Raw genomic sequence first — 109815 nt, forward strand, 5'->3', positions numbered from 1 at the left:
CTTCCAATGATCACATTGCTGCGCTCACATCAGGGCGCCAGCGGCAAAATCCGTCTCGCGCGGGTGGGCGACAATGAATGTCAACACGACCTAGCCCTTGCGCAGGGACGGCGCAGGGATTAGCCTGTCATCAACTCGTTATACAAGGCGCGAACACCATGGCGCCACAGCGTCCCAAAGGTGCGGGCGCGCTCGACAAAGGATACCAACCGGCTCTGAGCCCCGCGCCAGTTACGCCCGGTTCGACCGAGCTTTATGCCGCGCTCGATCTGGGTACAAATAGCTGCCGCATGCTGATCGCCCAGCCCAAGGGCAGCGGTTTTCATGTGGTCGACAGTTTTTCCAAATCCGTCCAGCTTGGCGCGGGTCTGGAGAAAACCGGGCGTTTGTCGCGCGGGTCCATGTCGCGCACCATACAGGCCCTGCGCATCTGTCAGCAGAAACTGCGCCGCAACAAGGTCAGGCGCATGCGTCTGGTCGCGACCGAGGCCTGCCGCCGGGCGCTGAACGGTGCCGATTTCATGAAGCGCATCCAGCGCGAGACCGGTCTGCGGCTGGACATCATCAAACCCGAGGAAGAAGCGCGGCTGGCGGTGATTTCCTGCGCGCCGCTTGTCAACCGCAAGACGGAGAACCTGCTGGTGGTCGACATCGGCGGCGGCTCGACCGAACTGGTCTGGATCGACATCTCCAAGGTGCCGCGCAAGGACCGCGCGCAATCCATCATGCGCCTGCACACCGGCTTCCAGCAGGCGGTATCCGACATCCCCGCCGCGCGGGTGGTGGACTGGATCAGCGTGCCGCTGGGCGTGGCCACCCTGCGCGACCAGTTCTCCGATGTGGAGGACGATGCCGCGCGTTTTGCCCTGATGAGCTGGTTTTTCGAGGAGAACCTGACCGATTTCACCCCCTATCAATCGGCACAGCCGCAGGAGAATTTCCAGATTGTCGGCACCTCAGGCACCGTCACGACGGTTGCGGCCAGCCATCTGGGATTGAAGCGGTATGACCGGACCAAGGTGGACGGGCTGCGCATGACCTCGGATCAGATCGACCGGGTGATCCATTCCTACCTTGCGATGGGGCCGGGCGGACGGCGCGCCGATCCGCGCATCGGTCAAGACCGGTCCGCCCTGATCATGTCGGGTGCCGCGATCCTGCAGGCACTGATGCGGTGCTGGCCCACCGACCGGATGTCGGTCGCCGACAGGGGCCTGCGCGAAGGGTTGCTCTATGCCCAGATGAGCGCGGATGGGGTGCTGGAGGACGGCACCTACTGAGAGCATTGAAGCATGGTCTGCTTCATGATCGTGCAACCGGCGCTGCTGCCACGCCTGCCCCCGAAAGGCAGGCGTGAGGGTGACCCGGCGCAGCCACGGGGCGTGCAGCAAGCCGGGTCTGTTTCGTCCGGGTCAGCTGCCCGAGACCAGCATTTCGGCAAAACCGCCAAAGATCATGCGCTTGCCATCGAAAGGCAGTTCCATCTCGGGCTCTTCGGACATCATCTTGCCCCAGCCGGCATCGCGGACTTCTTTCGAAGGCCAGATGATCCAACCGGCGGTCACCGCCTCTCCCTCCTCCAGCTTGACCGCCATCGGCAGGGAGGTCAGCTTGCCATCGTTCACGTCATCCCCCCAGAGATCCACGACCTGCGTGGCACCATATCCGAGGATCATGGCATGTGACGCCTTGAGGAACGCGTCATAATCCGCGCGTTTTTCCGCAGATACAGGGGCAAGGAAAATATCGTAATAGGCCATTGGATGCTCCGTTCAGAATGGTTATGTTCAAATAAAGACCTACATGGTTCAAAAAAACAACCACCAGAATTTTATCAACAACCAGGCAAGCGGAATGGCGCGCAAGAAACCCTATGACGACGGCTGTGCCATGGCGCATGCGCTGGAGCTTGTCGGCGAACGCTGGGCGTTGCTGATCGTGCGTGAACTGGTGCCGGGGCCGCTGCGCTTTTCCGACATCAAGGCGGCGCTGCCCGGCATCAGCTCCAATATCCTCAGCACCCGGCTTGCGGATCTGGAACGCGACCACATCATCACCCGGCGCGGCTTGCCACATCCGGCCAATACCACCGTCTATGCCCTGACCGACTGGGGCGCGGCGCTGAAGCCGCTGATCATGGAACTGGGCCGCTGGGCGGTGCGCTCGCCGCAGATGGCAGGGGGCAGGCCGATGAGTGCCGCATCGGTCGGCATGTCGTTCGAAACCATGTTCGACCCGGCGCGGGCAGGGGATGTTCGGATGGTGGTTCAGCTTGATCTTGACGGCAGGCCGCAGGTGCTGCGCATTTCGGAGGGGCGTCTCTGCGTCAAGGCCGGCACGGCACCGGCGGCGGACCTGCACCTGTCCGGTGACCCCACCGCGCTGGCCGCTGTGGTTTACGGCGGCCTCGCCCCAGAGGCGGCAGAGGGGCTGCAGGTCACCGGCGACCCTGCGCTGCTGCGCCGCTTTGCCAGCTTCTTTGTACTGCCGGCACCGGTTCCGCGCGGCTGACCTCTGGTGAAAACCGCGCAAAGCCTTTATGGGTGGCGTGAAACTCGGATTGGTAGCATGGCAAAGACACCCTCGGGCAAGAACACCTCAGGTCGCGGACAGCGCGAGCTCAAGGTCAAGGTCAAATCCGCGCGCGGGCGCAAGCTCAGCTCCACCCGCTGGCTGCAACGGCAGCTGAACGACCCCTACGTGAAGCGGGCGCAGGCCGAAGGCTATCGCGGGCGCGCGGCCTACAAGATCATGGAACTGGACGACAAGTACCGCTTTCTGGTGCCGGGTGCGCGCATCGTTGATCTGGGTGCGGCACCCGGCGGCTGGTGCCAGGTTGCGGTCAAACGGTGCAACGTGCTGGGGGAGCGGTCCGACAAACAGGTCGGCACGATTCTGGGCATTGACCTGCAAGAGATGGAGCCGATCGCGGGCTGCGAGCTGCATGTGCTTGATTTCATGGCAGATGATGCGGATCTGCAGGTCAAGGAATGGCTGGGCGGCAAGGCCGATGTGGTGATGTCGGACATGGCGGCCAGCAGTTCGGGGCACAAGCAGACCGACCATTTGCGGATCATCGCCCTGTGCGAAGCGGCAGCCTATTTCGCCTTTGACGTGCTGGAGGAGGGCGGCACCTTTGTCGCCAAGGTGCTGGCAGGCGGTGCCGAAGGGGACTTGCAGAAACTGCTCAAGCAGCGCTTTGCCAAGGTGGCCAACATCAAACCCCCGGCGAGCCGGTCCGACAGTTCGGAAAAATTTGTCGTGGCGACGGGGTTCAAGGGGCAGATTTGATCGGGTGAGCCCCTTCAAGCCCCGCGTGACGCTGCCTTGCCGGATTTCATTTACCCAAGTTTAAACACTGCAGACTAGCTTCCGCAGGGCTGGCCCGGTCTATCCGTATCGGGCGTTTGATCAAGGATGCCCTCATGTTTCTGCGTTCAACCTGTTTGTCGCTGTCGATCCTGACAGCAACCCTTTGCCATGCCGCAGAGGTGCCACCGGCCATGGCCGACTACATCGCCGGCGATCTGGCAAGCTGGATCAATGCGCCCCGGATCGTTGCCGCGGTGCAGGACCAGAATGGCCGTCACGCCGGGTTGAGCGCTGCCGACATCGAGGCGATGGATTCCGCCTGGCGCGGGCAGGTGGGCGTCGCCGACGCGCCGGTGATCGCCGCGGTGCTGAACAATCCGCTGTCCGATTTCCTGCGCGCGCAGGTGGCGCTTGCAGAGGGGCGCATCACCGAGGCATTTGTCATGGACAACCGCGGTCTGAATGTCGCGACCAGCGCGGTGACATCGGACTATTGGCAAGGCGATGAAGCCAAGTTTCAAAAGACATTCGGCGCAGGTGCCGGGGCCGTTTTTGTCGATGAGATCGAGTTGGACGAAAGCACCCAGACCTATCAGGGGCAGGTTTCCTTCGCCCTCACGGATCCTGCGAGCGGCGAGGTGATCGGCGCGGTCACAATTGGTCTGGCCGCCAGCGCCTTTTACTGAGAATGCCGCGCATTTCCCCAGGGGTGCCGGTTGCCGCCGCCGGGTCCCGGGCTTTCAGGGATGCAATTGCTGCGTTCCTGAACCGGCTGGCGCTGGCGTCGTCCAGCAGCGGAATGCGATGGCGCTTTGCGGCCTGCACGGCATCGCCCGCCCGCAGCAACTGCCGGTGCAACTCGAAAAGTCTGGCCCGTCCGGACGATATCTGATCATGAACCTTTGTCATGCCTGCGCCTTTGTTTCTGGCGCGATCATTGCAATGCGATAGGGCCCTTAGTTTGGCGCAGGCGCGGCAGCTTCGCGCTTACATTGTGCGGGTCTGGTCCTCAAGCCGGGAATTCCTGACCCGAATGGCAAGCGGTTGCGGCCATAGCGGACCTGCGGCGCGGTGTGGGTCAATGTCGGCAGAGCGGACAGAGTTGCCATCAAGCATGAGCACCCAGGCCCGGAACAAGCCGAAGGCGCCGGGCCATCGCCTGCCCGCCGCTCGGGTAGGCGATATAGTTAGGCTTGGTGTTCCCATGATAGGGTTCATCAAAGCTGAGAAATAAAGTGGGATGAGCCAAGGTCAGCATCGCCCACCCCGGGCAGGCGACGGCCCGGCTTGCGCTTCGCGTCACTCAGGTCTCTTCCCGGACCTCCACTGCGACAGCCGTGAATATCCGCTTTGCACATCGCGCCGATGCGTTGGGTCAGTGATCTGATACAAAACCGGTCTGGCCTGAACCCTGGCAGGTCAATCTGGCCAAATGGCGGAGAGACAGGGATTCGAACCCTGGGAAGGCTTGCACCCTCAACGGTTTTCGAGACCGCCCCGTTCGACCACTCCGGCACCTCTCCGCGGGGGTCTGGAGCGCCCGTTTAGTGGGGTTTGGACGCGCAGGCAAGGGGGCATCTGCCGGTTGCCCGCCCACACGGGAATTTTCATTGCGGCGGCGGCAAGACGGCCTAAGTTCAGGGTAACCGAACGAAAGGACTTGTTCCATGCTTGCCGCGCTGCGCCCCTCGCTGATTGCCCTGACCACCACAATCGCCCTTGTCCTGATGGCCTTTGCCCCGCCTGCACGGGCCGCTGATGCGGCAAAGCTGCGCGAATATCTTGAGATCACCGGCTTTGACGTGGCGCTGGAGAGCATTCGCCTGTCGGCAGACAACGCGCCCGCCATGCTGGGGATCGAGGCGGATGCCTTCGGCTCCGAATGGTCGCGGCTGGTGAACGAGGTCTTTGCAACGGAGACCATGCAGGAGATGGCGATGGACATCCTGGGCGAGACGCTCAGCGACGATCTGTTGACCCATGCCGCCGATTTCTATGCCAGTGATCTGGGCCAGCGTCTGGTTGCGGTCGAAAACGACAGCCATATGGAGGAACAGGACGGGCTGAAAACCGAAAGCGGTGCCGCGATCATGGAAGGGTTGCGGAAAATCGACAGCCCCCGCATCGCGCTGCTGGAACGGCTGACACATGCGACGGATGCCGAAGGCGCCTCGCTCAGGGCGATCCAGGAGGTGCAGGTGCGTTTCCTGATGGCCGCGGCCGGTGCCGGGGTGATCGAATTGCAGATGGATGAGGCCGACCTGCGCGAAGCCATGCGCAGCCAGGAAGACGAGATGCGCCAGTCGCTCGCTGCCAGCGCGCTGATCAATGCCGCCTATACCTATCAGGCCTTTTCCGACGCCGAGGTCGAAGCCTATGCCGAGGCTCTGGAGGACGCGCGGATGCAAAAGGTCTATGCTCTGATGAACGCGGTCCAGTATGAAATCATGGCCAACCGGTTCGAGGCCGTGGCCGCGCGCCTGCCCGGCATGCAGCCGAGCACGGACCTGTGATGCGCCGCGCCTTCCTGCTCTGGCCGCTGCTTCTGGCGCTGGCGCTGCCTGCCCATGCGGATGCGCGCCTGTCGGTGCTGGTCGATGTGCTGCGCCTGGACGAAATCGCGGTGATCCTGCGCGACGAAGGGCTGGACAGCGCCGAAGACCTGAATGCCGACATGCTGAACGGGCAGGGCGGCGCGGGCTGGCAGGTGCAGGTCGAGGCGATCTATGACCCGGCCCGCATCGTGGAGGCTGTGCGGCAGGCCGTGGGGCAAGAGCTGTCAGGCGAGGAGCTGGAGCAGGCGATAGACTTTTTCGCTTCCGACCTGGGCAGCCAGATCATTGCGCTTGAAAACTCTGCCCGCGTGACGATCCGGGACCCGGATGTCGAACAGGCCGCGCGCCTGCGCTTTGCCGAGCTTTCACAGACCGATGACCCGCGCCTCGCGATGCTGCGCCGCCTGGTGGCCGATGGCGATATGCTGGAGCGTAACGTGACCACCGCCATGAACTCCAACTTCCAGTTCATGCGTGGCCTTGCGGATGGCAACGGGCTGGATATGTCAGAGGAGGAGATGCTGGCCGATGTCAACGGCGAGGCCGAGGCGATCCGCGAGGATACCGAAGGCTGGCTTTTCGGCTATCTGCTGATGTCCTATTCGCCGCTGACGGACGAACAGATGCAGGCCTATATCGACTTTGGCAACACCGCCGCAGGCCAGGCGATGAACCGTGGTCTGTTCGACGGATTCGGCGCGGCCTATGAGGATATTTCCTATGCGCTGGGACGCGCGGTGGCGCTGAACATGACGGCGCAGGAGCTTTGACGCCAGCGGTAAAAACCCGCTTGACTTGAGGCCCCGATCCACCGATAAGCCCGCATCCCGGCGAGGGTTCTCGCGTGGGATCTGTTTTAATGACGCCCCAAGGGCGCGCTGTTCGAGGTGGACGCGGCTGCGATGCCGGTCCGAAACACCCGGAGCCGGGGACCACAGGACGCGGCAAAATGAAGGAAGACGCGATGTTTGCGGTCATCAAGACTGGCGGTAAGCAATATAAAGTAGCCTCTGGCGATATGCTTCGGGTGGAACGTATTGCGGCAAGTGCCGGTGAAACTGTTCAATTCAATGATGTTCTGATGCTGGGCGGCGATTCCCCCCAGGTTGGCGCGCCGCTGATCGAGGACGCTGCCGTTCAGGCCGAAGTCGTTGATCAGATCAAGGGCGAAAAGGTCATCCACTTCGTCAAGCGTCGCCGGAAGCACTCTTCCAAGCGCACCAAGGGACACCGTCAGAAGCTGACGCTGGTCAAGATCACCGAGATCATGGCCTCCGGCGCTGGCAAATCCAAGGTGATGGCAGCGGTCGGCACCGGTTCTGTTTCTGCAGCAGCTGTTGCAGCGCTCTCCGGCAAATCGGCAGACGCGGCTGCAAAGCCTGCAAAAGCCAAGAAAGCCGATGCGCCTGCCAAAGCGGCCAAGGAAGAGGCACCTGCCAAGGCAGAGAAGAAAGCCGCGCCCAAGGCCAAGAAAGCCGAAGCGGCAGGCGATGACCTGACGCAGATTTCCGGCGTTGGCCCCGTGATTGTCGAAAAGCTGCACGGTGAAGGTATCACAACCTTCGCGCAGATCGCCGCATGGACAGAAGCGGACGTTGAAGCTATTGAAGAGAAACTGTCGTTCAAGGGTCGTGTCGGTCGTGAAGACTGGATCGCACAGGCCAAAGAACTGACCAAAGGCTAAGGAGAGACCAAATGGCACATAAAAAAGCAGGCGGTTCATCCCGTAACGGGCGCGACTCAGCCGGTCGTCGCCTTGGCGTCAAGAAATACGGCGGCGAAGCCGTCATTCCCGGCAACATCATCGTGCGTCAGCGCGGCACAAAGTTCTGGCCGGCGGTCGGCGTCGGCATGGGCAAGGATCACACGATCTTTGCAACCGTCGATGGTGCCGTGACCTTCCACAAGGGTCTGAAAAACCGCACGTTCATTTCGGTCCTGCCACGCGCCGAGGCCGCTGAATAAGCCGTACCCGCAAGGTTTGAAAAAATTTCAGGGATCGGCGGAAACGCCGGTCCCTTTTTTGTCTCTGACCGCCATCCAGAAAGGAGCGGTGTCATGACCACATCACAGCGCCCCGTTCTGAGCGATGGCATTCTGCGGCTGCGGCCGCCCCGGCCGCAGGATGCTGCGGCCCGGCTGAAGCTGGGCAACACGCCGGAAATCCATCACATGTTCGGTGCCGATCCTGAAAATGTGCCGAAAATCACCAAGGCACATGCGGAAAAGTGGCTTTATGCCCAAGAGGTTGAGCCGCTGGCATGGGTGATCGAGCACAAACGCCGGATGATCGGCGCGCTGCGTCTGCATTCGCTGGACCACCACGACCGCCGGGCCAGCCTGGCGATCGGGATTCTGGACCCGAAACTGCTGGGCAAGGGGCTGGGGACACGGGCCGTCAGGCTGCTGCTGACCCATGCCTTTGGCGCGCTGGCGCTGCACCGGGTGTCGGTGCGTGTGCTGGCCTATAACGCCCGTGCCATCGCTGCCTATCGCAAGGCCGGCTTTGTCGAGGAGGGCCGCGAGCGTCAGGCCGCGCGGGTGGGCGACAGCTGGCACGATGACGTGATCATGGGGGTCCTGGCCCCTGACTTTGCCAAGGGGGCGGCGGCCTGATGTCTGTTGCTGTAACTTCCTTTGTCGTCTTTGCCGCCAGCCAGATCGGCACCCCGGGGCCTGCCAACATGGCGCTGATGGGCACCGGCGCGCGCTTTGGCTTTCGCGCCGCTTTGCCCTTTGTCGCCGGTGTGGCACTGGGCAAGCAATTCGTGATCTGGCCTGTCGGCTTTGGCCTGATGGAATTGAGCGCCCGCGCGCCCTGGGTCTTTGAGGTGCTCAAGTATGTTTCGGCGGCCTACATCATCTGGCTGGCCTGGAAGGTCGCCAACCTGCGGCTGGGGCAGGGGCGTGATCTGGGCAAGCCGCCGGGCTTTGTCGCCGGGCTGATCGTGCATCCTTTGAATCCCAAGGCCTGGGCGATGATCATCGGCGGATTTACCGCCTTTGTCGGTCCCGGCACGCCACCGCTTAATGCGACGTTAACCATTGCGGCCGTACTGCTGGCGCTGCAGGTCATCTTGCACCCGCTGTGGACCCTGGCGGGTGACCGGGTTGCCAGAACCCTGGCAGGCAGCCCTGCGGAACCCTATCTGATGTGGACATTGGCAGCGCTGACCGTTGCTTCTGTTCTCTTTGTTCTGTTCGCAAGCCGGGCAGTTTGAGTGATGTTCGGAGGAGGAACATGATTGTGCAAATGGAACCCATCATCAACCAACCCGTGATCGAAACGGCGCGGTTTGACCTGCGTCCGCTGCGGCGGTCCGACAAGGGATTGATCGAGCTTTTTGCGGGTGATCCGCGGGTGGCGCTGTCCACGTCCAGCATCCCGCATCCGCTGCCTCCCGGCGCGATTGATGCCTTCATCACGCGGTCGCTGGCGATCCCGCGGGTCGAGGATGTCTGGGCGATGGATGGTCTCAAGACCGGCGGCGCAGAGGTGATGGGGCTGATATCGCTCACCCATCTGGACCGCGGCCAGTCCGAGGTCGGCTATTGGGTGGCACCGGCCTATTGGAACAGCCATCTGGCCTCCGAAGCGGTGCAGGCGCTGGTTGCCGCGAACCCACAGGGCAATCAGGCGATGTTTGCCTCTGTCTTCCACGACAACCCGGCATCGGCAAAGGTGCTGACCAACGCCGGATTTGTCTATCTCGGCGATGCCGAAACCTATTGTCTGGCACGCGATGCTGCCGTACCCACATGGACCTATAGCCGCAAGCTGTAGCGTCGTCCCGAAAGGCCCCGCCATGAAATTTCTCGACCTGTGCAAAGTCTATATCCGTTCCGGCGCGGGCGGCGGGGGCTGCGTGTCTTTCCGGCGCGAGAAATATATCGAATTCGGCGGGCCGGATGGCGGCGACGGCGGCGGTGGCGGCTCGGTCTGGGCCGAGGCTGTGGACGGGCTGAACACGCTGATCGACTTTCGCTACCAGCAGCATTTCTTTGCCAAGAACGGCCAGCCCGGCATGGGCAAGCAGCGCACAGGCAAGGATGGCGAGGACATCGTGCTGCGGGTGCCCGTGGGCACGGAGATCCTGGACGAGGATCAGGAAACGGTGCTGGTCGATATGACCGAACTGGGCCAGCGCGTCGAACTGGCGCGCGGTGGCAATGGCGGCTGGGGCAACCTGCATTTCAAATCCGCCACCAACCAGGCGCCACGCCGGTCCAATCCGGGGCAAGATGGTGTCGAACGCACGCTCTGGCTGCGGCTGAAGCTGATTGCGGACGTGGGGCTGCTGGGCCTGCCCAATGCGGGGAAATCGACGTTTCTGGCGGCCACCTCCAACGCGCGGCCCAAGATTGCGGATTACCCCTTTACCACCTTGCATCCCAATCTGGGGGTTGTGGGCGTGGACAACACCGAATTCGTTGTGGCCGACATTCCGGGCCTGATCGAAGGGGCCTCCGAAGGGCGGGGGCTGGGCGATCTGTTCCTGGGCCATGTCGAGCGCTGCGCGGTGCTGCTGCATCTGGTCGACGGCACCTCCGGCACCCTTGCGGAGGATTACAGGACCATCATCACCGAGCTTGAGGCCTATGGCGGCGATCTGGCGGATAAACCCCGCGTCACCGTGCTGAACAAGATTGATGCACTGGATGAAGAAGAGCGCGCAGCGGCTTGTAAAATATTGGAAAAAGAAAGCGGCGGGCCGGTCATGCAGATGTCCGGTGTGGCCCGCGAAGGCGTGACAGAGGTGCTGCGCAGCCTGCGGGGCCAGATCGACGATGACCGCCTGCGGCACAAACCCGCGGAAGAGGTCGCGCCATGGCAACCCTGACCGCTGCCAGACGTGTGGTGATCAAGATCGGCTCGGCTCTCCTGGTGGATCGGGCCACCGGCCAGCTGCGCGCCGACTGGCTGCATGCCCTTGCGGAAGATGTGCGTTGGCTCAAAGGGTTAGGGGCCGATGTTGTGCTTGTTTCCTCCGGCTCCATCGCCCTTGGGCGCGGGGTGCTGGGCCTGCCCCTGACGACGCTGGCGCTGGAACAATCGCAGGCGGCGGCGGCCGTGGGCCAGATCCGCCTTGCCCGCGCCTATGAGGAGGCGTTGCAGCCCCATGGCATCACCACGGCGCAAGTCCTTGTGACGCTTGAGGATTCCGCCGACCGCAGGCGCTATCTGAACAGCCGCGCCACCATGGAAACCCTGCTGGGCCTGGGTGTTGTGCCGATCGTGAACGAAAATGACACCGTGGCCACAGATGAAATCCGCTTTGGCGACAATGACCGTCTGGCGGCGCAGATCGCGGTGACGGTTGGTGCCGATCAGCTGATCCTGCTGTCGGATGTCGATGGGTTCTACAGCGGCAATCCCGCCGATGATCCCAAGGCCACGCGCTATGACACGATTGAACAGATCACCCCGGAGATCGAAGCGATGGCCGGCGATGCAGGGTCGGGCCTGTCCAAGGGCGGGATGAAGACCAAGCTGATGGCGGCACGCACCGCCACGGCGGCGGGCTGTGCCATGGCGATCACCGAAGGCTCCGTGCAGCGCCCGCTGCTGGCCCTGCAGAATGGCGCAAATGCCACCTGGTTTACCGCTCATTCCGACCCGCAGGCGGCCCGCAAGCGCTGGATTGCCGCGATGAAACCGCGTGGTTCCGTGACGCTGGATGCGGGTGCGGTGGCGGCAATGTCACGCGGCAAATCCCTGCTGCCTGCCGGCATCACGGGGGTGACCGGCACATTCGAGCGGGGGGACAGCATTTCGATGCTGGATTCACGGGGCCATAGCATCGGCACCGGTCTGACGCGCTATTCGGCGCTTGAGGCGGCACAGATCAAGGGACATCAAAGCGCAAAGATCGAGGAAATTCTGGGCTATCCCGGTCGGGCTGCTTTGATTCATCGTGACGATATGGCACTGTGATGGTGCGTTACTTTAGGGTATGGGCGTAAGACCATGAAAGATATGGAAAACATCTCTGAATTGATGGCGGATATCGGCAAGCGGGCCAAGGCGGCGGCGGCAGAGCTGGCCTCGACCCCGTCCGCGGCCAAGCAAAGCGCGCTGAATGCCGCTGCGGATGCGGTCTGGGCCGCGCGGGCGGAGATTCTGGCGGCCAATGCCCGGGATATGGACTATGGCCGGGAAAAGGGCCTGTCAGAGGCGATGCTGGACCGGCTGATGCTGGATGAGCCCCGCATTCAGGGCATGGTGGCGGGGCTGCGCAGCGTTGCCGCACAGGACGACCCCGTGGGAGAGACCCTTGCGGAGTGGGATCAGCCCTCTGGCCTGCATATCAAACGGGTGCGGACACCTTTGGGTGTCATCGGCGTGATCTATGAAAGCCGGCCCAATGTGACGGCGGATGCCGGTGCGCTCTGCCTCAAGGCCGGGAATGCGGTGATCCTGCGCGGCGGCTCGGAGAGCTTTCATTCCGCCCGCGCCATCCATGCCTGCCTGCAGGAAGGGCTGCGCGCGGCGGGACTGCCCGAAGATGCGGTGCAACTGGTGCCGACCCGCGACCGCGCGGCGGTGTCCGAGATGTTGACCATGACCGACACCATCGACGTCATCGTGCCCCGTGGCGGCAAGGGGCTGGTGGGGCTGGTCCAGCGCGAGGCGCGTGTGCCCGTTTTCTCCCACCTTGAAGGGATCGTGCATATCTACATCGACGCGGCGGCGGATCCGGAGAAGGCGCTGCGCATTGTCCTGAACGCCAAGACGCGGCGCACGGGCATCTGCGGCGCTGCCGAATGCCTGCTGATCCACCGAGATGTCGCCGACACCATCGGCCAGGGCATCGTCCGCGCCCTTGTGGATGCCGGGGTGGAGATGCGTGTGGATGCGGCACTGGCCAGGATCCCGGGCACCATCGCTGCACAGGAAGACGACTGGGGCCGTGAATACCTGGACATGATCATGGCCGCCCGCGTGGTGGATGACGTGCAGGACGCCATCGCCCATATCCGCAGCTATGGGTCGAACCACACCGATTGCATCGTGACCGAGGATGCGGCGGCGGTTCAGACCTTTATGGAGCGGCTCGATTCAGCGATCCTGATGCATAACGCCTCCACCCAGTTTGCGGATGGCGGCGAATTCGGCATGGGGGCCGAGATTGGCATTGCAACCGGCAAGATGCATGCGCGCGGCCCGGTGGGCGCGGCGCAGCTGACCTCGTTCAAATATATCGTCACCGGCGACGGGACCGTGCGAAGCTAAGGCGTTTCGGGCGGCTCTGCCTATCGCGTCTGACGAAATTCCAGAACCTTCAGGCATTACGTAACGCGTTGAAATCTTCGATTTCAGGCAGCGTTACGTTAGCCAGGTTTTTCGCATGACGATTTAAAAACTGATGGTCAGCCTGGTGTCGGTCACCTGATGCGCCACCTGCCGCCCCGCGTCGGCAGCAATCAGGGGCAGCAGCGCGAATTGCACATGTGCGGGCTGCAGGCCGTTGCGTGCGTTGCCCGGGGCAAGCAATGACCAAAGCGCCGGATCGACCTTCAGCTTGTCGGCCAGGGCTGTCAGTGTCCAGTTCCCCTGATCCTGCGCGACCGTGACATGGCCGCCATAGGGCAGGGCGCTTTCCAGGCAGAGGATCGCGAGAAAGGCCAGCTGCACCGCGGCGCGGGCCTGTGCCTGATCGGGTTGCCATTCCACGCTCAGCCGGGTTGCGCCGTAAAGATCCCGCAGGATCGAGGTGATTTCCGAAGGGCCCATCAGCTGATCGCCCGCCACGCCAAAGCAGACCCGGAAATACCTTATCCGGGCAGAGGCATTGCCGACACTTTCACCGATCAGGGACATTTCCGGGCCCGAGGTGGCGCTGCCCGCCATCTGAAGCAGTTCCAGCCCGTTGTTGATCGCGCCGATAGGCGATATCAGATCATGGCAGATCCGGCTGCCGATCAATGCGACAAGATCAAAATGCGTGTCGGACATCATGACAGCCTTTCCGAAAGGGGCAGAACCATGGACGATCTGAATGCCATTCTGACCCCCGGCATGCTGGTGACCCATCCCGAGCGGCCCGATTGGGGGATCGGACAGGTGCAAAGCAACATCGGCGGCAAAGTGACGGTAAATTTCAGGGATGTGGGCAAAATCGTCATAGACAGCTTTCGGGTCGGGTTGATGCCGGTCTTTGATGACCCATGATCCTTTTCAAAAGGTTAACGCGGGAACAGATAACAAGTCCTGCAACCACAAGTTAATGATGATGCATTTGCTGCAAGGGCACAAGGATTGCGCTTGGCCTGCGCATTGCCTATCAGACGGCCAGGGTATTTCAACAGCGACGGCAGGCAGATGGCTCAGGCACATGCGGCGGATTTTTCGGTCAGTCTTGCGAAAACGCCTGCAGATCTGCATGCGGCACAGCGCCTGCGCTATGATGTCTTTGTCACCGAGCTGGGCGGCAGCGGCCCGCTGGTCGATCATGATGAGAAGCTTGAGCGCGATCACCTGGACCCGTTCTTTGAACACCTGCTGTTGACGGACATCCGCTCGGACAAGGTGGTGGGCGTCTATCGCCTGATGCGGGCGGAAAAGGCGGTCGAGGCCGGGGGGTTCTATTCGGCTGCGGAATACGATCTGTCGCCTTTGTTAGCTTCGGGCCGTAACCTGTTGGAATTGGGGCGTTCCTGCCTGCATCCTGATTATCGTGGCGGGGTCGGGATGCATGTGTTGTGGTCCGCTCTTGCGCAATACGTCAAGGCGAACGGGGTCGAGATCCTGTTCGGGGTGGCCAGCTTTCATGGCACCGATATGGACCGGCTGGCCGCACCGCTGAGCCTGCTGCATGAACGCCATCTGGCACCGCCGGAACTGCGGGTCCGCGCGCTGGAGAAATCCTTTCAAAGCATGAACCTGCTGGATGAAGCTCAACTTGATCGCAAGGCGGCGATGCGCCAGATTCCCAGTCTGATCAAGGCGTATCTGCGGCTGGGCGGATGTGTGGGCGAGGGGGCGTATGTGGATCATGCCTTCAACACGGTCGATGTCTGCCTGATCATGGACACCACCCAGATCAACACCCGGCAGGCCCGCATCTATGGGGCCACCGGCGCATGACAACCGCCTGGGACAGCGGTGTGCCGCCGGCCTATCCCCGGATCACGATATCGGGCTGGATTCGGGTGGTGCTGCGGGTCATCGCCCTGATCGTGGTGGTTTTCGGCGGCTTGCTGATCAAACTGATCCTGCGTGCGGTGGAGCGGCCGGTCTGCGGGGCGAACCGGCCCGTGACCCCCCATGTGACCCAATGGGTCTGTCGCATGTCGCTGCGCATCATCGGATTGCGTCACGAGGTCTCGGGACACCCGATGACGGGGCGCGGGGCGGTGGTGTGCAACCATGCCTCCTGGCTGGACATCTTTGTGCTGAATGCGGCCAAACGGGTCTATTTCGTGTCCAAGTCAGAGGTGGAGGGCTGGCCCGGCATCGGCTGGCTGGCGCGCGCCACCGGGACCGTTTTCATCGAACGCAATCCGGCACGGGCACGCGAACAGACCGTGCTGTTCCAAAAACGCCTGCTGGCGGGTCACAAGCTGCTGTTCTTTCCCGAGGGCACCAGCACCGATGGCAGACAGGTGCTGCCGTTCAAGACCACGCTGTTCCAGAGCTTTTTCGCACCGGAATTGCGCGATCAGATCCAGGTGCAGCCGGTGAGCGTGGTCTATCATGCGCCACAGGGCACCGATGCGCGGTTCTACGGCTGGTGGGGCGACATGGAATTCGGGACCCATCTGATCCACACCCTGGCGCCCGCAAAACAGGGCAGGGTGCAGGTGGTGTTTCACCCGGCGCTGCGCGTCAGCGAGGTGCCGGACCGCAAGGCGCTTGCCCTGGCCTGTGAACAGGCAGTGCGCGCGGGCCATCAAGCGCTTCTGGGCCGCGGCTGATACCGCATTGCCACTGGTGAATTACTTGTGGGCGAAGGCGCTGTCCGGCACCGGTTCCATATTGCCCGACTGGCCCCAGTCCATCAGCAGGCAGGCAGAGCCCTTGCGCTGGAAATAGGTGGCCTCGACCTCGTACCAGCCGGCCTGCGGCACCGCGACCGAGGTCACGCCAGCGGATTCGCAGCCATGCACACCGTCAAAGAGGGCCACCTGCTGTCCGCCGATGCTGGCCTGCAGCCCGTCGTTGCTGATGAATTCGATGTCATAGGTGCCGGGGGCGTCAAACCGGATATAGCCCTGGATGGCGGCCAGCACCTTTTCGGCGCTGGTTGATGTCAGGGCGTTGTCGCCCGGATCGGTATCGAGATAGGAAAACCCGGCCAGCGGCGGCCCGGCCTTGGCATGGTCCAGCTTGCCCCTTGCCTCGTCCAGCGACCGGACGCTGTAATAGGCATAACCAACAGCCAGCCCCTGTTTCAGGGACCCGTCGGCAGGTTGCGGAGACGCGGGTGTCAGGGTCAGCGTCTGGGCAAAGCCGGGTGCGGCCAGGGCGAAAATTGCCAGCAGCGCGGTGGATTTCAACATTGGATACTCCCTTGATTTTTTGATTTGAGTTTGCGGTAAAGCACATGGCCTGTCCATGCCGATGACATAGAGTTTATCCCTTGCACAGCACGCGCTGCTGGCCTATAGCACGGCCACTTAATCCCGCAGTCGGGGTTGGGCCCTTGGGGGAGACATCCTCAAGCGTCCGCCGGTTGTCAGCATGTGCTGTCATACCCCCGACGAGGCTAAACCGGAAAGGTATAAAGACATGGCTCTTCCTGAGTTCTCCATGCGCCAATTGCTTGAAGCAGGCGTACACTTCGGCCACCAGACGCAGCGCTGGAACCCCCGCATGGGTCCCTTCATCTATGGCGCGCGCAACGGCATCCACATCATGGACCTGACGCAGACTGTTCCGATGCTGGACCAGGCGCTGCAGGCGATCCGCGATACCGTCGCCAAGGGCGGCAGCGTTCTTTTCGTCGGCACCAAGCGTCAGGCGCAGCAGCCTGTCGCGGAAGCGGCAGAGAAATGCGCGCAATACTACATGAACCACCGCTGGCTGGGCGGCACGCTGACCAACTGGCAGACCGTGTCCCAGTCGATCAACCGTCTGAAGTCCATCGACGAGCAATCCGAGCGTGGCTTTGAAGGTCTGACCAAGAAAGAGCGCCTGGGCATGGAACGCGATCAGGCCAAGCTTGAAGCCTCGCTTGGCGGTATCCGCGAAATGGGCGGTCGCCCTGACCTGATCTTTGTCATCGACGTCAAGAAAGAAGCGCTGGCGGTTGCCGAAGCCAACAAGCTGGGCATCCCGGTTGTGGCCGTGGTTGACACCAACTGCTCGCCCGACGGGATCGACTATATCATCCCCGGCAACGACGATGCGGCCCGTGCCATCGCGCTTTATTGCGATCTGGCATCGCGCGCGGCACTTGACGGCATGTCGGCCCAGCTGGGTGCCGCAGGTGTCGACATCGGCGCCATGGAAGAAGCCCCGGCCGAAGAAGCGTTGACCGAGGGAAGCACCGGTGTCGAGGTCGGCAATGCCTCCTCCGAGACCGTGTCGGATGACGCAATGGCCAAGGACGCGCCGCTGGATCTGGAATCCAAGCAGGAAACCAAAGCCAAGGCCGCTGAGAAAGCCGAAGGCTGAGCATTGTCACGAGACTGACATACGCCTGACATATGGGGCAGGGGAAACCTGCCCCAATCGTTTGATAGAAATTAGGAGCACCCAAAGATGGCAATCACAGCATCTATGGTAAAAGAACTGCGCGACAGCACCGGCGCAGGCATGATGGACGCCAAGAAGGCACTGACGGAGAACGACGGCGACATGGAAGCCGCCGTTGACTGGCTGCGCACCAAGGGTCTGGCGAAAGCCGCCAAGAAATCGGGCCGTACCGCCGCCGAAGGTCTGGTTGCGGTCAAGGTCGAGGGTGGCCATGGCGTCGCGGTTGAAGTGAACTCCGAAACCGATTTCGTCGGCAAGAACGCGGATTTCCAGAAAATGGTCGCGGGCATCGCCGATGTCGCCGTTTCCGTTTCCGATGTCGACGCGCTGAAAGCGGCGGATATGGGCGGCAAGACCGTCGAGCAGACCGTGACAGACGCGGTTGCCGTGATCGGTGAAAACATGTCCGTGCGCCGCATGGCGACCGTGGACGGCGAAACCGTGGTTTCCTATGTCCACAACGCGGCAGCACCCGGCATGGGCAAGATCGGCGTTCTGGTCGCGATGACCGGCGGCGACGATGCGTTCGGCAAGCAGGTTGCGATGCACATCGCGGCGGTGAACCCCGCGTCCCTGTCCGAAGACGATCTGGACCCGGCCGTGGTCGAGAAGGAAAAGCAGGTTCAGATGGACATTGCGCGCGAAAGCGGCAAGCCCGAGCAGGTCATCGAAAAGATGATCGTGGGCCGGATGAAAAAGTACATGTCCGAAGTCACACTGCTGAACCAGTCCTTTGTCGTGAACCCGGATCTGACCGTGGGCGACGCTGCCAAGGAAGTTGGCGCCACCATCACCGGTTTCGTGCGTCTCGAAGTGGGCGAAGGCATCGAAGTGGTCAAGGAAGACTTTGCCGCCGAAGTGGCCAAGGCCGCCAAAGGCTAAGCACCGCGTCCTGAGATGGACGGCGAAGCGATCGGAATTGAAAAGGGCGGTGCCGCAGGGTGCCGCCCTTTTTGCATCGGCACGGGAGCTTGGCGGAGCTGCTGAGGGAAAGCGGGCGGACCTTGATGTTCAAGGTCCGCCCAACGCCCGGTAACGGAACGCTCGGGGAGGAGCAAGGGCGTTATGACCCCGGACAGCCGGGCGGAAGAATACGCCCGACTGTAACCGGCACCTGCAAAGAGCCTTGTTATAACAAGGGTTTACAGGCCTTGTCCCTGCGGTCAAACCGTTTGCCAGGAACAATGTTACTCTGGGTCAACTCGTGGCTTTGAGCCAGTCAGGGATTCCTTACCTTGTGGTCAAATCAAGGGGAATATTTCACGCGACGCGTCAGATTCGTCAGAATCTATGCGTCCAGAACAAACATTTGGTTCGAAAATGACGCCTTGAGCACGGCCTGGGCCGTCGTATCCACCGCCAGCGCCTCGCGGGCCAGTCTGAGGTGTTTTTCCACGGTGGCCGATGTCAGCCCCATGATCACCGCGATGTCCTGCATGGTCTTGCCGTCACCGACCCATTCCAGCGCCTCGCGCTGGCGCGGTGTCAGGGCGCGGCGCTGCGAGTGGTAGGGCAGGGTCAGGATCTTCAGATGGGCGATTTCGTTCATCAGCTTGATGTCATTGCCATGCTGGGCCCAAAGCGCATCAACCTCATCCTGCGAGATGCCCGGTTTCGCGGTCAGGGCGATGGCCCCCTTGGAGCGGGCCGAGATCGACTTGAAGCTGACGGTATAGCCCGCCGTGACGTTCATGCGGCGGTTGAACTCGATCACACGTTCCTCTGCCGGGGTCATGGCCCGTTCGCGCGCCATGTCGTGCAGGACGGTCCAGCTGCAGGCACCTTCATGCTTGAGCGCCCAATGCACCATGGGCGCGTGGAAATAGAGGCCACCGCCAAGGAATTCATCGGTATAGGCGCGGCTGTGGTTCGTCAGGATGACAAAATCTTCCGGGTCGCCCAGGGATGTCGAGGTGCGGTAGCGTGTAAAGCCATAGATCAGCCGGTCGAAACCGTAGCTGTCCATCTTGCTGGTGTGCAGATCCCAAAGCTCCTCAAGGCTCGGGCAGCGGGCAACGGCATGAAGATACTCTCGTAAACTCATGATGTTACAAGCCTTTCTGAAAGTGCGTCCAGTGCCATCAGATAGCCCTTGGCGCCAAAGCCGCAGATCTGTCCGATCGCCACGGGCGCGATGTAGGAATGATGGCGGAATGTCTCGCGGGCGTGGATGTTGCTCAGGTGAACCTCCACAACCGGCAATTCGACAGAGGCGATGGCATCCATCAGCGCGACAGAGGTATGGGTATATGCACCGGCATTCAGCACGATGCCGCCATGAACGCCCTTGGCGGCATGGATCGCGTCCAGCAGCGCGCCTTCATGGTTGCTTTGCAGGAAGGCGACCTCAAGCCCCAGTGCCGCTGCCGCATCGGCACAGATCTTCTCGATGTCGGCCAGGGTCGTCGCGCCGTAGACGTCCGGCTGGCGTGTGCCCAGCAGGTTCAGGTTCGGACCATTGAGGATCAGGACAGACGGCATACACAAACCCTTGATGAGATGTGCATTATTAACGATGGAAGCGTCAAAAAGTCCAGCATTCAACAAGCGGAGAGGTCAGGATGGGATCGAACAGATAGCTTCTGACGGTCCTTTAACGGTGTCCGTAAATCCTATAATCAGTATTATGTAAATAAATGATTACCCCTGAGGCCGCAAAACATGCCTTTGCGCGCAACTGGCCGCTGAAAACAGCGGCTCAGCCCAGCGCGTAACCTGCGCCGCGTACGGTTCTGATCGGGTCTTGCCCGCCGTGGACCGTCAGTGCCTTGCGCAGTCTTGCGATGTGAACATCCACCGTGCGTGTGTCGACATAGATGTCGCGCCCCCAGACATGGTCAAGCAGCTGATCGCGGCTGAACACGCGGCCGGGTTTTTCCAGCAAGGTCACCAGCAGCCGGTATTCGGTCGGCCCCAGCTTCAGTTCCTTTTCGGCGCGGTTCACGCGGTGGCGTTCCGGATCAAGGCGGATGTCGTCAAAGGTCAGCTCGGCACCGCTGGCTGCCGGCCGTGACCGGCGCAGCTGGTTGCGCACGCGCGCCATCAACTCGCGCAGCGCATAGGGTTTCACGACATAATCATCCGCCCCGGTTTCAAGCCCGCGCACCGCGTCGACTTCTTCGGAGCGTGCCGACAGCATGATGATCGGAATGTCGCGGGTCTCGTCCCGGGTCTTGAGCTGGCGACAGACTTCGATGCCGCTCATCAGCGGCATCATCCAGTCGAGGATCACCAGGTCCGGACGCGCCTCTGACACCATCAGCAGCGCTTCTTCGCCGTTCTCGGCACGGCGCACGGCAAAACCTTCGCTTTCCAGGTTATAGGCCAGGACCTCGCGCTGCGCCGGTTCGTCTTCGACCAGCAGAACCTGGGGTTGGGTCACGGACATCTTCAACTCCCGGCTGGCATGGATGTGTGGTCGGCCTTGGGCCGGTCTTCATCGGGGTGCTGGCCGGTGACCAGATAGATCACCTGCTCGGCGATGGAGGTGACCAGATCACCCATGCGTTCGACGTTCTTGGCAATGAAATGCAGGTGCATACAGGCCGTGATGTTGCGCGGATCTTCCATCATGAAGGTCAGGAATTCGCGGAACAGCGCATTGTACATCTGATCCACTTCCTGGTCACGCTCGATGATGTCGGCCGCCAGTTCGGCGTCGCGCTGGATATAGGCGTCCAGGGCGTCCTTGAGCATGGCTTCGACCGTGCGCGCCATCCGGCGGATGGCACCGGCGCTGTCGTTGACCGGGGCAATCTGCGACAGCACGCCGGTGCGTTTTGCCATGTTGTTCGCGTAATCGCCAATCCGCTCAAGGTTTGCGCTGATCTTGATCACGCTCAGGATCAGACGCAGGTCAATCGCGGTGGGCGCGCGCAGGGCGATGACCCGGGCGGCGCTTTCGTTGATCATGATTTCAAGGTTGTCGATAACCTTGTCCCCTGCCCTGACCTTTTCGGCCAGTTCCTCGTCCCGGCTTTCAAGGGACAAGGCCCCGTTGCGGATGGCATCTTCAACCAATCCGCCCATCTTCATGATCTGGGCCTGAACCGCCTCCAGATCGCGATCAAAGGCTGACGCAATGTGTTGATCTTGCATGATATTATCCAATCCGGCCTGTGATGTAGCTTTCGGTGCGCGGGTCTTCGGGGGCGGTGAAGATCTTGTCGGTCTCGCCAAATTCCACAAGGTTGCCCAGATGGAAAAAGGCCGTCTTCTGGCTGACGCGGGCGGCCTGCTGCATGGAGTGGGTGACGATCACCACCGAATAGTTCTGGCGCAGCTCGTCGATCAGCTCTTCGACCTGTGCGGTTGCAATCGGGTCCAGCGCCGAACAGGGTTCATCCATCAGCAGCACTTCGGGTTCCGTGGCCACGGCGCGTGCGATGCACAGGCGCTGTTGCTGGCCGCCCGACAGGCCGGTGCCCGGCGCATCGAGCCGGTCCTTGACCTCGTTCCAGATCGCACCGCGGCGCAGGGCGCGTTCCACAATGTCGTCCAGTTCGGCCTTGTTGCGGGCCAGCCCGTGGATGCGCGGCCCATAGGCCACATTGTCGTAGATCGACTTGGGAAAGGGGTTGGGTTTCTGGAACACCATGCCGACCTTGGCGCGCAGCTGCACCGGGTCCACCTTGCGGTCATAGATGTCCTCGCCGTCGATCAGGATGTCGCCGACCACGCGGCAGACATCGATGGTGTCGTTCATCCGGTTGATGCAGCGCAGGAATGTCGATTTGCCGCAGCCCGACGGCCCGATGAAGGCGGTGACGGTCTTGTCCTCGATCTCGACGTTGACGTCCTTGATCGCATGGGTGTCGCCATAATAGACCTGCACGTCCCGGGCCGCGATTTTGATGTTCTTGGTGGCCACTTCATTCTCCGCAATATGATTGTCTTTCATCGGACTGTCTCCTTACCAGCGGCGCTCGAAACGGCGGCGCAGGATGATGGCGATGATGTTCATGGTCAGCAGGAATATCAAAAGAATGATGATCCCGCCCCATGCTTTCTCGTAAAAACTGGCGTCCGCACGGGCGGCCCAGGTGTAGATCTGCGCGGGCATGGCCGAGTTCGGCTCGGTGAAACCGGCCAGCACGCCATCGGGATAGCCCCGCGCGACAAAGCCGACCATGCCGATCAGCAGCAGCGGTGCCGTCTCTCCCAGGGCCTGCGCCAGGCCGATGATGGTGCCCGTCAGGATGCCCGGCATGGCCAGGGGCAGCACGTGGTGAAACACCGCCTGCATCTTTGAGGCCCCGACCCCCAGCGCCGCGTCCCGGATCGAGGGCGGCACGGATTTCAGCGAGGCGCGGGTGGAGATGATGATGGTCGGCAGTGTCATCAGCGTCAGCACCAGACCACCCACCAGCGGTGCCGACTGCGGCAGATGCATGAACTGGATAAAGACCGCCAGACCAAGGATACCAAAGACGATGGAAGGCACCGCCGCGAGGTTCGAGATATTGACTTCGATCAGATCGGTGAACCGGTTCTGCGGCGCGAATTCCTCAAGATAGATGGAAGCCGCGACACCGATCGGCAGCGACAGCGCCAGCACCACCAGCATCATGAAGAAGGAGCCGATGACCGAGGCGCCGATGCCGGCACCGCCGGGGTTGTCCACGCCTGAATCCGCTCCGGTGATGAAGTTCCAGTTGAAGGCACGGGTGATGATATCGGCACTGACCAGCGCGTCGATCAGGTCCAGGTCGGAGGCCTGCATGAAACGGCTGTCCTGCAGCGCTTCACGGGTGACGCGGCCGGTCAGATAGCCGTCGACCCTTGATGCTGCCGCCAGCTTGAAGTTCACCGGGCTGCCCAGATCCTGTTCGTTTGCGCGGTAATGTTCGCGCAGGGTGCCGCCGGGCTTGCCCAGCAGGCGTTCAATCGCGCCCGCGTCGAACGCCACCTCAAGGCCGCGCGCCTCCAGGGTGTCGCGGATCTGTTCGATCAGCAGCCCCTCATAGGCCTTGGTCTTGAACAATTCCCCTTCGGCTGCGGTGAATTGTTCCTGCGTCAGGGTAAAGTCCACATCCACAACCGTCTGGGTAAAGGCCGGCACGCCGGAACGGATGATTGAAACCGCGAGGACCACCAGAAAGAACAGCCCGATCAGGATGGCGGTCATGCCATAGGCCCGGAACCGTTTTTCGGCTGCGTTGCGTTTGCGGGTACGCGCATCCTGCACCAGCAGGGACTTTCCGCGCGGTTTGGGTGCAGCGCCGCTGCTGAGGCTTGCATCAGACATCAGTCATATTGCTCCCGGTACTTGCGCACGATGTAGAGCGCGAAAACATTGAGGGCGAGGGTGATGACAAACAATGTCATCCCCAGCGCAAAGGCCACCAGCGCCTCGGGGCTGGCGAAATCCGCATCCCCGGTAAGCTGGCTGACAATCTTGGCGGTGACGGTGGTCATCGCGTCGAAGGGGTTCAGGGATAACCGTGCGGCGGCCCCTGCCCCCAGCACCACGATCATGGTTTCGCCGATGGCACGTGAGGCTGCCAGCAGGATCGCACCGACGATGCCGGGCAAGGCAGCGGGCAGGACCACCTGGCGGATGGTTTCCGACTTGGTCGCCCCAAGGCCATATGAGCCATCGCGCATCGCCTGCGGCACGGCATTGATGATGTCGTCGGACAGCGAGCTGACAAAGGGGATCAGCATCACGCCCATGACCAGACCGGCGGTGATCACGGCGGTGCCCGCCTGCATGATGCCCAGCCCGTCGCGGCCAAAGACCGAGACCAGCAGCGGACCAACCGTCAGCAGCGCGAAAAGCCCGTAGACGATGGTTGGAATACCGGCCAGCACCTCCAGCAGCGGCTTGGCGACGGAGCGCACCGAGTTGCTGGCATATTCCGACAGGTAGACCGCCGCGAACAACCCGATGGGGATCGCCACCGCCAGCGCCACCAGCGAGATATAGAAGGTGCCCCAGAGCAGCGGCAGCACACCCAGGTCGGAACTGCCCCCCCTGCCCGAAAAGCTTGGCGCCCAGTTGGTGCCGAAAAAGAAGTCGCTGGCGGGGTAAAGGCGGAAGAATTCGATGGTGTTGAAAACCAGCGACAGCACGATGCCCAGTGTCGTCAGGATCGCGATGGAGGCGGCACCGATCAGCAGCATCTTTACCGCCGCTTCAACCACGTTGCGCGCCCGGAAATCGGCCTGAGCACCGCGCAGGCCCCATAGCGCGCCCAGCAGTGCCAGGACAATGACAACACCGCTCATGAACTGGTTGCCGCGCTGGTTCTGCATCCGGTAGCTTTGCGCGGCGTTCAGAACCGGCTGGGTGATCTGCGATGTCACGATGGCGCCCGCGTCCTGCAGGCGGCTGGTGACCTCATCCGGGTCGGCCTGCGGGTCATTTGCCATATTGGCATCCATGGTGCCCTGGGCCAGCGCTCGGTCCATGCCGTCAGCCGCGCGGCGCACCTCTGACAGGACCAGCCCGCGCGAAGAACTGTCGGCTATGGCGCTGTCCGGGATCAGGGCAGAGACGGAATTGTTCACGATCATCGGCTGCACCAGCAGCCAGACCAGCATCAGAAGAAGGGCGGGAACGGCGGCTTTGATCGCCACATTGCCCCCGTAGTAGGAAGGCAGCGAATGCATGTGACGCCGGTCACCGCCCGCGCTGCGCATCACCCGCGTCAGCCCGAGGTAATATCCGGCGATGGCGATGCCTGAAACGATGAGAAAGAGCCAGAGTATCGGCATGTCGTGCCCCGCCTGTGGGTGGAATTTCTTTATCGAAACTGCGCGGGGGCGGCGTCAGGCCGCCCCCGGCTACGTAAGGTCAGCGACAGGCTCAGGAGCCGGAGCCCATTGTCGCTTCTTCATTGACGGATTTTTGCGTGTCGGACAGCTGCGGGTCGGACACCAGGCCATAGTTGGCCAGCGGGCCGGAAGGACCTGCCAGTTCGTCGGAGATGAAGAACTGTGCATATTCCTTAAGGCCGGGGATCACGCCGATATGTGCCTTCTTGACGTAGAAGAACAGCGGGCGGGACACCGGGTAATCACCCGAAGCGATGGTTTCGGTCGAGGGGGCCACGCCGCCCATGGTCGCCACTTTCAGCTTGTCCTGGTTGTTCTCGTAGAAGGCCAGGCCGAACACGCCGATGCCATTGGTGTTGGCGTCGATACGGGCCAGTGTCTCAGTATAGTCACCGTCGATGTCGACCGAACGGCCGTCCTGACGCACGTCCAGGCAGGCGTCTTCGGCGTCGTCTTCGCTCATGCCGCCATCCAGCATGGCCTGCATTGCGCCGGTGTCTTCGCAGCCTTTCAGCAGCACCTTGTCTTCAAAGACTTCGCGTGTGCCGTGCTTGGTGCCGGGGATGAACATTGCGATTTCTGCATCGGGCAGGTCGCTGTTGAACTCGGCCCAGCTGCTGTAATCGTTGTCGACGATTGCGCCGTCTTTCAGGACCTTCGCGCCGATGGCGTTGAAGATGTCGGCAGGCTCGAAGGCTTCGAAGGCCGGGCCGCTGATCTGCGAGGCAAACACGATGCCGTCATAGCCGATGCGCACTTCCATGATGTCGGTGACACCATTCTCGGCGCAGGCCTTGATTTCCTTTTCGCGGATTGCGCGGGAGGCGTTTGCCACGTCGATGGTGTTTTCGCCCACACCTTCGCAGAACCGTTTCAGACCGGCAGAGGAGCCGCCCGATTCGATGACCGGTGTCGGGAAGTCGGTGTTCTCGCCAAAGGCTTCTGCCACGATCGAAGCATAGGGCAGCACGGTGGACGAACCCGCAACCTGGACGTTGTCACGCGCAGCGGCAGCCGAAGCGGAAAGCGCGGCGATGGCCAGTGCGGATGTGGTGAGTTTTGTCAGTGACATGATGTCTCCTGTTTTCATACATTCTACGACCTCCCCCATGGGTGGTCTCCCGGCCCGTTTAGGTGGCGCGCTTATACCTTTTGTGAAGGTTTTGTTACGGTTTTATGACACAGGAAGAATTTGGAAAAAGAAGTGGTATATTGGCGTTCAGCCGTCGCTCACCACTACATCTCGGGGCAGGATAACGCAGAATGACGCGCCCTGCCCCTCTTCGGAGGTGATTTTCAGCCGCCCCCGGTGCCGGTTGAGAATATGTTTCACAATTGCGAGGCCCAGCCCGGTGCCGCCCAGGGCACGGCTGCGGTGGTTGTCGGCGCGGTAGAATCGTTCGGTCAGGCGCGGAATGTGATGCGACGGGATGCCGGGCCCATGGTCGCTGACCGTGATGCGCACCGATGGCCCGCGCAACGCCGGGTCACGCAGGCTGGTTTCTGCGGTGATCTCGACCGGTCGGTCGTCGCCCCCGTATTTGATCGCGTTTTCGATCAGGTTGGTAAAGACCTGCAACATCTGGTCCGCGTCGCCCAGAATCGGGATCGCCTCCGCCCCGAAGTCGGGGCGCAGGGTCACCCCCGCTTCGACGGCCAGCGGATTGAGGTTGCGCAGCGCGGTCTGCAGCACCTCGGCCAGGTTGATCTGCCTGGTCGGGCGCACCCGTTCCTCGGCTTCCACCCGGCTCAGGGACAACAGATCGCCCACCAGACGGTTCATGCGCCCCGCTTCGGTCTGCATGATCGCCAGAAACCGGTCCCGCGCCGCCGCATCGTCGCGCGCCGGGCCGCTGAGTGTCTCGATGAACCCCATCAGCGAGGTCAGCGGCGTGCGCAGCTCGTGGCTGACGTTGGCCACGAAGTCGCGCCGCATCTGCCCGGCCTGCGCCTGCGGGGTGATGTCCTGAAAGCTGACCATCAGCAGCCCGGCACCCTGGACCGGGTTGAGCGTGACTTCATAGGTCACATCCTTGCCCGCCTCGTCGACCAGGAATTGCGCGTGCCGCCCCTTCCCGTCCTCGATGCAACGCTCCACCGCATCCACCAGCGAGGGCTGGCGCAGCACGGTCACAAAGTGGCGGCCCACCGTATGCGCCCCGACCAGCGCCTTGGCCGCCGGGTTCACCGCCGCAATCCGCTCTGCCCGGTCGATGACCAGGGTCGGCAATGGCAGGGCGGCGATCAGGTCAGGCAGCAGCGGTGCTTCGGTCATCGCATCAGAGCGCTGTGAGGTCTTTGGCAAACCGGGCGGCGTTTTCGGCATAATGCCTTGCGCTGGCGGTCAGTTTCGCGATCGCCTCGTCATCCAGCTGGCGCACCACCTTGCCCGGTGCGCCCATGACCAGCGAACCGTCAGGGATCTCCTTGCCTTCGGTGATCAGCGCGCCCGCACCGATCAGGCAGTTGCGCCCGATCCTTGCGCCATTGAGGATCGTGGCCCCCATGCCGATCAGCGTATTGTCCCCGATGGTGCAGCCATGCAGCATGACCTTGTGACCAATGGTGCAATTTTCACCAATGGTCAGCGGATAGCCCATGTCGGTGTGGAACACGCAGTTTTCCTGCACGTTCGATCGCCGGCCCACATGGATCACCTCGTTGTCACCGCGCAAAGTGGAACCAAACCAGACCGAGCTTTCGTCTTCCAGCACCACATTGCCGATCACATTCGCATCCGGTGCCACCCAGGCATTGCCGTGGACTTTGGGGGTCTTGTCGCCAAGTGCATAGAGCGTCATGTCAGATCCTCGAATTCGGTTTGCAGTTTGCGCACATGATCCAGCAACCGCGGCTGCTGCGCCACCCGCATGCGTTCGGCACGGATGATGGTTTTCAGCTTTTCTTCGGTTTCCGTGAGGTCGTCGTTCACGATCACATAATCATAGCCGTCCCAATGGCTGATCTCATCCCAGCTTTTCCGCATCCGTTTGGCAATGGTTTCTTCGGTGTCCTGCCCCCGGCTGATCAGCCTGCGGCGCAGTTCCAGAATGGAGGGTGGCAGGATGAAAATGGAAAGCGTGTGCGAGCCAAGTGCCGATTTCTGAATTTGCTGGGCGCCTTGCCAGTCGATGTCAAAAAGCACGTCCCGGCCCGCTTCGATGGCTTCCTGAACAGGCCCCCGGGGAGAGCCGTAGTTGTTTCCGAAGACATGGGCGTGTTCCAGCAACTCGCCCTCTTTGACCCACTTTCGAAAGTTCTCCTCCGAGACAAAGAAATAATCCTTGCCCTCGACCTCGCCCTTGCGCGGGACCCGCGTGGTAGCGGAAACAGAGAACTTCAGCGAGGCATCCCAGGCCATCAACCGCCGGGCCAGCGTGGATTTACCTGCCCCGGACGGTGAGCTGAGAATAACAAGAAGTCCGCGCCTTTCTGGCTGCTGGGTCATGGTCTACTCCACATTCTGTACTTGTTCGCGCATCTGGTCGATCACGGCCTTCAGCGACAGGCCGACGCGGGTCAGCTCCGTATGCTGCGCCTTGGCGCAGAGGGTATTGGTTTCGCGGTTGAACTCCTGCATCAGGAAATCCAGCTTGCGCCCCACCGGGCCACCCTCGGCCAGCAGCGCGCGTGCCGCCGCGATATGCGCGCCCAGCCGGTCGATTTCTTCGGTGATGTCGGATTTGACCGCGATCAGCGCCAGTTCCTGGGCCAGACGGCTTTCATCCACCCCATCGGCATTGTCCAGAATGCGGGCCAGGTTCTGCCGCAGGTTCCGCGCCATCTCGTCCTTGCGCCCCTCGGCCAGCTTTGCCGCCGCGGCAGTCAGGTTTTCGACCTCGGTCAGCTGGTTTTCCAGCACCCTGGCCAGGGCGGCGCCCTCGCTGGCGCGCATGGCGGCGAAATCGGCCAGCACCTTGTCCACGTCCGTCAGCAATGCCGCGCAAAGCTGTGCCGTGTCGTCCTGCGTCGTGGCCTGTTCAAGCACACCTCGCATGGTCACGATGTCGGTGGCCTTGGACGGGGCCAGCGATATCCCCGCATCCATCGCCCGCGCTTCGATCCGGTGCAACGCTTCCAGCACGGTTTCAAGCTGGGCCTCGTTGACTTCCAGCCGGCCTGCGGTCTCTTCCCGGGTGACGCGCAGATTGCAGGTGACATTGCCCCGCGCCGCCACCGCAGCCAGTTTCTTGCGCAGTTCGGCCTCCAGCCCCTCGATCCAGTCCGGCACGCGCAGGCGCAGGTCCAGCCCCTTGCCGTTCACTGCGCGAATCTCCCAGCCCCAGGAATAGGGCGCGTCAGCGCCTGCACGCGCGGCAAAACCGGTCATCGAATGGATCATGAAAGGCGGCCCTTGCAGTTTGAGTTCCGCACCGGGATAGGTCGAAACGGCCCGGCGGGGCAAGCCCATCCGGCGCGGTGTTAACCAATGCTTAAGAATTTCCCCCGCTGCCCGGCAATTCAGGCTAATTAGAATAGAGTTGAACGCACACCTCGTGACGCTGTCACGGGAACAGGCTGTGGCTGGCGCTGTACCCCGTTGCGATCCCGGCCGAATAATCGAAGGTGGTGTTGCATGGACAAGTCAGACCATAAATCGCAGAATGTCATTGAAATGTCAGACCATCATCCAGAAACCGGTTATGCTGCCATCGCGCAGGTCGAAGCCTATTGGGAAGCCTTGCGCGGAGCGCGCATCGTACCGAAACGCTCTGAAATCGACCCGCGAGGGATCGAGGGCGCGCTTGAAAACGCGTTTATCGTGGAACGGGTCGCGCCGGGCATCGCGCGGTTGCGCATCGCGGGCAGCCATCTGAATGACCTGATGGGCATGGAAGTGCGTGGCATGCCGCTGACAGCCCTGTTCAACCCCGGCGCGCGGCAATTGATCTCGGAAACCCTTGAAGAGGTGTTTCAGGCCCCCGGTACGAGCCGGTTTCGCCTGACATCACCGGGTTCGGAAGGCCGGCCGGAGGGGGAGGCACGGATGCTCCTGCTGCCGTTGAAAAGCGATCTGGGCGATGTCAGCCGCCTGTTGGGGTGTCTGGTGTTCAAGGGCAAGATCGGATTGGCCCCCCGGCGCTTCGACGTGCTGGACCGGGAATTCGCCCTGCTGTTGCCCGGTTCGGACGCCGGGCCCGCGCCTGAGCCGGATCGGCAGAGGCCAACCACGCCGGAGCCTGTTCCGGGCTTTGCGGCACCGGTTGCCACTTATGAGGCACCATCTGCGGCGCAGGTCAGGCCGACGGACAGGCGCCCCCCCTACCTGCGGCTGGTCAAATCAGAAGACTGACGGCCCGGCCCGGCGCAAGCCGACAGCCATGATCCGGGGCTTTCGACATAGCAGGTCCGTCAGGATCGACACCTACAGCCGGCATAGTCATGGAGAAAACCTTCATCGACAGGCTGACGAATGGTTGCTGTGCGGCTATTGCAGCCGTCGATCACTGGCACTCGGGCCCGGAACAAGCCGCAGGCGCCGGGCCATCGCCTGCCCGTGCCCCGGGTAGGCGATTTGGTGAGGCTGGGTAATCCCTCGATGGGGTTCATCACGGTTGAGAAATAAAGTGGCATGAACATAGGTCAGCATCGCCCACCCCGGGCAGGCGCTGGCCCGGCTTGCGCTTCGCCTCCGAGGTTCAAGAGGACCCGACCTTCACTGCAGTTCTCACAATCAGGGTCTGATTCCTGCCCTGTTGAAGCAGCAATGTAACCAAAAGCCCGCATTGCCTCTCATCTGACACCCCGGACGACAAACGCCGCCGACCATTGGCCGGCGGCGTTCACATTGAAAGCATGGCCCGGGGCCGCTGCCGCGATCAGATGGCGGCGGCTTCGGACTGGGCAACGCGGCGCGCCGTTAGTTCCTCTGCCACCAGGAAGGCCAGTTCCAGCGACTGGCTGGCGTTCAGGCGCGGATCGCAGGCGGTGTGGTAGCGGTCGCTCAGATCCTCGTCGCTGACCGCACGCACGCCGCCGGTGCATTCCGTGACATCCTGTCCGGTCATCTCGAAATGCACGCCACCGGGAACGGTGCCTTCTGCCTCATGCACGTCAAAGAACTCGCGCACCTCGCGCAGCACCGAGTCGAAGGGCCGTGTCTTGTAGCCGGTCGAGGACTTGATGGTGTTGCCGTGCATCGGGTCGCAGGTCCAAAGCACATTTGCCCCTTCCTGTTCCACTGCGCGGATCAGCTTTGGCAGGTGGTCGCCCACCGACCCTGCCCCGAAACGCGCGATCAGGGTCAGGCGCCCTGCCTCGTTTTCGGGGTTCAGCGTGGCCATCAGCTTTTTCAGGTCATCCGTGGTCATGCTTGGCCCGCACTTCAGGCCAATCGGGTTCTGCACGCCCCGTGCAAATTCCACATGGGCGCCATCGGGCTGACGGGTGCGGTCGCCGATCCAGATCATATGGCCCGAACCTGCCAGCCACTTGCCGGTCAGGCTGTCCTGACGGCACAGCGCCTCTTCATACTCCAGCAGCAGGGATTCGTGGCTTGTATAATATTCAACCGTTTGCAGGGTATGAGCGGTATCCGCCGTGACGCCCGCCGCCGACATGAAATCAAGCGTGTCGGAAATGCGGTTCGCGATCTCGCGGTATTTCGCCGCCTTCTCCCCGTCGGTAAAGCCCAGTGTCCAGCCGTGAACCTGGTGGACATCCGCATAACCCCCGGTCGAAAAAGCCCGGATCAGGTTCAGCGTCGCTGCCGCCTGGGTGTAGGCGCGCAGCATCTTCTCGGGGTTGGGGATCCGCGCCTCGGGCGTGAATTCCAGCTCGTTGATGATATCGCCCCGGTAGCTGGGCAGTTCCACGCCGCCCACAACCTCGGTGGGGGCGGAGCGCGGCTTGGCGAATTGCCCTGCCATGCGGCCCACCTTCACCACAGGCACCTTGGCGCCATAGGTCAGCACAACGGCCATCTGCAGCATCACCTTGAAGGTGTCGCGAATGGCGTCCGAACTGAATTGCTCGAAGCTCTCGGCGCAATCGCCCCCCTGCAGGAGAAAGGCCTCGCCCCGGCTTGCCGCGCCAAGAAGTTTCTTGAGCCGCCTGGCCTCACCGCCAAAGACCAACAATGGATACCGCGCAAGTTGTGCCTCGACCGCGTTCAATGCGGCCTGATCGGGATAATCGGGCATCTGGACTCGCGGTTTGCTGCGCCAGCTTGATTTGCTCCATTGGGTCATGTCATCTCTCCGGTCCCGCGCGCTGTTTGTCAGCGCTATCAAAGACCTTTTCTATACAAAAGGACGCGCGCGGTGGCCAGAACCCAATTTCGACCTCTTGACCCAGATCGAATCCCGTGACCTAAGATTGCGGCAGATTGTGTCGGTATTGTAACGTGACGGCACAAGAGCCGCGCCCACCAACAAGAAAAAGGACGCCCGCGATGTCTCCACAGCGCCCGGCCACCCGCATACCGCCAGAGACCGGAAAGCCACGGCGTTTCGTATTTGTGCTGCTGGATCAGTTCAGCCTGCTGTGTTTCTCCACGGCCATCGAATGCCTGCGCATTGCAAACCGCATGGGCGAGCGGCAGTTGTATTCATGGATCACCATCGGTGAAGGCGGCGTCAGCGCCTGTTGCTCTGCCGGAACCGTGTTCCAGCTGGATGCCGACCTCGATGAGATGGCGCGGGACGACACCATTCTCGTGTGCAGCGGGATCGACGTGCAGGATGCGACCACCAAGAAGGTACTGAGCTGGCTGCGCCGCGAGGCCCGCAAGGGGCTGACCGTGGGCGGGCTCTGTACCGGGGCCTTCACGCTGGCAAAGGCCGGGCTGCTGGACGGCAAGCGCGCAACGATTCACTGGGAAAACCAGGACAGCTTTGCCGAGGAGTTCGAAGAGGTCCAGCTGACCAAATCCGTCTTTGTGGTTGACGGCAACCGGCTGACGACAGCGGGCGGCACCTCCTCCATCGACCTGATGCTGAAACTGATTGCCGACGACCAGGGCGAAGACCTGGCCAATGCGGTGGCCGACCAGCTGATCTATTCCTCGATCCGCACCGACCAGGACACCCAGCGGCTCAGCGTGCCGACCCGCATCGGGGTGCGCCATCCCAAGCTCAGCCAGGTCATCCAGATGATGGAGACCAACATCGAAGAGCCGATCAGCCCATCGGTTCTTGCCCGTGATGTCGGCATGTCCACAAGGCAGCTGGAGCGGCTGTTCCGGCGTTACCTGAACCGCAGTCCGAAACGGTACTACATGGAATTGCGCCTGCAAAAGGCGCGCAACCTGTTGATGCAGACCGACATGAGCGTGATCAACGTGGCACTGGCCTGCGGCTTTGCCTCGCCGTCGCATTTTTCCAAATGCTATCGGGCGCATTACGACACGACCCCCTACCGCGAAAGGGGCAGCCACGCCGCGCGCCTGTCGATCTGACCGCGCGAGGCGGGTGAAAGAGCACGTTTCTTCGCTTCTTTATGCCTGAAGTACATAACCCCGCAGCGCGCCAAATGCGCTGCGGGCGGCGTTCAACGCGACTGCGCCGCGGCCTTGCCCCGCTTTGTCAGAACCGGTCCATGATCGGTTTGCTGCTGGAATTCAGCAGGAAGGTGATGACCGCCAGATCATCCTCGCGCTGGTGCAGCATGGCGTAGAAGAACGCATAGCTGGTGCCGGTCCAATAGATACGGCCTTCCTGCCGGATGCCGCCCCCCAGGTCGATTTCCTTGAACACCGAAACCTTGACAAAATCGCGTGGCCAAGCGCCTTCCAGCTGCCTTTGGTTGGCGGCCAGTTGTTCGGGCGTGAACTCGTCCCGTCCGCCCAGCCGCTGGATCAGCGGAATGAAATCGCGGCGCATCACATGGCGGTCGACAAAGGCGGCATAGGCCTCGTAATCCGCGAACAGGCTGTCGCTTTCCTGCGCATGGGCAGCGGTGGACAGACAGGAAATCAGGCTCAGCAAAATGGCAAACAGACGCATTGTCGCTCTCACTTTTCAGGTGTCATCCGGTAAACCGTACCCCTGCCCACCGAAATAAACCAGATTGCGCCATCAGGCCCCTCAACGATGTCGCGCACGCGCGCGGTTTCGGGCCCCTTGATCTGCGCCACCTCTTGCAGCGGATCGCCGCTGAGCCGGGAAATATAGTCGAACTTGAGCGACCCGACAAAGATGTCGCCGCGCAGATCCGCGTCCAGCGCGCCGGAATAGACCATCAGACCGGAGGGCGCGATGGAGGGGTCCCAGTAATAGGCAGGCTGTTCCATACCCGCCTTGGCCGTGCCTTCGCCGATCTTTGCGCCGGAATAATGCCGCCCGTAGGAGATGACCGGCCAGCCATAGTTCGCCCCCTTGCGCACATGGTTCACCTCATCGCCACCCTTGGCACCGTGTTCGGAGACCCAGAGATCGCCATCAAGGCCGAGGCCGGCCCCCTGCGGATTGCGGTGACCATAGGACCAGATCTCGGGCAAGGCCCCCGCCTGCCCGACAAAGGGGTTGTCATCCGGCACCGACCCGTCACGGTTGATGCGTATGATTGAGCCGTTGTGACGGCTCAGATCCTGTGCCGCCGGCCGGTCGCCCCGTTCGCCGATGGTCATGAAAAGCCTGCCGTCCGCCGCCTCGACGACGCGGCTGCCGAAATGGCGGCCGCCGCTGCTGCCGGGTTTCATGGCAAAAAGCTCGGTCAGGTCTTCCAGCCTTTGCCCGTCATCCGAAAGCCGGGCGGAGGCCAAAGCTGTGCCGCTGCCGCTGCCCTGCTTCCTGGCGTAAGTCAGAAAGATCGTGCGCGACTGGTCGAAGTCCCGCGCAAGGGTGATGTCCAGCAACCCGCCCTGCCCGCCGGTTTCCACCGCCGGCACGCCTGCAACCTCGTGACGGGCGCCGTCGCGCTGCAACAGCAGGCGGCCGTCCTTTTCGGTGATCAGCACCGCGCCATCCGGCATCGGCGCCACCGCCCAGGGGGTGTCCAGATCAGTGACCACAGGTTGAATTGACCAATTTTCCTGTGCCGCAACCGACAAAGGCAAGAGCGCCCCGAAAATCGTCAGATGCAGGAAATTGGTAAAGTTTTTCGGAATCGGCACGGCAAATCCCCTGTTCAGACCGTCATTTTCGGAAAATGTATCTTTCGCGGCGAAATATTCCACCTCGGCCCGGTCAATTCCGCTTGTTTGGCGCTATTCTACTGAGGAAAAACTCCTTTTCTTTTCGCAAGCCTTTGCCTACGTTTCTTGCGAACATCATGTTCCAATAGGGAGAAACCTCATGAAAAAGATGCTCTTGGCCTCAACGGCTGCGGCACTCGTGGCAACAACGGCCTTTGCCGACTCGCATGCAAAGGAAGTGAAACTCGGCATTGAATTCGGCTTTACCGGCCCGATTGAATCGCTGACCGGCCCGATGGCCGCCGGTGCCGAACTGGCGATGAAGGAAGTGACCGACAGCGGCATGCTGCTGGATGGTGCGACCGTGACAAGCGCGCGTGCGGACTCGGGCTGTATCGACAACGGCCTGGCGGTCTCCGGCGGCGAACGTCTGATTGCCGAAGGGATCAACGGGCTGATCGGGGCGGACTGCTCCGGTGTGACCGGCGCTGTGCTTCAGAACGTCGCGATCCCCAACGGCATGGTCATGATCTCGCCCTCCGCGACATCGCCCGGCCTGACCACCATGGAAGACAACGGGTTGTTCTTCCGCACCTCGCCCTCCGATGCGCGTGAAGGTGAAGTGATGGCGGAAATCCTGCAGGAGCGTGGCGTCAAATCCATCGCCCTGACCTATACCAACAACGACTATGGCAAGGGTCTGGCCGATGCGATCGAATCCTCCTTCAAGGCGATCGGCGGCGAAGTGACCATCGTGGCGGCCCATGAAGACGGCAAAGCGGATTATTCCGCCGAAGTCGGCGCGCTGGCCTCTGCCGGTGGCGACCTGCTGGTGGTTGCGGGTTACCTCGATCAGGGTGGTGCGGGCATCATCAAATCCGCACTGGACGCGGGCGCATGGGACACATTCGGTCTGCCCGGCGGCATGATCGGTGAGAACCTGCCCAAGACCATCGGTCCGGATCTGGACGGCTCTTATGGCCAGATCGCCGGTTCGCAGGGCAACGGGATCGAGACATTCACCAAAATGGCGGAAGAAGCCGGTTTTGATGGCACCTCGCCCTATACTCCTGAATCTTATGATGCGGCGGCGCTGTTCCTGCTGGCCATGCAGGCCGCCAATTCGACAGACCCGGCCGCCTACAAGGAAAAAATCCTTGAGGTCGCCAATGCGCCTGGCATCGAAATCTTCCCCGGCGAGCTGGGCAAGGCGCTGGAACTGATCAAGAACGGCGAAGATATCGACTATGTCGGTGCCTCTGCGGTCGAACTGATCGGACCGGGTGAATCTGCCGGGACCTACCGCATGATCGAAGTCAAGAATGGCGTGAACGAAACCATCGGCTACAAGTAAGGCCAGACTGGTTTGACTGGAAACAGGTGCAGCCCGGCGCATATGCCGGGCTGTATCCAAAATATAAGCGCCCGAAACAGGGCCGGATAAGTGCCCGGAACAGGGCCGACATGGGGATGGATTTATGATCGTCGTTGACGACATACATAAACACTTTGGTGGATTTCACGCCGTGGACGGGGCAAGCCTGACCATCGAAGCAGGTTCCATCACCGGGTTGATCGGCCCGAACGGTGCCGGAAAGACCACTCTTTTCAACGTGATCGCAGGCGTTCTTAAACCGACCTCCGGTCGCGTTCACATGGATGGCGAGGACATCACAGGTCTGCCGCCGCATACTTTGTTTCACAAGGGGTTGCTGCGCACCTTCCAGATTGCCCATGAATTTCACTCCATGACCTGCCGCGAGAACCTGATGATGGTGCCCGGTGGCCAAAGCGGTGAAACCCTGTGGAACACCTGGTTCGGCACCAGACGTATCGCCGATGAGGAGCGCGCGCTGAAGGCCAAGGCGGACGAGGTGCTTGAATTCCTGACCATCGAACATCTGGCCGATCAGAAGGCGGGCCAGATCTCGGGCGGACAGAAAAAGCTGCTGGAACTGGGCCGCACCATGATGGTGGATGCCAAGATCGTGTTCCTGGACGAAGTGGGGGCCGGCGTGAACCGGACCCTGCTCAACACCATCGGCGACGCGATCCTGCGCCTGAACAAGGAACGCAACTATACTTTCGTGGTCATCGAACATGACATGGATTTCATCGGCCGCCTCTGCGATCCGGTGATCTGCATGGCGGAGGGCCATGTGCTGGCCCAGGGCACGCTGGACGAGATCAAGGCCAATGAACATGTGATCGAGGCCTATCTGGGGACAGGATTGAAGAACAAGGACAAGGTGGGCGCATGATGCGGTGCGCTCTGGCATGGGCATTGGGCACGGCGCTGGTGGCCCTGCCCCAGGCGGCTGCGGCCTGTGCGCAGCTCAGCCAGGACATCTGGATGTGCGACCGCGGCACCCCCTGGGAAGCCGCTGTCTGGGATCAATACGGCGATGGCGCCACCCTGCTGCTGGATAACTACGTGCTTGATTTCACGCAAGAATGGCCGGGCCACGAGATTACCGACAATCTGGCCACGCTGGAAGAGGTCTATACCACCTATGCCGAATGGGTTGCCGCCGATGCGGAAGTTCCGTCCGAGGTTCTGATCGCTGACAAGCTGACCCTCCCGGATGCCACCGTCCTGCGCCACCTTCAGCGCGATGTCTGGGAGGGAGAGCCCTATCTGCAGGCCGTGATGCTGTCGCAGGTGGGCGCGGCGCGGATCATGCTGTGGCTGCAGGCCCCGAACGAAACATCCGTCGAACAACTCGACGCGGCATCGCGCGACCTCGTGGCGCTGCTGCGGGACAATTGCGCGGATGCGGTGTCCTGCGCCGAAGATTACGCGCCGCCCCAGGCGGCCAGCAAGGAATGAGGCTGATATGAGCGATCCATACGGTGACCGCGGCAACAAGGACGTGTCGATTGCCAACCCCAAGGGGCAAGGCAGCGTGATCCCGAAGCACAAGGGGCAGGCCCATCCCGCCCCCGGTGGCCCTTTCCTGATCGGGGACGGTATGACGGCGGGCTATGGCAATGGCCCTGACATCCTGCATGATTGCACCATTGCGGTGGATCGTGGCGAAATCGCCGTGATCGTCGGCCCCAACGGGGCGGGCAAATCCACCGGCATGAAGGCGGTGTTCGGGATGCTGGACATGCGCAAGGGCCATGTGCGGCTGGATGGTGAGGACATCACCGACCTGTCGCCGCAGGACCGGGTCGCCAAGGGCATGGGCTTTGTCCCGCAGACCTCGAACATCTTCACCTCCATGACGGTGGAGGAAAACCTTGAGATGGGTGCCTTTATCCGCACGGATGATTTCAGCGATACGATGGCGCAGGTCTATGACCTGTTCCCGATCCTCAAGGAAAAGCGCCGTCAGGCGGCGGGTGAGCTTTCCGGCGGCCAGCGCCAGCAGGTCGCCGTGGGCCGCGCACTGATGACCCAGCCCAAGGTGCTGATGCTGGACGAACCCACCGCAGGTGTCAGCCCCATCGTGATGGACGAATTGTTCGACCGGATCATCGAGGTGGCACGCACCGGCATCCCGATCCTGATGGTCGAACAGAATGCCCGCCAGGCGCTTGAGATTGCGGACAAGGGCTATGTTCTGGTGCAGGGGGCGAATGCCTATACCGGCACCGGCAAGGAACTTCTGGCCGACCCGGAAGTCCGCAAGAGCTTTCTGGGGGGCTGAGGTGTCGAAAGAAATAACAATCACTGTCGCTGATCCGGGTATGCCGCAGGCGCGAGAATTGCTGGAAGCGAGCCATGCCCTGATGGAAAGCCTCTTCCCCAGCGAGGCAAATCACTTCCTGTCGGTGGAGAAACTGGCCGCGCCGCATATCGACTTTTTCCTGGCGAAAGACAGCGAAAGCGCGCTGGGGTGCGTGGCGCTGGCCGATTTCCGGGAGTATGGCGAAGTCAAATCCATGTTCGTCGCCGAAAAAGCGCGCGGACGCGGTGTTGCCGAGGCCCTGCTTTCGCATCTGATGGCCGTCGCCCGCGACCGCAAGATACCGACATTGCGGCTGGAGACCGGGCAACCGGGTCTGGAAGCCGCGCACAGGCTGTACGAACGGCACGGGTTCACCGACTGCGCCGCCTTTGGCGCTTACAAGGCTGACGCGCCCTACAGCCGCTACATGGAGCTTTCACTCTGATGGATCTTCTCAACGCACTGATTGCATTCCTGAATTACGTCTTTGTCCCCGGTGTGGCCTATGGCAGCCAGCTGGCACTTGGCGCGCTGGGGGTCACGCTGGTCTATGGCATCCTGCGGTTTTCCAACTTCGCCCATGGCGACACGATGGCAATGGGGGCGATGTCGGCGGTGCTGCTGACTTGGCTGTTCCAGAGCTGGGGCATCTCGTTGGGCCCATTGCCCACGGCCCTGCTCGCCCTGCCCTTTGCCATTGGCCTGACCATCCTGCTGCTTCTGGGCACCGACCGCGTGGTCTATCGCTTTTACCGCGAGAAAAAGGCAAAGCCGGTGATCCTGGTCATCGTCTCGCTTGGGGTGACCTTTATCTACAACGGTATCACCCGGTTCATCATCGGGGCGGATGATCAGAATTTCCTGGATGGCGAACGGTTCATCATCTCGGCCCGCGAATTCAAGAGTGCCACCGGGCTGGACGAGGGGCTGTCCTTCAAGACCACCCAGGGCATCACCATCGTGACCGCGATCATCGTGGTTGCCCTGCTGTTCTGGTTTCTCAACCGGACCCGCGCGGGCAAGTCGATGCGCGCCTATTCCGACAACGAGGATCTGGCGCTGCTGTCGGGCATCAACCCCGAGCGGGTGGTGATGATCACCTGGATGATTGTCGCCGGGCTCGCGACGATTGCCGGGGTGCTTTACGGTCTGGACAAGACGTTCAAACCCTTCACCTATTTCCAGCTTCTGCTGCCGATCTTTGCCAGCGCCATTGTCGGCGGTCTCGGCAACCCCCTGGGGGCCATCGCCGGCGGTTTCGTGATCGCCTTTTCCGAGGTGACGATCACCTATGCCTGGAAGAAGATCCTGGTCTACCTGATGCCAGAGAGCCTTGAGCCTTCGGGCCTCGTGCAACTGCTCAGCACGGATTACAAATTCGCGGTCAGCTTCGTGATCCTGCTGATCGTGCTTCTGTTCAAACCCACCGGACTTTTCAAGGGGCAGTCGGTATGAATGCGACACTGAAAAACACCGCTCTTTTCGGGATTATCGCGCTGTTGATCCTTTACGTGGGTTTCGAGCAAAGCTGGAACTCGGCCCTGTTGATCATCGCCATGGGGCTGATCTCTTCGATCATGGCGCTGGGGGTGAACCTGCAATGGGGTTTTGCGGGGCTGTTCAATGTCGGGATCATGGGGTTTGTCGCTCTGGGCGGGCTGGCGGCGGTGCTGGTCGGCATGCCCCCGACCGAGGGGGCCTTTGCCGCGGGCGGCTTTGGCGTGATCGGGGCGCTGGTGCTGGGGGCCCTGACGATCTTTGCCACGATCCTGGTGATGCGCCGGATGGCGGCGGGATGGCGGCGCAGCCTTGTGGTGATCGTCATTCTCGTCGCCGGGTTCTTCCTGTTCCGGGCGTTGCTGGACCCTTCGGTGGAGCGGATCGAGGCGATCAACCCGGCCGAAACCGGCTATCTGGGCGGGCTCGGCCTGCCGGTGCTACTGGCCTGGCCGGTTGGCGGGCTTTTTGCCGCCGGGGCTGCCTGGATCATCGGCAAGACGGCGCTGGGCCTGCGGTCGGACTATCTGGCCATCGCCACGCTGGGCATCGCGGAAATCATCATTGCCGTGCTCAAGAACGAGGATTGGCTGACCCGCGGGGTCAAGAACGTGATCGGCGTGCCGCGCCCCGTGCCCTACGAGATCGACCTGCAGAACTCGCCTGCATTTGTCGAACGCGCGGCGGGCTTCGGCTTCAACGCGGTGGAGGCCTCGACCCTCTGGGTCAAGGTGCTTTACATCGCGCTGTTCGCAATTGTTCTGGTCGTGCTGATGTGGATGTCGCAACGCGCCCTGCATTCGCCCTGGGGCCGCATGCTGCGCGCCATCCGCGACAATGAAGTCGCGGCAGAGGCGATGGGCAAGGATGTCACGGCGCGGCATTTGCAGGTGTTCATCCTGGGCTCTGCCATCTGCGGGATCGCAGGTGCGATGATGACCACCATGGACAGCCAGCTGACGCCGGGCACCTACCAGCCGCTGCGGTTTACCTTCCTGATCTGGGTGATGGTGATCGTGGGCGGATCGGGCAACAATTTCGGCGCGGTGCTGGGCGGGTTCCTGATCTGGTTCCTCTGGGTGCAGGTGGAGCCGATGGGGTTTTGGCTGATGAACCTCATCACCTCGGGCATGGATCTGCATTCCCCCCTGCGCGCACATCTGCTGGAAAGCGCCTCGCACATGCGCCTGCTGACGATGGGTCTGGTGCTGCTGCTGGTGCTGCGGTTCAGCCCACGCGGGTTGATACCGGAGAAATAGGCCCGCGGCGCTTGCGTATCGGAGTTTTTGAAAACTCCGGTCCGGACTTTTTGAAAAGTCCGGGCTGCTGCGCACCGAAAGCACCGCCCGCGGCTCTGCCCGGCGCGCCTACCGCCCCTTGACGAGACCACCCAGAATACGGCGGCTTGTCGAGGCCTCGGGTTCCTTGATCGACATAGGCCCGCGCTGTTCGCGTATCGGAGTTTTTGAAAACTCCGGACCGGACTTTTTGAAAAGTCCGGGTTGCTGCGCACCGAAAGTACCGTCCACGGCTCTGCCCGGCGCGCCTACCGCCCCTTGAAGAGACCGCCCAGGATGCCGCGCACGATGCGGCGGCCTGTCGTGCCCTTGAGTTCCTTGATGAAGACACTGCCGACAGCGCCGCCGATCTCGCGTGACCAGCTCTTGTCCTGCCCGCGCGGGGCCGGCCGGCTGGCCCCCTTGCCCGCATAGCGCCGCGCATTGTTGAATTCGCGCAAGGCGGGGGGTTCGGCATCCTGTGCCTGTTCCTCGGCCCCTGCGGCATCCGCTTCGGCTCTGGCGGCGTCGGCAGCGGCCTTGTCGGCGCGGGCGCGCAGGATCTCGAAGGCGCTTTCACGGTCCAGTCTGGTGTCGTATTTGCCGGCCATCGGAGATGACGTCATCAGGGCCGCGCGTTCAGCGGGGTCGATTGGCCCGAGCTGTGACGACGGGGGGCGGATCAGCGTGCGTTCGACGATCCCGGGCACCCCCTTCTTTTGCAGCATGGAGGTCACCGCCTCGCCGACACCAACCTCGCGGATCGCCTCTTCGGTGCTGAAGGCGGGGTTGTCGCGATAGGTCTGGGCGGCGAGGCGCAGGTCTTTCTGGTCTTTCGCGGTAAAGGCGCGCAACGCGTGCTGGACGCGATTGCCAAGCTGGCCCAGGATGTCTTCGGGCACGTCAGCCGGGTTCTGGGTGATGAAATAGACCCCAACCCCCTTGGAGCGGATCAGCCGCGCCACCTGTTCGACCTTGTCCACCAATGCCTTTGGCGCATCGTCGAACAGAAGATGCGCCTCGTCGAAGAAGAAGACCAGCCTGGGCTTGTCGGGGTCGCCGACCTCGGGCAGTTCCTCGAACAGTTCCGAAAGCAACCAAAGCAGGAATGTGGCATAGAGTTTCGGCGCGCCCATCAGTTTGTCGGCAGCCAGGATGTTAATCATCCCGCGCCCGTCCTGATCGGTTCGCATCATGTCCTCCAGTGCCAGTGCCGGTTCACCAAAGAAGTCTGCCGCGCCCTGATTTTCCAGCACCAGCAGGCGGCGCTGGATCGTGCCGACAGAAGCGGTGGAGACATTGCCGTAGCGCAGGCTGAGGTCATGGGCGTTCTCGCCGATCCAGACCAGAAGGGCCTGCAGGTCCTTGAGGTCCAGCAGCGGCAAGCCATCCTCGTCCGCGACCCGGAAGGCGATGTTCAGGATACCCTCCTGGGCCTCGCTCAGGCCAAGCAGCTGCGACAGCAGCAGCGGCCCCATTTCCGAGACCGTGGTACGGACCGGATGGCCCTGTTCGCCGTAAAGATCCCAGAAGGTGACCGGAGAGGCGCTATAGCTGTAGTCGGAGAACCCGATCTTTTCGGCGCGGCTGGTAAAGGCCTCGTGCAGCTTGTGCGCGGCAGAACCTGACAGCGCCAGCCCCGACAGGTCGCCTTTGACGTCCGACAGGAAGACCGGCACACCCTGCGCCGAAAACCCTTCGGCGAGAATTTGCAGTGTCACCGTCTTGCCGGTCCCGGTGGCGCCCGCGATCAGCCCGTGGCGGTTGGCATAGCCGATGTTCAGGAATTGCGGGGTGGCGTAATCCGCACCGCCGCCGCCGATAAAGATGTCTTGTGTCACATGGTGCCCCTTGTGGCGCAGCAGCCCTGCCGCCGCCGGAATTTCTCAGCGATGAGCATACAATCTTAACTCCCCTGCGCCATAGTCTTCTTGCCCTGATCATTGTCCTTTTGGTCACGGGCATCCTCCCTGTCAGACTGGCCGCGCCTTCGGGTGCGGCCCTTTTTGCCTTGCGAACAGGTGTCAATACGGACCGGCAAATCTTTGCCGTTTTTCCTGTTGACCCGCGAGCGGCGCTTTCGTAACGTCGCGGCAATAAGTCGGCCCAGTCCGACGGGGAGAGAACTAAGGTGAAAAGAGGACGCCATGCGTCCTCTTTTTGCGTTTCCGGGCCGGGCGGCAACCAGGGCAGATCAGCGGGAATTTGCGTGCGCGGCTTCACTTTTCCTTGCCGGCCCACTGACATTGTTTTTGCTTCATGGTAGAGCGCAGTAACGCAACAATCGTGGATTTGACATGAGTAGATTTCTGACTGCCCTGCCCGTCGCCCTGGCTTTGGCCTGCGCGGCCCCCGCAGTGCTATTTGCACAGACGACAGAAACGCCCCCAGCCACCGAGCAGGAGGCGACACCCGGCACCGGCACGGCCCCCAAGATCGAAGATCAGCTGAGCCTTGGCGAAAATGCCGATGGCGAGCCGGAGATCGGCAAACCCTATACAAAGGAAGTCGTCGGCGCCTGGGAAATGCGCTGCATCAAGGGTGAGGATGGCAGCGAACCCTGCCAGATGTACCAGCTTCTGGATGACGGCCAGGGTGCACCTGTTGCCGAGTTTTCGCTGTTCCGCCTGCCCGATGGTGGCAAGGCCGTAGCCGGGGCAACAATTGTTGTGCCGCTGGAAACCGCCCTGCCCCAGCAATTGACCGTCGCGGTGGATGGCGGCAAGGCGCGGCGCTACCCTTATGCCTTCTGCAACCCGGTGGGATGCTATGTGCGGCTGGGCCTGACGGCCGATGACGTTGCCGCCTTCAAGCGCGGAAAAGAAGCGATCATCACCATCGTGCCGGCGCTGGCCCCCGATCAGCAGGTCAAGCTGACCCTGTCGCTGGATGGATTCACGGCGAGCTTTGACAAGTCATCGGTCATCGACCAGTAAGCGGCTCACAGCACTGGAAAGACATTGGAAAAGGGCTGCCGGGAGGCGGCCCTTTCTGTTGCAGAAGGAGCCATGGTGTGAAGATCAGACAGGCGGAACTCCGGGATGTCCGGCAAATGAGCGATTTCCTGACCCGGTTGCGCGAACTGGGCAAGCGGCGCAACCCCAGCGATGCAGATTTCGTGCGCCGGCACTATCTTGAAGACCCCGACGGGATCCGCTGCTCAGTGGCAGAGGATGCCGATGAGACGGTTCTGGGGTTCCAGTCGCTGAAACTGGCACGCAAGGGAAACATCTATGATGTGACTCCCGGCTGGGGCATCATCGGCACGCACATCCGCCCCGAGGCTGCGCGTCGTGGCGTGGGCCGCGCCCTGTTCAGCGCCACGCTGGAGGCCGCAAAGGCCGCGGGGCTGCAACATATCGACGCCAGCATCGCCGCCGACAACCCGGAAGGGCTGGCATATTACCAGGCCATGGGGTTCGAGACCTACCGCACACCGGACGGGCTGATCTGCAAACGATATTCGCTGTAAGTCCCGGCCTTCTGGTCCTGCGGGTTCAAACCTTGCGCAGGGCCAGAACCGCATTCATGCCGCCAAAGGCAAAGGCATTGGACAGAGCCACATTGACCTTGGCCTCCCGCGCGGTGTTCGGCACCACATCCAGGGCGCATTCCGGGTCGGGTTCTTCATAACCGATGGTGGGGGCAATCACCCCGTCGCGCAGGGCCATGATGCAGGCCAGCAGTTCCACAGCACCGGTACCGCCGATCAGGTGCCCATGCATCGACTTGGTGGAGGATATCATCAGCTTGTCCGCCTGCGGACCGAAGGTATCGGCCACCGCCGCGCATTCGGTCTTGTCATTGGCTGCCGTCCCGGTGCCATGCGCGTTGATATAGCCGACCTCTTCTCGGTTGATCCGGCCATCCTCCAGCGCGCCCGCAATCGCACGGGCGGCACCGGCCTTTGACGGCATCACGATGTCGCTCGCGTCCGAGGTCATGGCAAAGCCGATGACTTCGCAAAGGATCTCGGCGCCGCGTTTGCGGGCATGTTCCATTTCCTCAAAGACAAAGATGCCGGCCCCCTCGCCCTGCACCATGCCGTTGCGATTGGCCGAGAACGGGCGGCAGGCGTCGCGGCTCATGACGCGCAACCCTTCCCAGGCCTTGACCCCGCCAAAGCACAACATCGATTCCGACCCGCCGGTGATCATCGCCGGGGCCATGCCCGAGCGCACCATCGCAAAGGCCTGCGCCATCGCGTGGTTGGAGGAGGCACAGGCGGTGGAGACGGTAAAGGACGGCCCCTTGAGGTTCCATTCCATGCTGACATGGGAGGCTGCGGCATTGTTCATCAGCTTGGGCACGACAAAGGGATGCACCCGGTTCTTGCCCTCTTCATAGACGGCACGGTAATTGTCGTCCCAGGTCGACACGCCGCCGCCCGCCGTGCCCAGTACGACGCCTGCCTTGGCGGATAGCTCACCCGAAAACGTCAGCCCGGATTGCTCGATGGCCTCACGGGCTGCGGCCAGGGTGAACAAGGTGAACCGGTCATAAAGCGATATCTGCTGCCGGTTGTACCGGCCTTCGGCGTCAAAGCCGCGCACCTGCCCGCCGATCTGGATCTGCAGGCGCTCCACGTCGCGGAAGGACAACGGACCAATGCCGCAAACGCCTTCGCGCATCGCTTCCAGCGTATCGGGTACATTGTGGCCAAGGGCGTTGATGGTGCCGGCGCCGGTGATGACGACACGTTTCATGTCATCTCAGCCCTGTTCGGCCTTGAGCCGTTCGATCCCTGCGATGATCGTGGCCACCGACGAGATGTCAAAATCCGAAGCGCCGGGATCATTGGCGTTGAAGGGAATGGAGATGTCAAAGGCTTCCTCGATGGCGAAAATGCTTTCCACCAGCCCCATGCTGTCAATGCCGAGATCCTCTGGCGTGCTCTCCGGCGTCACATCCTGCGGTTCCAACATGGCCTGTTCCGCGATGATGGCGATGACCTGATCCTTGATGTCCATGACGTTCTTCCCATCCAATGCACGGGGATGCTTTAGCCATCCTGAGACGATTTGGAAACCATCTTTCTCAGCGCGGCGACGTCGCGCAGCAACCTGGGCAGACGGCGCAGCGCCTTGTAGATTTCCATCTGATTTTCCATCTGCGTGGCGGGATAGCCCAGCATCGTGCGGCCGGCGGGCACATTCGACAGTGCCTTGGTTGCGGCCCCCAGGATCACGCGGTCCCCGATAAAGATATTGTCGCTGACGCCTGATTGACCGCCCAGAACCACGTTGTTGCCGATCACCGAAGACCCGGCAACGCCAACCTGGGCGCAGATCAGCGTGTCATTGCCCACAACCACGTTGTGGCCAATCTGGATCTGGCTGTCCAGCTTGGTGCCATTGCCGATTCTCGTGTCGCGGATGGTGCCGCTGTCCACGGTGGTGTTCATGCCGATTTCCACATCATCGCCGATGGTCACAGCCCCCAGCGAATGGATGCGCGCCCAGGCCTGCGGTTTGGCATCACCCTGGTCGCCCAGCGTCTTGCGGGCGTTTTCCACGGCACTTGGCTCAGGTGTCACAAAGGAAAATCCGTCGCCGCCGATCCGCACACCCGGCTGCGCGATGAACCGCGCGCCGATCCGCACCCTTGCGCCAATGCTGACCTGTTCGCGCAGAAAACAGTCGGGGCCCAGGCGCGCGTCCCGGCCGATGAAACACTGCGGGCCGATCACGGAGCCTGCGCCAATCCGCGCGCCTGCGCTGATCACCGCCAGCGGGCCCACGCTGACCCCCTCGCCCAGTTCGGCCGTGTCGTCGATGATGGCGGCTGGATGGATCCCGGTGGCAAAGCCCTGCCCCTGATCCAGCATCCGGGTCAGGCCGGACATGGCAAAGCGCGGTCGGTCCGGCAGGATGGCAGCGCGCAGCCCCATCGCCTGCCAGTCGGCACCGGGCCAGAGCATGGCGGCACGCGCCTGCCCCTGCGCCAGCATTTCGGCATATTTCGGGGTGGAGGCCATGGCCAGGTCATCCGGCCCCGCGCTGGCAGGTTCCGCCGCGCGGGTGATCACCAGATCCAGATCACCTTCGGCCCGTGCGCCGATGCTGTCGGCTATTTCCCTGACCGTATGGCCCATGCGTTCACCCCCTGCGTGATGCAGGGCCAGAGTTAACCCTGAACGCCGCCCAAGACCACCCCCGCATTGGCAAGCGCATTCCAGATCTTGGCGTCCCGGCCATAGATGTCGGCCCGGTATTCGGTATGGCCACGCGCATTGGTAACGGCAGTGCGGTAGATGATATGCACCGGCACCGGCTGCTCCAGCTTGACCTTGGTTTCCGCGCCGGTGCGCAGCACACGCTGGAAATCCCCCTCGGGATCGTCCGACTGCCGCGCCAGCAGCGCATAGGCGAAATCGAACGGGTCCGCGAGACGGATGCACCCATGGCTGAAGGCGCGCACGTCGCGGGCAAAGAGGCTCTTGGCCGGCGTGTCATGCAGGTAGATGTTGTACTTGTTGGGGAACATGAACTTGACCAGACCAAGCGCATTGGAACGGCTGGGCGGCTGGCGCATGGAATAGGGAAAGTTCCGCGCCGTGTAGCGCGAGAAATTGACCGCGCCACGGTTGACCCTGCGGCCCCTGCTGTCGGTGATGATGATGTGGCTTGCCGCATTCGGATTGCGGCGCAGCGCGGGCAAATATTCATTTGTCACGATGGAGCGCGGGACATACCAGCTGGGGTTCACCACCATATGTTCCATCATGTCGGAGAATTCAGGCGTCGGGCGGTCCCCCTGATTGGCGCCGACAACCGAACGGGTCTCGAAGGTCACCACGCCGTCGTCGATGATCTTGGCGGTGAAGTCGGGCAGGTTCACCAGGATGTGACGCTTGCCGCGCTCGGTGTTGAACCAGCGTTCACGCTCAAGCGCCACCAGCACGGATTGCAGACGTGTCTCCACATCCACATTGATCTGCTTGAGGGTTTCGCCCCCGACGACGCCATCGTCGTTCAGCCCATGGTCGATCTGGAACTGCTTGACCGCGTCGGTCATGGCCTGGTCAAAGGTCCGCCCGTTGTTGCGCTCAAGATAGTCCATCGCGATCAGCCGGTTGCGCAGGGCAATCACCGCAGGGCCGGTCGCGCCGCGTTCCAGCTTGCTGGCCGCAACCTGGGGGCCCCAGCCCCCCTGCGCCAGCAGTTTTTCCATCACCACCTTTTCCTTGAGCAGGGCATTGTATTCCATGCTGCGCGGCGGCAGCGCCCGGAAGAAGGCGGCGGGTTTGGAGATGGCGATGCCCGAAAGATAGGCACCACGGTCGCGATAGGGAATCTCGCGCACGATGCGGCTGTCGATCCGCTTGGGGTTCAGAACACCGGTCTGGATGTCGCGGGCATAGGTCAGGAAAACCTTGCTCATCTCGACTTCGGCAAGGCCCCGGTCGCGGGGCGAGCGCACGCTACTCAGCCGGGCCAGAAGCGCTGCGGGATCGTAGCGTGCCACCGGCAGCCCGTGAGAGGCGGCGGATTGGATCGCGCGCATCAGTTCGGCGCGACGGGCGCGGCTGGCATCGTCGGCAGCGGTCCAGATCGGGGCATAGGATGTGTTTCGGTAGAATTCTGCGATATCAGCATCATCGGCGGCAGCCTCTGCCACGGCCTGTTTGAATGCGGTGACCTGCGCCTGAACCGGCCGGACCAGCACGAAACCGGTGATCACAATCGCAAGCGCCGCGATCAGCAATGTGCGGCGGTTGCCCGTAAAATATCGCGTCATGAATACCCCCTGAAAATATGAACATACAGCGGATTCAGTTTTCGGGGCTTGCCGCGGAACTGTCCATTCACATTTGCAACAGGTGGTGAATCTGTCGCCCATATGATGCGAAAAAGGCACCTGCGGCCCGTGGCGTCAGAGCCACATAATCAAAAAATGCGCAAAATTTCGCCTAAAATTGCGGATAGCGGGAACCTTATGGATTCAGCCCTTGGTAATGAAAATTCACTATGCAATAACGATGTTGCATCTGGGGAAGAGATGAACGGCCCATGTAACATCATGGCCACAGGCAGAGACGACGGGACAGAGATCATGACAGGCATCAGCTCTTCGGGTATGACCCGGCGCGCCCTCCTTGGCGCATTCGCAGCAACTGCGGTAGCATCAGCACCAACATATTCAAATGCGGCAGGTTTCCTGCGCGGTGGCGGAGATATCCGGCGCATTCGCATGTATTCCGGGCGCACCGGTGAACGCATCGACATGATCTACTGGATCGAAGGTGAGTACATCAAGGATGCGGTGCAGGAGATCACCTATTTCATGCGCGACTGGCGCAATGACCTGGTCAAGAACATCGATCTGCGCACCGTCGACATCATGGCGGCATCGCACAACCTGCTGGACGTGAACGAACCCTACATGCTGCTGTCCGGCTACCGCAGCCCGCAGACAAACGCGATGCTGCGCTCTCGCTCGCGCGGGGTGGCAAAGAATTCGCTGCACATGCGCGGCCAGGCTGCCGATCTGCGGCTTGCCTCCCGGTCGGTCAACCAGATGGCCAAGGCGGCGATGGCCTGCCACGGTGGCGGCGTCGGGCGCTATTCCGGCTCCAACTTCGTCCATATGGATTGCGGCCAGGTCCGCAGCTGGGGCGGCTGACCCCGACAAGCCCCCCTTCCCGTCCGATCTGCAAAGCGCCCCCTGGGGCGTTTTTTGCATTTTGGCGCAACGCATTGCCCTGATCCGGCGTCAGGACGCAATTCGTAAGGTTCGCGTAAGGTTGCACTGGTCAAGACCGCAGGGAACAACAATGCGGACAACACTTCATGACCCTTTCCCGAACGGACACATTGCGCAGCGCATGGGCAAAGCGCCCCGAATTTACCCCACTGAGGCTGAGCCTTGTGACGGCGATCTTTGTCTTCGCGGTGCATAACGCGACCTTCTGGCGGATCGGATCGGATGTCTTTGCCGGGCATATGCTGTCCTTTGCGGGGTTCATCGCGGCGGTCTTCTGCCTCGCGCTGGCGGTGCAAAGCGTGTTTTCCTTTCCTTACGTGGTCAAACCATTCCTCGCATTTGTCCTGATTCTGGGGGCTGTGACCTCCTATTACATGGACCAGCTTGGGGTGATCATTGACCGCGACATGATCCAGAATGTCATGGTGACCACGGTCACGGAATCGAAACACCTGATCACGGCAGGCTTTGTCACCCACGTGGGTCTGACCGGCATCCTGCCCGCGCTGGCGCTTTTCGCCATTAGGATCAAGCGGCAGAGCCTGCTTCGCACCCTGGCATTGCCCGCTGTCTGCTTTGCCCTGACGCTGGCGTTATGTGCCGGGTTCCTGATGGCTGACTTGAAATCCTATGCCGCCGTCTTTCGCGAACGCAAAGACCTGATGAGCAGCTTCCAGCCCTTCGCGCCGATGGTTGGCGCCATCCGCTATGCGCGGATGATCTCTGCCACCACCGATGTCACGGTGCAGCCGATCGGGGAAGACGCCCATCGCGGACCATCCTATGAGGGCAGCCGCAAACCGGTGCTCACCATCGTTGTGGCGGGCGAAACCGCAAGGGCGCAGAATTTCGGGCTGAACGGATATGAAAGGGATACCACCCCGATGCTGGGCGGGCGGGATGTGGTCAACTTTGCCAATGTCTCCTCCTGCGGGACGGCAACGGCTGTCTCCCTGCCCTGCATGTTCTCCCGCTTCACGCGGCAGGAATATTCCTATGAAAAGGGTGTCTCGCATCAGAACGTGCTGGATGTGCTGGACCACGCCGGTCTGCATGTCGAATGGTGGGACAACAACACCGGGGACAAGGGGCTGGCCAACCGTCTGAAAAGCCGCAGCTTTACCAACACTGAAAATGCCGAATTCTGCGCCTCGGGCGAATGTATGGACGGGATATTCATGCAGGCGCTCGAAAGCTTTGCCGACACGATCACCGAAGATACCGTTCTGGTCCTGCACCAGATCGGCAGCCATGGTCCCACCTATTACCTGCGCTATCCGGAGGCATTCGAGCGGTTCAAACCGGCCTGCCGCACGGCAGAGTTCAAGGAATGCACGGCGGCGGAAATCACCAACGCCTATGACAATACCATCGCCTATACCGACGCCGTGCTGGCCCGTACCATCGACCTGCTGGACCAGAAATCCAACCTGAACACCGCGCTGATCTATGTCTCCGACCATGGCGAATCGCTGGGAGAATCTGGCCTTTACCTGCACGGGTCGCCCTATTTCATGGCACCTGCCTATCAAACCACGGTGCCGATGGTCCTGTGGATGTCGGAGGGGTTCAAGACGCAGTTCAATCTGGATGGCGCCTGCCTGTCACAGCACGCCGATGTTGCCCTGTCGCATGACAACCTCTTCCACTCCCTGCTGGGGATGCTGGACATCTCGACGCGCGAGCGTGACCCGGCGCTGGACATTTTCGCCCCCTGCCACAGATCGCAACGGGTGGCGCAGAAATGACGGTCGCCCCCCCGAATTCGCCCCGTCCGAAACCACCACGCGTCACCGGGCTGCCGCATCTTTGGGCGGCGGCGGGCTATTCCTGCGCCGGGCTCCGCAGGCTCTGGCAAGAGACGGCGTTCCGGCATATCGTGCTTGCTCTGCTTTTGGGATTCGGGCTTTTGGCCATCGCTGGGGCCGAAATGACGGATTACGCGATTCTGCTGATCCTGTTTTTCTGCCTGATCGCCACTGAGGCGCTTAACACGGCGGTCGAATGCATTGTCGATCATCTTGCCCCCGACTGGGCCGCGTTTGCGCGCGATGCCAAGGATCTGGGGTCACTGGCGACGATGTGTCTGCTCTGTGCCAACGGCGTTTTCCTGGGCGCGGTGCTGCTGCGCTCTTTCGTTGGAGAGTGAGAGAGAGCCGATGAACATGCTCAAGATCGTGGCCGTGCCGATGCACCGTGAAGGCCGGAAATTCGTGGCGGTATTTGCCGCGATCACAGTGGTGCTGGGGCTGGTCTGGCAGCCGTTGTTCTGGCTTGGGGTCGGGGCAACTGTCTGGTGTTATTACTTTTTCCGTGATCCGGTTCGGGTGATCCCGCAGCAAGAGGGGCTGGTGATATCGCCAGCCGATGGCGTTGTGTCCCTGATCGAGGATGTGGTGCCCAGTGCCGATCTGGCGCTGGGGTCCGAACCGCTGACGCGGGTGTCGGTCTTCATGAATGTATTCAACTGCCATGTGAACCGCGCGCCCGTGGCCGGTAAGGTGACCAATATCGTCTACCGTCATGGCAAGTTCCTGAACGCCTCGCTGGACAAGGCAAGCGAAGACAACGAACGCAATTCCCTGACCATCGAAACGCCCGATGGCGCGCTGATCGGTGTTGTGCAGATTGCGGGCCTTGTTGCGCGGCGGATCGTCTGTTTCGTCAAGGAGGGTGACGGGCTTGGCACCGGGCACCGCTTTGGCCTGATCCGCTTTGGCAGCCGGCTGGATATCTATCTGCCGCGGGGCGTGCAGCCGCTGGTTGCCGTGGGCCAGACCGCCGTTGCGGGTGAAACCATCCTCGCTGACCTCAAGGGCCATGCCGCTGCGCGTATCGGCATCGCCGAGTGACGCAGCGCAACCGGATCAAGCTGCGCCATGTGGTGCCCAGCATCGTCACCGTCTTTGCGATCTGCTCGGGCATGACCGCCATTCGCATGACGCTTGAAGGGCGGCTTGAAACCGGTCTGGTTTTTGTCCTGTTGGCGGTGTTTCTGGATGCGGCGGATGGCAAGCTGGCCCGCTTTCTCGACAGTGCCAGCCCCTTTGGCGCGGAGCTGGACACGCTGGCGGACTTTTTCAACTTCGGCATCGTGCCGGGGGTGCTGATCTATCACACCCTCTATCTGGGCACGCCGCTGGCCAGCCTTGGCTGGCTGTCGATCCTGGTGCTGGCGGTCTGCTGCGCCCTTCGGCTGGCGCGGTTCAACCTGTCCATGCGTGCCACCGGGGTCACGCTGAAAACGGAGAGCTATTTCGTCGGTATACCGGCCCCGGCGCTGGCCTGTCTGGCGCTGATCCCCGTTTTCATGGAACTTTACGGCTGGCAGAACACCGATCTGCCGGTGCTGCGGTCGGGCTATATCATCTGTATCGGCCTGCTTGCGATCAGCACGATCCCGACGTTTTCCATCAAACATGCTTCGATCCGCCGCAGCCATCTGCCCTTCGTGATGGTGGCGGCGGTGGTGCTGGTGGTCTGCCTGCTGGTCTATCCATGGCCCACCCTGATCCTGGCAGATTGCGTCTATCTGCTGTCGCTGCCATTCTCGTACCGGGCCCATAAGAGGCATTGCAAGGTGTCGCCGGAACATGCGCATTCTGCTGATTGAAGACGAGGCGGCGCTGGCTGGCCCCCTGGTGGAACACCTGGCCGCCGACCGGCATCTGGTGGAATGGTTCGACACGATCGTCGATGCGGAAAGCGCGGAACGTGCCAGCCCCTTTGACGTCATCCTGCTTGACCTGCAACTGCCGGATGGCGACGGGCTGAGCTTTCTGAAATCCCTGCGCGACCGGCGGGTTCACACCCCGGTGCTGATCCTGTCTGCGCGCGACAAGGTTTCCGACCGGATCAAGGGGCTGAACCTTGGCGCCGATGATTATGTGATCAAGCCCTTTGACCTGGATGAGGTCAAGGCGCGGATCCATACCATCTGCCGCCGGGGTGAGGAGACCCTTGCACAGGTCGTCGTCCTTGGTGATCTGTCGATCAACCTGGCCGAGCACAGCGTCAGGCGTGCCGATGTGCCCCTGCGGCTGACCACGCGGGAATGGCAGATCCTTGAAACCCTCGTGCGGCGCAGGGCTGCCGTGGTTCCGCGCGAAAGCCTTGAGGCCGCGCTCTATGCCTTTGGCGAAGAGGTCGAGAGCAACGCGCTGGAGGCGCATATCAGCCGGTTGCGCGCCAAGCTGGGCAAAGACGTCATCGTGACCCATCGCGGCCTGGGCTATGCGCTATGCCCCTGATCCCGCCGCGTCACAGCCTGCTGCGCAGCCTTCTGACGGCACTTGCGCTGCCCGGCATCGTTGCGGTTCTGATTGGCTGCGTCATCGTCTACAGCCTGGTGAAAGAGGAATACGACGAGCTGCTGGACCTGTCGCTGTCAAACAAGGCACAGCTGTTGTTGCAGATCAGGGAGCTGTCGGGGACGCAGGCCAATGCCAGCTTTGAGGAAACCGGCCTTGCCCCGGAAGAAAGGGTGCGCTTCTGGTTTCTGGATGCCGATGGTGCGGTGACGGACAGGTCCGCGCTGGCCGAACCCCTTGCCTTTTCCACCGCCGATCTGCCACCGAAGCGGATCACCAGCCTGAACGGCTTCCGGGTGATCCTGCTGGCATCCGACGTGGTGCCGGGGCTGCGCATCGTCGTGGCGGAGCCGCTGGTCGAACGCAACGAGGCGCTTTTCGATGTCATGTCGGCGGTGGTGCTGGGTTTTTTCCTGCTGGGCGGCCTGTCCTATGCCGCGGCCTATCTCTCGGTGCGCCGCTCGGCCGGGATGGTGACGGCGCTGAGCGCGGATATCGCCCGCAAGAGCGAACACGACCTGTCGCCGATCAGCCGCAAACATGCCTTCGCGGAGATTGAACCGGCCATCAACACGCTGGACCGGCTGATGGCGCGCCTTGACACCGCGCTGGAGGCGGAACGGGCCTTTGCCACAAATGCGGCCCATGAGCTGCGCACCCCGGTCGCCATCGCAATGGCCCAGGCGCAGCGCCTGAAGGCCATGGCCCGGGACCCGGCACTGGCCGCGCGGGCGGGCGAGATCGAGACCGGGCTGAAACGTCTGGTCCGGTTGATCGAACGGCTGCTGCAAATGTCGCGGGCGCAATCGGGTCTGGGCCGGAATGCCCCGGTGACAGACATCGCGCCGGTCATCGACATGCTGCTGCGCGAATTGCGCGGAAGCGTGGCAGAGCCGGACAAGCTGATCCTGCAGCCAACCACCGCCCCCTGGCCCTGCCGCCTTGATCCCGATGCCCTGGGGATCATCCTGAACAACCTGTTCGACAATGCGCTGAAACACGGGTCCGGCCCCGTCACGGTCAATGCCGCCACGCCGGAGCAGATCGCGATCGCCAATGAGTGCGACAGGCTCAGCGCGGCGGAAGTCGCGATGATCAAGCGCCGCTTTGGCCGCCGCGCGCCCACAACCGAAGGGTTCGGGCTGGGCCTGACCATCGTTCAGGAGCTGTGTAGCCAGTCAGGATGCGGCTTTGATATCCGCTCGCCCCGCCCCGGCTCAGACTCCGGTGTGCTTGTCACCGTGACCTTTCCTGTGGAATGTCGCGAACCTTTGACTTGATGCCGCTGAATTTGCTGAATCCGATCAAGGGGCCGCGTCACGCAATATTTTCCCGAACGTCGCGCATTTCTGACCTAAAGCGGCCCTTCGAAACGGCTTGGGACAATGGCCGCTGAGCGGACGGAGTTGCCGTCCACCAAAGCCCGGAGTCAAGGTGCGCAGCACCGCCGGGCAGCGCCCGACCGCCCCATGGGCGGGCGCTTTCTCACCGTATTGCGGTTCATCATCCCCACGCCAAAGATTAGAAATAAAGTGGCACCCACGGACGTTCCGCTGCCCACCCGCGGTCAGGCGCTGCCCTGTGTGGTTAAGTCACTCCGGACTCGGAATTGAAGTTCGCTGCGCTCGGTACGAAGGTCCGGTTTTCCATTTTGGGTCAGTTGATCACGGATAGGCCAATTTCGTCTGACGTCTGACCTTCCCGCCCCGGCCCCCCCCGGCCTGAGGGCACCGGACCCCGCTACTGATCAGATGTGGACACCACATGGTCCCCGTCGATGCCGCCCATGGAATGGAACAGCCCGCTGGTGTTGTTGACCCCGAACTTGCGCAAGAGCTTGGCGCGGTAGACCTCAACCGTGCGGTGCGAGATTTCGAGGTTGATGGCGATTTCCTTGCTGGTCAGCCCCTCGGAGAGATAGCTCAGGATCTCGCGCTCGCGGCGGGTCAGCGGGAAATAGGGGCGCTCCGCGCTCAGGTCCGCAAAGCTCCAGACGGCGCGGGCCAGCGGGTCGTCGGGGGTAAAGGAATGGCCCCGGACCCGGCACCAGAACAAGGTCCCGTCCTTGCGCGCCATGATCCGTTCATCCCAGTAGCGGTTGGTCTCGCGCAGCTGTTTGACACCCCGGTCGCGGATGTTCACGAATTCCGCATCCGTCGGGTAGAGAATGGCAAAAACCTGGTTTTCGAGCTCTTCGGGGGCATAGCCGAACATCTCGCCAAAGGCGATGTTGCACTGGCGGATCACCCTGTCCTCCGTCACCACCAGACCCACCGGCGCATAGCTGAAGGCAAGATCGGCAAAGCGGCCCTGCTCATAGCTGTCGTCAATAGGTATTTCCACGATCTTGCCCCGGTTCCGGTTATCCTGAATGCTGTAAAATACGTAAACGACGGGTCAGGATCGCACAACAGCGACCGCCGCCGATATGGGAGGATACCATGAAGACATTTACGCGGTTCGCCGCCACCATTGCCACGTCGATCACCCTGGCGGGTGCGGCCTGGGCGCAGGAAGATCCGATCAAGATCGCCCTGATCCACGGCCTGTCCGGTTCCAGCTTTGAAGCCTTTTCCAAACAGGCCCAGACCGGGTTCGAGCTGGGTCTCGAATATGCCACCAAGGGCACCAACGAGGTCAAGGGCCGCCCGATCGAGGTCATCATCAAGGACACCCAGTTCAAGCCGGACGTGGCCCGCGCCGTTCTGGCCGAAGCCTATGGCGATGACGAGGTGCTGCTGGCGGTTGGTGCCACATCCTCGGGCGTGACACAGGCGATGTTGCCGATTGCCGAGGAATACGAAAAGATCCTGATCGTGGAACCCGCCGTGGCCGACAGCCTCACCGGCCCCGACAGCAACCGTTACGTGTTCAAGACCTCGCGCAACTCGTCGATGGACATGCAGGCGCAGGCGCTGGCGCTCCAGCCCGACGAAAACCTCTATGTCGCCACATTGGCAGAGGATTATGCCTTTGGCCGCGACGGGATCACCGCGTTCAAGGCAGCGCTTGACGGTTCGGGCGCAACAGTGGTGACAGAGGAATACGTGCCCCAGGGCACCGCCGATTTCACCGCCGCGACGGAACGCATGTTCAATGCGCTGAAGGACAAGGAAGGGCGCAAGGTCATCCTCGTCTATATTGCCGGGGGCGGTGACGCGCCGGGCAAGATCAAGGCCCTGGACCCCGACCGCTATGGAATCGAGATTTCCATGGGCGGTCACATCCTGCCGGTGCTGCCGACCTACAAGCGGTTCCCCGGTCTGGAAGGCGCGGTCTATTACTACTACGAAGCCTATGACAACGACGTGAACAAGTGGCTGGTGGACACCCATCAGGAGCGTTTCGACGGGCCGCCGGACTTTTTCACCGCCGGAGGCATGGCCGCAGCGCTGGCCGTGGTGAAGGCGCTGGAAACCGCCGAAAGCTACGAGACCGAAGACCTGATCACGGCCATGGAAGGCATGTCCTGGGACACGCCCAAGGGCGAGATGACCTTCCGCCCCGAAGACCACCAGGCGCTGCAATCCATGGTGCACTTCAAGATCCGCGTGGATGACGATGTGGCATGGGCGATCCCCGATCTGGTCCGCATCATCGAAGCGGACGAGATGGATATCCCCATCGGCCGCGACAACAGCCAGTAAGCCCGCAAGAACGCAAGGCTGAACCGGTCCGCCATTCCGGCGGGCCGGAGATTCCCAAGGATTGCCCAAATGCCCTCCCCGTCCCTGTCCACCCGTGACCTGACGATCCGTTTCGGCGGCCATGTCGCGGTCAACGCCGTCACCTGCGATTTCCATCCGGGCGAGACCACCGTGATCGTGGGTCCGAACGGCGCAGGCAAGACGACCTATTTCAACCTGATCTCCGGCCAGCTGGCCGCCAGCGCCGGGAGCGTCGAGAAATCGGGCGAGGATATCACCCGCCTTTCCCCCTCCGCCCGCGCCTTCCAGCTGACCAACCTCTTTCCGCAGCTCAGCGTGCTGGAAAACATCCGCCTTGCGGTTCAGGCCCGCGCCGGCGCGGGCTGGAGCCTGCTGCGCCCTGCCCTGTCCCGCCATGACCTGATCGAAAGTGCCGGACATTATCTGGCCGCCGCCCAGCTGACCGACCGCGCGGCGATGCCCGCCGCCAGCCTGCCCCATGGCGATCAGCGCAAGCTGGAGGTTGCGCTGCTGATGGCGATGGAGCCCGATATCTACATGTTCGATGAACCCACCGCCGGCATGTCGCTGGATCAGGCCCCCGCCGTGCTCGACCTGATCGCGAAAATCAAATCCGACCCGACCAAGACCGTGCTGCTGGTGGAACACAAGATGGATGTGGTCCGCGCGCTGGCCGACCGCATCATCGTGCTGCACAACGGCGAGCTGCTGGCCGATGGCGCGCCCGGTGAGGTGATGCAAAGCCAGATCGTGCGCGACGTCTATCTTGGCACCGCAACGGAGGAGACCGCATGACCCTGCTGTCCCTGCAAAACATGAAAACCCAGATCGGACAGTACCATGTGCTGCACGACGTTACCTTCGACGTGCCACAGGGCGGTGTCTTTGTCCTGCTGGGCCGCAATGGCGCGGGCAAGACGACCACGCTGCGCTCCATCATGGGGCTGTGGCAGCCGCAGCCCGGTTCCGTCATGTTCAAGGGGCAGGACATCTCGCGCCTCGCCACCGCCGACATCGCGCGGCTTGGTATCGCCTATGTGCCCGAAAACATGGGTATCTTTGGTGGCCTCACCGTCGAGGAGAACCTGGTGCTGGCCACCGCGAAGGGGCGTTTCGACCAGACCCGCCTGCAACGCATCTACACGCTGTTCCCCGCGCTGGAGAAATTCTGGACCAAACAGGCCTGGTCCCTGTCGGGTGGGCAGAAACAGATGCTGGCCGTGGCGCGGGCGATCATCGAACTGCGCGACCTGATCCTGATCGACGAGCCGACCAAGGGGCTGGCCCCCTCCATCGTTGCGGCCATGGGCGAGGCCTTTCGCGAGATTGCGCAGGATACGACGATCCTGCTGGTCGAACAGAATTTCAACTTTGCCCGCAGCCTCGGGCGCGACATGGCGGTGGTCGACGACGGCCGCGTGGTGCACCGGGGCAGCATGGCAGATTTTGCCGCCGACACCGACCTGCAGGGTCAACTACTGGGGCTTTCCGCATGATGAACAAAGTTTCCGAGACGCTGGGCCGGCTGGGCGGCGTGAACCTTTTGCCGCTGGCGCTGGCTGCCGTCGCCTTCGTGCTGATCGGCGCGCCCTCGTCCTGGGTGACGCTGACAGTGGCGGGGCTGTCGATGGGCATGATGGTGTTTCTCATGGCCTCCGGCCTGTCGCTGGTCTTTGGCCTGATGGACGTGCTGAACTTCGGGCATTCCGCCTTTATCAGCTTTGGTGCCTTTGTCGCGGCCACGGTGCTGGCGGCCCTCTCCACCTGGCTTGATGGCGGCTGGATGCTGGCCTCCGCCGCGCTGGCGCTGGCGCTGCTGGCGGCCATCGCCTTTGGCCTTGCCGCCGGGCTGTTCTTCGAGACGGTGATCATCCGCCCCGTCTACCGCGACCACCTGCGCCAGATCCTGATCACCATGGGCGCGCTGATCGTCAGCGAACAGATCATCCTTGCGGTCTGGGGCGGCACCCCGGTCAGCGTGCCGCGGCCTGCGTTCCTTGAGGGCGCCTGGATCGTCGGGGATGTCAGCATGGAGATCTACCGCCTCTTTGCCGTGGGCCTTGGCGCGGCGGTCTTTGTCGGGCTGATGGTGCTGCTGAACCGCACCCGCATCGGCCTGCTGATCCGCGCAGGCGTGGAAAACCGCGAAATGGTCGAGGCGCTGGGGTTCAAGATCAACCGCCTGTTCATCGGTGTCTTCATGCTGGGCAGTGCGCTGGCGGCCCTGGGCGGCGCGATGTGGGCAGGATACGAGACGCTGATCACCCCGGCACTGGGGGGCGAGATGATGATCGTCGTCTTCATCGTGGTGATCATCGGCGGCCTCGGCTCCATCGAAGGCACCTTGCTGGGCGCGATCATCGTGGGGCTGACAGCCAATTACATCGGCTATCTCGCGCCCAAGCTGGCGCTGGCGTCGAACATGATCCTGATGATGGCGATCCTGATGTGGCGGCCCAGCGGGCTGCGCCCGGCGGTGAAGTGAGGGACAAGATATGAAACCGACATACGGCACCATCGCCGTCAAATCCGCGATGCTGGTGATCGCAGCCCTGCTGCTTTTCGCACCCTTCCTGTTCCAGGACATCCGCGCGCTGGAAGTCGCGGCGCGGATCTGCATCTTTATCGTGCTGGTGGCCAGCTACGACCTGCTGATCGGCTATACCGGGATCGTCAGCTTTGCCCATACGATGTTCTTCGGCTTTGGCGCCTATGGATCGGCCATCGCGCTGAAACAGATGGGACCGGGCTGGGAGTCGGTGGCGCTGGGCACGCTGGCGGGTGTCGCGCTGTCACTGATCGTTGCGACCGCCATCGGGTTGATCAGCCTGCGGGTCAAGGCGATCTTCTTTGCCATGATCACCCTCGCCGCGGCCTCCGTCGTGCTGGTGCTGGCCTCGCAGCTCAGCCAGATCACCGGCGGTGAGGATGGCATCACCTACCGCACGCCCGAGCTGTTCAAGACCGCGACCAAGCTGGCGGTGGACGAAGACGGCAAGGTGCTGCGCTGGTTCGGGGTGAAACTGAACGGCAAGCTTGCGGCCTATTACTTTGTCTTCGTCACCTCGCTGGTGCTGTTCCTGGTGATGTTGCGCATCACCGTCTCGCCGCTGGGCACGGTGCTGAAGGCGATCCGCGAGAATGAGGCACGGGCCGAGGCCATAGGCTACCGCGTGGTTGCCTACCGCACCTTTGTCTTCTGCCTGTCGGCGGTTGTGGCCTCGCTGGCCGGGTCCGTCGATGCGGTCTGGCTGAAATACACCGGCCCGGACACCGCCCTCTCCTTTGCGATCATGATCGACATCCTGCTGATGGTGGTGATCGGCGGCATGGGCACCATGTGGGGCGCGGTGATCGGGGCGTCACTGATGGTGATGGCGCAATATTACCTGCGCGACCTGATGGGGGCAGCATCGGAAGCGACCGCCGCCCTCCCGCTGCTGCCAGAGCTTCTGGCCCCCGACCGCTGGCTGTTCTGGCTGGGGATCATCTTTATCCTGCTGGTCTATTTCTTTCCCAGGGGGATTGCGGGCACCCTGATGGCGCGGGGACAGCGGGCATGACCACGCCCCGCTTCGGCTTTGTCCCGGTGATGGATCACGAGGTCCATGTCACCGAATGGGGGAACCCCGGCAACCCGGCGCTGATCATGATGCACGGGCTGGCCCGCACCGGCCGCGATTTTGACGAACTCGCCGCCGCCATGTCCGACCACTATCACGTGCTTTGCCCCGACATGATCGGCCGCGGCCGGTCCAGCTGGGCCTCCGCGCCGGGGGCGGAATATTCGATCGAGTATTTCGCGGGCATCACCTGCGATCTGATGGACCACTACGGGATGGAGAGTGCCGATTGGCTCGGCACCTCCATGGGTGGCCAGATCGGCATCTACCTCGCCTCAGGCAAGGACGCGGGGCGGATCAGCAGGCTGATCATCAACGATATCGGCCCCGAGGTGCCAGACACCGCGCTGGAGCGGATCATGTCCTATGTCGGCGCCCCGCCGCATTTTGCCGGGTACAGGCAGGCCGAGACCTGGTTGCGCAGCGCCTATGCCCCCTTTGGCCCTGCGGATGACAGCTTCTGGCACCGGATGGCGCGCACCTCCCTGCGGCGGCGGTCGGACGGGCGGCTGACCCTGCACTACGACCCCGCCATCTTGCGGCAGTTCACCGATTCCCCGCAGGAAATGACCGCCTGGGACCGCTGGGCGCGGATCACCGTCCCCACCCATGTCTTTGGCGGGGCACGGTCAGACCTGATGACCCCCGGTATCCTCGACCGGATGCGCCAGAGCGGACCAAAACCGGCGGTCACCCTGCTGCAGGACTGCGGCCACGCGCCATCCTTGTCCCGCCCGCAGGACATCGAAGCGTTTCGCTCCGCGCTGAGCGGATTGGGTGCCGCATCCCAAGCAAAAGCAACCTGAACCAGCGGCATCTCTGAACTTGGTCTGTGGCCCGGCCAGGGGTTTCCGACGCAAACCGGACCTTCTGCGCGGGAAGCGCGAGTGGCCGCTATGCGGGACTTAGTTGCCATCACACATGAGCACCCAGGCCCGGAACAAGCCGAAGGCGCCGGGCCATCGCCTGCCCGCCCCTCGGGTAGGCGATTTGGTGAGGCTAGTTGTTCCCTCGATGAGATTCAACATGGTTGAGAAATAAAGTGGCATGAACCAAGGTCAGCATCGCCCACCCCGGGCAGGCGCTGGCCCGGCTTGCGCTTTGCGTCACTTCGGGCTCAAAACCGCCATTTTCTGCGCCAGACATGAACGTCCGCTTTGCGCGCCGTTTGGCTGAGTTGGGTTAGCAAGACGCCTCCGATATATCGAACGGCAGCGTTTTCGTCAGAATGTAGCAGAATGCGCCTGTATGGGACGTGGGGGGCAAATGGCGGAGAGACAGGGATTCGAACCCTGGAGACGGTCTCCCGCCTACACACTTTCCAGGCGTGCGCCTTCGACCACTCGGCCACCTCTCCGTGAGGGGCGGTTTAACGTGGGGGGCACATGAGGTGCAAGAGGGAAAATGGCGCTTTTGCGCCGCCTTCCCTCAGCTTTCGAGATGCAGGTGGATCCGGCGGTTCTGGCGGCCCTGCTTTTCGATCCGGCCCAGCCGCAGCGCGCCGATCTCTCCGGTGCGGGCCACATGGGTGCCGCCGCAGGGCTGCAGGTCGATCGGGCCGCCGGGCGCGCCGATGCGCACCAGACGGATCCGCTCCGCGCCGCGCGGTGGCTGCACCGCCATGGTCTTGACCAGATGCGGGTTGGCCTCCAGTTCGGCCCCGGTGATCCAGCCATCACTGATCACCAGATCCTCGCTGACAAAGGCGTTCAGCGCCGCGTTGATCGCCTCGCGGTCCTGGGTCATGTCCGGCATGTCAAAATCGATGCGCCCCTGCGTCACCGAGATCTGGCCCCCCGTCACCGGATAGGGGATCACCGCCGTCAACAGGTGCAGCGCCGTGTGCAGGCGCATGTGTCGGTGGCGGCGGTCCCAGTCCAGCACTTGCGTGACATGGGCGCCCAGCGGCGGCAGGGCCATGGCTTCGGAGGGAACCAGGATGATGTCGTCGCCCTGCCCCCTGATCGCGGTGGCCACCGGCATGCTCTGGCCGTCCCAGTTCAGCCAGCCGCTGTCACCGGGCTGTCCGCCACTGGTGGGATAGAACACCGACCGGTCCAGAATGATCCCGCCCTCTTCGGTCAGGGCTTTGACCACGGCGGGCGCATCGCGCAGATAGGGGTCGTCCAGAAACAAGGGCTGCGTCATGCGGTGGTGTCGTCCGGTCTGTCCGCTTCGGCGGTCCTGCCCTCCTCCGGCACCTCCGGCAGGTCGATGTCCTTCTCGGCAGTTTCGGTGCCTGCCACCTCGTCTGCCGCGCCCCGGCGGGGAGACAGGACTTCGGGATTGCGCAGCCAGAGATCACGCTGGGCAAAGGGAATCTCGATCCCCTCTTTGGCAAAGCGTTCGGCAATCTGGTGGTTGATCTCGTTCTTGACCACCATCATCCAGTTCACATCGCGCAGAAAGCACCTGATCTCGAACTCCAGCGCATCGGCGCCGAAGTTCATGAACAGGACATTGGGCGGCGGCGTGCCCAGCACCATCGGCTGGGCCTCGGCGATTTCGCGCAGCAGCTTGTCGACCCTGCGGGTGTCGGTGCCATAGGCCACGCCGACGGGCACGATCAGCCGCCCCACGGTATTGCCGCGGGTGTAGTTGGTGACGGTGCCGGACACCAGGTCGGCATTCGGGACAATCACATCGGTTCTGTCAAAGGTCTCGATCCGGGTGGAGCGCACGGAAATGTCGCGCACATATCCCATCTGGCCGCCAACCTCGATCCAGTCACCTTCGGAAATCGGGCGCTCGATCAGCAGGATGATGCCGGAGACAAAGTTCGACACGATGTTCTGCAGGCCGAAACCGATGCCCAGCGACAGCGCCCCCGCGACAAAGGCAAGCGAACTGAGGTCGATCCCCGCCCCGGTGATCGCGGCCAGTGCGGCAAGGAAGATACCGAAGTACCCCAGCCCCGAGACAATGGCGTTCTGCCCGCCGATGTCGATCTTGGTCTTCGGCAGGACATTGCTGCGCAATGCCGATTGCACCAGCCGCGTCACCGCATAGCCGATGACAAAGATCACCGCGAAGCTCAGGAAATCGGTGGGTGAGATACGGGTATCGCCCACCGCAAAGCCGCGCCCGAAGGCCTGCCAGAGTTCGGTCAGTTCGGTCACCCTTGCCCCCCAGACAAGGGCCAGCACCGGCAGCGCCAGCAGCAGCAGGATCATGCCGAAGAGCACCGGCATCAGCGCGTCGCGCGCGGCCTCGCCCTGCCCGGTCAGCACGCCATAAAGCTCGGCCAGGAATCGCTGCAGCACCATCACCAGCCCCAGCAGGACCAAGGTCATGATATAGGGCGGCATCAGCGCGTCGACGGCCTTGAAATAGCCCGCTGCCAGCAGGATGGGCGACAGCCCCCCGATCACCACGGCCCCGGTGCCCAGGCCCCGCACCACCCGTCCGAATGTACTGATGCGGACCTCTGTCAGGGCATCATCCGTTGCGGCGGAAGGTTCCACGTAGCCCCGCAGCAGGACACCGATGCGGTAGAGCATGAGGCTGGACACCACCAGCCAGGGAAAGACCAGCACCGAGCGGCTCACCGCCGCGCTGTTGCTGTTGTCCAGGATCTGCCCGACCAACTCGGTGATGACGATCATCACCGTGATCATGCTCACATGAAAGCGGGCTTCCTTGCGCTTGTCCTGTGACAGCAAAAGCAGCGCCTCGTCATCGTCGCGCGAAAAGGCCCGTTCGGAGACCCAGCGCACCCCCAGCATCATCCCGCCCAGAAAACTGATGACCAGCACGATACTCTCGCCCTTGGGGCCCAGCAGGTCAGAGGAGATGATCGCAAGTGCCAGGGCAATCAGCCCCGAGGCCGGCAGGAAGATGCGCAGCAGCGAGACCAAGAAACGCCAGATGCCAAAGCCGCGCGCCCCGTATTTCTGCAAGGACCGCACGATCATGCCGGCCCAGTACCGGCCCCGCAGGATCAGCACCAGCCCCAGAACCGTCAGCACGACCACCACCGGCAGGTTTTCCCGCAGGGAGGACCAGGTGCGGGCATTGGCCGCTTTTGGCGATTCGTTGCGCAACCCCTCCAGGGCCGTGGTCAGATCCACAAGCGCCGGCCGCCAATAGGCCGGGTTCAGCGGCGAGGGCGTCACGGTCAGCAATTGCCGTGTCTGGCGTTCGCGCAGAATCGCATCCAGCTGCCCGACCAGGCTGTTGGCGCGGACATATTGCGTTTCGGCGCGCTGGACCGGCACCAGAAGGCTGCTGAGTTCATCGTTCAGCGCCGTGCGCTGTGCGGCCACGTCCGGCGGTTCGGCTTCCGCGGTTGCCTCATCGGGCGCGGGCCCAAGGGCCGCGATCTGTTCGCGCAGGGTCTTGATCCGGGCGGCATTGATGCTGCGCGCATTGTCGAATTCACCGCGATACTCCGCGATCCTGCCGCGCATCGCCTCCAGCGTTGCATCGGTCCCGCGCTTTTGCTCGATTGCGTTTTCGGCGGACCGCGCCAGTGGCTCCCACCTGTCAAAGTTGGGAACAGCCGCACTTAACGTACTGTCCTGCGCGGAGGCCGCACCGGCGATCAGACACAGGACAATCGCCAGCCGCGTGAAGAGCCGCGCAAACCGGCCCATCACAATTCCTCGAACACACCCGGAATGGATGTCGGCGCACGGTCAAGCCAATCGGGTGTCGGCAGACCCTTTTCACGCAGGAAGTCGGGGTTGAAGAGCTTGGACTGATAGCGCGTGCCAAAGTCGCAGAGGATCGTCACGATGGTATGGCCCGGCCCCATATCCCGCGCGAGGCGGATGGCACCGGCGACGTTCACACCGGATGATGCGCCCAGGCACAGCCCTTCGTGCTGGAGCAGGTCAAAGACCACCGGCAGGGCTTCCGCATCGGGAATGTTGTAGCTGAAATCAGGGGTGAACCCTTCGAGGTTCCTGGTGATACGCACCTGCCCGATGCCTTCGGCGATGGAACTGCCTTCGGCGTGCAGTTCACCGGTGGTGTAATAGCTGTGCAGCGCGGCGCCGTCCGGGTCCGCCAGCGCAACCTTCACGCCCTTGGGCTGCAGCGCCATGCCGATCCCTGCCAATGTCCCGCCGGAGCCGACCGCGCAGCAGAATCCATCGACCTTGCCGCCGGTCTGTTCCCAGATCTCGGGCCCGGTGGTTTCGATATGCGCCTGACGGTTGGCCACGTTGTCGAACTGGTTGGCCCAGATCACGCCCTCGTTGGTGCTGCGCGCCAGCTCGTTCGCCAGCCGTTCGGAATAGCGCACAAAGTTGTTGGGGTTGCGGTAGGGCGCGGCAGGCACCAGCACCAGCTCTGCCCCGGCAAGGCGCAGCATGTCCTTCTTTTCCTGGCTCTGGGTCTCGGGCATGACGATGACGGTCTTGAACCCCATCGACGCCCCCACCAGCGCGAGGCCGATGCCGGTATTCCCGGCGGTGCCCTCGACAATGGTGCCACCGGGCTTCAGCGTGCCGTTCTGAATCGCATCGCGGATGATATAAAGCGCCGCCCGGTCCTTGACCGACTGGCCGGGGTTCATGAATTCGGCCTTGCCGTAAATGTCACATCCGGTTTCCTCACTGGCCTTGCGCAGCTTGATAAGCGGTGTGTTCCCGATGGCCTGTGCCAGATCAGATGCAACGTGCATGAATGCCCCCAAAGGTTATGTCGCCTCTGGTGTATCCGCCGTGCCTGCCAACCTCAAGCGGTCCCTGTGCCGCGCCAGCCAGAAGGCGGCAAGGCCAAGCGGCGCATTGGCCGCGCCAAAGCCCTCGACCAGATCCATCAGATCGTCAAAGGACAGGACATGCGCGCGGATGTCCTCGCCCTCTTCGGGCAGGCCGCCGACGCCTTCGGCCGCATCCGGCAGGTCCGCTATCCCGAGGAAAATATAATAGAATTCGGTGGAATTGCCGGGGCTGGCATAGACCTCTGCAATCGGTTCGATGGCCTTCAGGGTCAGGCCCGCTTCCTCCTGCGCCTCGCGGATCGCCGCCGCACGCGGGGTTTCGCCAAGGTCGATATGGCCCGCGATCGGCTCCAGCTGCCAGACCGTCCGGTCGCCGCGCGCCAGCGGCCCCATGCGCATCTGTTCAACCAGCAGCACCCGATCGCGCAGCGGATCATAGGGCAGCAGGATTGCGGCATCCGCGGCAATGAACACCGCGCGGTCCTCCACCCCGGACATGCTGCCATCGAAACGCTCGAACCGGACCTTCATGTCATCCAGCGCAAAGAAATGCGCATAGGCGCGGTTGCGGTCCTCGATCACGGTCCTGCCGGATTTGGTGCGCGCGCCGTGACGTGACCGGGCAGCATTCAGCCGCGACTGGGCACGTTTGCGGATCATCGGGAACATGGCGGCAACCTGATCCCGGCTGCGGCTGCCGAAATATCCCATCACCTCCCGCGCCGCTTCGCAGCTCAGCGCCGCCCAGTCACGTTCCCATTCCGTCAGGGACCAGGGGCCAAACGGCGTCCAGCGCTCCGGCCCGGCCAGGTAGACTTCGGCCGTCTCCCCGTCGGCCAGCACCATCTCGACCAGATCATAGGCAAAACTGCCCTCGTAATAATCCAGCCGTGCCACGTCCTCATCGCTCAGCCCCCGCAGGATCAGCCCCTCTGCGGCCCCTTCCCTGCAAGGTCTGATCAGGGGGAACGGCCCCTCTGTCACCGCAAAGGCGGCATATCCGGGCAGGAAGGCCCGCTGCAGATCCAGCTTGTCCGCCGGACGATCCAGGACGATCTCCAGCAGGGGTTCGTGGCGCAGGGTTCCGTAGAAGAACAGGTTTCTCACGTGGTTACTTCCAATGCCTGCTGGCATATTCCGTCAACAGACCGCAGATGACCGCGCCGATGACCAAGGTCACGCCGATCTGGACCGTCGCGATGATCACCACATATTCCGCGCCGATCTGAAACACCGCCACGATGGCTTCAAAAGCGTCATCATAGCGGTTGCGCATGGCCAGACGCACCATCTCGTTGATGGCCTGTACCCCGACACCCCAGAGCATCAGCACAAACACACCCGTCAGCCCGTTGTTGATCGCCGCCGTGGTACCGCGCCCCGCACGCGGGCCCATTACCAGCCAGCCGCAGGCCAGACCCAGAACGATGTTCACCGGAATGAAATAGCCGAAATCGGTGCTTTCGGGCATCAGGGGCATCACCATGCCCGAGATCACATAGGCCAGGACCGCCAGAGAAGCGGCAGCAACAAGTCTTGCGGCGGTCGGCATTTTGGTCCCTTCAGATCAACCCGGTCGCCTGATCGTAATCTGCGTCACGTCACAATTGCCACTGTCAAATGTCGCAGCGCAGGATGTGAGGTAAAAATTCCACATCCGGCGAAACCGCTCGTCAAAGCCCATGGCCCTGATCTGATCCCATTTGTCGTTGAAGGCCAGATGCCAGCGCCGCAGGGTGATGTCGTAGCTTTTGCCGAATTCCACGGATTTGTCGACAATCAGCCCTGCCTTTTCCACCTGCTCGCGCAGGATTTTGGGGCTGGGCAGCATGCCGCCCGGAAAGATGTATTTCTGGATGAAATCCACGCCGCGCTTGTAAACCGGCCAGCGGCGGTGATCGACGGTGATGATCTGAAGCGTCGCCGCCTTGCCCGGTTTCAGCCGCTCGCGCAGGGTCTGGAAATAGACCGGCCAGTATTGCTCGCCCACCGCTTCGAACATCTCGATGCTGGCGATGCCGTCGTAATGGCCACGCTCATCGCGGTAATCCTGCAGCTTGAAGTCCACAAGATCGGAAAGCCCCGCCTTTTCAATGCGTTCCCTGGCGTACTTGAACTGTTCCTCGCTGATGGTCAGCCCAGTGACCCGCAGCCCCCGCTCCTTGGCGGCATATTCGGCAAAACCGCCCCAGCCACAGCCGATCTCCAGCACATGATCGCCGGGTTTGACCCCCATCTGATCCACCATGCTCTTGTATTTCTCGGTCTGCGCCGCTTCAAGCGAGGCCTGTGCGCCCTCCTGGAACAGGGCCGATGAATAGGTCATCGTGTCATCGAGCCAGAGCGCATAGAACTCATTGCCCAGATCGTAGTGATAGCTGATGTTCTTGCGCGCCTGACCCTTGTGGTTGCGTTGCAGCCAGAAGCGGAACTTTTCAAACAGCCGCACCAGCCCCTGCCCCGGAAAGCCGTCATAGACGTTCTCGTTACCGGCATGCACAAGGTCCATGAAGGCCTGCAGATCTGGCGTGGACCAGTCGCCGTCCAGATAGGCGTCGCAAAAGCCCAGGTCGCCCTCGCGGATCAGCCGCGCAAACAGATCATCGCTGTGAATGTGCAGTTCAGCCACCGGGCCGGGATTGGCCCCTTCGGCGCGGAACACCCGGCCATCGCTCAGGTGAAAATCGCAGCGACCGTTCTGCATCTGCTGTGCCATGCCAAAGACATGGGAAAAATATCGCGGCAGGCCGATCTGACCTTCGGTATTGGTATGGATCATGCCCACTCCATCTGATGCGCCGACCAATTTTAGCCGGGGTGGCGGGATTAACAATTATTAAAAGTCGCGGGACTCATAGGCTTGCAAGGCACGCGCCCGTCCGTCAGCGGCGCTGACGATGGGCGCGGGGTAGTCATCGTCTGGGGACAGACCCCAGTGGCGCGGCATCGCGTCAAAGAACTTCAGCGCGTCGTCATGCGGATTTGCGCGCCCCTCGGCGATCCAGCGGCTGACATAGCTGCGGTCCCTGTCGAACGTGTCGATCTGGGTTTCGGGGTTGAAGACCCGGAAATAGGGGGTGGCATCGGGGCCCGAGCCTGCCGACCATTGCCAGCCCATCGCATTGCTGGCCGGGTCCCAGTCGATCAGGCAGTCCTCGAACCAGTCCATCCCGATGCGCCAATGGGTCAACAGGTGCTTGGTCAGATAGCTGGCCACGATCATCCGGCCGCGATTGTGCATCCGCCCGGTCACGTAAAGCTCGCGCATCGCGGCATCGACGAAGGGAATGCCGGTGCGGCCCTTCTTCCAGGCCCAGACTTCGGCGGCGCGTGCGTCCTCCTGCCAGGGGAAGGCATCCCAGTCCGCGCGCCAGTTGTCGGTCAGGATGCGCGGGGTGTGGTGCATCAGGTGATAGGCAAACTCGCGCCAGACCAGCTCCTTCATGAAGGTTTCGGCCCCCCGTTTGCCTTCCTCTCGCGCGCGCAGCCCTGCGTGCCAGCATTGATGCGGGCTGATTTCCCCAAGCGATAGGTTTTCCGACAGGTTCGAAGTGCCATCCGTACCGGGAATATCGCGGCTCTCGTCATATTCCGCGACGATCTGCGCCATGAAGGCACCCAGCCGGGCCTGCGCCGCATCCTCGCCCAGCCGCGCGAAGGGGCGCAGCACATCGGCACCGCGCTGCATTTCGGCCCCCATGCGCCAATCTGCCAGCGCGTCACCCCCGGGCCAGCGGTCCGGCGCGGGGATGCGCGCGGGCGTGCTCAGAGGCGCATCCACATCCCTGCCCTTCACATTGTTCCAGAACGGGGTGAACACCTTGTAGAAGTCACCCTGCCCGGTTTCGACCGTCCAGGGTTCGAACATCAGATGCCCGCCGAATGACCGCGCCTCGATGCCGCGCTCCTTCAGGCTCTGTTTGATCCTGCTGTCCCGCGCAACACTGTCGGGATCGTACAGCCGCGACCAATAGACGGCCCCGGCCCCGGTTTCCCCGATCAGCGCGTTCAGTGCCGCCTGCGCATCGTGATCGCGGCGCAGGATCAACCGGCTCGCCTTTTCCTCCAGCCTTTCGGCCAGATGCGCCACGCCCAGACCCAGCCGCCATTTTGGCGCGGCCTTCAGCCCTTCGGACAGGTCGTCATGGATGAAGACGGGGATCACCGGCCGCCCGCTGTCGCAGGCAGCCGTCAGGGCCGCGTGATCGCTCAGCCGCAGATCGCGGCGGAACCACATCAGGATCGGTTTATTGTCGCTCATCTCACCTGTCTTTGCCACTCTCCTTCACAGAGAGTTAGGTCAGACACGGATGAGGCAAGGCTTTGGTTTCACAAAAAGACTATGGTTTCACAAAACCTTGTCCAGGGCCGTCAAAAGCTGATCCATCTCCGCGGCAGAGGTGTAATGGGTAAAGCTCAGCCGCAGGACGCCCTTTGCCGGGTCGACCCCCATGGCGCCCAGTGCGCGGCCCGCATAGAAATCGCCGCCGCCCGCCATGATGCCATGCTGTGCCAGATCGGCGGCGACCTCCTCACCGGGGCGGTTCAGGGCCAGGGCAACGGTCGGCGCGCGGTTCTCGGCCGTCGCGGGTCCGATCAGGCGCACCGAATTGCGGCTTTTCACCGCGTCCAGCAAGGGCTGCAACAGCGCTGTCTCATGGGCGCGCATCAGGTCATGCATGGCCCCGGCCCGCGCCACGGGAGGGGCATCGCCGCCGATGTGGTGGCGATAGGCCTCATCAATGTAATCGGCCATCCCGGCACAGGCGGCAATCTGTGCATGGTCCGGTCCGGCAGGCGTGAAGCGTTTGTAAAGCGTGCCGCCGTTGAAGACATGCCCCTGGTTCGGCAACAGCGCACCAAGGGCCCGGCGCACCACCATGAGCCCCTGATGCGGCCCAAAGGTCTTGTAGGCCGAGAAGAGATAGATGTCCGGCCCCAGCGCGCCCACATCGACAAAGCCATGCGGCGCATAAGACACGCCATCGACGCAGACAAAGGCACCGGCGGCATGGGCCAATGCTGTGATCTCCACCACCGGATTGACCTGCCCCACCACGTTGGAGCAATGCGGAAAGCAGACCAGCCGCACCTTGTCATCCAGCAGGTTCTCCAGATCATCCGGGTTCAACCGGCCGGTTTCGGGATCAATGCACCATTCGCGCAGCTCGATCCCCCGCTCCGCCAGCCTGCGCCAGGGGCCGGTGTTCGCCTCGTGATCCTGGTTGGTGACGATGATCGCCTCGCCCGGTTCCAGCATCTGGCCAAAGGCCTGGGCCAGGACATAGGTGTTCTGCGTGGTCGAGGGGCCAAAGCTCAGCTCGTCGGTTTCAACCCCAAGCATCGCGGCCAGCCGCTGGCGCGCCTCGTCCATCTCTGCCCCGGCAAGCTGGCTGGCGGCATAGGGCGCATAGGGTTGCACCTTGCGCTGGGTATAATAGCGGGTGAGCCGGTCAATCACCGGCCGGCAGGTATAGGAACCCCCTGCGTTTTCGAAAAAGGCCTGCCCCTGCAACGATGGTTCGGCAAAGGCGGGAAACTGCGCGCGCACCCAGGCGGTATCAAGTTGTGTCATGGGCGAAGGGTTCGCCTCAGCCGCGCGCAAGGTCAAGCCAAAAGAAAAGGGGCACCCCGGCGGGATGCCCCTGTCTTGTCGTTATGGCGGGGCGTCAGCGCGCCTTGCTGCGCTCACTTTGCAGGCCACGGAAGATGCAGTAGCACATCAACAGCAGCACAACGGTGAACAACAGCCCGGTCGAGATCACCATGGATTGCAGCGCGGCCAGCCCGCCGCCCAACAGCAGGGCAATGGCAACCGCACCTTCAAACAGACACCAGAACACCCGCTGCGGCATTGGCGCGTCGATCTTGCCGCCCGCCGTGATCGTGTCGATCACCAGACTGCCCGAGTCCGACGAGGTCACGAAGAACACGATCACCAGCACAATGCCGATGAAGGAGGTGATCGAGGCCAGCGGCAGCTGATCCAGCATCTTGAACAGCTGCAACGGCAGTTCCGCGTCCTGCGCGCCGGTGTAGGCATCCGCCAGCACCTGGTTGATTGCCGTGCCGCCAAAGATCGACATCCAGATCACGCAGACCATGGAAGGGATCAGCAGAACGCAGATGACGAATTCACGCACCGTGCGGCCCCGGCTGACGCGGGCGATGAACATGCCCACGAAAGGCGACCAGCTGATCCACCAGGCCCAGTAGAACGCTGTCCAGCCTTGCGAAAAGTTGACGTCTTCGCGCCCGAAGGGGTTCGCCAGGGCCGGCAGATATTCGACATAGGCGACCAGGCTGTCCCAGAAGAAGGCGAACAGGAAAGCCGTCGGTCCCACGATCAGGGTGAACAAGGCCAGCAGACCGGCAAGACCCATGTTGATCTCGGACAGAATCTTGACACCGCCGTCCAGGCCGCGGACAACCGACACCAGCGCAACACCGGTGATCACGGTGATCAGCACAACTTCGGTGGTTTTGCTGATCGGAATGCCAAACAGCTCGTTCAGACCGGCATTTGCCTGTGTCGCGCCAAAGCCCAGTGATGTTGCCAGACCGAACAGGGTTGCGAATACCGCGATGATGTCGATCACATGCCCCGGCCAGCCCCAGATGCGCTCGCCCAGCAGGGGATAGAAAGCCGAACGAATGGTCAGCGGCAGGCCCTTGTTATAGGTGAACAGCGCCAGTGCCAGCGCCACGGTGGCATAGATCGCCCAGGGGTGAAGCCCCCAGTGATAGATCGTGGCGGCCATGCCCAGACGGACAGAACCCGGCTCATCCCCGGTGGCAGCACCCAGCGGTGCCCAATCCGTGCGCAGCCCGTTTTCAGCAACAGCCGTATCTCCGAAGGAGGTCGAGAAGTGCGTCAGCGGTTCGGAAACACCGTAGAACATCAGCCCGATGCCCATGCCCGCGGCAAACAGCATCGCGAACCACCCCATGTAGGTGTAATCCGGTGCCGCATCCGCGCCGCCCAGCCGGACGGAGCCGAAGGGCGTCACAATCAGCAAGAGCGCAAAGATCACCACCAGGTCGGCGGCCCCGATCAGGAACCAGTCGAAATTCTTGGTGGTAAAGCCGAACATCCAGGAGAATGCCGACGAGGCCTGTTCCGGCAGTGCCAATGTGTAAAACACGAATGCGACAATCGCGACCGCCGATATGGCAAATACCGGATTGTGAATGTCGAACCCGAATTTACCGATGGACCCGTCGATATTGTCCTGGCCGATTTCGTATTGGGTGTCGATGACATCCGACACGCCTTCTGGTTCGGGTATGCCTTGATTTGTGGTTTCATCAACCATCACTGTCCCCTTGTTTCTGTTCTGTGTGAACCGGGATGACTAACAGGTGGCGACCTGAGCGCAACCCGGTTTAGGTCAGAGGGCCCGGCAGGATACCGGCCCCCCCGATTGATTTTAAACACTTATTCCGCCGGCGTTGCCTCCACTTCTTCGGAATAGGTCGTCACGCCCGATGCTGCGCGTTTGCCGTCGTTGAAGATCGCCTTGATCAGCGAAACCGCCATCAGGACCATCACCAGAGAGAACGGCAGCGCGCCGATGACCATGGCGGTCTGGATCGCGCCGATCCCGCCGATCAGCAGCAGCGCGGCCACCACCGCCCCCAGGGCGACACCCCAGAAGATGATATGCGGACGCGCCTTGGGCCCTTCGTCGCCTGCGGCATTGATGGTATTCACGATCAGCACAGCGGAGTCCGCCGAGGTCACGAGGTAGGTCATCAGCAGGATCACGATGACCACGGCCATCAGCCAGCCCAGCGTACCGCTGCCCAGCAGGATGTCCGTCATGGCAAAGATCTTGCCGCCATCCGTGGCCTCAAAGATCTTGCCACCGGCCTGACCCGTCAGTTCCAGGTCAATCGCCGTGCCACCGGCCCAGGCGAACCAGACAAAGCACATCAGCGCAGGCACAAAGACCGCGCCCAGCACGAATTCGCGAATGGTCCGCCCCCGGCTGATGCGCGCCAGGAACAGGCCCACGAAGGGTGCGAAGGCAACCCACCATGCCCAGTAGAACACGGTCCAGGAGCCCTGCCATCCGGCCAGGTCCTGATCAACGGGATTCTCCCCGCCATAGACGGTGAACATCATGCCGGGCAGCGCGATCACATACTCCCAGATCCCGACGAAGAAGGTCCAGAGCCCGAAGAAGGTCGAGCCGAAGATCATCAGGAAGCCAAGCAGGAAGATCGACAGCGCCATGTTGATGTTCGACAGCCACTTGATGCCCTTGCCCACCCCCGACAGCGCCGAGAGGGTCGAGGCCCCCATGATGACGATGATCGAAAAGATGATCCCGATGGACGAAGGCTGGCCATCGTCACCGGTCAGCCAGTCACCCACGCCGATCCGGCTCATCCCGTCGACAAACTGGTTCACGCCAAACCCCAGGGTCTGCGCCACACCAAGGATGGTCGCAACCACCGCCACGATGTCGATCAGATGCCCGAAAGGTCCTGACAGCGATTTGCCGAACAAGGGTGTCAGCGAAGACCGGATGGTCAGCGGCAGCCCCCGGCGATAGGCAAAATAGCCCAGTCCCAGACCGGCAATCGCATAGGAAGCCCAGGCGGTGAACCCCCAGTGCAGATAGGACCACTTGTAGGCGTTCAGGATGTTGTCCTCGCCCTTGCCCGCGGCAAAGCCCTGGATCACATCCGGGTTGTTGCCAAAGTGATAGATCGGCTCGGCCACCGCCCAGGTCAGCATCCCGACCCCGATCCCGGCACCGAACATCATCGAGAACCAGGAGAAGTTGCTGAATTCCGGCTTGTCGTCCGGCAATCCCATCTTGAGCCGTCCCGCCGCGGGCCAGATCGCCAGCACCAGGCAGGTGATGACAAACAGCGCCATGACCCAGACGTACCAGGTGGCAAAATTTGTCAGGATGAACCCGTTGAATTCCGACAGGATACGGCCTGCCTGCTCGGGAAAGGCGACGGCCCAGATCACCAGCAGACCAATGATGATCTTGGCCGTGATGGTCACGTCGATGCTGAAGCCGCGATAAAAACCGCTGTCCGCAGTCTTGATCGGCAGCTTCATCAGTGGAGGTCTAAGCGCCATAGCATATGTCCCTGTTTTATTGTTATGCGACAAAGCCTATGGCCCGATCCATGGAACACAAAGCAAAAGGAAACCTTTGCTCTCAATGGCTTACCGGGATGTGCTCAAATTTGGGCAAGCTGCTTGCAAGAAATTTCGGCAAAATTGCGGGCAAACGGCACCGCTTGGCACCCGCCGCTGACGCCCGTCCTGACGCATTTGAAATCAATTAGGTCGGTATCATCCGCCGATTCGAGCCGGAAAACGGCTGATTCCCTTATGAAATCGCCGCTGCGATCTTCTCTGCATGGCCCTTGATCACATCCATGTCGCCCATCTTGCCCGGTGGCCGCATCGGCAGGCCTTCGTGCCGGGGATGGATGTGAAAATGCAGGTGGAACACCTCCTGCCCGCCTGCGGCCTCACTGAACTGCTGCAGGGTGATGCCATCGGCGGCAAAGGCCTTTTTCGCGGCATTCGCCACCTTGCTGACCGTCGCCATACAGGCCGCCAGCTGCGCCGGTGTCGCATCCAGGATGTTGCGGCAGGGCGTCTTGGGGATCACCAGGCAATGCCCGTCGGTGCGCGGCATGATGTCCATGAAACACAGGGTCTCGTCATCTTCGTAGACCTTGAAGCTGGGGATTTCGCCGCGCAGGATCCTGGCAAAGATATTCTGGTCATCATAGGCGGTCATCGGGTTCTCCTGAAGTGGTTCGGCCCGTTGTAAGACGATCTTTTGCCGCCGTCACCCCTTTGCAAGCCGCGCTGCCGCCGCCCGCAGCAACCCGCGCGCATAGACCTTGTGAAAGGGTGTCAGGATGCGCAGGATCCGCGGCAGGTCGCGCCCCGGACGCGCCATCACGGCAGAGCCGAAAAGCAGCTGCGTGCCGCCGCCATCGCCGGGGGCCACGGCCAGCCAGGAACAGGTGCTGCCGCGCAGGTCACAGAGCAGGATCTGCCGCGCACCACGCGCCTCCACCCGCCAGATGGCGAATGCCTCCGCCCCCGCCGCCAGCGCTGCCACCTCGGCATCAGCGATGCGGCGGCGCAGGGCAAGGGACAGCACCAGCCGCTCCAGCCGGAACAGCCAGCTGGTATAGAACCGGCAGATGAACTGCGCCAGATCGACCTGACCGGGCACCACCACCTCATAGCAATCGGTATAGGTCGCCCCCTGCCCCACATGGCGGGACAGAAAGGCATATTGCGGCACCGCAACAGCGCGCAGGGTCATGCGTTCACATCAACCACGACCCGGCCCTTCACCTGCCCCTTGAGGATATCCGCCCCCAGCCTGGGCAGATCGCTCAGTTTGGCGGGCTGAACCATCGCCTCCAGCTTGTCCATCGGCAGGTCCCGCGCGATCCGCTCCCAGGCGCGCAGACGGTTCTCATAGGGTTGCATCACACTGTCGATGCCCAGCAGGTTCACGCCGCGCAGCAGGAAGGGGATCACCGTGGCAGGCAAGGCCGCACCGCCCGCCAGGCCAACGGCGGCAACGGATGCGCCATATTCCATCTGGCCCAGCACACGGGCCAGCATGGCGCCGCCCACGGCATCCACGCAGCCGCCCCAGGTCTCGCCCTCCAGGGGGCGCTTGGTGGTTTCGTTGATCTCCGCGCGGGCGACAATCTGGCTGGCGCCAAGGCTCTTGAGGTAATCCGCCGTTTCCGGCCGCCCGGTGACGCCTGCAACCTCATGTCCGAGATTGGCCAGGATCGCGGTGGCGACCGAACCCACACCGCCCGCCGCACCGGTGACCAGCACCGGACCTTTTTTGATGCCGTGATCTTCCAGCGCCATCACCGCCAGCATCGCGGTGAAACCGGCCGTGCCCACAGCCATCGCCTGACGGGTGTCGAGCCCCCCGGGCAGCGGCACCAGCCAATCGGCCCTGACCCGCGCCTTTTGCGCATAGCCGCCCCAATGCGCCTCGCCCACGCGCCAGCCGGTCAGCACCACCTTGTCGCCGGGCTTGTAGCGGTCGTCGTCCGAGGCTTCCACCGTCCCGGCAAAGTCGATGCCCGGCACATGCGGATAGTTCCGCACCAACCCGCCGCCCGGCCCGATGCACAAGCCGTCCTTGTAGTTCACGGTCGAATATTCCACCGCCACGGTCACGTCGCCCGTCGGCAGATCGTCCAGACCAATCTGCGCCACCTGTGCGGATGTCTTGCCCTCGTCGTCCTTGTTCACGATCAACGCATTGAACATCTCTCATCCTTTCCGGGCGCTCCGCCCTTTTTCCCGGCCCATTTCTTTTTGGCCTTCAAATATTCCCGGGGTCCGGGGCAGCGCCCCGGTGCCACCGATACCTCCGCGCTAAAGCCAGAAACCCTCACGCACGATCGCCTCCTGCATTCCATCCGGCCCGTGCAACTGCAAGGGCGTGCCCGGATCCCAATGGGTCATGCGCACCATGCCGATGGCCACATTCACCCCGAAATCGGGTGACCAGACGGCAGAGGTGACCTGCCCCACCTGCCGCGCCCCGGCCATCAGGGGCCAGGCCCGGTCGCAGCGCGGCACCGGGTCGCCGGCAATCTCGATGGCGCGGACCTGCTGCACCGGCCCTTCCTTGGCCACCCGCAAGAGCGCATCCCGCCCGATACAGCCGATGGCCGTCTGGGTGTCACAGAACCGGCCCAGCCCGCATTCATGCGGCGTGTTGTCGTCGGTCATGTCGTTGCCATAGCTCAGCAAGCCCGCCTCCACCCGCTCGATGCCATTGGGGCAGCCCGCGCGCACGTCCAGATCGCGCCCGGCCTCCATCAGCGCATGCCACAGCGGCATCCCGATGTCGCTGCCCTCGACGTAGATCTCAAAGCCGCCCTGCTTGGAATAGCCCGACCGCGCGACAACCAAGTCCCGGCCCTGGAATTCGAAATGCCCGAAGCGGAAGAACCGCACATCGCGCACCGCATCCCCGAACACCCGCGCCATCAGCTCATCCGCTTTCGGCCCCTGGACCGCCAGCGGGCTCACATCGGGCTCATCCACCAGCACATCCAGCCGGTAGCCGTTGGCGATGCCCTTGACCCAAAGCATCAGGTCACTGTCGGCGATCGAGATCCACCAGCGGTCCTCGGCCAGTTTCACCGCCACCGGGTCGTTCAGCATGCCGCCCGTCTCATCGACGATGGGGACATAGAAACAGCGCCCCGGCAACATGCCGCGCAGGTCGCGCGGGGTCAGCATCTGCATCAGCCGCGCCGCATCCGGCCCGCGCAGCTCCACCTGCCGTTCGCAGGCCACATCCCAGACCTGCACCGCCGATTTCAGGTGATGGTAATCTTCCTCGACGCTGCGAAAGACCGTGGGCAGCAGCATCCGGTTATAGACGGTATAGGCAGAGACCCCTGCCGCCTCCACGCCATCGGAAAACGGGGTCCGGCGCAGCCGCCGTGACGGGGAAATCAGGGCCATCAGTCAGTGTCCTTCTGCACGGCGCAAGCCGCCTGTTGAAATGTTGCATGTTGTGCGCGCAGCCAGCGGCGCATCTCCGGCCAGCGGCTGCGCAGGGTCACGACGTTCTTCTTGTCGTCCCGGCGAAACCAGCGTCCGGCGGCGACATTGGTTTTGTCGCCCGGACCGGCGGCCCGCAATTCGGTTTGCAACGCGGCAAGATGGGCGCTGACCCAGCGTTTTGCCGCGTCGGATCGTGCCACGAGATATACCGAGGTCTTGTCCTGTGACACAGACATGACCATGCGCAGGCGCCCGTCGAGCAAATCATCGCCAAGGGCAAAGTGCTGTTCCTGACCGGTCCGCTCTGCGCTGTCGGCTTCTGCCATCTCTTCGGCCAGCGCGGCCCAGAAGGCGGCGCGCTCGCTGTTCAACTGGTCCATCGTCCGGGGTGATGGCATCAGGCGTCCTCGGGCATGAAGGCAAGATCGCTCACCGGTGCCGCATGGCCGCCAGCCGTCAGCATGGCATGGACCTGGCCCCGGTGGTGGGTCTGGTGGTTGAAGATATGTGCAACGCAAAGCGCCCTGGGCTTTGACATCTCGGATTTGGTCAAGCCCGAATACCAGGTCAGATCGCCCAGCAGGTCGATGTTCGACAGGGTCTCCGACCAGATGCGGATGCGCCCGTCGATGCGGAACCGCTCCGCCTGCCAGACCCCCGTGGTCTCGGTGTAGGTGGTCGATTGATCGCCCGCCACCTTCGGCTTTGCGACATCATCGCACAGGCGGCTCATCCACATGGTATCGGCCCAGAGCAGGTGATTCAGCGTGCCCCTGATGGTGCTGAAAAATGCGCCGTGATCATGGTCGAGCGCGGCCTCGTCCATGTCGTTGACAATACCCATCAGCTGACGGTTCTGCCACGCGTTGTAGCGGGCCATGATCTGAACGAAGCCCGCGTCAATCATGGTTTGGGGCCTTTCCAGTCAATCGGGCAGATCTCTGCCGACATGCCGTCAAAATCCCAGACCCGGCCATAGTCGCGCACCTTGCTGCGCAGACCCTTCGCCGCGATGATGTCGGGGCCCATCCAGTATTTCGAATTGGAGACCATCACCGGGTGCTCCGGATCCTTGCCCGCCAGGGTCTCGATCTCGCCCTGGATCTTGCGGCCGATCTGGATCGCGCGGCGGTTGCCGTCGCGGGTGATCTGGACCGGGGCGCGTTCCGCGCCGATGATCTCGGACACCAGCATGGTGAACAGCCCCGTGGTGCCGCCCGCCTGGCCCGAAAAGATCTGCAGGATGCCGTTATAGGCTTTGCCGCTGGCGCGCTCGTCCACATAGGCGGCAACCTTCCAGTTGCCCTCTCCCATGCGGCCGGGAATATCGACCAGCAGGCCGACGTTCAGGCCCGACAGGTCCTCGCCCTCGTAATGGCCTTCGTCGATGGCGATGGCCATCCAGGCATGGCAATGCCCCTCGGTCGGGGGATGCGCGCCGAGGCTCACCACACAGGGGCAGAACACGGTGCAGGAGCAATTGAGGAACAGCTCTCCCTTGATCGCCCAATCGGTGGGCGTCATCCTGCGCCGTCCCGGATTGGGCATCCGGCTGTCGATGCGTTGGGAAATCGGCAGGCGGTCTGCTTCCGGTAATCTGGTGACGGCCATCTTATCCTCCGTGAAAAGGTATCATGATCAGGGGCCAGCCCGCCACGACACATGCGCCGCAGATCAGGGCAACCCCCAGGGGTCTGGTGACACGATGTCCGATTTGCGGCAGCTTTTCCAGCACCATGAAGAGCGTCGCCAGCCCCATCCAGGCCAGGTTCATCACCCCGCCGGCAAAGCCCAGCAGCATGAAGCCCCAGCAACAGCCCGCACAATACGCACCCAGCCCCAGCCCCATGCGCAGGCCACCTGCAAAGCCGGTGCGCCAATGGCCGAGGAAATAGATCATCGGGGAATGGCAGACGCCGTGGCAGATTTCCTTGGTCCGGGTGAACTGGAACAATCCGACGGCCAGAAGCAAGGCCGCTGCAAACCAGCGCGACCGGGCGATGCCCAGCATGTCGATTGCCCCGCCGAACAGCAGCGCCAGTTGCAGCCCCGCGATCAGGGCGGCAAAGGCCAGCCATACGGTGAAGTATCCAAGCAGCACGCCAAGCCACCCTGCCCGCGTGCCATCGGCACTGACCATCAGGTCCTCGTAGCTGCGCAGGGTCGGCACCATGGTGGGCAGCATCATCGCCGCCATCATCGCCCCCCACATCACGAACAGCGGGCCGAAATTTGCCATCGGCATGTACATGTCCATGCGCGGGTCCATGCCGCGCATCACCGCGCCCATCTGGCCGGGACGGCCCAGCAGGTCGAGGTCCATGTCCATCGCCATGACATACATCAGCGCCCATGCCGCCAGCACCAGCCCGAAGAAAGCCAGCCAGAGAGTTGAGCGCAGGACAGGATTCATTAATCCCCCATATATCGTCAAACCGAGTCAGGTTCTTGCCAATTTAATGTCAGACATTTACAAACGGAGCAAATCCTAATTGTCAGACATATGAAGATAGACCCCTCCAGCCCCGCCGATCTGTCGGTGCAGATTGCCAGCGCGATCCGCGATGCCATCGTCAGCGGGCAGTTGATCGTGGATCAGCGCCTGCCCTCGGAGGCGGAGCTTTGCGCGCAGTTCGAGGTGGGTCGCACCACGGTGCGCGAGGCGCTGAAGCGGCTTGCGGCACAATCGCTGATCCGCACCCAGCGCGGTGCGACAGGGGGCGCCTTCGTGAACCGGATCAGCTTTGAAGAGGCCTATAGCCAGCAGATCACCACATCCACCCTGCTGCTGTCGATGAATGCCGTGAGTTTCGAGACCGCCTGCGAGGCCCGCTATGCGCTGGAACGGGCCTGCGCGCCCCTGTCGGCGGCGCGGCGCAGTGCCGATCATCTGGCCACGATGCGCGCCGAGATCCACCGGCAGGGCCAGCCCGGCCTGACCGACGAGGCGTTCTGCGCCTCCGACGTGGCCTTTCACCGCGCCCTGGTGGATGGCGCGGGCAACCCGGTGATGTCCTATCAGTTGGCGGGCGCGGTCGAAGCGATGCAGCCGCTGATGAACATGATCACCTTCACCGCGCGGTCGCGCGAAAGGATCATCGCCCTGCATTGCCAGATCGCGGATGCGCTGGACGCGCAAAGCGCCCCCGAGACGGAAGCCGCCCTGTCCGAACTGGAACGCTATACGCTGACCCTGGGCCAGGACGTGATGGCGCAGCGGGCGCAGGCGCGTCCCGCGCCGTGAGCCTTCAGTTCCGGTCGAAGGTGATCGACTGTTCGAAACTGCCCCATTTCGAGGTGGTCACCCCATTGGCCGAGGACCCGGCATAGGCGTCCAGCCCTTTCAGCCGGATCGCTGTCACGCTGCCGCCTGCCGCATCCACAACTCCCGCATGGCGCGCGGCGGTGCAGATGTCGCTGTCAGCCGTGTAGGGCCCGCTGCCCCAGACCGACTTGCTGACCGGCGCGTTTTCGGCACAGACGCAGACCAGGCTTTCGGCATCGGCGGGCATGGTGCTGCAGGTGCCTTGCATCGCGATCACACCGCCGCCCACGGCCGCGACCTCGAAACTCTGGCCGTAGGACCCCCAGCGGCTGCTGGTCACGCCGTTCTGGCTGGAGCCTTCATAGGCGTCCTGACCCGGTGCTGCCGTCACCTTGATCTTGCCGCCGGTGGCCGGGATCGCACCGGCATGAACCGCCGCGCGGCAGAGGTCGCTGTCGCCGGTATAGGGCCCGCTGCCCCAGACCGATCCGCCCGCATCGCTGCCTTCGGGGCAGGCACAGGTAAAGGGGGCCGCATCGGCGGAAAAGCCGGTGCAGGCCAGAACCGGCGCGTCCGCGGCTGCCGCCTGCCCTGCCACCAGCGCCGGCATCACGTCAAAGCTGGACTGGAACAGGCCCCAGCGCTTGGTGGAGATACCGTTGGCATCCGAGCCTTCATAGGATTTCTGCCCGGGCCGGCCCACGACCGCCAATGCGCCGCCATCCTCGCCGATCACTCCGGCGTGGCGTGCAGCGGTGCAGACATCGGAATGGCCCGAATAGGGGCCGCTGCCCCAGACGAAGCGTTTGAACGTGGTGGCCTTGCAGGTGCAAAGCTGCACTGTGCCATCCTCGATCCCGCGCCCCTTGCCACAGGCGGGGGCGCTGTCAATCTCGGCCTGGGCAAAGACATTGGCCTGCTGGGCAAGCAGCGGTGAAGTGAGCCCCGTGAGGGCAGCGGCAAGGGCGAGAACGATCAATCGCATGGGCAAATTCCTTTTGCTGAATGATCAAAATCTAGCCAGTGGCGCCCCTTCTGCCAAGAAATTTCGCGCGAGGCCCGGATCAGACGTTGATCTGCTCGGGCGGATGTTCCAGCAGATCGCGCAGCCGTTCCATTGCCGCCTCGAAGCTGCGCAGCGACACGCCCGCGTTGACCGCCATGCGGATCGCATGGGGCGCATTGGCATCGCGGGCGGCAAATTCCTCGGCGGCGCGGACCTGGACTCCGACCTTTTCGGCGGCCTGGCAAAACGCGCTGGCGCGCCAGCCCTGCGGCAGGTGCAGCCAGACAAAAGGCACATCGCGCCGCCATTGCAGATCAAAACCGCCCAGGGTGTTCACCGCCACTTTCACATAGCGCTCCACCCCCTCGCGGGAGGCATCCATGATGGCGGGCAGTTCAGGGTGGGTCAGCAGTTTGGCCGTCAGGTCGATGATCGGCGTGGCCAGACCAAAGAAGCTGTGCTCCGACGTGCGGTGCAGCGCCCCGGCCAGCCCCTTGGGGGGTACAATGCAGCCGATGCGCAGGGCCGGTGTGATGGATTTGGACAGCGAGGTAATGTACCAGCCGCGCTCCGGGGCCATCTGGCGATAGCCTTCGCCCTCCGCCCGGCCCATGCGGTAACAATCGTCCTCAAGGATCTGAAGATCGTATTTGCGCGCCACCGCCACAATGGCCGCGCGCCGGTCCATCGGGGTAAAGCCGCAGGTGGGGCTGTGCACCTCGGGCGAGGTACATAGCACCTGCGCCTCCGGGTGGCGTTCGGCGGCGGCGGCAAGGGCTTCGGGGACGATCCCATGTGCGTCGATCTCGATCGGCACGACATCGGCGCGCAATGCCTCGGCGGCGCGGCGGAAACCGGGATAGGACAGCGCCTCGACAAAGACGACGGGGCGGCGGCCCTGCAACACGGTCTGCAGCATCAGCATCACCGCATTCTGGCCGCCAAGGCTCAGCACGATATCGCTTTCCTCCACCGCGCCGATGGGCGTGCCCTGCAACCACTGGACCATCGCCAGCCGGGCGCCAAGCGCGCTGCGCCGCGACGGGTAATGCATCACGCCCGATGGCGGGTCTTCCGCCACTTCGATCAACAGCCTTCGGATCAGTTCTGCCTGCCCGCCATTGGGCAGATGCGGCGAATAGAGGTTGACCTGATACACGTCGCCCCCGGTGTTATGCGGCACCGGATCAATTTCGATCAGGTTGAGCGGCCGCCCGACCGTTTTGGGCGCCGCCACGAAGGTGCCGCGCCCGACTTCGGCGCGCAGGGTGCCGTCATCGGTGAGGATGCTGTACGCCCGCGCCACGGTGCCGGGGGTGATGCCCAGCTTCCAGGCCAGATCCCGCACCGGCGGCAGCTTGTCGTCGACCTGCAATGCCTTTGTCGCGATGCGGTCACGGATCATTGTTACAACCGCTTTGTACTTGGGCCCCGTCCCGGCAAGCCCCTCGGATGACCAAATTGTATCCATTACAATGTTTCCCTAGCGTCTTTGTATGGCCTTTTGTATCAATTTATTGTAGCAGTCCGCTATATTGTGTCAATACAATTATTCGAGAAGGAGATTCCCATGACACAGGCAAGACCGACGACACCCGACGCGCTGAGCATCCTGGCGCAACCTGGCACGCCGATTGTGGCTGAGCTGGCGGTTGCCTTCGCGGTCTGCGTGACGAAATGGGCCACCCGCCGCCGCACACGACTCGCCCTCTCAAGGCTTGAGCCATGGCAGCTGAGCGACGTGGGACTGACACCCGAGCAGGCCGATACCGAGGCGTCTCGCGTGTTCTGGCGGGTCTGACTTCCCTGTGGGATCTGCCAGACCTCTTCACTGGGCCGGAGCAATCCGGCCCATTTTTCGTTTCAGGACAAACAGGTAGATGCTGTCTCGCTCAAACTGCGTGAGATATGCGGTAGCGAATGCAGATCAGACCGCCATCTTGCGGGGCGGGATGGCATAGGTCAGCGATGCCCGCGCCACCGGCGCATCCAGACCCACGGAATACAGCATCACATCGGTGACCGACAATTGCTTGCCCAGCTTCAGCAGGCGCGCCCGAGCAACCAGATCGACGCCCGCCTGCGGCTTGCGCATGAAATCAATGGAACAATTAGTCGTCACCGCCAGGGCCTGCGGGCCGATCATCGCCAACGTGACCAGATAGGCCGCGACATCCGCCAGCGCGAACATGGCGGGGCCGGAGATTGTACCTCCGGGCCGCAGGTGGCGGTCCTGGGTCAGCAGGCGCATGGTGATCTCGCCCTCGCCCACGTCGTCGATGGCGAAATCATCGGCAACCTGCGCGAAGACCTCCTTCATGAAGCTGGTCAATTGCTCTGCGGTCATGACGGCGGGCATACTTGTCCTCTCCTGCTGTGCGGGGCAAGGTGTCTTGATTGATCCGGGAGGGCAAGATGGCAATTGTAGAGACCCAGCGTCACGGCGCGGTGATGCAGCTGACGATGAACGCGCCGGAACGGCTGAATGCGCTGTCCGACGAGATGCTGGCAGCGCTGATGGAAGCGCTGGATGCCTGCGCTTCGGACCCCGAAACGCGGGTGATCACCCTGGCCGGCATGGGCAAGGCGTTCTGCGCCGGCCATGACCTGCGCCAGATGACCGCCATGCGCCAGGCCGAGGATGGCGGGGCCGCCGGTTTCAGGGATCTTTTCGAGCGGTGCAGCAAGATGATGGCGCGCATCCAGTCGATGCCGCAGCCGGTGATCGCGCAGGTCCACGGGATTGCCACCGCCGCCGGGTGCCAGCTGGTCGCCACCTGCGATATGGCCGTCGCCGCCGAAGGCACGCGCTTTGGCGTCAACGGCGTGAACATCGGGCTGTTCTGCTCCACCCCCATGGTGGCACTGAGCCGCAATATCCCGCGCAAACAGGCCTTCGAGATGCTGACCACGGGCGATTTCATCGACGCCATCCGCGCTCGCGAGATCGGGCTGGTCAACCGCGTGGTTCCGCCCGAACAGCTGGCCGATGAAACCGCCGCCCTGGCCAATCAGATCGCCGGAAAGCTCGGCGCTGCCGTCAGGATCGGCAAGGAGGCGTTCTATGCCCAGTTGCAGATGCCTGTGGCCGAGGCCTATGCCTATACCGGCGAGGTCATGGTGCAGAACATGCTGCGCGATGATACTGCCGAAGGGATTGATGCCTTTCTCGGCAAACGTGACCCGAAGTGGGATCAGTGACACTTTTGCCTGTTTCTGGCCTTGATTTCTGCAGCTTTGGCTGGAAATGACCGCGCGTTTTGGGCAAATTGCCCAAAAGCTTCAGGGGGAACAGGATGCGCGGTGCGCTGACGGCAGTATTTATCGGCTTTCTGGCTCAGACAGCGATGGCAGATCCCCTGCCCGCGCCGGTCACCGATGCGGATTTTCCCAGCTTTCCGATGGAACAGATCCTGCTGGGCCGTGACCTGTTCTTTGACCCGATCCTGTCGGGCAACCGCAATATTGCCTGTGCGACCTGCCACCATCCGACGCTGGGCACATCGGACGGCATGTCGCTCTCCATCGGCGAGGGCGGGCTTGGACTGGGCAGCCGTCGCATCGCGAGCGAGGACAACCGCCCGCATGCGCGCATACCGCGCAATGCGCCTGCCCTGTTCAACATCGGTGCGCGGGAATTCACCGTGATGTTCCACGATGGCCGGGTGGAGCGCAGCGAGAGCGCCATGTTCGGCATCCGCATGCCTGAAGGGCGGACGCTGGAAAAACCCATGCCCTCCGCGCTGGCCGCCCAGGCGATGCTGCCGATCCTCTCGGCGGATGAAATGTCGGGCCAGGCAGGCGAAAACGACGTGGCCAGCGCCGTTGACGCGGGCCGCATCCATGGCAGCGACGGGGCATGGGCAATCCTGGCCGCACGCATCGCGGCGATCCCCGCATATCGCGACCGCTTTGCCGCTCAGGGGGTGCAGGACCTGCACATCACCGATATTGCCCAGGCGCTGGCCGCCTTCATCACCACTGAATTCCGCGCCACCGACAGCCCCTTTGACCGCTACCTGCGCGACGGCGCGCCACTGTTGCCCGCACAGGCTGCCGGAATGGCGCTTTTTTATGGCAAGGCGCGCTGCAGCACCTGCCACAGCGGTCCCTTCCAGACCGATCACGGGTTTCACGCCATCGGCATGCCCCAGTTCGGGCCGGGCAAGAACACCGACAGCGCCTATGCCCGATATGCAGACCTGGGGCGCGGCAAGGTCACCGGCGTGCCGGCGGATTTCTACCGCTTTCGCACGCCTTCCCTGCGCAATGTCGCGCTGACCGCCCCTTACGGTCACAACGGCGCCTATGCCCGGCTGGAAGACATCCTGCGCCATCACATGGATGCGCTGGCGGGGCTGACCGGCTATGACCGCAGCGCGGCGCTGTTGCCGGGCGGTGCACAGCAGGAAGATTTTACCGCCCTGGACGACACCGAGGAAATGATCCGGATCGCGGCCGCCATCGAGATCCGGGATGTTGCCCTCACCGGCGGAGAAATTGCGGAGCTGTTGAGCTTTCTCGATGCGCTGACGGACGCGCGCGCGGCCCAAGGTGCCCTGGGCGCCCCCGGCGCGGTGCCCTCCGGCCTTCCGATGGACAGCCAATAGGCCTGTTCCGCCACAGGAGACTGTTTCCGAAATGAAGCCGGATTGTTGACGGATTTTCTGCTTTCAAATCTGGCGAATTTGGGGCATAAATCTGACAGCACCCGTGGGTGCATAGATATTTGGGTCGCCGTCGGCGGAAGGTCCCTCCAGGTCAGCCTCTCACTGACCGACCATTCCCGCAGCGGCGACCCCAAATCATCGCAATTCCCCCAACACACCCCATGCTGCTAGCGGTTGCCTGTCGCGCCGCCCTGCCCTACATCGCTGTCATGACACAGACACTTCATATCGTGGGCGGCGGCATGGCCGGGTCCGAAGCCGCCTGGCAGGCTGCAAACGCAGGCATCGACGTGGTCCTGCACGAGATGCGGCCCAAGGTTGGCACATTCGCGCATCAGACGGGCCTTCTGGGCGAGATGGTCTGCTCGAACTCCTTCCGCTCGGATGACGATGAACAGAATGCGGTGGGCCTGCTGCACTGGGAAATGCGCGCCGCGGGCGGGCTGATCATGGCCTGCGCCGACCGCAACAAACTGCCCGCAGGCGGCGCCCTGGCGGTGGACCGGGACCCCTTTGCCCAATCGGTGACAGATGCGCTGATGGCGCATCCGCGTGTAACGGTGGAATATGGCGAGATCACCGAACTGCCGAGTGAGGGCCATTGGATCATCGCGACCGGGCCGCTGACCTCCGGCAAGCTGGCCGAGGCCATCGCGGCGCGCACCGGGGCCGAGGCGCTGGCGTTTTTCGACGCCATTGCGCCCATCGTCTATTTCGACAGCATCGACATGTCCAAGGCCTGGATGCAATCGCGCTATGACAAGGGCGAGACCGAAGAGGAACGCACCGCCTACCTCAACTGCCCGATGGACAAGGCGCAATATGACGCCTTCATCGACGCCCTGCTTGCGGCCGACAAGACCGAGTTCCGCGAGGGCGAGACGGCAGGCTATTTCGACGGCTGCCTGCCCATCGAAGTGATGGCCGAACGCGGCCGCGAAACCCTGCGCCACGGCCCGATGAAACCCGTGGGCCTGACCAACCCGCACCAGCCCGAGGTCAAGGCCCATGCGGTGGTGCAGCTGCGCCGCGACAACAAGCTGGGCACGCTCTATAACATCGTGGGCTTCCAGACCAAGATGAAGTATGGCGCGCAAGCCGATGTTTTCAAAACAATTCCGGGGCTGGAAAACGCCAGTTTCGCGCGGCTGGGCGGGATTCACCGCAATTCCTTCATCAACTCTCCCACCTTGCTGGACGATCAGATGCGCCTGCGCAGCCAGCCCAACATCCGCTTTGCCGGGCAGATCACCGGGGTCGAAGGATATGTGGAAAGCGCCGCCATGGGTCTGCTGGCCGGGCGCATGGCCACGGCAGAGATTCTGGGCACCGATATCGCCCCGCCCCCCGACACGACGGCAATGGGCGCGCTGGTCACCCATATCACCGGCGGCGCCGAGGCAAAGACCTTCCAGCCGATGAATGTGAACTTCGGCCTCTTCCCCCCGGTCGAGGGGCTGCGCGGCGGCAGGCGGGGCCGCAAGGACCGCTACAAAGCCTATACCGACCGCGCCAAGGCGGACTGGCAAAGCTGGCTGGACAGGATCGCAGTCCCGGCCTAACCTGACTGCATGACAGGATTTCTCGACAAAGCTTACGGGACCAAAGATCCGGCTGCGACGCGCCGGCTCTATGACGATTGGGCCGCGAGCTATGAGGCCGAGATTGCCGAAAACGGCTATGCCACACCGGGCCGCTGCGCCGCGGCGCTGGCCCGGTTCACCAGCGACAAGAGCGCGCCGATCCTGGATTTCGGCTGTGGCACCGGCCTCTCCGGCCTTGCGCTGAAGCTGGCCGGATTCAGCGTGATCGACGGCATGGATCTCTCTCCCGAAATGCTGGGCGAAGCGCGCAAGAAGGACATCTACCGCGTGCTTTCTGTCGTCGCGGACACGGGCGCGCCGGTCATTCCGAAAGGTCAGTACAGCGCCATTTCGGCCATGGGCGTGATTGGCAGTGGTGCGGCACCGGTTCAGATGCTGGACAACCTGATGCATGCGTTGCCACGGGATGGAAAATGCGTTTTCTCCATTAATGACAATGCGTTGCGGGACCCGGCTTATGAAGCGCGGGTGATGGAATGGACCGATTGCGGCGCGGCACGGCTGCTGTTTCGCGAACACGGCGACCACCTGCCCGGAATCGGCATGAAGTCCAACGTATATGTACTTGAAAAAGCGTGACTTTCAGAACCCGCTTTGCACCATCTCCGACCGGCCCGCTGCATCTGGGCCATGCCTATTCCGCGATTCTGGCGCATGACATGGCGCGTGCGGCCGGTGGCGAATTCCTGCTGCGCATGGAAAACACCGACCGCGAGCGCAGCAAGGCCAAGTGGGAGGCGCTGATCCTTGAGGATCTGGCCTGGCTTGGCCTGAGCTGGTCCGAACCGGTGCTGCGGCAATCGGACAATCTGGAGAGCTATGAGGAACCGCTTGCCCGCCTGCGGGAGATGGGCCTGCTCTACCCCTGCAATTGTTCGCGCAAGGACATCCGCGCCGCCACCGCCGCGCCGCAGGAAGGGGCCTTTCCCGATCTGTACCCCGGCATCTGCAAACACCGCGATGTGAGCAGCTGGCAGCCCGGTGACGCGCTGCGCCTGCATATGGACCGGGCCCTGGCGCGTTTTGGCGGCAATCTTCCCGGATTTACCGAAACCGGCGAGAAAAACGCCGGTTTTCACCGGATCGAGGCGGAAACAGCCCTGTCGCGGATCGGCGATGTGGTGCTGTACCGCAAGGATGACGCGGTCATCGCCTATTTCCTCGCCTCGGCGCTGGATGATGTGGCACAGCAGATCACCCATGTTGTCCGGGGCGAGGACCTGTTTGATTTCACCGCGATCCAGGTCTTGCTGCTGGCGCTGCTGGGCCTGCCGGTGCCGGTCTATCACCACCACTTGCTGATCCGCGACGAAAGCGGCCGGCGCCTGGCCAAACGCGACGATGCCAGGGCCATTTCCCTGTTCCGGGCCGATGGGGCGACGCCGAAAGATATTCGTGAAAAAGTAGGCCTGTAGAGGCCAAAGTTAACCCGGAAGGCTGCGCCAAGGCTTGGGCATGATTACCCAGCGGCCATTCAGGTAGATCAGCCCGTCAAACGCCAGACCCAGGGTGTCGCCACGGGTCACGAACTTGAACCGCACGATCGGGACATCAACCTTGAAATACTGCAGCACATCCTTGTAGCCGCCGGGAAATTCACTCAGCACCGGGCGTTTCTCTGCCAGGGCGCGGGTCGTGGCGTAGACGACGATGAGGTCGTTGTGATCCGGCTTTGGCCCAAAGGCGGTTCCGGGGCCGATCTGGCTGCTCAGATCCCGCCAGAGCGCCGAGCCCAGCGGATCGGCATAGACCGCGCGCACCTCCGCCTCTGTCGGCAGCAGCGCCTGGGTCAGCGCGAGGTAATCCGCACCCGGCGCATAATACTGCATCAAGAGCGCCCGCGCCTCTGCCTCGCTCCCCGGTGCCGGGGCGGCGGAGGCGGCGGGTGACGCAGCGGCGGGTTTGCTGTTGGCGGCAACGATATCAAGCAGGCTGGCCCCTGCATTGGCCTGACAAACCTTTGCGATATTGCCCAACAGAACCGCGTTGTTCCGGGTCTCCACCGGGCGGATGTTGTCGGCGGTGGCCGCGAGATAGCCAAAGGTCCAGGCCGCGATCATCACCTGTTCGGCCGGCGTGGCATTGCCCAGCAGCGTGGCGCAATCCGCACGCGGATCAAACCCTTCGGCCTGCGCGGCCCCCATCAGCCCGGCCATCAGGCCAAGCACCGCACCGGTTCCGGCAATCTTGCACAACATGACATTCCCCCAGATGACTGAAGTTCAGGCTACAACAGCTTGGCGGATGTGGCAAAACTCAAAGTGGGGAGGAAAGCTCGATTGTCTCGCCGTCCCTGACCGCGCGGTAGAAACAACTGCGCCGCCCGGTGTGACAGGCGGGCCCGGTCTGGCGGACCAGCACCAGCAGGCAATCGGCGTCACAATCGAAACGAAAATCCACCAGCTCCTGCACATGGCCGCTGGTGTCGCCCTTGACCCAGAATTCCTGCCGCGACCGGCTCCAATAGGTGACCCGCCCGGTATCAAGCGTCTTGCGGATGCTGTCGGCGTTCATCCAGGCCATCATCAGCACTTCGCCACTCTCGGCTTCCTGTGCGATTGCGGGGATCAGACCGGCATCGTTGAAGACCAGTTGATCGGGACTAAAGGACATGGGGACCTCACGTAAAATTTTTTGCATCTTCGGCTCGGGCGTTTATGTAGGGATTGAGCGGCAAAGGGAACAGCATGTCGGACGAAACGGACCTGATCAAACTCTACTCCGCGCGGATACTGGCGCTGGCGTCAGAGATCCCGCACCTTGGCCGACTCGATGCTCCGGACATGACGGTCAAGCGCCGTTCGCCGCTCTGTGGCTCCACCGTGACCGTGGATGTCGTGATGAAGGATGGCCGGGTGGCCGAATTCGGACAGGATGTGAAGGCCTGCGCGCTGGGACAGGCCGCCGCCGCCGTGACCGGGGCCGCCGCCATCGGGGCGACACCCGCGCAACTGATCACGGCGCGCAACCAGCTGCGCGCGATGCTGAAGGACGCAGGCCCGGTGCCCGATGCCCCCTTTGACGGTTTCGAAGTCCTGACACCGGCCACCGCCTACAAGAACCGCCACGCCTCCATCCTGCTGGCGATCGAAGCGCTGTCAGAGGCTGCGGAAACTGCCGATGCCAGCGCGAAAATTAACAGATTATAAGTCAATTTCTGCAAACTCAGGGACAGGATAATCACTGGCCGGAGAACGAAATGACAGCGCATATGCGCCTCGATGCTGATACGCAGATGGACGCATTGGCAGTCGCTGCGGCCGCTCTGGGCTACGAAATTGTCGATATTTCCGGGTTTCTCGACCTGGTTGCGGAACACGGCGCATCCCAGAAGAACGCCCTGCGCGCACTTGACGAGAATACCAACGAAATGGCCGCCGCCAACAACGACGCGACCCGGCTGGTCGAAGGGTTGAGCGAAACGTCAAACCGCGCGCTTGAAACGGTCAAATCCTCGGCGACGCTGATGCGCGATGTGGGCACCAAGACACGCAGCGTCGCAGGCTGGGTCGAAGAGGTCCATGCAAGGTCCGGCGGCGTTTCGAGCACCCTTGCGGCGGTCAAGGCCAACAACAGCCAGATCGCGACCATCGCAACCCAGGTCAATACGCTGGCCATCAACGCCAAGATCGAAGCGGCGCGCGCGGGTGACGCCGGGCGCGGATTTGCTGTGGTGGCCGAAGCGATCAACGATCTTTCGCAAAAGACCAGCCTGGCGGCAAAGCAGATTTCAGACAATATCGAAACCCTGACGGACTGGATCGCCAAGCTCGGCAAGGAAGCCGAAACCGTGGCCAGCGATGCCCGCGAGGTGCTGGAACGCTCGGCAGAGACCGATTCTGCGCTCAGCCAGATGGAAGAAACCATCGCCAGGGAACATGGGCAAAGCATGCAGATTGCGGCGAATACCAAACGCGCGAAAGACGCGGTCGAGAATCTGCGCCCCGCGGTTGCCGATATCAGCGAGACCGTGCAGGAGACCTCTGTCGGGATCGAAGAGACCAAGAAACGGATGCACAATCTGGTCGAGGCCTCGGAAAAGATCGTGCAGATCTCAGCGGCGCTTGGGGGCGCCTCTGTCGATGCGCCCTTTATCGCCTATGTCACGCAGACCGCCAACGAAATCTCAGAGGCGCTGAATAAAGCGGTGGCAGAGGGCAGCATTGGTCTGGATCAGCTCTTTGACCGCGCCTATCAGCCCGTTCAGGGGAGCAACCCGCCCCAGGTGGTGACCCGCGCCACCCGATTCCTGGATGGCGTTCTGCCCGCCTTTCAGGAACCGGCGCTGAGGTTTGACCCCAAGGTCGTGTTCTGCGCGGCGGTCGATGTGAACGGCTATCTGCCAACCCATAACAAGAAATTCTCGCGCCCACAGGGTGACGACGTGGTCTGGAACACCGCCAATTGCCGCAACCGCCGGATGTTCGACGACAGGGTCGGATTGAAAGCCGGGCGGAACACGGAACCCTTCCTGCTGCAGGTCTATCGCCGTGACATGGGCGGTGGTGAATTTGCCCTGATGAAAGACCTCTCTGCCCCGCTCTGGGTTGGGGGGCGCCACTGGGGCGGCCTGCGCCTGGCCTATCGCTATGACTGAGGCCTTGCGTGACATCCGGACGTGACCCGTGAAGCCCGGAAACACCATATCGCAAAAAAAAGCGCCGCACATCCAAAGGGATGGCGGCGCAGGATCGCGTTACTCACGTGGGACCCGGTGGCGTTCGACGGGGCGGCAAACCCCTGGGCTGAACAGGACAGGCAGAGCCCCCAGCCGCATCAATTGGGACGGATGCGTCGAACGACCGGCGCGAGAGCGCAGGCAGAAATCAAACAAATGACGGCAGGTGCAATCCGACAACCAGCATGACAACCAATGCTGCCGCACCAACGGCATCCTGCAGCAACGTATCCTGGGACCGTGTCGCGATGGTTTTGAGTGTCTTGAGCATTGTCATCGGAGCCTCCGCATCTGTTGCTCCTTTGTTCTCATTTTATGAACAGGCTGTAAAGAACTTTTTAAGAACATTTGCGAACAAAATGGCGTTGCGACGCTAACCCACTGAAATCAAACGGATCGCCTCATCCTGCCGCATCAGCCACAGAAGAACACGCGCGGCCTTGCCCCTGTCACTTTCCAACGTGGCATCATCCGCCAGCAATTTGCGCGCATCCGACTGCGCCACAGCCATCAGTCCGGCCTGCCGTTCCAGATCCGCCACACGGAAACGCGGCACCCCGGATTGTGCCGTGCCGATCAGATCGCCGGTGCCGCGCATTTTCAGATCGGTTTCCGCGATGACAAATCCATCCTCCGTCTCGCGCAGTACCTCAAGCCGCCTGCGCCCCGTCTCGCTGAGCGGGTGCTGGAACATCAGCAGGCAGGTCGATGCGCCCTGCCCGCGCCCGACGCGGCCGCGCAGCTGGTGCAATTGCGCCAGCCCGAAGGTTTCCGCCCGTTCGACCACCATGATGGTGGCATTGGGCACATCCACTCCCACCTCGATCACCGTGGTGGCAACCAGCACCTGGGTTTCCCCCTGCTGAAAGGCGCGCATTGCCGCGTCTTTTTCCGCCGGAGGCATCTGGCCATGCACCAGCCCCACGACCCCCTCGCCCAGGGCCGCGCGCAGGCGTTTGAACCGCTCCTCCGCCGCGATCAGGTCGCTGACCTCGCTTTCCTCGACCAGCGGGCACACCCAATAACACTGACGACCCTCGGCAATCGCCGCGCGCAGGCGGTTCACCACCTCGTCGATCCGGTCAGTGCTGACCAGCGCGGTCTTGATGGGCTGGCGACCGGGCGGTTTCTCATCCAGCACGGAGACATCCATATCGCCGTATTGGGCCAGTGCCAGCGACCGCGGGATCGGCGTTGCCGTCATCACCAGCACATCGGCCTGCCGCCCCTTTTGCCCCAGTTCCAGCCGCTGACGCACGCCGAAGCGATGCTGTTCATCCACCACCGCCAGGCGCAGATCGGCAAAGGTCACATCGGCCTGAAACACAGCATGGGTGCCAACCAGCACCTGAATGGCACCGCTGGCAAGTGCGGCCAGCTTGGCCTGCCGCTCCGCGCCCTTGTCCCGGCCGGTGAGAATCTCCAGCACCACGCCGGCCTCTTCGGCCAAGGGCTGCAAGCCCTGCAGATGTTGCCGGGCCAGGATCTCCGTCGGGGCCATCAGCACACCCTGACCGCCCGCTTCGACCGCGCCCAGCAGGGCGAGGAAGGCGACCAGCGTCTTGCCCGCGCCCACATCGCCCTGCAACAGGCGGTTCATCCGCTGCGGGCTGGCCATGTCGGCGGCAATCTGGGCCACCGCGCGGGTCTGCGCGCCGGTGGGCGCAAAGGGCAGCGAGGCCAGAACGCGCGCCTGCAGATGGCCGTCGCCGATGGTCTCCCGGCCCTTCTTGCGGCGTTCCTTCTGCCGCGCCAGGGCCAGGGTGATCTGATGGGCAAAAAGCTCGTCATAGGCCAGGCGCGCCCGCGCCGGGGCGGTCAGGGCCAGATCGCCCAGGGTCTGCGGCGCATGTGCCGCCGCAACCGCCGCCTTGAAATCGGGCCAGCCCTCGCGCGCCTTCTGGCCGGGGTCGATCCATTCGGCCAGATCGGGGGTGCGGGCCAATGTGGCGCGGGTCGCCTTGAACATCAGCTTCTGGGTGATGCCACCGGTCAGCGGATAGACAGGCTCGAAAGCCGGGATATCGCCCGCCTCTTCTTCCGGCACGGCGAAATCGGGATGGACCATCTGGGGGATCCCGTCAAAAAGCTCCACCCGGCCCGATACGATGCGCCGCGCGCCCGGGGGCAATTGCCGGGTCCAGTAATCGCCCCGCGCATGGAAAAACACGAGCTGAAAGCTGGTTTCTGCATCCTCCACATGAATGCGGTAGGCGCCGCCCTTGGTCCGGGCCGCATGATGGGCCCCCACCGTCACCGCCACGGTCAGCACGGCGGGCAGATGCGCGTCCTTGACCGTGCTGCGCAGGCTGCGGTCGATGCCGGAATAGGGCAGCGTGAACAGCAGGTCCCGCGGTGCGGTCACATCCAGCTGCCCAAGGGTCTGCGCGGTCTTGGGGCCCACGCCCTCCAGCGTCTCAAGCCCCGCAAAGAGCGGGAACAGCGTTTCGGGCCTGCCCTTCATGAAGCGCCGATCAGGGCCAGCCAGCCATCCTCATCCAGGGTTTCGATCCCAAGTTCCGCCGCCTTTTTCGCCTTGGACCCGGCACCGGGACCGGCAACAAGGATATCGGTCCTGGCGCTGACCGACCCGGCGACCTTGGCACCCAGCCGTTCGGCGCGTGCCTTGGCCTCGGCCCGGGTCATTTTTTCAAGGCTGCCGGTAAAGACCACGGTCTTGCCCGCCACCGGGCTGCCCGAGGTGTCGGCGCGTTTGGCCTCGGCCACAGTCAGATGGGCCACCAATCGGTCGATGGAGGCGCGCTCGCGCTCCTGCGCGAAGGCCTTGACCAGCGATCCGGCCATGACCGCCCCGACACCGTCGATGCCGATCAGGTCTTCCCATGCCGGGCCGGACTGGTCTGCGGCGGCGTCCATCGCGGCCTCAAGATCATGCCAGGACCCGTAGTGCAGCGCGATCAGGTTCGATGCCGACTCGCCCACATGGCGGATGCCCAGCGAGAACAGCAAACGGGAGAAGGCGATATTGCGTTTGTCTTCAATTGCCTGGAACAGGTTCGTAGCTGATTTTTCGCCCCAGCCCTCACGATTCTTGAGCTGCTGGACGCCGGAGCCATAGCGGTCCCGCAGGGTAAAGATATCGGCGGGTTCGGCGATCCAGCCATCGGTATAGAATTGTTCGACCTGTTTCGCGCCCAGCCCCTCGATGTCGAATGCCGCGCGGGAGACGAAATGCTTCAGCTTCTCCACCGCCTGTGCCGGGCAGATCAGGCCGCCGGAGCAGCGCCGTACCGCATCGCCCGGCTCGCGCACCGCGTCAGAGCCGCATTCGGGGCAGGTTTGCGGAAAGACATAAGCGGCGCTGTCCCCGGGGCGTTTGGACAGGTCCACATCGGCCACCTTGGGGATCACATCCCCGGCGCGATAGACCTGCACCCAGTCACCGACGCGAATGTCCTTGCCGCCGCGGATTTCCGCGCCCTTGCTGTCAAAGCCCTTGATGTAATCCTCATTGTGCAGCGTCGCGTTGGAGACAACGACGCCGCCCACGGTCACCGGATGCAGCCGCGCCACCGGTGACAGCGCCCCGGTGCGCCCGACCTGAATGTCGATCCCCTCCAGCCGGGTCCAGGCCAGTTCCGCGGGAAATTTGTGGGCGGTGGCCCAGCGGGGGGTGGTGGAGCGAAAGCCCAGCCGCTCCTGCAAGGCCAGATCGTCCACCTTGTAGACCACGCCGTCGATGTCATAGCCCAGCGTGGCGCGCTGCAGCTCGATCTTTGCGTAATGGTCCAGCATCTCCTGCGGCCCGTCGCAGAGCACGGTCAACGGGTTGGTCGAGAACCCCAGTTCGCTCAACCGCCGGATCGCCCCCATCTGGGTGTCGGCAAGCGGGGCGCTGAGCGCGCCCCAGGCATAGGCAAAGAAGCGCAGCGGGCGTGATTTGGTGATGCTGGCGTCCAACTGCCGCAGCGATCCGGCGGCGGCGTTGCGCGGGTTGGCAAAGGATTTGGCGCCTGCTGCCACCTGCCGTTCATTGAGCGCCTCGAAATCTTCGTGGCTCATATAGACTTCGCCGCGCACCTCCAGCAGGTCGGGGGCGCCTTCGATCCGGGCGGGAATATCGTCGATGGTGCGGGCATTGGCGGTGACGTTCTCGCCCACCGCGCCGTCGCCCCGCGTGGCCGCCTGCACCAGCGCCCCCTTTTCATAGCGAAGCGAGAGGGAAAGCCCGTCAATCTTTGGCTCGGCGGTGTAGCGCAGCGGTGCCTTGTCCCCCAGCCCGAGGTATTTCCTGATCCTGCCGTCGAATTCGGCCACATCTTCGGCCTCAAAGGCATTCGAAAGCGACAGCATCGCCACCGCATGGGTGACTTTGGAAAAACCATCTGCCGGAGCGGCCCCCACCTGTTCCGACGGGCTGTCATCCCGTTTCAGATGTGGAAAACGCGCCTCGATCTCTGCGTTGCGCCGCTTGAGCCTGTCGTATTCCGCGTCGGAAAGCTCCGGTGCATCGGCCCCGTGGTACGCGGTATTTGCATCCGCAAGGGCCCGGGCCAGCTCCGCAAGCGCCGCACGCGCCTGATCCTCTGTCAGAGTCTCGATTTCAGATGTCAAAAGACCTGCCCCCCGAACGTCACCTTATCCCGCTTTAGATAAGTTGCCCGGATTGGCAGGTCTAGGGCCTGTGGACATTCATTTTCAGCCCGCAGCGTTCAGCCGGTGGCGGCCAGGTTGACCTCTGACGGTTCGGGATCGCGCAGGACATAGCCCCTGCCCCAGACCGTTTCGATATAGTTCTGTCCACCTGTCGCAGCGCTCAGCTTCTTGCGCAGTTTGCAGATGAACACGTCAATGATCTTCAGCTCCGGCTCATCCATGCCGCCATAGAGATGGTTCAGGAACATCTCCTTGGTCAGGGTGGTCCCCTTGCGCAGGGACAAGAGTTCGAACATCTGATATTCCTTGCCGGTCAGATGCACGGCCTGATTGTTCACGCTGACCGTCTTGGCATCCAGGTTCACCGCAATCTGGCCGGTTTCGATGATGGATTGTGAATGCCCCTTTGACCGGCGGATGATCGCATGAATGCGCGCCACCAGTTCCTCGCGGTGAAACGGCTTGGTCAGATAGTCATCCGCGCCGAAACCAAAGCCCTTGATCTTGTTTTCCGTATCGTCGGAGCCGGAAAGGATCAGGATCGGCGTCTCGATCCGGCTGACCCGCAACTGGCGCAGCACATCATGGCCGTTCATGTCCGGCAGATCGAGGTCCAGCAGGATCAGATCGTAGTCATAGAGCTTGGCAAGATCGATGCCCTCTTCGCCGAGGTCGGTCGCATAGACATTCAGATTGGCATGGGTCAGCATCAGCTCGATGCTGCGAGAGGTCGTTGGGTCGTCTTCTACAAGCAGTACACGCATAACATTCTCCGACTCTCTGAACTGGTACTTACGAAATATCGTGAACAAAAAAGGTTAACTACCCGTTACCATATGTAGCAGCGCAGAACCAGCAACTTAAAGTTGTCTATACTTTTGCAGCGCAGTTGTCTTCAGCGCCGCCTCCCCATGCTCGGTCACGGCGCGCAGCCATTCGATGAACTCCTCCTCGCTCAGCTGATAGCGTTCCAGCGCCTCCTCCTGCGTGATCAGCCCATAAACAACGCCCCGCACCACCGCCGCCTTGCGCGATGCCACCCAGCGCCGGGTGGAGGACGCGGGCAGATCGGCCCGCGACAGGACCGTCCCATCGGCCAGTGTCACCGATCGCGGTCCATGGACTTTCTTGAGGTACATCAGATCATTCCGTCGTTGCACCTCTCCAATCTGCCGTTCCGGCCTTAACGCAGGATGAAGCCCCCCCTTGTGAGTAGGTCGCATTTTCCTATATTCGCAAGGAAACCCCCGGAGAATACGATGCCCCTTGACCAGACACCGCCCCTGAACTCGCTTGGCTTTGCCAAGGCCCCCGCCGACACGCGGGTGGTCGTGGCGATGTCGGGCGGCGTCGACAGCTCCGTGGTGGCCGCCATGCTGGCCGAAGAAGGCTACGACGTGGTCGGCGTGACGCTTCAGCTCTACGATCACGGCGCGGCGCTGGCCAAGAAGGGCGCCTGCTGTGCCGGGATCGACATCCACGATGCCCGGCGTGTGGCCGAGGACATGGGATTTCCACATTACGTGCTGGACTATGAAAACGTCTTCAAGGACGCGGTGATCGACGAATTCGCCGACAGCTACCTTGGCGGGGCCACCCCGGTGCCCTGCATCCGCTGCAACGAACGGGTGAAATTCAAGGACCTGCTGGAAACCGCGAAGGATCTTGAGGCCGATTGCATGGCCACCGGTCACTATATCCAGCGCAAGATGGGCGCGAAGGGCCCGGAACTGCACGCCGCCGCCGACGCCAGCCGCGATCAAAGCTATTTCCTGTTCTCGACCACCCCGGAACAGCTGGACTATCTGCGCTTTCCGCTGGGCCATCTGCCCAGCAAGGACGACACCCGCGCGCTGGCGGCCAAATACGGGCTCAGCGTTGCGATGAAACCCGACAGCCAGGACATCTGCTTTGTCCCCAATGGCGATTACGCCAGCGTGATCCGTAAACTGCGGCCCGAAGCCGCCAATCCCGGCAATATCGTGGATACGGAAGGCAATGTGCTGGCCCGCCACGACGGCGTGATCAATTATACCATCGGCCAGCGCCGTGGCCTTGGCATCGGCGGGCTGGCTGATCCTCTTTATGTGGTCAAGCTGGACGCAGAGCGCAAGGAAGTCGTGGTGGGGCCCAAGGCGATGCTCGCCACCCGCACCGTGCCCCTGCGCGAAATCAACTGGCTGGGCGATGCGCCCCTGACCTCGCGCGCCGAATGGCCGATCGCGGTGCGCGTCCGCTCGACCCGCCCGCCGCGCGACGCCATCCTGCGCCCGTTGTCCGACACAACAGCAGAAGTCGAACTGCTGACCCCGGAGGAAGGCGTGTCACCGGGACAGGCCTGCGTGTTCTACGACCCCGACAGCAGCCGCATCTTTGGCGGCGGCTGGATTCACAAGGGCTGACCGCCCCTTTTCTTTTTGGCAAAATATATCCCGAGGAGTTTGAGGAGCAGCGCTCCTCATTCATTCATGGATCGAATCGCGCGTCAGCGCGGCCTTTGGATCACATCGCCTCCAGCACCGCCCTTGCTGCCCTTAAACCCGGTGCCTCGCCACCCTTGCCCAGGCGCTCCATGGTCAGCGCCATCGCGGCCTGCTGCGCCTCCGGGTTGGCCAGCACCGCCTGCAGGCCTTCGGCAATCCCCTCCGCCGTGCAGTCGGGGCCAAGGTATTCGGGCACCACACGGGTGTCGCTGACCAGATTGACCAGCGTCACCGTGTCGATCAGCGCAATCGCCTTGACGATGCGGAAGGTCAGCCAGTTCACCCGGTATCCGATCACCATCGGTGTGCCGGCTGCCGCCAACTCCAGCGATACGGTGCCCGAGGCCGCCAGCGCCGCATCGGCTGCCCGGAAGGCCGCGCGCTTGCGTGCCCTGGCATCCCCACCATCGCGCGGGTCCAGCACCAGCGGGTCACCGGGCCAATCCGCCACTGCCGCGCGCACCTCGTCAGCAACCGACGCTGCGGCGGGCACGACCACGCGCATCTGCGGACGACGCGCCAGCAGCAGCCCCAGGGCATCGCCGAACACCGGGCCGAGGCGCGCCACCTCTGCCTTGCGCGAACCCGGCAGAACCAGGAGGAAAGGCGCGTCGCCAATGCCACTTTCGGAGCGAAAGGCGCTGACCTCCTCATCCGTCGCAACGGGATCGGTAACCACCGGATGGCCGACGAAATCACAGGCCATGCCTGCGGCCTGCATCAGCGGCGGCTCGAAGGGCAGCAGCGCCAGCACATGGTCGATGTATTTCGCCATATGGGCCGCCCGGCCGGGCCGCCATGCCCAGACCGAGGGGGCCACGTAATGCACCGTCCGGATGTTGCTTTGCGCCTTCACCAGCTTTGCGACGCGCAGGGAAAAATCGGGGCTGTCGATGGTGATCATCACATCGGGCTGCATTTGCAACACCGCATCGGCCGTCTGGCGGATCCGCGCCTTGAGCGACCGGTACCTGGGCAGGATTTCCGCCAGCCCCATGATGCTGAGCTCGGCCATGTCAAAGCGGCTTTGCAGGCCTTCGGCGGTCATGTCAGGCCCGCCGATCCCTTCAAAAGTCACGTCCGGGCGCAACGCCTTCAATCCGGCCATCAAGGCACCGCCCAGCTTGTCGCCCGAAGGTTCACCGGCAAGAATAAAGACTTTCACCCCTCACCCCCACGCCGGGACCACAGGACAAGGCCGAATTCATCGGCCAGGCGCACGCATTCCTCGCGGTCCAGCACGATCACATCGCCCGCATCGACAATCACCCCGGCCAGACCGGCGGCATGGGCGGCGCGCAATGTCTCGGGGCCGATGGTGGGCATGTCGATCTCGCGGATCTGACCGGTCTTGGGCCCCTTGCAGAGGATCGCGTTCATCTCCCGGACGCGGGGTGGCAGGGTCTCCAGCAGATGCGCCGTGCCGCCCATGGCCTCGACCCCCAGAACCTGTTCCCCCCCGATGACACAGGCCTGACCGATGTCGAGCGGGGCCAGACCCGCCAGCACCGCCTCGCCGCGCGCGGCATCGCGGCGCATCTGCGCATCGGGCCAGGCGTCGGACAGGACCCCCGGGAGGGCCACCAGATCAGGCACCAGCATATCGGCGCCCAGAACCTCGAATCCGGTCTGTTCGAAGATCTCCTTGATCACCTGCAGGGCCCCATTGTCCCCGGCGGCAAGCGCCTTCTGGAACATCGGGACAAGTGGCCTGGTTTCATCGTCCAGCGCCGCCGGATCAAGCGCGGGCCGGTCCACGCCACCGCAGAAACAGACCTGCGTCACCCCCCGCTGGCCAAGTTCGATCAGCAGCGAGCCCAGGGTTTCCAGCCGGAAGGTCAGATCCACCGCAAGAGTGTCCGGCGGCGTGCCTTCCAGCGCGCAGATCAGCGGTGCGCGATCCTGCGCCGCCACAACCTGCGCCGGCAGTCTGCCGCGCCCTGCAATCAGCGCCAGTGTCATTTCGGGGTCAGGAAGTGGCGGTCGGTCTCGGCGGTGATGAACTCGACGATCCGGCGCACGTAATCGCTGTCGGTCTCTTCGCCCAGCCGCACGGCTCGGTCCTGAAAGGTGCCTTCGCCCTGTGCCAGCATCTGATAGGCCGCCCGGAGCGCGGTGATATCGGCACGCGACACGCCCTTGCGTTTCAGACCGATCAGGTTCAGCCCCTCCAATTCGCCCTTGGGGGCCTGCACAAGGCCATAGGGGATCACGTCATTGGTGATCTTGGTCATCGCGCCGATGATGGCGCCACGGCCCAGGCGGACCCATTGATGCACACCGGAGAGACCACCGAGGATCACGTCATCCTCGACCACGCAATGCCCGGCAAGGCCCGAGTTGTTCACCATCACCACACGGTCGCCGACGATGCAATCATGGGCCACGTGACAGCCTGCCATGAACAATCCGTCATCGCCGACCCGCGTGATGCCGCCGCCCGCATCGGTCCCGCAATTCATCGTTACATGTTCGCGGATGCGGTTACGCTCTCCGATCACAAGGGCTGTCTTTTCGCCGCGGAACTTCAGATCCTGGGGGATCTCGCCGATCACCGCAAAGGGAAAGATCACGGTGCCAGCCCCGACCACGGTATTGCCGGTGACCACCACATGGCTTTTCAGGATCACATCCGCCTTCAGCACAACCTCCGGCCCGACCACGCAGAACGGGCCGATCTGCACCGAAGCGTCGATCTGCGCGCCGTCCTCGATGATGGCAGAGGGGTGAATGTTGCTCATGATGCCTCTTTCGAAAGATCGACCATCGCCATGAATTCCGCCTCGGCGGCCATTTCGCCGTCGACTGTCGCAACCCCGCTGAAACGCCAGATCTTGCCACCTGCCTTGCCGCGCAGGGTCTTGAGGTCCATCCGCAGCACGTCGCCCGGGACCACCTTGCGGCGGAATTTGCATTTGTCGATGGACATGAAATAGATCAGCATGTCGCGGTCCACGATATCCAGCGCCACGCCCAGCATGACCCCCGCGGTCTGCGCCATCGCCTCTACGATGGTGACACCGGGCATGATCGGCGTGCCGGGGAAATGCCCCTGGAAATGCGGTTCGTTCATCGTCACGTTCTTGTAGCCGACAGCGGACGCGGTTCCGTCGATCTCTTTTACCTTGTCCACCAGCAGAAACGGATAGCGGTGCGGCAGGATACGCTGGATCATCTGGATGTCAGCGCTTTGTTTTTCTTGGTTCATTATATGTCCTTCGCGTCACGTACCGTACAGGGCTAGCAATTCTGTGGCACTGGGGCAATATCGGCTCAGCGGTCTTCCGCACCGGCGCCGTCACCCAATGTTTCATTCAGCAGCGCAATCGCCTCTTCGGTGATCTCGATCACGGTGGCGCTGGCAAAGACCGACCGCCGCTCAAGGATCACGGCAGCGCCGGCCTCGCGCATCAGCTGCTCGAACACCGGTGCCGCGGCCTGCTGGAACTTGCCTCTTTCAACGTCAAGCTGGGCGCTCAACTCGCGGAACTTGGCATCCTGCGCGCTCCGTGTCTCTTGCACCTTGGCGTCAAACGCATCTGCCAGGACGCGGAAGGCCTCCGGTGTCATCTGTGCACGCTTTTCGGTCAGCGCGCGTTCCTCGGTTTCAAGCTGGGCTTCGATCTCGCGGTTTTCACTTTCCAGCGCCGAGAGCTTTTCGCGCTCTTCCGCCGCAACCCTCTTGCCGAAATCGCTTTGCTGGAAGACCCGCTCGGAATCGATGGTCAGCACCGGGCTGACGACCGATCCCCTTTCGGGCGCAGCCGCCGGACCCGCCGTCGACTGGGCAGCCAAGGGTGCGGCGCAAAGCAGCGCCAGCATCAATGCCATGTGTTGGGCCAAGCGCCCCATCGGATCAGAATTCCGTGCGGAGCGTGAATTCGAAGCTTTGTTCCTTGTCGAAGACTTCTTTCTTCAGCGCCTTGGAGAAGTTGAACTGCAACGGACCAACAGGCGTTTCCCAGAACAGCGAGAAACCAATCACATGCCGGAAGGATCCGCTTTCCCCGACCACGGTGCCGCCGTTGTAATTGACATCGCTCAGATCCCAAAGATTGCCGACGTCATAGAACACACCGCCGGAAATCCCGTATTCCTCGGGCAGGCCCAGGGGGAACTCCACATCAAACCGTGCCGCCAGATACAGGTTGCCCCCCAGCGGATCGTTTGCAGTACCACCGATATCGCGCGGACCGATGCCGCCCGATTCAAAGCCGCGCATGATCGAGGGCGACAGCAGGAAACGGTCTGTCACGCGGTTGTTGCCGCTGCGCCAGGCCAATGCACCACCTTCAAGCGAAGCGCGCAGGGTGATGTCTTCGTTGAAGATGCGTCTTTCGCCCACCACCTTCGCCGTTGTCTTGATGAACTTGTTGTCACCGCCCAGCCCGGCGAAATCCTGGCCGAACTCCAGCAGTACGCCCGATGTCGGGTCCAGCCCGGAAAGGCGCGTGTCATAGCTGAAGGTATAGCCCAGTGAGGACGAGAACAGCGCGCCCGCCGCGATGTCATCAGCGATGGTCAACCCATGCACCGGCACTTCGCGTTGCAGCATTTCAAGCTCTTCGGCGGTGTAGCGCACCTGCAGCTTGCTGTTTTCCGACAGCGGGAAAGTCAGCTTCGGCTGCAGCAGAAGGCGGTTGGTGTCATAGGAGGTGAAGGAAGAATCGGTTTCCGCATAGTCCAGCGTCAGGCCAAAGGACAGGTCACGGCCCAGCAGCCTGGGTTCGACAAACGTGACGCCATAGCGGGTCGCATCCTCGGCCGTCGAGACCGTCAGCGAAAGCCGCTGCCCGCGTCCGAGAAAGTTCTGCTCGGCGAAGCTGATGGCAAAGCCGATACCGTCGCTGCTGGAGAAAGAGCCGCCGAAGTTAAGAGAGCCTGTCGGCTTCTCTTCGACGTCCACATCCACGACCACCTGTTCACCGCTGCTGCCCTCGCGGGCGTTGACCTCAGCCTTTTCGAAATATCCCAGGGCGCGGATGCGTTCTGCGGCCTGCCGGATTTCACGGGGGTTGAATGGGTCACCTTCCACGCTGTCGAACTCGCGCCGGATGACACGGTCAAGCGTCGTGGTGTTGCCTTCGATGTCAATCCGCTCGACAAAAACGCGCGGACCCCTGCTGATCACATAGGTGACATTCAGCGTCAGGTCGCGATCGTTGCGGTCGATGCGCGGCTCAACCCGCATGAAATCCACGCCGTCACGGATCGCCTGCCGTTCGATACGGGCGATATCCGCCTCGACCAGGGTCGGGGAATAGACCGCGCCCGGCCGGATCTTGATGATATTGCGGTATTTCGCGGCATCCACGCCGTTCATCTCTGAAACGACATTGATCTCACCAAATCGGAATTGCTGGCCCTCGGTGATGTTGTAGGACACGAAATAGCCGTCGCGTTCCTGGGTAAGCTCGCCGTTCACCGCCGTGGTGCGCATGTCGACATAGCCACGCGACAGGTAGAAATCGCGCAAAAGCTGTTTGTCGACTTCGACCCGGCTTTCGACAAAGGTGTCACGCTTGATCAGGCGGCGGAGCAGGCCTGCCTGCTTGGTGCCGAGGACCTGGCGCAGGCGGCGGTCGGAATATTTGCGGTTGCCGACAAAGCTCAGCCGCTCGATCTCGACGTTGTCGCCTTCGAAGATTTCGAACACGAGGTCGACGCGGTTCTGGTCGCGGCGGATGATGCGCGGCTGGACCCGTGCAGAAATCCGGCCCTCGTTGCCATAGGCTTCGGCAATGGCGGCGGCATCCGCTTCGGCCTGTGTCGGGTTGAAGACACGGCGTTCCTGGGATTGGACAATCTGGGTCAGGACCTCGTCCTTGATCCGCCGGTTGCCCTCAAAGCTGACGCGGTTCAGCGTTGGCAGTTCCGTCACCGTGATGACCAATGTGCCGCCCCGCGGTTCAATCGCCACGGTTTCGAACAACCCGGAGTTCTGCAGGGCCTGGTAGGCATCGTTCAACTGGCCACCGCTGACCGGCTGACCACGTCTGATTCCAGCCCGGGCGATGATGGCGCTGTCACCGATCCGTTCGTTGCCGTTGATCACGACAGAATCGAAACGGTATTCCTGTGCGGTCAATTCCGCGGCTGGCGCCATCCAAGCTGCTGACAAAAGGGCATAAACCGATGCCCCGCGCAAAAACGCACCTACATGCCCTGCCCCTGTCCGCTTGCCAGGACCACCGCCCCTCGTCCTCAGTCTCATGGTTCAAACCCAATTTTGCGACATCATTGGAAACCTGAGTACGTAGATTATCCGCCTTTGTCAAAAGCACAGCGCCAAAAAATGCACCACATCATGCAGTGCATTTCAAAGTTGTAACATCATTCAGTGGTGGGATGGCCGAGATCAGAGAGACCCGACGTAGGCACCGGCCGCAAGAGCGAGCACAATTGTGCTGACATAAAGCGCGCGGTCCCAGTTAAGGTCCATCAAAAGGCTCAGGCCGCGATAGGAACGTTGAATGGCTTGCATGGGGCATTCCTTTGATTGCCCGATACACTTAACAGATGAATATGACCCGATTTGGGCGAATTATGGCTTTTTCGGGGCATTCGAAAACCGCAAAGGAAAGCCTGTGACAAAACATGCGTTGATACCACCTCAGGTCCAGGCCGCCGCCGAGGCGCTGCAGATGTCACCCGGCATTGTCTCCGGCGACCTGATCTTTCTCACCGGCACCACCGGATCGGGCCCCGATGGCCAAATGCCCGCCTCTGCCGAGGCGCAGTTTCGCGCGGCATTCGAAAAGATCGGCTTTGTTCTGGGCCATGCCGGGGTCGATCTGAATGCCGTGGTGGAGATGACCAGCTATCACATCGGCTTGCGCGATCACTTCGACCTCTTCGACAAGGTCCGGCGCGAGGTCTTTGCCGCGCCCTACCCGGCCTGGACCGCAGTGGAGGTGGCAGGCATCCGGCGTCCCGGCGCAGTTGTGGAAATCAGGATCATCGCGTCGCTGGAGGGCTGAGCACCTCTAGGTCGTGTTGACATTCATTGTCGCCCACCCGTTTCAGTCCAAAATTGCTCAGTTCCAGGCAAGAGAGCGCAGGAATAGCCAGCTATTTCAAGCTCTCTT

Annotated in this window: 114 protein-coding genes and 2 tRNA genes; 54 read left to right on the top strand and 62 right to left on the bottom strand. The window is 62.6% G+C overall.

The features are described from left to right. Positions 1-158: 158 nt before the first annotated feature. Positions 159-1280: a Ppx/GppA phosphatase family protein gene (locus O4H53_RS18495; RefSeq protein ID WP_114277154.1), complete on the top strand. Its 1122-nt coding sequence runs from the start codon at positions 159-161 to the stop codon at positions 1278-1280. A gap of 132 nt (positions 1281-1412) precedes the next feature. On the opposite strand, the gene O4H53_RS18500 is transcribed toward O4H53_RS18495, so the two are convergent. After that, on the bottom strand, positions 1413-1760 hold the full coding sequence (locus O4H53_RS18500) for a DUF1428 domain-containing protein (protein WP_269366143.1): 348 nt from the start codon (positions 1758-1760) through the stop codon (positions 1413-1415). Positions 1761-1854: 94 nt separating this feature from the next. On the opposite strand from O4H53_RS18500, the gene O4H53_RS18505 reads away from it, so the two are divergent. From O4H53_RS18505 to O4H53_RS18515, 3 genes are all read left to right on the top strand, one after another. Then, on the top strand, positions 1855-2511 hold the full coding sequence (locus O4H53_RS18505; protein ID WP_269366144.1) for a winged helix-turn-helix transcriptional regulator: 657 nt from the start codon (positions 1855-1857) through the stop codon (positions 2509-2511). Positions 2512-2568: 57 nt separating this feature from the next. After that, complete coding sequence (locus O4H53_RS18510; protein ID WP_114277151.1) at positions 2569-3291, top strand: RlmE family RNA methyltransferase; 723 nt, start codon at positions 2569-2571, stop codon at positions 3289-3291. 134 nt (positions 3292-3425) lie between these two features. Then, positions 3426-3998, top strand: coding sequence for a hypothetical protein (locus O4H53_RS18515; protein WP_269366146.1), 573 nt, complete (start codon positions 3426-3428; stop codon positions 3996-3998). On the opposite strand, the gene O4H53_RS18520 is transcribed toward O4H53_RS18515, so the two are convergent. Next, complete coding sequence (locus O4H53_RS18520) at positions 3964-4221, bottom strand: hypothetical protein (protein WP_269366148.1); 258 nt, start codon at positions 4219-4221, stop codon at positions 3964-3966. The two genes, O4H53_RS18515 and O4H53_RS18520, sit on opposite strands and share 35 nt — an antisense overlap. 524 nt (positions 4222-4745) lie before the next feature. Beyond that, a tRNA-Ser gene (locus O4H53_RS18525) sits at positions 4746-4835 on the bottom strand. Positions 4836-4979: 144 nt separating this feature from the next. On the opposite strand from O4H53_RS18525, the gene O4H53_RS18530 reads away from it, so the two are divergent. The 10 genes from O4H53_RS18530 (at position 4980) to O4H53_RS18575 (ending at position 13101) form a co-directional block, all read left to right on the top strand. Then, a complete protein-coding gene (locus O4H53_RS18530) occupies positions 4980-5825 on the top strand; it encodes a DUF2059 domain-containing protein (protein WP_269366149.1) in 846 nt (281 codons plus the stop codon). Beyond that, positions 5825-6637 (top strand): hypothetical protein, encoded by an 813-nt coding sequence (locus O4H53_RS18535; protein ID WP_269366151.1) that lies wholly within the window; start codon positions 5825-5827, stop codon positions 6635-6637. Before O4H53_RS18530 ends, O4H53_RS18535 begins: the two co-directional genes overlap by 1 nt. Positions 6638-6831: 194 nt before the next feature. Then, positions 6832-7551: a 50S ribosomal protein L21 gene (locus tag O4H53_RS18540; protein ID WP_269366318.1), complete on the top strand. Its 720-nt coding sequence runs from the start codon at positions 6832-6834 to the stop codon at positions 7549-7551. An 11-nt stretch (positions 7552-7562) separates the two neighbouring features. Continuing rightward, positions 7563-7832: a 50S ribosomal protein L27 gene (rpmA, locus tag O4H53_RS18545; protein ID WP_269366154.1), complete on the top strand. Its 270-nt coding sequence runs from the start codon at positions 7563-7565 to the stop codon at positions 7830-7832. A 93-nt stretch (positions 7833-7925) separates the two neighbouring features. Further along, the gene (locus O4H53_RS18550) at positions 7926-8483 is read left to right on the top strand and encodes a GNAT family N-acetyltransferase (RefSeq protein WP_269366156.1); all 558 of its coding nucleotides are present in this window, start codon (positions 7926-7928) and stop codon (positions 8481-8483) included. Continuing rightward, positions 8483-9088 carry a LysE family translocator gene (locus O4H53_RS18555; protein WP_269366158.1) on the top strand — a complete coding sequence of 202 codons (606 nt, stop codon included), beginning with the start codon at positions 8483-8485 and terminating at the stop codon, positions 9086-9088. Before O4H53_RS18550 ends, O4H53_RS18555 begins: the two co-directional genes overlap by 1 nt. Positions 9089-9120: 32 nt before the next feature. Beyond that, complete coding sequence (locus O4H53_RS18560) at positions 9121-9651, top strand: GNAT family N-acetyltransferase (RefSeq protein ID WP_443069617.1); 531 nt, start codon at positions 9121-9123, stop codon at positions 9649-9651. A 22-nt stretch (positions 9652-9673) separates the two neighbouring features. Beyond that, a complete protein-coding gene (obgE, locus tag O4H53_RS18565; RefSeq protein WP_269366160.1) occupies positions 9674-10708 on the top strand; it encodes a GTPase ObgE in 1035 nt (344 codons plus the stop codon). After that, positions 10696-11802 carry a glutamate 5-kinase gene (proB, locus tag O4H53_RS18570; RefSeq protein WP_269366162.1) on the top strand — a complete coding sequence of 369 codons (1107 nt, stop codon included), beginning with the start codon at positions 10696-10698 and terminating at the stop codon, positions 11800-11802. Before obgE ends, proB begins: the two co-directional genes overlap by 13 nt. Before the next feature lie 33 nt (positions 11803-11835). Next, entirely contained in the window at positions 11836-13101 is a 1266-nt protein-coding gene (locus O4H53_RS18575; RefSeq protein WP_269366164.1) for a glutamate-5-semialdehyde dehydrogenase, read from the top strand. A gap of 123 nt (positions 13102-13224) precedes the next feature. On the opposite strand, the gene O4H53_RS18580 is transcribed toward O4H53_RS18575, so the two are convergent. Further along, on the bottom strand, positions 13225-13824 hold the full coding sequence (locus O4H53_RS18580) for a histidine phosphotransferase family protein (protein ID WP_269366166.1): 600 nt from the start codon (positions 13822-13824) through the stop codon (positions 13225-13227). A 30-nt stretch (positions 13825-13854) separates the two neighbouring features. Between O4H53_RS18580 and O4H53_RS18585 the strand changes: the two genes are divergently transcribed. The 3 genes from O4H53_RS18585 to O4H53_RS18595 all read left to right on the top strand — a co-directional run bounded on the left by O4H53_RS18585 (position 13855) and on the right by O4H53_RS18595 (position 15785). Beyond that, positions 13855-14040, top strand: a complete 186-nt coding sequence (locus tag O4H53_RS18585) for a DUF3553 domain-containing protein (protein WP_114277577.1) — start codon at positions 13855-13857, stop codon at positions 14038-14040. A gap of 150 nt (positions 14041-14190) precedes the next feature. Beyond that, the gene (locus O4H53_RS18590; protein WP_269366169.1) at positions 14191-14955 is read left to right on the top strand and encodes a GNAT family N-acetyltransferase; all 765 of its coding nucleotides are present in this window, start codon (positions 14191-14193) and stop codon (positions 14953-14955) included. After that, positions 14952-15785, top strand: a complete 834-nt coding sequence (locus O4H53_RS18595) for a lysophospholipid acyltransferase family protein (RefSeq protein WP_269366172.1) — start codon at positions 14952-14954, stop codon at positions 15783-15785. Before O4H53_RS18590 ends, O4H53_RS18595 begins: the two co-directional genes overlap by 4 nt. Positions 15786-15806: 21 nt before the next feature. Here O4H53_RS18595 and O4H53_RS18600 read toward each other — a convergent pair whose 3' ends face one another. After that, positions 15807-16370, bottom strand: a complete 564-nt coding sequence (locus O4H53_RS18600) for a PA14 domain-containing protein (RefSeq protein ID WP_269366174.1) — start codon at positions 16368-16370, stop codon at positions 15807-15809. 229 nt (positions 16371-16599) lie between these two features. Between O4H53_RS18600 and rpsB the strand changes: the two genes are divergently transcribed. Both rpsB and tsf read left to right on the top strand, forming a co-directional pair. Continuing rightward, complete coding sequence (gene rpsB / locus O4H53_RS18605; protein WP_269366175.1) at positions 16600-17487, top strand: 30S ribosomal protein S2; 888 nt, start codon at positions 16600-16602, stop codon at positions 17485-17487. 87 nt (positions 17488-17574) lie between these two features. Then, a complete protein-coding gene (gene tsf, locus O4H53_RS18610) occupies positions 17575-18450 on the top strand; it encodes a translation elongation factor Ts (RefSeq protein WP_269366177.1) in 876 nt (291 codons plus the stop codon). Positions 18451-18856: 406 nt separating this feature from the next. Here the strand turns inward: tsf and O4H53_RS18615 are convergent, their stop codons facing one another. The 12 genes from O4H53_RS18615 to O4H53_RS18670 all read right to left on the bottom strand — a co-directional run bounded on the left by O4H53_RS18615 (position 18857) and on the right by O4H53_RS18670 (position 29677). Further along, on the bottom strand, positions 18857-19612 hold the full coding sequence (locus O4H53_RS18615) for a helix-turn-helix transcriptional regulator (RefSeq protein WP_269366178.1): 756 nt from the start codon (positions 19610-19612) through the stop codon (positions 18857-18859). Then, positions 19609-20049: a type II 3-dehydroquinate dehydratase gene (aroQ, locus tag O4H53_RS18620; RefSeq protein WP_269366180.1), complete on the bottom strand. Its 441-nt coding sequence runs from the start codon at positions 20047-20049 to the stop codon at positions 19609-19611. Before aroQ ends, O4H53_RS18615 begins: the two co-directional genes overlap by 4 nt. A 217-nt stretch (positions 20050-20266) precedes the next feature. Then, positions 20267-20956, bottom strand: coding sequence for a phosphate regulon transcriptional regulator PhoB (gene phoB, locus O4H53_RS18625; protein ID WP_114277133.1), 690 nt, complete (start codon positions 20954-20956; stop codon positions 20267-20269). Between the two features lie 2 nt (positions 20957-20958). Further along, positions 20959-21666: a phosphate signaling complex protein PhoU gene (gene phoU / locus O4H53_RS18630; RefSeq protein WP_114277132.1), complete on the bottom strand. Its 708-nt coding sequence runs from the start codon at positions 21664-21666 to the stop codon at positions 20959-20961. Positions 21667-21670: 4 nt separating this feature from the next. Then, positions 21671-22468, bottom strand: a complete 798-nt coding sequence (gene pstB, locus O4H53_RS18635) for a phosphate ABC transporter ATP-binding protein PstB (RefSeq protein ID WP_114277131.1) — start codon at positions 22466-22468, stop codon at positions 21671-21673. A gap of 12 nt (positions 22469-22480) precedes the next feature. Continuing rightward, on the bottom strand, positions 22481-23815 hold the full coding sequence (pstA, locus tag O4H53_RS18640) for a phosphate ABC transporter permease PstA (protein WP_269366183.1): 1335 nt from the start codon (positions 23813-23815) through the stop codon (positions 22481-22483). Beyond that, positions 23815-25287 carry a phosphate ABC transporter permease subunit PstC gene (pstC, locus tag O4H53_RS18645; protein WP_269366185.1) on the bottom strand — a complete coding sequence of 491 codons (1473 nt, stop codon included), beginning with the start codon at positions 25285-25287 and terminating at the stop codon, positions 23815-23817. Before pstC ends, pstA begins: the two co-directional genes overlap by 1 nt. Positions 25288-25378: 91 nt before the next feature. After that, a complete protein-coding gene (locus O4H53_RS18650; protein WP_269366187.1) occupies positions 25379-26419 on the bottom strand; it encodes a substrate-binding domain-containing protein in 1041 nt (346 codons plus the stop codon). Positions 26420-26566: 147 nt separating this feature from the next. Next, entirely contained in the window at positions 26567-27622 is a 1056-nt protein-coding gene (locus tag O4H53_RS18655) for an ATP-binding protein (protein WP_269366188.1), read from the bottom strand. Between the two features lie 4 nt (positions 27623-27626). Beyond that, positions 27627-28148: a gamma carbonic anhydrase family protein gene (locus tag O4H53_RS18660; RefSeq protein WP_269366189.1), complete on the bottom strand. Its 522-nt coding sequence runs from the start codon at positions 28146-28148 to the stop codon at positions 27627-27629. Further along, positions 28145-28795: a guanylate kinase gene (gmk, locus tag O4H53_RS18665; RefSeq protein WP_269366190.1), complete on the bottom strand. Its 651-nt coding sequence runs from the start codon at positions 28793-28795 to the stop codon at positions 28145-28147. The genes O4H53_RS18660 and gmk overlap by 4 nt, the downstream gene beginning before the upstream one ends. A gap of 3 nt (positions 28796-28798) precedes the next feature. Then, positions 28799-29677, bottom strand: a complete 879-nt coding sequence (locus tag O4H53_RS18670; RefSeq protein WP_269366322.1) for a YicC/YloC family endoribonuclease — start codon at positions 29675-29677, stop codon at positions 28799-28801. Positions 29678-29923: 246 nt separating this feature from the next. Between O4H53_RS18670 and O4H53_RS18675 the strand changes: the two genes are divergently transcribed. Beyond that, entirely contained in the window at positions 29924-30640 is a 717-nt protein-coding gene (locus tag O4H53_RS18675; protein ID WP_269366192.1) for a PAS domain-containing protein, read from the top strand. A gap of 526 nt (positions 30641-31166) precedes the next feature. On the opposite strand, the gene O4H53_RS18680 is transcribed toward O4H53_RS18675, so the two are convergent. Beyond that, positions 31167-32537 carry a class II 3-deoxy-7-phosphoheptulonate synthase gene (locus O4H53_RS18680; protein ID WP_269366194.1) on the bottom strand — a complete coding sequence of 457 codons (1371 nt, stop codon included), beginning with the start codon at positions 32535-32537 and terminating at the stop codon, positions 31167-31169. Between the two features lie 203 nt (positions 32538-32740). Between O4H53_RS18680 and O4H53_RS18685 the strand changes: the two genes are divergently transcribed. Further along, positions 32741-33745: a GlxA family transcriptional regulator gene (locus O4H53_RS18685; protein WP_114277121.1), complete on the top strand. Its 1005-nt coding sequence runs from the start codon at positions 32741-32743 to the stop codon at positions 33743-33745. A gap of 127 nt (positions 33746-33872) precedes the next feature. On the opposite strand, the gene O4H53_RS18690 is transcribed toward O4H53_RS18685, so the two are convergent. Next, complete coding sequence (locus O4H53_RS18690; RefSeq protein WP_269366197.1) at positions 33873-34292, bottom strand: hypothetical protein; 420 nt, start codon at positions 34290-34292, stop codon at positions 33873-33875. An 8-nt stretch (positions 34293-34300) separates the two neighbouring features. Then, positions 34301-35344 (bottom strand): PQQ-dependent sugar dehydrogenase, encoded by a 1044-nt coding sequence (locus tag O4H53_RS18695; protein WP_443069618.1) that lies wholly within the window; start codon positions 35342-35344, stop codon positions 34301-34303. Between the two features lie 238 nt (positions 35345-35582). Here O4H53_RS18695 and O4H53_RS18700 point away from each other — a divergent pair, with 238 nt between their 5' ends. The 7 genes from O4H53_RS18700 to O4H53_RS18730 all read left to right on the top strand — a co-directional run bounded on the left by O4H53_RS18700 (position 35583) and on the right by O4H53_RS18730 (position 41855). Beyond that, complete coding sequence (locus tag O4H53_RS18700) at positions 35583-36776, top strand: ABC transporter substrate-binding protein (protein ID WP_269366199.1); 1194 nt, start codon at positions 35583-35585, stop codon at positions 36774-36776. Between the two features lie 124 nt (positions 36777-36900). Continuing rightward, positions 36901-37683 (top strand): ABC transporter ATP-binding protein, encoded by a 783-nt coding sequence (locus O4H53_RS18705; protein ID WP_114277118.1) that lies wholly within the window; start codon positions 36901-36903, stop codon positions 37681-37683. Then, positions 37680-38252, top strand: coding sequence for a hypothetical protein (locus tag O4H53_RS18710; RefSeq protein ID WP_269366201.1), 573 nt, complete (start codon positions 37680-37682; stop codon positions 38250-38252). The genes O4H53_RS18705 and O4H53_RS18710 overlap by 4 nt, the downstream gene beginning before the upstream one ends. A 7-nt stretch (positions 38253-38259) precedes the next feature. Beyond that, positions 38260-39078, top strand: coding sequence for an ABC transporter ATP-binding protein (locus O4H53_RS18715; RefSeq protein ID WP_269366203.1), 819 nt, complete (start codon positions 38260-38262; stop codon positions 39076-39078). Position 39079: 1 nt separating this feature from the next. After that, entirely contained in the window at positions 39080-39544 is a 465-nt protein-coding gene (locus O4H53_RS18720; protein WP_269366205.1) for a GNAT family N-acetyltransferase, read from the top strand. Then, positions 39544-40554, top strand: a complete 1011-nt coding sequence (locus tag O4H53_RS18725) for a branched-chain amino acid ABC transporter permease (protein ID WP_269366208.1) — start codon at positions 39544-39546, stop codon at positions 40552-40554. Before O4H53_RS18720 ends, O4H53_RS18725 begins: the two co-directional genes overlap by 1 nt. Then, positions 40551-41855, top strand: coding sequence for a branched-chain amino acid ABC transporter permease (locus tag O4H53_RS18730; protein WP_269366210.1), 1305 nt, complete (start codon positions 40551-40553; stop codon positions 41853-41855). Before O4H53_RS18725 ends, O4H53_RS18730 begins: the two co-directional genes overlap by 4 nt. A 287-nt stretch (positions 41856-42142) precedes the next feature. On the opposite strand, the gene O4H53_RS18735 is transcribed toward O4H53_RS18730, so the two are convergent. Continuing rightward, positions 42143-43714, bottom strand: coding sequence for a helicase HerA-like domain-containing protein (locus tag O4H53_RS18735; protein WP_269366212.1), 1572 nt, complete (start codon positions 43712-43714; stop codon positions 42143-42145). A 456-nt stretch (positions 43715-44170) separates the two neighbouring features. Between O4H53_RS18735 and O4H53_RS18740 the strand changes: the two genes are divergently transcribed. Both O4H53_RS18740 and O4H53_RS18745 read left to right on the top strand, forming a co-directional pair. Continuing rightward, positions 44171-44809 carry an invasion associated locus B family protein gene (locus O4H53_RS18740; protein ID WP_269366214.1) on the top strand — a complete coding sequence of 213 codons (639 nt, stop codon included), beginning with the start codon at positions 44171-44173 and terminating at the stop codon, positions 44807-44809. A 77-nt stretch (positions 44810-44886) separates the two neighbouring features. After that, on the top strand, positions 44887-45345 hold the full coding sequence (locus O4H53_RS18745; RefSeq protein ID WP_269366215.1) for a GNAT family N-acetyltransferase: 459 nt from the start codon (positions 44887-44889) through the stop codon (positions 45343-45345). Between the two features lie 25 nt (positions 45346-45370). On the opposite strand, the gene O4H53_RS18750 is transcribed toward O4H53_RS18745, so the two are convergent. From O4H53_RS18750 to O4H53_RS18765, 4 genes are read right to left on the bottom strand one after another with little or no spacing between them, the layout of a single operon-like run. After that, positions 45371-46579: a beta-ketoacyl-[acyl-carrier-protein] synthase family protein gene (locus tag O4H53_RS18750; RefSeq protein ID WP_269366216.1), complete on the bottom strand. Its 1209-nt coding sequence runs from the start codon at positions 46577-46579 to the stop codon at positions 45371-45373. A gap of 6 nt (positions 46580-46585) precedes the next feature. Then, on the bottom strand, positions 46586-46843 hold the full coding sequence (locus tag O4H53_RS18755) for an acyl carrier protein (RefSeq protein WP_269366218.1): 258 nt from the start codon (positions 46841-46843) through the stop codon (positions 46586-46588). 32 nt (positions 46844-46875) lie between these two features. Beyond that, entirely contained in the window at positions 46876-47967 is a 1092-nt protein-coding gene (gene lpxD, locus O4H53_RS18760) for a UDP-3-O-(3-hydroxymyristoyl)glucosamine N-acyltransferase (protein ID WP_269366220.1), read from the bottom strand. Positions 47968-47999: 32 nt separating this feature from the next. Continuing rightward, on the bottom strand, positions 48000-49613 hold the full coding sequence (locus tag O4H53_RS18765) for a L,D-transpeptidase family protein (RefSeq protein WP_269366222.1): 1614 nt from the start codon (positions 49611-49613) through the stop codon (positions 48000-48002). 315 nt (positions 49614-49928) lie between these two features. On the opposite strand from O4H53_RS18765, the gene O4H53_RS18770 reads away from it, so the two are divergent. The 7 genes from O4H53_RS18770 to O4H53_RS18800 all read left to right on the top strand — a co-directional run bounded on the left by O4H53_RS18770 (position 49929) and on the right by O4H53_RS18800 (position 56169). Continuing rightward, positions 49929-50498: a YcbK family protein gene (locus O4H53_RS18770; protein WP_269366325.1), complete on the top strand. Its 570-nt coding sequence runs from the start codon at positions 49929-49931 to the stop codon at positions 50496-50498. Positions 50499-50665: 167 nt separating this feature from the next. After that, a complete protein-coding gene (locus O4H53_RS18775; protein ID WP_269366223.1) occupies positions 50666-52327 on the top strand; it encodes a phosphoethanolamine transferase in 1662 nt (553 codons plus the stop codon). Further along, positions 52324-52728 (top strand): diacylglycerol kinase, encoded by a 405-nt coding sequence (locus O4H53_RS18780; RefSeq protein WP_269366224.1) that lies wholly within the window; start codon positions 52324-52326, stop codon positions 52726-52728. The genes O4H53_RS18775 and O4H53_RS18780 overlap by 4 nt, the downstream gene beginning before the upstream one ends. 10 nt (positions 52729-52738) lie before the next feature. Further along, positions 52739-53431, top strand: a complete 693-nt coding sequence (locus tag O4H53_RS18785; RefSeq protein WP_269366225.1) for a phosphatidylserine decarboxylase — start codon at positions 52739-52741, stop codon at positions 53429-53431. Continuing rightward, a complete protein-coding gene (locus O4H53_RS18790) occupies positions 53428-54192 on the top strand; it encodes a CDP-alcohol phosphatidyltransferase family protein (RefSeq protein WP_269366226.1) in 765 nt (254 codons plus the stop codon). Before O4H53_RS18785 ends, O4H53_RS18790 begins: the two co-directional genes overlap by 4 nt. Beyond that, entirely contained in the window at positions 54173-54829 is a 657-nt protein-coding gene (locus O4H53_RS18795) for a response regulator transcription factor (protein ID WP_269366228.1), read from the top strand. The genes O4H53_RS18790 and O4H53_RS18795 overlap by 20 nt, the downstream gene beginning before the upstream one ends. Further along, positions 54820-56169, top strand: a complete 1350-nt coding sequence (locus tag O4H53_RS18800; protein ID WP_269366229.1) for a sensor histidine kinase — start codon at positions 54820-54822, stop codon at positions 56167-56169. The genes O4H53_RS18795 and O4H53_RS18800 overlap by 10 nt, the downstream gene beginning before the upstream one ends. Positions 56170-56629: 460 nt before the next feature. On the opposite strand, the gene O4H53_RS18805 is transcribed toward O4H53_RS18800, so the two are convergent. Beyond that, positions 56630-57232 (bottom strand): helix-turn-helix domain-containing protein, encoded by a 603-nt coding sequence (locus O4H53_RS18805; protein WP_269366231.1) that lies wholly within the window; start codon positions 57230-57232, stop codon positions 56630-56632. A gap of 98 nt (positions 57233-57330) precedes the next feature. Between O4H53_RS18805 and O4H53_RS18810 the strand changes: the two genes are divergently transcribed. The 6 genes from O4H53_RS18810 to O4H53_RS18835 all read left to right on the top strand — a co-directional run bounded on the left by O4H53_RS18810 (position 57331) and on the right by O4H53_RS18835 (position 62986). After that, positions 57331-58536, top strand: a complete 1206-nt coding sequence (locus O4H53_RS18810) for a substrate-binding domain-containing protein (protein WP_269366233.1) — start codon at positions 57331-57333, stop codon at positions 58534-58536. Positions 58537-58605: 69 nt separating this feature from the next. Then, positions 58606-59352 carry an ABC transporter ATP-binding protein gene (locus tag O4H53_RS18815; protein WP_269366235.1) on the top strand — a complete coding sequence of 249 codons (747 nt, stop codon included), beginning with the start codon at positions 58606-58608 and terminating at the stop codon, positions 59350-59352. Further along, positions 59349-60053 (top strand): ABC transporter ATP-binding protein, encoded by a 705-nt coding sequence (locus tag O4H53_RS18820; RefSeq protein WP_269366236.1) that lies wholly within the window; start codon positions 59349-59351, stop codon positions 60051-60053. Before O4H53_RS18815 ends, O4H53_RS18820 begins: the two co-directional genes overlap by 4 nt. Then, positions 60053-61042: a branched-chain amino acid ABC transporter permease gene (locus O4H53_RS18825; RefSeq protein ID WP_114277095.1), complete on the top strand. Its 990-nt coding sequence runs from the start codon at positions 60053-60055 to the stop codon at positions 61040-61042. The genes O4H53_RS18820 and O4H53_RS18825 overlap by 1 nt, the downstream gene beginning before the upstream one ends. Before the next feature lie 10 nt (positions 61043-61052). Then, positions 61053-62120: a branched-chain amino acid ABC transporter permease gene (locus O4H53_RS18830; RefSeq protein ID WP_269366237.1), complete on the top strand. Its 1068-nt coding sequence runs from the start codon at positions 61053-61055 to the stop codon at positions 62118-62120. Further along, complete coding sequence (locus O4H53_RS18835; protein ID WP_269366239.1) at positions 62117-62986, top strand: alpha/beta fold hydrolase; 870 nt, start codon at positions 62117-62119, stop codon at positions 62984-62986. Before O4H53_RS18830 ends, O4H53_RS18835 begins: the two co-directional genes overlap by 4 nt. Before the next feature lie 461 nt (positions 62987-63447). Here the strand turns inward: O4H53_RS18835 and O4H53_RS18840 are convergent. The 19 genes from O4H53_RS18840 to O4H53_RS18930 form a co-directional block, all read right to left on the bottom strand. Next, positions 63448-63537, bottom strand: a tRNA-Ser gene (locus tag O4H53_RS18840). 71 nt (positions 63538-63608) lie between these two features. Further along, the gene (locus O4H53_RS18845; protein WP_269366241.1) at positions 63609-64328 is read right to left on the bottom strand and encodes an alanyl-tRNA editing protein; all 720 of its coding nucleotides are present in this window, start codon (positions 64326-64328) and stop codon (positions 63609-63611) included. Further along, the gene (locus tag O4H53_RS18850; protein ID WP_269366243.1) at positions 64325-66775 is read right to left on the bottom strand and encodes a DUF3772 domain-containing protein; all 2451 of its coding nucleotides are present in this window, start codon (positions 66773-66775) and stop codon (positions 64325-64327) included. The genes O4H53_RS18845 and O4H53_RS18850 overlap by 4 nt, the downstream gene beginning before the upstream one ends. Further along, entirely contained in the window at positions 66775-67809 is a 1035-nt protein-coding gene (locus tag O4H53_RS18855; RefSeq protein ID WP_269366244.1) for a cysteine synthase A, read from the bottom strand. Before O4H53_RS18855 ends, O4H53_RS18850 begins: the two co-directional genes overlap by 1 nt. Positions 67810-67824: 15 nt before the next feature. Continuing rightward, a complete protein-coding gene (locus O4H53_RS18860; RefSeq protein ID WP_269366245.1) occupies positions 67825-68958 on the bottom strand; it encodes an NUDIX domain-containing protein in 1134 nt (377 codons plus the stop codon). A 4-nt stretch (positions 68959-68962) separates the two neighbouring features. Then, positions 68963-69403: a TrgA family protein gene (locus O4H53_RS18865; protein ID WP_114277088.1), complete on the bottom strand. Its 441-nt coding sequence runs from the start codon at positions 69401-69403 to the stop codon at positions 68963-68965. Positions 69404-69418: 15 nt separating this feature from the next. Further along, positions 69419-70630, bottom strand: coding sequence for an SAM-dependent methyltransferase (locus O4H53_RS18870; RefSeq protein WP_269366248.1), 1212 nt, complete (start codon positions 70628-70630; stop codon positions 69419-69421). Positions 70631-70687: 57 nt separating this feature from the next. Then, positions 70688-72112 carry a cryptochrome/photolyase family protein gene (locus O4H53_RS18875; protein WP_269366249.1) on the bottom strand — a complete coding sequence of 475 codons (1425 nt, stop codon included), beginning with the start codon at positions 72110-72112 and terminating at the stop codon, positions 70688-70690. 87 nt (positions 72113-72199) lie between these two features. Then, positions 72200-73426 (bottom strand): aminotransferase class V-fold PLP-dependent enzyme, encoded by a 1227-nt coding sequence (locus O4H53_RS18880; protein WP_269366250.1) that lies wholly within the window; start codon positions 73424-73426, stop codon positions 72200-72202. A gap of 94 nt (positions 73427-73520) precedes the next feature. Then, positions 73521-75167 carry a BCCT family transporter gene (locus O4H53_RS18885; RefSeq protein WP_269366251.1) on the bottom strand — a complete coding sequence of 549 codons (1647 nt, stop codon included), beginning with the start codon at positions 75165-75167 and terminating at the stop codon, positions 73521-73523. A gap of 122 nt (positions 75168-75289) precedes the next feature. Then, positions 75290-76954, bottom strand: a complete 1665-nt coding sequence (locus tag O4H53_RS18890; protein ID WP_269366252.1) for a BCCT family transporter — start codon at positions 76952-76954, stop codon at positions 75290-75292. 256 nt (positions 76955-77210) lie between these two features. Then, positions 77211-77630 (bottom strand): HIT family protein, encoded by a 420-nt coding sequence (locus tag O4H53_RS18895; RefSeq protein WP_269366253.1) that lies wholly within the window; start codon positions 77628-77630, stop codon positions 77211-77213. 51 nt (positions 77631-77681) lie between these two features. Next, positions 77682-78170, bottom strand: a complete 489-nt coding sequence (locus O4H53_RS18900; protein WP_269366254.1) for a hypothetical protein — start codon at positions 78168-78170, stop codon at positions 77682-77684. Then, positions 78167-79150 (bottom strand): acryloyl-CoA reductase, encoded by a 984-nt coding sequence (acuI, locus tag O4H53_RS18905; protein WP_269366256.1) that lies wholly within the window; start codon positions 79148-79150, stop codon positions 78167-78169. The genes O4H53_RS18900 and acuI overlap by 4 nt, the downstream gene beginning before the upstream one ends. Before the next feature lie 108 nt (positions 79151-79258). Then, positions 79259-80362: a dimethylsulfoniopropionate demethylase gene (locus tag O4H53_RS18910; RefSeq protein WP_269366258.1), complete on the bottom strand. Its 1104-nt coding sequence runs from the start codon at positions 80360-80362 to the stop codon at positions 79259-79261. Continuing rightward, positions 80362-80802 (bottom strand): hypothetical protein, encoded by a 441-nt coding sequence (locus O4H53_RS18915; RefSeq protein ID WP_269366261.1) that lies wholly within the window; start codon positions 80800-80802, stop codon positions 80362-80364. The genes O4H53_RS18910 and O4H53_RS18915 overlap by 1 nt, the downstream gene beginning before the upstream one ends. Beyond that, a complete protein-coding gene (locus O4H53_RS18920; RefSeq protein WP_269366263.1) occupies positions 80802-81311 on the bottom strand; it encodes a DinB family protein in 510 nt (169 codons plus the stop codon). The genes O4H53_RS18915 and O4H53_RS18920 overlap by 1 nt, the downstream gene beginning before the upstream one ends. After that, positions 81308-82015 (bottom strand): DUF1326 domain-containing protein, encoded by a 708-nt coding sequence (locus tag O4H53_RS18925; protein WP_269366265.1) that lies wholly within the window; start codon positions 82013-82015, stop codon positions 81308-81310. The genes O4H53_RS18920 and O4H53_RS18925 overlap by 4 nt, the downstream gene beginning before the upstream one ends. Position 82016: 1 nt before the next feature. Then, positions 82017-82817: a DUF2182 domain-containing protein gene (locus O4H53_RS18930; RefSeq protein ID WP_269366266.1), complete on the bottom strand. Its 801-nt coding sequence runs from the start codon at positions 82815-82817 to the stop codon at positions 82017-82019. 90 nt (positions 82818-82907) lie between these two features. On the opposite strand from O4H53_RS18930, the gene O4H53_RS18935 reads away from it, so the two are divergent. Beyond that, a complete protein-coding gene (locus tag O4H53_RS18935; protein WP_269366268.1) occupies positions 82908-83648 on the top strand; it encodes a FadR/GntR family transcriptional regulator in 741 nt (246 codons plus the stop codon). A 4-nt stretch (positions 83649-83652) separates the two neighbouring features. Here O4H53_RS18935 and O4H53_RS18940 read toward each other — a convergent pair whose 3' ends face one another. Further along, positions 83653-84654: an LCCL domain-containing protein gene (locus O4H53_RS18940; RefSeq protein ID WP_269366270.1), complete on the bottom strand. Its 1002-nt coding sequence runs from the start codon at positions 84652-84654 to the stop codon at positions 83653-83655. A 79-nt stretch (positions 84655-84733) separates the two neighbouring features. Then, positions 84734-86146: an aminotransferase-like domain-containing protein gene (locus O4H53_RS18945; RefSeq protein ID WP_269366271.1), complete on the bottom strand. Its 1413-nt coding sequence runs from the start codon at positions 86144-86146 to the stop codon at positions 84734-84736. Positions 86147-86245: 99 nt separating this feature from the next. Here O4H53_RS18945 and O4H53_RS18950 point away from each other — a divergent pair, with 99 nt between their 5' ends. Then, positions 86246-86476, top strand: a complete 231-nt coding sequence (locus tag O4H53_RS18950; protein ID WP_269366273.1) for a DUF1127 domain-containing protein — start codon at positions 86246-86248, stop codon at positions 86474-86476. Between the two features lie 126 nt (positions 86477-86602). On the opposite strand, the gene O4H53_RS18955 is transcribed toward O4H53_RS18950, so the two are convergent. Beyond that, positions 86603-87034, bottom strand: a complete 432-nt coding sequence (locus tag O4H53_RS18955; RefSeq protein WP_269366275.1) for a PaaI family thioesterase — start codon at positions 87032-87034, stop codon at positions 86603-86605. Positions 87035-87090: 56 nt separating this feature from the next. Here O4H53_RS18955 and O4H53_RS18960 point away from each other — a divergent pair, with 56 nt between their 5' ends. The 5 genes from O4H53_RS18960 to gluQRS all read left to right on the top strand — a co-directional run bounded on the left by O4H53_RS18960 (position 87091) and on the right by gluQRS (position 92364). Continuing rightward, complete coding sequence (locus O4H53_RS18960) at positions 87091-87876, top strand: enoyl-CoA hydratase (protein ID WP_269366277.1); 786 nt, start codon at positions 87091-87093, stop codon at positions 87874-87876. A 95-nt stretch (positions 87877-87971) separates the two neighbouring features. Continuing rightward, positions 87972-89285: a cytochrome-c peroxidase gene (locus tag O4H53_RS18965; protein WP_269366279.1), complete on the top strand. Its 1314-nt coding sequence runs from the start codon at positions 87972-87974 to the stop codon at positions 89283-89285. Between the two features lie 269 nt (positions 89286-89554). After that, complete coding sequence (gene trmFO / locus O4H53_RS18970) at positions 89555-90907, top strand: methylenetetrahydrofolate--tRNA-(uracil(54)-C(5))-methyltransferase (FADH(2)-oxidizing) TrmFO (protein ID WP_269366281.1); 1353 nt, start codon at positions 89555-89557, stop codon at positions 90905-90907. Positions 90908-90916: 9 nt separating this feature from the next. Continuing rightward, a complete protein-coding gene (locus tag O4H53_RS18975) occupies positions 90917-91528 on the top strand; it encodes a class I SAM-dependent DNA methyltransferase (RefSeq protein ID WP_269366283.1) in 612 nt (203 codons plus the stop codon). After that, the gene (gene gluQRS, locus O4H53_RS18980) at positions 91525-92364 is read left to right on the top strand and encodes a tRNA glutamyl-Q(34) synthetase GluQRS (protein ID WP_269366285.1); all 840 of its coding nucleotides are present in this window, start codon (positions 91525-91527) and stop codon (positions 92362-92364) included. Before O4H53_RS18975 ends, gluQRS begins: the two co-directional genes overlap by 4 nt. Positions 92365-92373: 9 nt before the next feature. On the opposite strand, the gene O4H53_RS18985 is transcribed toward gluQRS, so the two are convergent. Both O4H53_RS18985 and hisI read right to left on the bottom strand, forming a co-directional pair. Further along, a complete protein-coding gene (locus tag O4H53_RS18985) occupies positions 92374-93147 on the bottom strand; it encodes a hypothetical protein (RefSeq protein WP_269366287.1) in 774 nt (257 codons plus the stop codon). Between the two features lie 58 nt (positions 93148-93205). Beyond that, positions 93206-93562, bottom strand: coding sequence for a phosphoribosyl-AMP cyclohydrolase (hisI, locus tag O4H53_RS18990; RefSeq protein ID WP_240313003.1), 357 nt, complete (start codon positions 93560-93562; stop codon positions 93206-93208). Between the two features lie 74 nt (positions 93563-93636). On the opposite strand from hisI, the gene O4H53_RS18995 reads away from it, so the two are divergent. Both O4H53_RS18995 and O4H53_RS19000 read left to right on the top strand, forming a co-directional pair. Then, positions 93637-94098: an iron-sulfur cluster assembly scaffold protein gene (locus tag O4H53_RS18995; protein WP_269366290.1), complete on the top strand. Its 462-nt coding sequence runs from the start codon at positions 93637-93639 to the stop codon at positions 94096-94098. A 50-nt stretch (positions 94099-94148) separates the two neighbouring features. Continuing rightward, entirely contained in the window at positions 94149-95546 is a 1398-nt protein-coding gene (locus O4H53_RS19000; RefSeq protein ID WP_269366292.1) for a methyl-accepting chemotaxis protein, read from the top strand. 229 nt (positions 95547-95775) lie between these two features. On the opposite strand, the gene O4H53_RS19005 is transcribed toward O4H53_RS19000, so the two are convergent. The 5 genes from O4H53_RS19005 to sciP all read right to left on the bottom strand — a co-directional run bounded on the left by O4H53_RS19005 (position 95776) and on the right by sciP (position 101383). Continuing rightward, positions 95776-95904 (bottom strand): hypothetical protein, encoded by a 129-nt coding sequence (locus tag O4H53_RS19005; protein ID WP_269366327.1) that lies wholly within the window; start codon positions 95902-95904, stop codon positions 95776-95778. Positions 95905-96000: 96 nt separating this feature from the next. Then, complete coding sequence (gene recG / locus O4H53_RS19010; RefSeq protein ID WP_269366294.1) at positions 96001-98091, bottom strand: ATP-dependent DNA helicase RecG; 2091 nt, start codon at positions 98089-98091, stop codon at positions 96001-96003. Then, positions 98088-100202, bottom strand: coding sequence for an NAD-dependent DNA ligase LigA (ligA, locus tag O4H53_RS19015; protein ID WP_269366296.1), 2115 nt, complete (start codon positions 100200-100202; stop codon positions 98088-98090). Before ligA ends, recG begins: the two co-directional genes overlap by 4 nt. Before the next feature lie 98 nt (positions 100203-100300). Then, positions 100301-101008, bottom strand: a complete 708-nt coding sequence (gene ctrA / locus O4H53_RS19020; RefSeq protein WP_269366298.1) for a response regulator transcription factor CtrA — start codon at positions 101006-101008, stop codon at positions 100301-100303. A 96-nt stretch (positions 101009-101104) separates the two neighbouring features. Next, positions 101105-101383, bottom strand: a complete 279-nt coding sequence (gene sciP / locus O4H53_RS19025; RefSeq protein ID WP_114274495.1) for a CtrA inhibitor SciP — start codon at positions 101381-101383, stop codon at positions 101105-101107. 120 nt (positions 101384-101503) lie between these two features. Here sciP and mnmA point away from each other — a divergent pair, with 120 nt between their 5' ends. Next, positions 101504-102646 (top strand): tRNA 2-thiouridine(34) synthase MnmA, encoded by a 1143-nt coding sequence (mnmA, locus tag O4H53_RS19030; RefSeq protein ID WP_269366301.1) that lies wholly within the window; start codon positions 101504-101506, stop codon positions 102644-102646. Between the two features lie 100 nt (positions 102647-102746). On the opposite strand, the gene lpxB is transcribed toward mnmA, so the two are convergent. The 7 genes from lpxB to O4H53_RS19065 form a co-directional block, all read right to left on the bottom strand. Beyond that, positions 102747-103835 (bottom strand): lipid-A-disaccharide synthase, encoded by a 1089-nt coding sequence (lpxB, locus tag O4H53_RS19035; protein WP_443069619.1) that lies wholly within the window; start codon positions 103833-103835, stop codon positions 102747-102749. 53 nt (positions 103836-103888) lie between these two features. Continuing rightward, entirely contained in the window at positions 103889-104689 is an 801-nt protein-coding gene (locus tag O4H53_RS19040) for an LpxI family protein (protein ID WP_269366305.1), read from the bottom strand. Further along, positions 104686-105468 (bottom strand): acyl-ACP--UDP-N-acetylglucosamine O-acyltransferase, encoded by a 783-nt coding sequence (gene lpxA / locus O4H53_RS19045; protein ID WP_269366307.1) that lies wholly within the window; start codon positions 105466-105468, stop codon positions 104686-104688. Before lpxA ends, O4H53_RS19040 begins: the two co-directional genes overlap by 4 nt. After that, the gene (fabZ, locus tag O4H53_RS19050; protein ID WP_269366309.1) at positions 105465-105935 is read right to left on the bottom strand and encodes a 3-hydroxyacyl-ACP dehydratase FabZ; all 471 of its coding nucleotides are present in this window, start codon (positions 105933-105935) and stop codon (positions 105465-105467) included. The genes lpxA and fabZ overlap by 4 nt, the downstream gene beginning before the upstream one ends. Before the next feature lie 65 nt (positions 105936-106000). After that, a complete protein-coding gene (locus tag O4H53_RS19055; RefSeq protein WP_269366311.1) occupies positions 106001-106558 on the bottom strand; it encodes an OmpH family outer membrane protein in 558 nt (185 codons plus the stop codon). A 25-nt stretch (positions 106559-106583) separates the two neighbouring features. Continuing rightward, positions 106584-108833 carry an outer membrane protein assembly factor BamA gene (gene bamA, locus O4H53_RS19060; RefSeq protein ID WP_269366313.1) on the bottom strand — a complete coding sequence of 750 codons (2250 nt, stop codon included), beginning with the start codon at positions 108831-108833 and terminating at the stop codon, positions 106584-106586. Positions 108834-109085: 252 nt separating this feature from the next. Then, entirely contained in the window at positions 109086-109211 is a 126-nt protein-coding gene (locus tag O4H53_RS19065) for a hypothetical protein (protein ID WP_268873838.1), read from the bottom strand. A 103-nt stretch (positions 109212-109314) separates the two neighbouring features. Here O4H53_RS19065 and O4H53_RS19070 point away from each other — a divergent pair, with 103 nt between their 5' ends. Continuing rightward, positions 109315-109707 (top strand): RidA family protein, encoded by a 393-nt coding sequence (locus O4H53_RS19070; protein ID WP_269366316.1) that lies wholly within the window; start codon positions 109315-109317, stop codon positions 109705-109707. The last annotated feature ends 108 nt before the right edge of the window (positions 109708-109815 follow it).

The sequence above is a fragment of the Sulfitobacter sp. G21635-S1 genome (assembly GCF_027213915.1).
GTDB lineage: Bacteria > Pseudomonadota > Alphaproteobacteria > Rhodobacterales > Rhodobacteraceae > Sulfitobacter.

Bases quoted from the DNA above. Each gene is read 5' to 3' on its own strand.
- proB (WP_269366162.1), top strand. From the start codon at position 10,696: ATGGCAACCCTGACCGCTGCCAGACGTGTGGTGATCAAGATCGGCTCG.
- O4H53_RS18845 (WP_269366241.1), bottom strand. From the start codon at position 64,328: ATGACGCAGCCCTTGTTTCTGGACGACCCCTATCTGCGCGATGCGCCC.
- tsf (WP_269366177.1), top strand. From the start codon at position 17,575: ATGGCAATCACAGCATCTATGGTAAAAGAACTGCGCGACAGCACCGGC.
- hisI (WP_240313003.1), bottom strand. From the start codon at position 93,562: ATGTCCTTTAGTCCCGATCAACTGGTCTTCAACGATGCCGGTCTGATC.
- O4H53_RS18755 (WP_269366218.1), bottom strand. From the start codon at position 46,843: ATGGACATCAAGGATCAGGTCATCGCCATCATCGCGGAACAGGCCATG.
- O4H53_RS18590 (WP_269366169.1), top strand. From the start codon at position 14,191: ATGGCTCAGGCACATGCGGCGGATTTTTCGGTCAGTCTTGCGAAAACG.
- fabZ (WP_269366309.1), bottom strand. From the start codon at position 105,935: ATGAACCAAGAAAAACAAAGCGCTGACATCCAGATGATCCAGCGTATC.
- O4H53_RS18930 (WP_269366266.1), bottom strand. From the start codon at position 82,817: ATGAATCCTGTCCTGCGCTCAACTCTCTGGCTGGCTTTCTTCGGGCTG.
- O4H53_RS18795 (WP_269366228.1), top strand. From the start codon at position 54,173: ATGCGCATTCTGCTGATTGAAGACGAGGCGGCGCTGGCTGGCCCCCTG.
- O4H53_RS18595 (WP_269366172.1), top strand. From the start codon at position 14,952: ATGACAACCGCCTGGGACAGCGGTGTGCCGCCGGCCTATCCCCGGATC.
- acuI (WP_269366256.1), bottom strand. From the start codon at position 79,150: ATGTTCAATGCGTTGATCGTGAACAAGGACGACGAGGGCAAGACATCC.
- aroQ (WP_269366180.1), bottom strand. From the start codon at position 20,049: ATGCCGTCTGTCCTGATCCTCAATGGTCCGAACCTGAACCTGCTGGGC.
- O4H53_RS18900 (WP_269366254.1), bottom strand. From the start codon at position 78,170: ATGACCCTGCGCGCTGTTGCGGTGCCGCAATATGCCTTTCTGTCCCGC.
- O4H53_RS18885 (WP_269366251.1), bottom strand. From the start codon at position 75,167: ATGGTTGATGAAACCACAAATCAAGGCATACCCGAACCAGAAGGCGTG.
- O4H53_RS18725 (WP_269366208.1), top strand. From the start codon at position 39,544: ATGGATCTTCTCAACGCACTGATTGCATTCCTGAATTACGTCTTTGTC.
- lpxA (WP_269366307.1), bottom strand. From the start codon at position 105,468: ATGAGCAACATTCACCCCTCTGCCATCATCGAGGACGGCGCGCAGATC.
- O4H53_RS18750 (WP_269366216.1), bottom strand. From the start codon at position 46,579: ATGAAACGTGTCGTCATCACCGGCGCCGGCACCATCAACGCCCTTGGC.
- O4H53_RS18715 (WP_269366203.1), top strand. From the start codon at position 38,260: ATGAGCGATCCATACGGTGACCGCGGCAACAAGGACGTGTCGATTGCC.
- O4H53_RS18830 (WP_269366237.1), top strand. From the start codon at position 61,053: ATGAAACCGACATACGGCACCATCGCCGTCAAATCCGCGATGCTGGTG.
- O4H53_RS18825 (WP_114277095.1), top strand. From the start codon at position 60,053: ATGAACAAAGTTTCCGAGACGCTGGGCCGGCTGGGCGGCGTGAACCTT.
- O4H53_RS18575 (WP_269366164.1), top strand. From the start codon at position 11,836: ATGAAAGATATGGAAAACATCTCTGAATTGATGGCGGATATCGGCAAG.
- O4H53_RS18925 (WP_269366265.1), bottom strand. From the start codon at position 82,015: ATGGCCGTCACCAGATTACCGGAAGCAGACCGCCTGCCGATTTCCCAA.
- O4H53_RS18650 (WP_269366187.1), bottom strand. From the start codon at position 26,419: ATGTCACTGACAAAACTCACCACATCCGCACTGGCCATCGCCGCGCTT.
- O4H53_RS18890 (WP_269366252.1), bottom strand. From the start codon at position 76,954: ATGGCGCTTAGACCTCCACTGATGAAGCTGCCGATCAAGACTGCGGAC.
- pstB (WP_114277131.1), bottom strand. From the start codon at position 22,468: ATGAAAGACAATCATATTGCGGAGAATGAAGTGGCCACCAAGAACATC.
- O4H53_RS18540 (WP_269366318.1), top strand. From the start codon at position 6,832: ATGTTTGCGGTCATCAAGACTGGCGGTAAGCAATATAAAGTAGCCTCT.
- O4H53_RS18560 (WP_443069617.1), top strand. From the start codon at position 9,121: ATGGAACCCATCATCAACCAACCCGTGATCGAAACGGCGCGGTTTGAC.
- O4H53_RS18935 (WP_269366268.1), top strand. From the start codon at position 82,908: ATGAAGATAGACCCCTCCAGCCCCGCCGATCTGTCGGTGCAGATTGCC.
- obgE (WP_269366160.1), top strand. From the start codon at position 9,674: ATGAAATTTCTCGACCTGTGCAAAGTCTATATCCGTTCCGGCGCGGGC.
- O4H53_RS18855 (WP_269366244.1), bottom strand. From the start codon at position 67,809: ATGCACGTTGCATCTGATCTGGCACAGGCCATCGGGAACACACCGCTT.
- O4H53_RS18685 (WP_114277121.1), top strand. From the start codon at position 32,741: ATGTCTCCACAGCGCCCGGCCACCCGCATACCGCCAGAGACCGGAAAG.
- O4H53_RS19005 (WP_269366327.1), bottom strand. From the start codon at position 95,904: ATGACAATGCTCAAGACACTCAAAACCATCGCGACACGGTCCCAGGAT.
- O4H53_RS19000 (WP_269366292.1), top strand. From the start codon at position 94,149: ATGACAGCGCATATGCGCCTCGATGCTGATACGCAGATGGACGCATTG.
- O4H53_RS19055 (WP_269366311.1), bottom strand. From the start codon at position 106,558: ATGGCATTGATGCTGGCGCTGCTTTGCGCCGCACCCTTGGCTGCCCAG.
- O4H53_RS18955 (WP_269366275.1), bottom strand. From the start codon at position 87,034: ATGCCCGCCGTCATGACCGCAGAGCAATTGACCAGCTTCATGAAGGAG.
- sciP (WP_114274495.1), bottom strand. From the start codon at position 101,383: ATGTACCTCAAGAAAGTCCATGGACCGCGATCGGTGACACTGGCCGAT.
- O4H53_RS18775 (WP_269366223.1), top strand. From the start codon at position 50,666: ATGACCCTTTCCCGAACGGACACATTGCGCAGCGCATGGGCAAAGCGC.
- O4H53_RS18785 (WP_269366225.1), top strand. From the start codon at position 52,739: ATGAACATGCTCAAGATCGTGGCCGTGCCGATGCACCGTGAAGGCCGG.
- O4H53_RS18600 (WP_269366174.1), bottom strand. From the start codon at position 16,370: ATGTTGAAATCCACCGCGCTGCTGGCAATTTTCGCCCTGGCCGCACCC.
- O4H53_RS18870 (WP_269366248.1), bottom strand. From the start codon at position 70,630: ATGATCCATACCAATACCGAAGGTCAGATCGGCCTGCCGCGATATTTT.
- O4H53_RS18615 (WP_269366178.1), bottom strand. From the start codon at position 19,612: ATGAGTTTACGAGAGTATCTTCATGCCGTTGCCCGCTGCCCGAGCCTT.
- O4H53_RS19065 (WP_268873838.1), bottom strand. From the start codon at position 109,211: ATGCAAGCCATTCAACGTTCCTATCGCGGCCTGAGCCTTTTGATGGAC.
- O4H53_RS18780 (WP_269366224.1), top strand. From the start codon at position 52,324: ATGACGGTCGCCCCCCCGAATTCGCCCCGTCCGAAACCACCACGCGTC.
- O4H53_RS18535 (WP_269366151.1), top strand. From the start codon at position 5,825: ATGCGCCGCGCCTTCCTGCTCTGGCCGCTGCTTCTGGCGCTGGCGCTG.
- mnmA (WP_269366301.1), top strand. From the start codon at position 101,504: ATGCCCCTTGACCAGACACCGCCCCTGAACTCGCTTGGCTTTGCCAAG.
- O4H53_RS18515 (WP_269366146.1), top strand. From the start codon at position 3,426: ATGTTTCTGCGTTCAACCTGTTTGTCGCTGTCGATCCTGACAGCAACC.
- O4H53_RS18555 (WP_269366158.1), top strand. From the start codon at position 8,483: ATGTCTGTTGCTGTAACTTCCTTTGTCGTCTTTGCCGCCAGCCAGATC.
- O4H53_RS18580 (WP_269366166.1), bottom strand. From the start codon at position 13,824: ATGTCCGACACGCATTTTGATCTTGTCGCATTGATCGGCAGCCGGATC.
- O4H53_RS18765 (WP_269366222.1), bottom strand. From the start codon at position 49,613: ATGACGCGATATTTTACGGGCAACCGCCGCACATTGCTGATCGCGGCG.
- O4H53_RS18915 (WP_269366261.1), bottom strand. From the start codon at position 80,802: ATGCCATCACCCCGGACGATGGACCAGTTGAACAGCGAGCGCGCCGCC.
- O4H53_RS18910 (WP_269366258.1), bottom strand. From the start codon at position 80,362: ATGGCCCTGATTTCCCCGTCACGGCGGCTGCGCCGGACCCCGTTTTCC.
- O4H53_RS18510 (WP_114277151.1), top strand. From the start codon at position 2,569: ATGGCAAAGACACCCTCGGGCAAGAACACCTCAGGTCGCGGACAGCGC.
- pstC (WP_269366185.1), bottom strand. From the start codon at position 25,287: ATGCCGATACTCTGGCTCTTTCTCATCGTTTCAGGCATCGCCATCGCC.
- O4H53_RS19040 (WP_269366305.1), bottom strand. From the start codon at position 104,689: ATGACACTGGCGCTGATTGCAGGGCGCGGCAGACTGCCGGCGCAGGTT.
- O4H53_RS18985 (WP_269366287.1), bottom strand. From the start codon at position 93,147: ATGTTGTGCAAGATTGCCGGAACCGGTGCGGTGCTTGGCCTGATGGCC.
- O4H53_RS18875 (WP_269366249.1), bottom strand. From the start codon at position 72,112: ATGAGCGACAATAAACCGATCCTGATGTGGTTCCGCCGCGATCTGCGG.
- phoB (WP_114277133.1), bottom strand. From the start codon at position 20,956: ATGTCCGTGACCCAACCCCAGGTTCTGCTGGTCGAAGACGAACCGGCG.
- O4H53_RS18740 (WP_269366214.1), top strand. From the start codon at position 44,171: ATGAGTAGATTTCTGACTGCCCTGCCCGTCGCCCTGGCTTTGGCCTGC.
- O4H53_RS18585 (WP_114277577.1), top strand. From the start codon at position 13,855: ATGGACGATCTGAATGCCATTCTGACCCCCGGCATGCTGGTGACCCAT.
- O4H53_RS18660 (WP_269366189.1), bottom strand. From the start codon at position 28,148: ATGACGCTCTATGCACTTGGCGACAAGACCCCCAAAGTCCACGGCAAT.
- O4H53_RS18655 (WP_269366188.1), bottom strand. From the start codon at position 27,622: ATGACCGAAGCACCGCTGCTGCCTGACCTGATCGCCGCCCTGCCATTG.
- O4H53_RS18835 (WP_269366239.1), top strand. From the start codon at position 62,117: ATGACCACGCCCCGCTTCGGCTTTGTCCCGGTGATGGATCACGAGGTC.
- trmFO (WP_269366281.1), top strand. From the start codon at position 89,555: ATGACACAGACACTTCATATCGTGGGCGGCGGCATGGCCGGGTCCGAA.
- O4H53_RS18810 (WP_269366233.1), top strand. From the start codon at position 57,331: ATGAAGACATTTACGCGGTTCGCCGCCACCATTGCCACGTCGATCACC.
- lpxB (WP_443069619.1), bottom strand. From the start codon at position 103,835: ATGGCCGGATTGAAGGCGTTGCGCCCGGACGTGACTTTTGAAGGGATC.
- gmk (WP_269366190.1), bottom strand. From the start codon at position 28,795: ATGACCCAGCAGCCAGAAAGGCGCGGACTTCTTGTTATTCTCAGCTCA.
- O4H53_RS18670 (WP_269366322.1), bottom strand. From the start codon at position 29,677: ATGACCGGTTTTGCCGCGCGTGCAGGCGCTGACGCGCCCTATTCCTGG.
- O4H53_RS18920 (WP_269366263.1), bottom strand. From the start codon at position 81,311: ATGATTGACGCGGGCTTCGTTCAGATCATGGCCCGCTACAACGCGTGG.
- O4H53_RS18770 (WP_269366325.1), top strand. From the start codon at position 49,929: ATGACAGGCATCAGCTCTTCGGGTATGACCCGGCGCGCCCTCCTTGGC.
- O4H53_RS18950 (WP_269366273.1), top strand. From the start codon at position 86,246: ATGACACAGGCAAGACCGACGACACCCGACGCGCTGAGCATCCTGGCG.
- O4H53_RS18895 (WP_269366253.1), bottom strand. From the start codon at position 77,630: ATGACCGCCTATGATGACCAGAATATCTTTGCCAGGATCCTGCGCGGC.
- O4H53_RS18800 (WP_269366229.1), top strand. From the start codon at position 54,820: ATGCCCCTGATCCCGCCGCGTCACAGCCTGCTGCGCAGCCTTCTGACG.
- O4H53_RS18705 (WP_114277118.1), top strand. From the start codon at position 36,901: ATGATCGTCGTTGACGACATACATAAACACTTTGGTGGATTTCACGCC.
- O4H53_RS18820 (WP_269366236.1), top strand. From the start codon at position 59,349: ATGACCCTGCTGTCCCTGCAAAACATGAAAACCCAGATCGGACAGTAC.
- O4H53_RS18940 (WP_269366270.1), bottom strand. From the start codon at position 84,654: ATGCGATTGATCGTTCTCGCCCTTGCCGCTGCCCTCACGGGGCTCACT.
- O4H53_RS18865 (WP_114277088.1), bottom strand. From the start codon at position 69,403: ATGCCGACCGCCGCAAGACTTGTTGCTGCCGCTTCTCTGGCGGTCCTG.
- O4H53_RS18965 (WP_269366279.1), top strand. From the start codon at position 87,972: ATGCGCGGTGCGCTGACGGCAGTATTTATCGGCTTTCTGGCTCAGACA.
- O4H53_RS18700 (WP_269366199.1), top strand. From the start codon at position 35,583: ATGAAAAAGATGCTCTTGGCCTCAACGGCTGCGGCACTCGTGGCAACA.
- O4H53_RS18730 (WP_269366210.1), top strand. From the start codon at position 40,551: ATGAATGCGACACTGAAAAACACCGCTCTTTTCGGGATTATCGCGCTG.
- O4H53_RS18815 (WP_269366235.1), top strand. From the start codon at position 58,606: ATGCCCTCCCCGTCCCTGTCCACCCGTGACCTGACGATCCGTTTCGGC.
- O4H53_RS18995 (WP_269366290.1), top strand. From the start codon at position 93,637: ATGTCGGACGAAACGGACCTGATCAAACTCTACTCCGCGCGGATACTG.
- O4H53_RS18975 (WP_269366283.1), top strand. From the start codon at position 90,917: ATGACAGGATTTCTCGACAAAGCTTACGGGACCAAAGATCCGGCTGCG.
- lpxD (WP_269366220.1), bottom strand. From the start codon at position 47,967: ATGGGCCATACGGTCAGGGAAATAGCCGACAGCATCGGCGCACGGGCC.
- O4H53_RS18550 (WP_269366156.1), top strand. From the start codon at position 7,926: ATGACCACATCACAGCGCCCCGTTCTGAGCGATGGCATTCTGCGGCTG.
- O4H53_RS18850 (WP_269366243.1), bottom strand. From the start codon at position 66,775: ATGGGCCGGTTTGCGCGGCTCTTCACGCGGCTGGCGATTGTCCTGTGT.
- pstA (WP_269366183.1), bottom strand. From the start codon at position 23,815: ATGTCTGATGCAAGCCTCAGCAGCGGCGCTGCACCCAAACCGCGCGGA.
- rpsB (WP_269366175.1), top strand. From the start codon at position 16,600: ATGGCTCTTCCTGAGTTCTCCATGCGCCAATTGCTTGAAGCAGGCGTA.
- O4H53_RS18495 (WP_114277154.1), top strand. From the start codon at position 159: ATGGCGCCACAGCGTCCCAAAGGTGCGGGCGCGCTCGACAAAGGATAC.
- recG (WP_269366294.1), bottom strand. From the start codon at position 98,091: ATGAAGGGCAGGCCCGAAACGCTGTTCCCGCTCTTTGCGGGGCTTGAG.
- bamA (WP_269366313.1), bottom strand. From the start codon at position 108,833: ATGGCGCCAGCCGCGGAATTGACCGCACAGGAATACCGTTTCGATTCT.
- O4H53_RS18530 (WP_269366149.1), top strand. From the start codon at position 4,980: ATGCTTGCCGCGCTGCGCCCCTCGCTGATTGCCCTGACCACCACAATC.
- O4H53_RS18520 (WP_269366148.1), bottom strand. From the start codon at position 4,221: ATGACAAAGGTTCATGATCAGATATCGTCCGGACGGGCCAGACTTTTC.
- O4H53_RS18500 (WP_269366143.1), bottom strand. From the start codon at position 1,760: ATGGCCTATTACGATATTTTCCTTGCCCCTGTATCTGCGGAAAAACGC.
- O4H53_RS18675 (WP_269366192.1), top strand. From the start codon at position 29,924: ATGGACAAGTCAGACCATAAATCGCAGAATGTCATTGAAATGTCAGAC.
- ctrA (WP_269366298.1), bottom strand. From the start codon at position 101,008: ATGCGTGTACTGCTTGTAGAAGACGACCCAACGACCTCTCGCAGCATC.
- phoU (WP_114277132.1), bottom strand. From the start codon at position 21,666: ATGCAAGATCAACACATTGCGTCAGCCTTTGATCGCGATCTGGAGGCG.
- O4H53_RS18880 (WP_269366250.1), bottom strand. From the start codon at position 73,426: ATGACACAACTTGATACCGCCTGGGTGCGCGCGCAGTTTCCCGCCTTT.
- O4H53_RS18680 (WP_269366194.1), bottom strand. From the start codon at position 32,537: ATGACCCAATGGAGCAAATCAAGCTGGCGCAGCAAACCGCGAGTCCAG.
- O4H53_RS18710 (WP_269366201.1), top strand. From the start codon at position 37,680: ATGATGCGGTGCGCTCTGGCATGGGCATTGGGCACGGCGCTGGTGGCC.
- O4H53_RS18505 (WP_269366144.1), top strand. From the start codon at position 1,855: ATGGCGCGCAAGAAACCCTATGACGACGGCTGTGCCATGGCGCATGCG.
- O4H53_RS18960 (WP_269366277.1), top strand. From the start codon at position 87,091: ATGGCAATTGTAGAGACCCAGCGTCACGGCGCGGTGATGCAGCTGACG.
- O4H53_RS18690 (WP_269366197.1), bottom strand. From the start codon at position 34,292: ATGCGTCTGTTTGCCATTTTGCTGAGCCTGATTTCCTGTCTGTCCACC.
- O4H53_RS18945 (WP_269366271.1), bottom strand. From the start codon at position 86,146: ATGGATACAATTTGGTCATCCGAGGGGCTTGCCGGGACGGGGCCCAAG.
- rpmA (WP_269366154.1), top strand. From the start codon at position 7,563: ATGGCACATAAAAAAGCAGGCGGTTCATCCCGTAACGGGCGCGACTCA.